General features: G+C 46.6%; 82 protein-coding genes, 2 tRNA genes, 2 pseudogenes and 1 other annotated feature. Of the genes and pseudogenes, 57 read left to right on the top strand and 29 right to left on the bottom strand.

The window, feature by feature from the left end; genetic code table 11:
- Window positions 1-2 precede the first annotated feature (2 nt).
- The 6 genes from H6F56_RS13255 (at window position 3) to ureC (ending at window position 5,437) form a co-directional block, all read left to right on the top strand.
- Window positions 3-866: an Npun_R2479 family HD domain-containing metalloprotein gene (locus H6F56_RS13255; RefSeq protein WP_190668946.1), complete on the top strand. Its 864-nt coding sequence runs from the start codon at window positions 3-5 to the stop codon at window positions 864-866.
- A gap of 256 nt (window positions 867-1,122) precedes the next feature.
- Window positions 1,123-1,431: an urease subunit beta gene (locus H6F56_RS13250; protein ID WP_190668881.1), complete on the top strand. Its 309-nt coding sequence runs from the start codon at window positions 1,123-1,125 to the stop codon at window positions 1,429-1,431.
- A gap of 38 nt (window positions 1,432-1,469) precedes the next feature.
- Entirely contained in the window at window positions 1,470-2,141 is a 672-nt protein-coding gene (locus H6F56_RS13245) for a Coq4 family protein (RefSeq protein ID WP_190668879.1), read from the top strand.
- A gap of 128 nt (window positions 2,142-2,269) precedes the next feature.
- Window positions 2,270-2,842 carry a DJ-1/PfpI family protein gene (locus H6F56_RS13240; protein WP_190668878.1) on the top strand — a complete coding sequence of 191 codons (573 nt, stop codon included), beginning with the start codon at window positions 2,270-2,272 and terminating at the stop codon, window positions 2,840-2,842.
- 13 nt (window positions 2,843-2,855) lie between these two features.
- Window positions 2,856-3,617 (top strand): class I SAM-dependent methyltransferase, encoded by a 762-nt coding sequence (locus tag H6F56_RS13235; RefSeq protein ID WP_190668876.1) that lies wholly within the window; start codon window positions 2,856-2,858, stop codon window positions 3,615-3,617.
- 116 nt (window positions 3,618-3,733) lie between these two features.
- Window positions 3,734-5,437, top strand: coding sequence for an urease subunit alpha (gene ureC, locus H6F56_RS13230; RefSeq protein WP_190668873.1), 1,704 nt, complete (start codon window positions 3,734-3,736; stop codon window positions 5,435-5,437).
- Window positions 5,438-5,602: 165 nt separating this feature from the next.
- Here the strand turns inward: ureC and H6F56_RS13225 are convergent, their stop codons facing one another.
- Window positions 5,603-6,049: a hypothetical protein gene (locus tag H6F56_RS13225; RefSeq protein ID WP_190668872.1), complete on the bottom strand. Its 447-nt coding sequence runs from the start codon at window positions 6,047-6,049 to the stop codon at window positions 5,603-5,605.
- A 332-nt stretch (window positions 6,050-6,381) separates the two neighbouring features.
- On the opposite strand from H6F56_RS13225, the gene H6F56_RS13220 reads away from it, so the two are divergent.
- Window positions 6,382-7,866 carry an aldehyde dehydrogenase family protein gene (locus H6F56_RS13220; RefSeq protein WP_190668870.1) on the top strand — a complete coding sequence of 495 codons (1,485 nt, stop codon included), beginning with the start codon at window positions 6,382-6,384 and terminating at the stop codon, window positions 7,864-7,866.
- 86 nt (window positions 7,867-7,952) lie between these two features.
- Here the strand turns inward: H6F56_RS13220 and H6F56_RS13215 are convergent, their stop codons facing one another.
- Window positions 7,953-11,792: a PAS domain S-box protein gene (locus tag H6F56_RS13215; protein ID WP_190668868.1), complete on the bottom strand. Its 3,840-nt coding sequence runs from the start codon at window positions 11,790-11,792 to the stop codon at window positions 7,953-7,955.
- A 331-nt stretch (window positions 11,793-12,123) separates the two neighbouring features.
- Between H6F56_RS13215 and H6F56_RS13210 the strand changes: the two genes are divergently transcribed.
- Both H6F56_RS13210 and H6F56_RS13205 read left to right on the top strand, forming a co-directional pair.
- Window positions 12,124-13,431, top strand: coding sequence for an acetyl ornithine aminotransferase family protein (locus H6F56_RS13210; protein WP_190668866.1), 1,308 nt, complete (start codon window positions 12,124-12,126; stop codon window positions 13,429-13,431).
- Window positions 13,432-13,836: 405 nt separating this feature from the next.
- A complete protein-coding gene (locus H6F56_RS13205; RefSeq protein WP_190668864.1) occupies window positions 13,837-14,796 on the top strand; it encodes a DUF1338 domain-containing protein in 960 nt (319 codons plus the stop codon).
- On the opposite strand, the gene pyk is transcribed toward H6F56_RS13205, so the two are convergent.
- A complete protein-coding gene (gene pyk, locus H6F56_RS13200) occupies window positions 14,797-16,218 on the bottom strand; it encodes a pyruvate kinase (protein WP_190668862.1) in 1,422 nt (473 codons plus the stop codon). It lies immediately after the preceding gene.
- Window positions 16,219-16,495: 277 nt separating this feature from the next.
- On the opposite strand from pyk, the gene H6F56_RS13195 reads away from it, so the two are divergent.
- A complete protein-coding gene (locus H6F56_RS13195) occupies window positions 16,496-17,887 on the top strand; it encodes an N-acetylmuramoyl-L-alanine amidase (protein ID WP_190668860.1) in 1,392 nt (463 codons plus the stop codon).
- Between the two features lie 75 nt (window positions 17,888-17,962).
- Here H6F56_RS13195 and H6F56_RS13190 read toward each other — a convergent pair whose 3' ends face one another.
- Complete coding sequence (locus H6F56_RS13190; RefSeq protein ID WP_190668858.1) at window positions 17,963-18,736, bottom strand: hypothetical protein; 774 nt, start codon at window positions 18,734-18,736, stop codon at window positions 17,963-17,965.
- Between the two features lie 375 nt (window positions 18,737-19,111).
- Between H6F56_RS13190 and H6F56_RS13185 the strand changes: the two genes are divergently transcribed.
- The 10 genes from H6F56_RS13185 (at window position 19,112) to H6F56_RS13140 (ending at window position 35,521) form a co-directional block, all read left to right on the top strand.
- Window positions 19,112-19,375: a hypothetical protein gene (locus H6F56_RS13185; RefSeq protein WP_190668855.1), complete on the top strand. Its 264-nt coding sequence runs from the start codon at window positions 19,112-19,114 to the stop codon at window positions 19,373-19,375.
- 520 nt (window positions 19,376-19,895) lie between these two features.
- Window positions 19,896-24,947, top strand: coding sequence for an AAA family ATPase (locus H6F56_RS13180; protein WP_242031986.1), 5,052 nt, complete (start codon window positions 19,896-19,898; stop codon window positions 24,945-24,947).
- Window positions 24,948-25,175: 228 nt separating this feature from the next.
- Window positions 25,176-25,634 (top strand): chemotaxis protein CheW, encoded by a 459-nt coding sequence (locus tag H6F56_RS13175; protein ID WP_242031985.1) that lies wholly within the window; start codon window positions 25,176-25,178, stop codon window positions 25,632-25,634.
- Window positions 25,635-25,678: 44 nt separating this feature from the next.
- Window positions 25,679-26,950 carry a CheR family methyltransferase gene (locus H6F56_RS13170; protein WP_190668854.1) on the top strand — a complete coding sequence of 424 codons (1,272 nt, stop codon included), beginning with the start codon at window positions 25,679-25,681 and terminating at the stop codon, window positions 26,948-26,950.
- A gap of 459 nt (window positions 26,951-27,409) precedes the next feature.
- Window positions 27,410-29,002, top strand: coding sequence for a HAMP domain-containing methyl-accepting chemotaxis protein (locus H6F56_RS13165; RefSeq protein WP_242031984.1), 1,593 nt, complete (start codon window positions 27,410-27,412; stop codon window positions 29,000-29,002).
- Between the two features lie 172 nt (window positions 29,003-29,174).
- The gene (locus H6F56_RS13160; protein ID WP_190668852.1) at window positions 29,175-29,849 is read left to right on the top strand and encodes a chemotaxis protein CheW; all 675 of its coding nucleotides are present in this window, start codon (window positions 29,175-29,177) and stop codon (window positions 29,847-29,849) included.
- 110 nt (window positions 29,850-29,959) lie between these two features.
- The gene (locus H6F56_RS13155) at window positions 29,960-30,097 is read left to right on the top strand and encodes a hypothetical protein (protein WP_190668850.1); all 138 of its coding nucleotides are present in this window, start codon (window positions 29,960-29,962) and stop codon (window positions 30,095-30,097) included.
- A complete protein-coding gene (locus H6F56_RS13150) occupies window positions 30,094-32,478 on the top strand; it encodes a hybrid sensor histidine kinase/response regulator (RefSeq protein ID WP_242031983.1) in 2,385 nt (794 codons plus the stop codon). The genes H6F56_RS13155 and H6F56_RS13150 overlap by 4 nt, the downstream gene beginning before the upstream one ends.
- Complete coding sequence (locus H6F56_RS13145) at window positions 32,478-33,506, top strand: chemotaxis response regulator protein-glutamate methylesterase (RefSeq protein WP_199312806.1); 1,029 nt, start codon at window positions 32,478-32,480, stop codon at window positions 33,504-33,506. The genes H6F56_RS13150 and H6F56_RS13145 overlap by 1 nt, the downstream gene beginning before the upstream one ends.
- Before the next feature lie 617 nt (window positions 33,507-34,123).
- On the top strand, window positions 34,124-35,521 hold the full coding sequence (locus H6F56_RS13140) for an ATP-binding protein (RefSeq protein WP_190668848.1): 1,398 nt from the start codon (window positions 34,124-34,126) through the stop codon (window positions 35,519-35,521).
- Window positions 35,522-35,837: 316 nt separating this feature from the next.
- Here the strand turns inward: H6F56_RS13140 and rplL are convergent, their stop codons facing one another.
- The 6 genes from rplL to secE form a co-directional block, all read right to left on the bottom strand.
- Window positions 35,838-36,233, bottom strand: a complete 396-nt coding sequence (rplL, locus tag H6F56_RS13135) for a 50S ribosomal protein L7/L12 (RefSeq protein WP_190668846.1) — start codon at window positions 36,231-36,233, stop codon at window positions 35,838-35,840.
- Between the two features lie 137 nt (window positions 36,234-36,370).
- A complete protein-coding gene (rplJ, locus tag H6F56_RS13130) occupies window positions 36,371-36,919 on the bottom strand; it encodes a 50S ribosomal protein L10 (RefSeq protein WP_190668844.1) in 549 nt (182 codons plus the stop codon).
- An 80-nt stretch (window positions 36,920-36,999) separates the two neighbouring features.
- Window positions 37,000-37,162, bottom strand: a sequence feature (ribosomal protein L10 leader region).
- Between the two features lie 66 nt (window positions 37,163-37,228).
- Window positions 37,229-37,945, bottom strand: a complete 717-nt coding sequence (rplA, locus tag H6F56_RS13125; protein ID WP_190668842.1) for a 50S ribosomal protein L1 — start codon at window positions 37,943-37,945, stop codon at window positions 37,229-37,231.
- Between the two features lie 118 nt (window positions 37,946-38,063).
- Window positions 38,064-38,489: a 50S ribosomal protein L11 gene (gene rplK, locus H6F56_RS13120; RefSeq protein ID WP_190668840.1), complete on the bottom strand. Its 426-nt coding sequence runs from the start codon at window positions 38,487-38,489 to the stop codon at window positions 38,064-38,066.
- A 7-nt stretch (window positions 38,490-38,496) separates the two neighbouring features.
- Entirely contained in the window at window positions 38,497-39,135 is a 639-nt protein-coding gene (gene nusG, locus H6F56_RS13115; RefSeq protein WP_190668837.1) for a transcription termination/antitermination protein NusG, read from the bottom strand.
- Window positions 39,132-39,359 (bottom strand): preprotein translocase subunit SecE, encoded by a 228-nt coding sequence (gene secE / locus H6F56_RS13110; RefSeq protein ID WP_147683314.1) that lies wholly within the window; start codon window positions 39,357-39,359, stop codon window positions 39,132-39,134. Before secE ends, nusG begins: the two co-directional genes overlap by 4 nt.
- A gap of 308 nt (window positions 39,360-39,667) precedes the next feature.
- Here secE and H6F56_RS13105 point away from each other — a divergent pair, with 308 nt between their 5' ends.
- The gene (locus H6F56_RS13105; protein ID WP_190668835.1) at window positions 39,668-39,814 is read left to right on the top strand and encodes a hypothetical protein; all 147 of its coding nucleotides are present in this window, start codon (window positions 39,668-39,670) and stop codon (window positions 39,812-39,814) included.
- An 84-nt stretch (window positions 39,815-39,898) separates the two neighbouring features.
- On the opposite strand, the gene H6F56_RS13100 is transcribed toward H6F56_RS13105, so the two are convergent.
- Together H6F56_RS13100 and rplS are read right to left on the bottom strand one after the other, a co-directional pair.
- Window positions 39,899-39,971 (bottom strand) — tRNA-Trp (locus H6F56_RS13100).
- A gap of 87 nt (window positions 39,972-40,058) precedes the next feature.
- Entirely contained in the window at window positions 40,059-40,421 is a 363-nt protein-coding gene (rplS, locus tag H6F56_RS13095) for a 50S ribosomal protein L19 (protein WP_190668932.1), read from the bottom strand.
- A gap of 271 nt (window positions 40,422-40,692) precedes the next feature.
- Here rplS and H6F56_RS13090 point away from each other — a divergent pair, with 271 nt between their 5' ends.
- Window positions 40,693-42,006: an inorganic phosphate transporter gene (locus H6F56_RS13090; RefSeq protein ID WP_190668833.1), complete on the top strand. Its 1,314-nt coding sequence runs from the start codon at window positions 40,693-40,695 to the stop codon at window positions 42,004-42,006.
- 441 nt (window positions 42,007-42,447) lie between these two features.
- On the top strand, window positions 42,448-44,289 hold the full coding sequence (locus tag H6F56_RS13085) for a DMT family transporter (protein WP_190668831.1): 1,842 nt from the start codon (window positions 42,448-42,450) through the stop codon (window positions 44,287-44,289).
- Between the two features lie 179 nt (window positions 44,290-44,468).
- Here the strand turns inward: H6F56_RS13085 and H6F56_RS13080 are convergent, their stop codons facing one another.
- Window positions 44,469-45,986, bottom strand: coding sequence for a hypothetical protein (locus H6F56_RS13080; protein WP_190668828.1), 1,518 nt, complete (start codon window positions 45,984-45,986; stop codon window positions 44,469-44,471).
- Between the two features lie 291 nt (window positions 45,987-46,277).
- On the opposite strand from H6F56_RS13080, the gene H6F56_RS13075 reads away from it, so the two are divergent.
- Window positions 46,278-46,862, top strand: a complete 585-nt coding sequence (locus H6F56_RS13075; RefSeq protein WP_190668826.1) for a prolyl hydroxylase family protein — start codon at window positions 46,278-46,280, stop codon at window positions 46,860-46,862.
- Between the two features lie 58 nt (window positions 46,863-46,920).
- Here the strand turns inward: H6F56_RS13075 and H6F56_RS13070 are convergent, their stop codons facing one another.
- The 3 genes from H6F56_RS13070 to H6F56_RS13060 form a co-directional block, all read right to left on the bottom strand.
- Window positions 46,921-47,727, bottom strand: coding sequence for a TIGR03943 family putative permease subunit (locus H6F56_RS13070; RefSeq protein WP_190668824.1), 807 nt, complete (start codon window positions 47,725-47,727; stop codon window positions 46,921-46,923).
- A 40-nt stretch (window positions 47,728-47,767) separates the two neighbouring features.
- Window positions 47,768-48,805: a permease gene (locus H6F56_RS13065; RefSeq protein WP_190668822.1), complete on the bottom strand. Its 1,038-nt coding sequence runs from the start codon at window positions 48,803-48,805 to the stop codon at window positions 47,768-47,770.
- Window positions 48,806-49,213: 408 nt separating this feature from the next.
- Window positions 49,214-50,335 carry an EAL domain-containing protein gene (locus H6F56_RS13060; protein WP_190668820.1) on the bottom strand — a complete coding sequence of 374 codons (1,122 nt, stop codon included), beginning with the start codon at window positions 50,333-50,335 and terminating at the stop codon, window positions 49,214-49,216.
- Window positions 50,336-51,006: 671 nt separating this feature from the next.
- Here H6F56_RS13060 and H6F56_RS13055 point away from each other — a divergent pair.
- From H6F56_RS13055 to H6F56_RS13020, 7 genes are all read left to right on the top strand, one after another.
- Complete coding sequence (locus H6F56_RS13055; protein ID WP_190668818.1) at window positions 51,007-53,016, top strand: ATP-binding protein; 2,010 nt, start codon at window positions 51,007-51,009, stop codon at window positions 53,014-53,016.
- Between the two features lie 669 nt (window positions 53,017-53,685).
- Complete coding sequence (locus tag H6F56_RS13050) at window positions 53,686-54,759, top strand: diguanylate cyclase domain-containing protein (RefSeq protein ID WP_190668816.1); 1,074 nt, start codon at window positions 53,686-53,688, stop codon at window positions 54,757-54,759.
- 698 nt (window positions 54,760-55,457) lie between these two features.
- A complete protein-coding gene (locus tag H6F56_RS13040; RefSeq protein WP_190668812.1) occupies window positions 55,458-59,075 on the top strand; it encodes a PAS domain S-box protein in 3,618 nt (1,205 codons plus the stop codon).
- A gap of 484 nt (window positions 59,076-59,559) precedes the next feature.
- Window positions 59,560-60,969 carry an ATP-binding protein gene (locus H6F56_RS13035; protein WP_190668809.1) on the top strand — a complete coding sequence of 470 codons (1,410 nt, stop codon included), beginning with the start codon at window positions 59,560-59,562 and terminating at the stop codon, window positions 60,967-60,969.
- A gap of 150 nt (window positions 60,970-61,119) precedes the next feature.
- Window positions 61,120-62,544, top strand: a complete 1,425-nt coding sequence (locus H6F56_RS13030; RefSeq protein WP_190668807.1) for a sensor histidine kinase — start codon at window positions 61,120-61,122, stop codon at window positions 62,542-62,544.
- Between the two features lie 251 nt (window positions 62,545-62,795).
- Window positions 62,796-63,344, top strand: coding sequence for a hypothetical protein (locus tag H6F56_RS13025; RefSeq protein ID WP_190668805.1), 549 nt, complete (start codon window positions 62,796-62,798; stop codon window positions 63,342-63,344).
- A 568-nt stretch (window positions 63,345-63,912) separates the two neighbouring features.
- Window positions 63,913-66,933 (top strand): sister chromatid cohesion protein PDS5, encoded by a 3,021-nt coding sequence (locus H6F56_RS13020; protein WP_190668803.1) that lies wholly within the window; start codon window positions 63,913-63,915, stop codon window positions 66,931-66,933.
- A 163-nt stretch (window positions 66,934-67,096) separates the two neighbouring features.
- Here the strand turns inward: H6F56_RS13020 and rimM are convergent, their stop codons facing one another.
- On the bottom strand, window positions 67,097-67,750 hold the full coding sequence (gene rimM, locus H6F56_RS13015) for a ribosome maturation factor RimM (RefSeq protein ID WP_190668801.1): 654 nt from the start codon (window positions 67,748-67,750) through the stop codon (window positions 67,097-67,099).
- Window positions 67,751-68,813: 1,063 nt separating this feature from the next.
- On the opposite strand from rimM, the gene H6F56_RS13010 reads away from it, so the two are divergent.
- The 3 genes from H6F56_RS13010 to H6F56_RS13000 all read left to right on the top strand — a co-directional run bounded on the left by H6F56_RS13010 (window position 68,814) and on the right by H6F56_RS13000 (window position 71,823).
- Entirely contained in the window at window positions 68,814-69,497 is a 684-nt protein-coding gene (locus H6F56_RS13010; protein ID WP_190668799.1) for a DUF4114 domain-containing protein, read from the top strand.
- Between the two features lie 237 nt (window positions 69,498-69,734).
- Window positions 69,735-70,574 carry a cyanoexosortase A gene (crtA, locus tag H6F56_RS13005; RefSeq protein WP_190668798.1) on the top strand — a complete coding sequence of 280 codons (840 nt, stop codon included), beginning with the start codon at window positions 69,735-69,737 and terminating at the stop codon, window positions 70,572-70,574.
- A gap of 568 nt (window positions 70,575-71,142) precedes the next feature.
- Window positions 71,143-71,823 (top strand): HpsJ family protein, encoded by a 681-nt coding sequence (locus tag H6F56_RS13000; protein WP_190668796.1) that lies wholly within the window; start codon window positions 71,143-71,145, stop codon window positions 71,821-71,823.
- Window positions 71,824-72,023: 200 nt separating this feature from the next.
- Here the strand turns inward: H6F56_RS13000 and H6F56_RS12995 are convergent, their stop codons facing one another.
- Together H6F56_RS12995 and mnmE are read right to left on the bottom strand one after the other, a co-directional pair.
- Window positions 72,024-72,590 carry a Uma2 family endonuclease gene (locus H6F56_RS12995; protein ID WP_190668793.1) on the bottom strand — a complete coding sequence of 189 codons (567 nt, stop codon included), beginning with the start codon at window positions 72,588-72,590 and terminating at the stop codon, window positions 72,024-72,026.
- Between the two features lie 95 nt (window positions 72,591-72,685).
- Window positions 72,686-74,083, bottom strand: coding sequence for a tRNA uridine-5-carboxymethylaminomethyl(34) synthesis GTPase MnmE (mnmE, locus tag H6F56_RS12990; RefSeq protein ID WP_190668792.1), 1,398 nt, complete (start codon window positions 74,081-74,083; stop codon window positions 72,686-72,688).
- A 125-nt stretch (window positions 74,084-74,208) separates the two neighbouring features.
- On the opposite strand from mnmE, the gene H6F56_RS12985 reads away from it, so the two are divergent.
- From H6F56_RS12985 to H6F56_RS12950, 8 genes are all read left to right on the top strand, one after another.
- Entirely contained in the window at window positions 74,209-76,446 is a 2,238-nt protein-coding gene (locus H6F56_RS12985; RefSeq protein ID WP_309236518.1) for a tetratricopeptide repeat protein, read from the top strand.
- Between the two features lie 185 nt (window positions 76,447-76,631).
- Window positions 76,632-78,827 carry a serine/threonine-protein kinase gene (locus H6F56_RS12980; protein WP_190668790.1) on the top strand — a complete coding sequence of 732 codons (2,196 nt, stop codon included), beginning with the start codon at window positions 76,632-76,634 and terminating at the stop codon, window positions 78,825-78,827.
- Between the two features lie 120 nt (window positions 78,828-78,947).
- Window positions 78,948-80,210: a tetratricopeptide repeat protein gene (locus H6F56_RS12975; RefSeq protein WP_190668788.1), complete on the top strand. Its 1,263-nt coding sequence runs from the start codon at window positions 78,948-78,950 to the stop codon at window positions 80,208-80,210.
- 69 nt (window positions 80,211-80,279) lie between these two features.
- The gene (locus tag H6F56_RS12970) at window positions 80,280-81,461 is read left to right on the top strand and encodes a YcjF family protein (RefSeq protein WP_190668786.1); all 1,182 of its coding nucleotides are present in this window, start codon (window positions 80,280-80,282) and stop codon (window positions 81,459-81,461) included.
- Between the two features lie 82 nt (window positions 81,462-81,543).
- A complete protein-coding gene (locus tag H6F56_RS12965) occupies window positions 81,544-81,864 on the top strand; it encodes a 2Fe-2S iron-sulfur cluster-binding protein (protein ID WP_190668784.1) in 321 nt (106 codons plus the stop codon).
- A 46-nt stretch (window positions 81,865-81,910) separates the two neighbouring features.
- Window positions 81,911-82,099 carry a hypothetical protein gene (locus H6F56_RS12960; RefSeq protein WP_190668782.1) on the top strand — a complete coding sequence of 63 codons (189 nt, stop codon included), beginning with the start codon at window positions 81,911-81,913 and terminating at the stop codon, window positions 82,097-82,099.
- A 9-nt stretch (window positions 82,100-82,108) separates the two neighbouring features.
- On the top strand, window positions 82,109-83,188 hold the full coding sequence (locus H6F56_RS12955) for a DUF3326 domain-containing protein (protein ID WP_190668780.1): 1,080 nt from the start codon (window positions 82,109-82,111) through the stop codon (window positions 83,186-83,188).
- 86 nt (window positions 83,189-83,274) lie between these two features.
- Window positions 83,275-83,877, top strand: coding sequence for a CPBP family intramembrane glutamic endopeptidase (locus H6F56_RS12950; protein ID WP_309236517.1), 603 nt, complete (start codon window positions 83,275-83,277; stop codon window positions 83,875-83,877).
- Between the two features lie 134 nt (window positions 83,878-84,011).
- Here H6F56_RS12950 and purN read toward each other — a convergent pair whose 3' ends face one another.
- Window positions 84,012-84,692, bottom strand: a complete 681-nt coding sequence (purN, locus tag H6F56_RS12945) for a phosphoribosylglycinamide formyltransferase (protein WP_190668778.1) — start codon at window positions 84,690-84,692, stop codon at window positions 84,012-84,014.
- A gap of 110 nt (window positions 84,693-84,802) precedes the next feature.
- Between purN and H6F56_RS12940 the strand changes: the two genes are divergently transcribed.
- Entirely contained in the window at window positions 84,803-85,216 is a 414-nt protein-coding gene (locus tag H6F56_RS12940) for a clan AA aspartic protease (protein WP_190668776.1), read from the top strand.
- A gap of 96 nt (window positions 85,217-85,312) precedes the next feature.
- Here the strand turns inward: H6F56_RS12940 and H6F56_RS12935 are convergent, their stop codons facing one another.
- From H6F56_RS12935 to H6F56_RS12920, 4 genes are all read right to left on the bottom strand, one after another.
- Window positions 85,313-85,531, bottom strand: coding sequence for a hypothetical protein (locus H6F56_RS12935; protein WP_190668774.1), 219 nt, complete (start codon window positions 85,529-85,531; stop codon window positions 85,313-85,315).
- A gap of 198 nt (window positions 85,532-85,729) precedes the next feature.
- Window positions 85,730-86,242 (bottom strand): cupredoxin domain-containing protein, encoded by a 513-nt coding sequence (locus tag H6F56_RS12930; protein WP_190668772.1) that lies wholly within the window; start codon window positions 86,240-86,242, stop codon window positions 85,730-85,732.
- 17 nt (window positions 86,243-86,259) lie between these two features.
- Window positions 86,260-88,521, bottom strand: coding sequence for a heavy metal translocating P-type ATPase (locus H6F56_RS12925; protein ID WP_190668770.1), 2,262 nt, complete (start codon window positions 88,519-88,521; stop codon window positions 86,260-86,262).
- Between the two features lie 166 nt (window positions 88,522-88,687).
- A complete protein-coding gene (locus H6F56_RS12920) occupies window positions 88,688-88,882 on the bottom strand; it encodes a heavy-metal-associated domain-containing protein (protein ID WP_190668767.1) in 195 nt (64 codons plus the stop codon).
- 217 nt (window positions 88,883-89,099) lie between these two features.
- Here H6F56_RS12920 and H6F56_RS12915 point away from each other — a divergent pair, with 217 nt between their 5' ends.
- From H6F56_RS12915 to tilS, 4 genes are all read left to right on the top strand, one after another.
- Window positions 89,100-90,005 (top strand): carbohydrate ABC transporter permease, encoded by a 906-nt coding sequence (locus tag H6F56_RS12915; RefSeq protein WP_190668926.1) that lies wholly within the window; start codon window positions 89,100-89,102, stop codon window positions 90,003-90,005.
- A 97-nt stretch (window positions 90,006-90,102) separates the two neighbouring features.
- Window positions 90,103-91,512 carry a serpin family protein gene (locus H6F56_RS12910; protein WP_190668765.1) on the top strand — a complete coding sequence of 470 codons (1,410 nt, stop codon included), beginning with the start codon at window positions 90,103-90,105 and terminating at the stop codon, window positions 91,510-91,512.
- A gap of 306 nt (window positions 91,513-91,818) precedes the next feature.
- Window positions 91,819-92,874, top strand: coding sequence for a c-type cytochrome biogenesis protein CcsB (gene ccsB / locus H6F56_RS12905; protein WP_190668764.1), 1,056 nt, complete (start codon window positions 91,819-91,821; stop codon window positions 92,872-92,874).
- 309 nt (window positions 92,875-93,183) lie between these two features.
- A complete protein-coding gene (gene tilS / locus H6F56_RS12900) occupies window positions 93,184-94,182 on the top strand; it encodes a tRNA lysidine(34) synthetase TilS (RefSeq protein WP_190668762.1) in 999 nt (332 codons plus the stop codon).
- A gap of 199 nt (window positions 94,183-94,381) precedes the next feature.
- On the opposite strand, the gene hmpF is transcribed toward tilS, so the two are convergent.
- Window positions 94,382-96,136 (bottom strand): pilus motility taxis protein HmpF, encoded by a 1,755-nt coding sequence (hmpF, locus tag H6F56_RS12895; protein WP_190668761.1) that lies wholly within the window; start codon window positions 96,134-96,136, stop codon window positions 94,382-94,384.
- A gap of 772 nt (window positions 96,137-96,908) precedes the next feature.
- Between hmpF and H6F56_RS12890 the strand changes: the two genes are divergently transcribed.
- The 6 genes and pseudogenes from H6F56_RS12890 (at window position 96,909) to H6F56_RS27325 (ending at window position 108,573) form a co-directional block, all read left to right on the top strand.
- Window positions 96,909-98,204 (top strand): response regulator, encoded by a 1,296-nt coding sequence (locus H6F56_RS12890; protein ID WP_190668758.1) that lies wholly within the window; start codon window positions 96,909-96,911, stop codon window positions 98,202-98,204.
- Window positions 98,205-98,652: 448 nt separating this feature from the next.
- Entirely contained in the window at window positions 98,653-99,018 is a 366-nt protein-coding gene (locus H6F56_RS12885; RefSeq protein ID WP_190668756.1) for a response regulator transcription factor, read from the top strand.
- Window positions 99,019-99,110: 92 nt separating this feature from the next.
- Entirely contained in the window at window positions 99,111-99,641 is a 531-nt protein-coding gene (locus tag H6F56_RS12880; RefSeq protein ID WP_190668754.1) for a chemotaxis protein CheW, read from the top strand.
- A 75-nt stretch (window positions 99,642-99,716) separates the two neighbouring features.
- The gene (locus H6F56_RS12875; RefSeq protein WP_190668752.1) at window positions 99,717-102,929 is read left to right on the top strand and encodes a HAMP domain-containing methyl-accepting chemotaxis protein; all 3,213 of its coding nucleotides are present in this window, start codon (window positions 99,717-99,719) and stop codon (window positions 102,927-102,929) included.
- Between the two features lie 409 nt (window positions 102,930-103,338).
- Window positions 103,339-108,021, top strand: a pseudogene (locus H6F56_RS12870) (Hpt domain-containing protein); the annotation flags it as partial.
- A gap of 9 nt (window positions 108,022-108,030) precedes the next feature.
- Window positions 108,031-108,573, top strand: coding sequence for a response regulator (locus H6F56_RS27325; RefSeq protein ID WP_416360993.1), 543 nt, complete (start codon window positions 108,031-108,033; stop codon window positions 108,571-108,573).
- A gap of 104 nt (window positions 108,574-108,677) precedes the next feature.
- On the opposite strand, the gene H6F56_RS12865 is transcribed toward H6F56_RS27325, so the two are convergent.
- Window positions 108,678-111,287: a phospholipid carrier-dependent glycosyltransferase gene (locus H6F56_RS12865; RefSeq protein ID WP_190668748.1), complete on the bottom strand. Its 2,610-nt coding sequence runs from the start codon at window positions 111,285-111,287 to the stop codon at window positions 108,678-108,680.
- Between the two features lie 189 nt (window positions 111,288-111,476).
- On the opposite strand from H6F56_RS12865, the gene H6F56_RS12860 reads away from it, so the two are divergent.
- Both H6F56_RS12860 and H6F56_RS12855 read left to right on the top strand, forming a co-directional pair.
- Window positions 111,477-111,926, top strand: coding sequence for a PPC domain-containing protein (locus H6F56_RS12860; protein ID WP_190668746.1), 450 nt, complete (start codon window positions 111,477-111,479; stop codon window positions 111,924-111,926).
- A gap of 92 nt (window positions 111,927-112,018) precedes the next feature.
- Window positions 112,019-112,091, top strand: a tRNA-Phe gene (locus H6F56_RS12855).
- 233 nt (window positions 112,092-112,324) lie between these two features.
- On the opposite strand, the gene H6F56_RS12850 is transcribed toward H6F56_RS12855, so the two are convergent.
- Together H6F56_RS12850 and H6F56_RS12845 are read right to left on the bottom strand one after the other, a co-directional pair.
- Window positions 112,325-112,471 (bottom strand): hypothetical protein, encoded by a 147-nt coding sequence (locus tag H6F56_RS12850; RefSeq protein ID WP_206753406.1) that lies wholly within the window; start codon window positions 112,469-112,471, stop codon window positions 112,325-112,327.
- A 55-nt stretch (window positions 112,472-112,526) separates the two neighbouring features.
- Entirely contained in the window at window positions 112,527-112,706 is a 180-nt protein-coding gene (locus H6F56_RS12845; protein ID WP_190668742.1) for a hypothetical protein, read from the bottom strand.
- Window positions 112,707-113,457: 751 nt separating this feature from the next.
- Here H6F56_RS12845 and H6F56_RS12840 point away from each other — a divergent pair.
- Together H6F56_RS12840 and H6F56_RS12835 are read left to right on the top strand one after the other, a co-directional pair.
- A complete protein-coding gene (locus H6F56_RS12840; protein WP_242031988.1) occupies window positions 113,458-114,282 on the top strand; it encodes a MotA/TolQ/ExbB proton channel family protein in 825 nt (274 codons plus the stop codon).
- Between the two features lie 96 nt (window positions 114,283-114,378).
- Entirely contained in the window at window positions 114,379-114,993 is a 615-nt protein-coding gene (locus tag H6F56_RS12835) for an ExbD/TolR family protein (protein ID WP_190668738.1), read from the top strand.
- 87 nt (window positions 114,994-115,080) lie between these two features.
- On the opposite strand, the pseudogene H6F56_RS12830 reads toward H6F56_RS12835, so the two are convergent.
- A pseudogene (locus H6F56_RS12830) lies at window positions 115,081-115,230 on the bottom strand (transposase); the annotation flags it as partial.
- Window positions 115,231-115,343: the final 113 nt, after the last annotated feature.

The raw sequence follows: 115,343 nt of genomic DNA, 5'->3' as shown, positions 1-115,343 counted from the left end.
AAATGTTTAATGGCACAGAACTCCTGATAAGCGCCTTTGTTGAAAAATTGCAGACTGGCTACAAACGCACCTACGGGGGGTACAAGCCAGACTATGCAGATATTATTGCTTGGGCCGGCAACATGGCCTTAGAAAATATCGCAAACAGCGACGCCCTTTATCACAACGTCGAACATACAATCTTAGTCACCTTAGTCGGGCAGGAAATTTTGCGAGGCAAGCACATCCGTGAAGGAGGGGTTTCCTGCGAAGATTGGCTGCACTTCACTATTTCTTTGTTATGCCATGACATCGGATATGTTAAAGGTGTTTGCCGGCAAGACAAAGACGCAGAAAGGTTATACGCCACCGGCATTGATGGCAAATTAGTGAACTTGCCGGTAGGCTCAACCGATGCCAGTCTTACACCTTATCATGTGGATCGGGGCAAACTTTTTATTAACGAAAGGTTTGGGGGTCACCTGCTAATAGATGCTGAGGTGATCAAGGGTAATATTGAACTCACGCGTTTCCCTGTACCCAAAGATGAAGATCATCAAGATACCATCAACTATCCGGGACTGGTTCGCGCTGCCGATCTGATCGGTCAGTTAAGCGATCCGCGCTACTTACAAAAGATTAGCGCTCTCTTTTACGAATTTGTAGAAACCGGCCAGGATAAAATATTAGGATATCGCCATCCCGGAGATTTACGAAAGAACTACCCGAAGTTTTACTGGAACGTTGTTTATCCTTACATTCAGGACGCACTTCTTTATTTAGACCTTACGCAAGAGGGAAAACAAATTCTCGCTAACCTCTATGCGAATGTATTCCGGGTGGAACATGAAACGCCGTCGCCAGCAAAGGTGGCAGTTGCTGCCTAGACAGACTGGAAAAAATCAAAATTAGATACTTCATATAAAAGTCGCCCGTTTTCTAATCAAGAACGGGTTTTTTATTTCCAGTGAAATAATGGTGCCGGCAGGTAGCGATTTCACGCCGGAAGTGAGAAACTGGTGTCATGTCGGCGAGACTCACAAACCTGCCCCTGTTAGCCGTACGATTAATTCTAATGCCGGCCATAATTGGGAATGATAAGCGTAACGCCGATGACACACAAATACCTATAAGAGGATACCGATGATTCCAGGGGAAATTATTGCCCAAGACGGGGAAATTGAATTAAATTCAGGACGTAACACCGTACGGTTGCCTGTCGCTAACACCGGAGATCGCCCCATTCAAGTGGGTTCCCACTTCCACTTTTATGAAGTGAATGAGTCTTTAAATTTTGAACGTGAAACCGCACGAGGAATGCGCCTTAATATTCCTGCCGGCACAGCAGTCCGGTTTGAGCCTGGGGATGAAAAAGAAGTTGAATTAGTCTCCTTTGCTGGCAGCCGTCAAGTCTACGGCTTCAATAGCAAAATCAATGGATATTTGTCATAATTTTCCCATCTCATCAAAAATTGTTTTGAGGAAACTTTATGTTACCTAAGTTACAAGCCTTTAATTTAGATTTTTTGAATACCTTAAAAGGAGTGGTTTCTATATTAAGAGATCCCTCTCAAACAGATTCCGTTTACGATATAGAAGATGGACTGCGTCATACCAAAGCTACTCAACTAGCAGTTGAGTATGTCAAATCTAAGCCTGAAGTTGCCCAGATTATTCAAGAACGTTATCTTGCCCCATCCCCAGATATCGAAGCTTTACTAAAATATCCTGAAAACTCCTTGGGATATGCCTACGCATCTTATATCAAAGAAGCGGGATTTGATCCCAACTTTTATCGCAAACTAAAAGTTGAAGATGACGTCAGCTACATTGTTTTACGCATCCGGCAAACCCATGATATTTGGCATATCGTGACAGATTTCTCTGTCGATGTTGTGGGAGAATTAGGACTGAAAGCTTTTGAGCTTGCTCAAACGCGTAGAACCATGTCAGCCGTCTTATTAGCGGGTGGTTTATTGAGTACCCTATTCAAAGCGCCAGAAGGATTAGATAGTTTGCTAGATCGCATTGCAGTGGGATATAGAATGGGAGCAAAAGCAAAACCCTTCTTAGCCCAAAAGTGGGAAGAACATTGGGATAAACCTCTATCAGAATGGAGGAAGGAATTAGGTGTTGAGCCGATGTCAGTTTATGTTCCCTAGCCGTCTAGATAAGCTTCCTAACGGCAATGACCCGGAAACTAGGCATCAGCAAAGCTTTTCTTGCCCCGAATTTCTCTAGAAATCTAGGGGCATAATTCTTAACATTTCCTTAAAATGAGTAAGCTGTTATGAAGATTGCATTTATTATTTATCAAGGCATGACTGTTTTAGATTTTGTTGGCGTTTACGACCCGCTAATTCGCCTAAAAACAATGGGATTTATGCCTGAATTATCCTGGGATATTTGCGCGATTTTTCAAGAAGTGAGTGATGAAAATGGGTTGCGACTTTTGCCGACAAAAATCAATGAATCGATTCAAGAATACGATATGATTATTGTACCGGGTGGAGTTAGAACACATTTACAAAAATTAGTTAGCAGCACTCATTTTATTGAATGGTTGAGAACGGCACATAGCATCCCCCTAAAAGCTTCAGTCTGTACCGGCTCTCTTTTATTAGGTGAAGCCGGCTTTTTAAAAGGAAAGAAAGCAACCACTCATCCCAGTGCTTTCAATGAACTTAAAAAATATTGTGAATCTGTTGTTGCAGACAGAATCGTTGATGAAGGGGATGTGATTACAGCAAGAGGTGTAACTTCATCCATTGATTTAGGATTATATTTGTGTGAAAAGTTGGCCGGCAGCGAAGTCAAAGACAAAATTCGTCAGCAGATGGACTACCAACAAGTTATTGGATAAGAGGAAGAAGGAAATGAACACTCAAGGCAACTTACGAAGTGATCTGTATTCAGCATTCTATCAAACTGATACATCTGAAGTGATTAAATTTGTACAATGGTTAGCCGGTGCTTATGAGATTTCAGAGCCGGTAAAGATTCTTGATATTGGCTGCGGCACAGGTCGAATGCTGCGTGAGTTTGGCACAATTGGTTGGGAAACAGTCGGAATGGAACCTGATCCAGATTATATTACACAAGCCTTACTCGTCGCAGAAGAATTTGAAAATGTTAGCGTTTTGCCGAAAGGGTTCGTCGGCATTCAGGAAATCGAAGAATTTAATATAATTGCAGCCATCAACGGCCCTTTTTCGTATCTGATTAAAATAGAAGACCGAATTGAAACGCTGCGACGAATGTTTCAAGCATTGAAACCGGGTGGCATTCTTTTTCTCGATCTCGCTAACTTCTTGTGGATTCTGAATAACTTTAAAGATCGTACAGCAAGAACAGCAACCAGAGATGGAAAAACCATTAATTTAGTTGTGCATCATTCCGCAGATTTTCATAACTGTATTTTTACGGCTGAAGAATTGTTTTTTTGGGACGATCCTGAAGAAGGCCAAGTTAGAATTAATGAAACGCATCAGTTTGCGATAACGTCCCTTTCAGAATTGCTCTATCTCATTAAAAACCAAGGATTCACAAAAATCAAAACTTACACCAGTTACAAAGCACGGAAGAATGAAAAAATTACTGGCCCTCGATTAATGATTTCCGCTCAAAAACCGAAATAAGTGTCAGAAATAAAATAATTTTAGTAAAAAATTAGAAGGATGCTAGAATAAACAGCAAAATTTAAATTTATTATACCTAGAAAAAATTATTATTTTAAGTGTGAATAGGAGTGAGCATGAGTTATCGCATGGATCGCCGCGCCTACGCAGAAACCTACGGCCCAACTGTAGGTGATCGCATCCGCTTAGCTGATACAGAATTATTTATCGAAGTCGAACAAGACTTTACAACCTACGGCGATGAAGTCAAATTTGGCGGCGGTAAAGTTATTCGAGATGGCATGGGACAATCCCCCATATCTAACGCTGATGGTGCCGTTGATCTCGTGATTACCAATGCCTTAATCCTCGATTGGTGGGGAATTGTGAAAGCCGATATTGGCATTAAAGATGGAAAAATATTCAAAATTGGAAAAGCTGGCAACCCCTACATTCAAGACAATGTAGATATTATCATTGGCCCTGGAACCGAAGCCGTTGCCGGCGAAGGGATGATTCTGACAGCCGGCGGCATTGACAGTCACATTCACTTTATTTGTCCTCAGCAAATCGAAGTCGCCATTGCATCCGGCATCACCACCATGATCGGCGGCGGAACCGGCCCTGCCACCGGCACAAATGCCACCACCTGCACCCCCGGTCCTTGGAACATTTACCGAATGCTACAAGCCGCCGACGCCTTCCCCGTTAACCTGGGGTTTTTGGGCAAAGGCAACAGTTCCCAACCGGCAGGACTCACCGAACAAATCGCCGCCGGCGCAATGGGACTGAAACTGCATGAGGACTGGGGAACTACTCCTGCAACCATTGACACCTGCTTAAATGTTGCCGATGAACAGGATGTGCAAGTTGCCATTCACACCGACACCCTCAACGAAGCCGGTTTTGTTGAAACCACCATCGCCGCCTTCAAAAACCGCACCATCCACACCTATCACACCGAAGGTGCCGGTGGTGGACACGCACCCGATATTATCAAAGTGTGCGGCCAAGCTAACGTTCTCCCCTCTTCTACAAACCCTACACGTCCTTACACCGTAAATACATTAGAAGAACATCTCGATATGCTCATGGTATGCCACCACCTTGATCGCAGCATACCCGAAGATGTTGCCTTTGCCGAGTCGCGCATTCGCCGCGAAACGATCGCCGCTGAAGATATCTTGCACGACTTAGGCGCATTCAGCATGATTGCCTCAGATTCCCAAGCAATGGGACGGGTTGGAGAAGTGATTATTCGCACTTGGCAGACAGCGCACAAAATGAAAGTGCAACGCGGAAACCTCAACTCAGAACCGGCAGACAACTTCCGGGCAAAACGCTACATCGCCAAGTACACGATTAACCCTGCGATCGCCCACGGCATTGCAGAACACGTCGGTTCCGTTGAAGCCGGCAAACTCGCAGACTTGTGTCTGTGGAAACCGGCCTTTTTTGGCGTCAAACCAGAAATCGTCATCAAAGGCGGCATGATTGCCTGGTCGCAAATGGGAGATGCCAATGCTAGCATTCCCACACCGCAGCCGGTTCAGATGCGCCCGATGTTTGGCAGTTATGCCGGCGCGAGAACATCCACATCTCTAACCTTTGTTTCTCAAGCTGCCTTAGACTTGAATATTCCCAGCCAGCTAAATTTGCAGAAAAAGACAGTAGCGGTTTCAGGAACGCGCCGGCTGACTAAGCGAGATATGAAGCTCAACGACGCACTTCCCCATATAGAAGTTGATCCAGAAACCTATGAAGTGAGGGCAGATGGCGAATTGCTAACTTGCGAACCGGCAACCGTCTTGCCATTAGCCCAACGCTACTTTCTTTTCTAGAAACACCAAATCCAAAGAATATTTTTATGCAACATTGTTCAATGCTTATTACTTGATTTTACCATCAACCATTGAGGTTTTGCAGAAGTTAATTGTTTGAGTTTTAAACTCGCAGATGTAGGCCCAGTCTACAGCGCCGGCATACATAAGTAAAAGCACACAACCTTAACAGTCAAATAAACCTCCAGTCGTGATTGGCAAAGAATCTGAAGGATCGGAGTCAGTTCGCCCACTGCCGCGATTGGCAAAACGGTTGCTACCACCGGGATGATCCTGATCATCTTGATCACTTTTTGCTTGAACCGGCAACGGATCAGACTCAGTTCGCCCACTGCCGCGATGGGCAAACCGATTGCCACCACCGGGATGATCCTGATCATCCTTAGCATTTTTTCCTTCAACATCAACACGCCCACTGCCACGATTAGCCCGCCGGTCATCACAACCCGGACGATCATCGCAGCGATCCTTCGCAGTTTGCACCTGAGAAAAACCCACTTTTTGAGTGGAATCAACTTGATATCCTTCAGACAGGCGAAACTCAACACCCTGAAAATTAACAGCACCACCAAGCAGTAATAAACCCGATAAAGCAATTTTGTAGATGCCCATAAGAAATAATCCATCAAGTAACTTTCTGCTACTTGATTCCGAAAATCCCTTGCAGCATCTGGAAAAACCGCTTTTTTCTAAGCCACTTCCTTATGCGTCTACCATTTGGCTGCCCCACAATTCCCAATTCGTGAGTTACAACAAAAATAGACAATGACAATTAAAAAATTGGCGGCAAAGACCGCGAATATCCCCTCACATAAACTCAAAAAACCTAACAAATAAACACAATCCCCAAATCCCCTAATCTTCCAAGCACGTAGGAAAGGGAGAAACACAAAAAATTTCGGAATTCTCTTATCTCAACCCAAAACTCAACCCCCCAACCAGCAATGTATACTTGCCTTAACTACATCGATGGCCAATGGATGCCGGCCCAATCAGAAGCCACCCTAGAAAGCCGCAACCCCGCCAACTGGCACGAACTCGTTGCCACATTTCCCCATTCCGACAGCACCGATGCCGACAAAGCCGTTCAAGCAGCCCGCCGCGCCTACCAGAAATGGCGTTTAGTGCCGGCCCCAAACCGTGCCGAATTTATCTACCGCGTTGGAGAACTGTTACTTCAACGCAAAGAAGAACTCGCCCACCTGATGAGCCTAGAGATGGGTAAACCCATCACCGAATCCCGTGGAGACGTGCAAGAAGGCGTTGATTGCGCTTTTTACTATGCGGGAGAAGGCCGGCGGCTATTTGGTCAAACAACGACCTCAGAGATGCCGAATAAATTTGCGATGACCGTGCGAATGCCGATAGGAGTGTGCGCCCTGATCACGCCCTGGAATTTTCCCGTCGCCATACCATGCTGGAAAGCATTACCGGCCCTCGTGTGCGGCAACACCATCATCCTTAAACCTGCCGAAGATACGCCGGCTTGTGCAAACTTCTTGATCCAGATATTCCATGATGCCGGCTTACCACCGGGAGTCGTTAATTTAATTCATGGTTTGGGAGAAGAAGTCGGTCAAGCTTTAGTAGAGCATCCGGGTGTCGATTTAGTTTCCTTTACCGGCTCATCCCAGACAGGTGCCCATGTTGGCGAGATTTGCAGCCGCACTCACAAGCGCGTTTGCCTGGAAATGGGCGGTAAAAATGCCCAAGTCGTGATGGAAGATGCCGACTTAGAACTAGCACTCGAAGGCGCACTTTGGGGCGCTTTTGGCACAGCCGGCCAGCGCTGCACCGCCACCAGCCGGCTGATCCTGCACCGCGATATCAAAGACAAATTCACCGCCATGCTGCTGGAAAGCACCGGCAAATTGCGGATCGGTGCCGGCACTGATCCAGACACACAAATCGGCCCAATTATCAACGGCGTGCAGTTGCAGCGGGTGATGGATTATATGGAAGTCGCCCGCAGTGAAGGCGCAAAAATATTAACCGGCGGCGAGAGAGCAACTGAAGGCCCAATTAAAAAAGGTTTCTTCTTCCAGCCAACGATTCTTGATCAGGTCACTCCCGATATGCGAGTTGCCCGCGAAGAAATTTTTGGGCCGGTTGTCGCCCTCATCGAAATCAATTCATTTGAAGAAGCGATCGCAGTTCTCAACGACACACCCTACGGTTTATCCTCATCCGTCTATACCCGCGATGTAAACCGAGCCTTCCAAGCCATGCGCGACATCGAAGCCGGCATCACTTACATTAATGGCCCAACCATTGGCGCAGAAGTGCATTTACCTTTTGGTGGAGTTAAGCAAACAGGCAATGGACACCGGGAAGCCGGCAGCGCTGTCCTCGATGTGTTTACAGAATGGAAAAGTGTTTATGTAGATTTTTCAGGTCGTCTGCAACGCGCCCAAATTGACAATCATTAGGGGAGCGCTGAGTGAGGCAGTGGGAGAGCGCGACAGTGGGAGAATACTTAATCTTCCCCATGCCCAATCCCCCATGCCCCATGCCCCTAACTTAAACTAGCAAGCTTAGCAATCACTTTCGCCAACTCAGCCGGCTCAACCGGCTTGGAGACGTGCATTTGAAATCCTGCCAGCATCGCTTGCCGGCGATCCTCGTCTCTGGCAAATGCCGTCAACGCCACAGCCGGAATCTGTTCCCCCCGCGCTGCTTCTTGCTGCCTGAGCTTGCGGATCAGCTGGTAGCCATTTTCTCCAGGCATTCCGATGTCGCTCACCAACACATCGGGTGTTAGCTGTTCAAGCGCTGTAAACGCGTCACGGGCTGATGAAACCGCCGTTACGCTCACCCCGTAATGGGTTAACACCGTGGCAATTAATTCGCAGGTATCGGGATCATCATCCACAACCAGCACCTGCAAGCCATCCAGTACCCACAAGTCTTGGGAGGTTCCTTCACTTCCAACTTCTGTTGCTTCTAGCTGCGAAACTCGCGCTTTCGTCGCTAGTGGCAACTTCACCCTAAATGTCGCTCCCTTGTCTTTGCCTTCACTAAATACCTTAACCGTCCCGCCATGCAGTTCTGCAAGATAGCGAACAATCGTCAATCCTAACCCTAGCCCACCGTGTGTTCGTGTTGTTGAACTATCAGCTTGGCGGAACCCTTCAAATACATGAGGCAGAAACTCAGCATCAATTCCAATGCCGGTGTCGCTTACCGTAAGTTGGACGTGCTTACCTGCCGGCTCCAGTTTGACTTCCACCCGTCCGCCTTCAGGGGTAAACTTGATGGCATTTGAAAGCAAATTGTTAATAATTTGTTGCAAGCGATCTGGATCGCCTGCAACTGTGCTGTTTGAGCCGGCAAGTATGGACTCTACTTGAATATTCTTGGCATCCAGTGCCGGTTTAAATGTCTCTAATGTCTCCTCAACAATTCCTGCCAAGTTAACTGGAATCACATTCAAGCGAATCTTGCCGCGCAGGATGCGGGACATATCGAGAATATCGTCGATCACTCTCACCTGTTGCTTGGCATTACGCTCAATCGTTTCCAGTGCTTTAGCCCTAATTGCATCATTTAACTTCTGGCTGCGGAGCATTTGCGACCAGCCCAAAATTGAGTTGAGCGGCGTGCGGAGTTCGTGAGAGACAATTGCCAGAAACTCATCTTTAATGCGGTTAGCCGCTTCTGCTTGAGTACGTGCGTGCTGTTCTGCCTCGTACAGGTTGGCACGATCAATCGCCAAAGCAACGCGCTCAGCCACAAGCTGAAGCAGATGTAAATCGTCTGAAGTGAAGTTGCGGATATTCAGGGTGCCGACTTGGACAACTCCCAGCACTCTATCTTCAACGAGCAGCGGAACACCCATCAGCGATTGAATCTGTTTGTCTTGGAAGATTGGGCTGTAGGCTAGAGTATAAGCATCCTGGTCAATCAACACCGGCTGACGGTCAACAGCAATGCGTCCGGCTAATCCCTGACCCATAGGTATGCGGACTTGCTGTTCAATTTCCCCCTCAACTCCCCTAGCAGCCCGCACCACCAGCGTATTACTTTCAGCCTCCAGCAGCAAAACTGTCGCCGTATCGACCCACAGAACTTCACAGAGGCGATCAAGTAACTCATTAAGCAGCTCATCTAGCGATAGATGGGCGATCGCCGCATCCGTGACCGCTTGGAGACGCTGTACCATTTCACTGGCGGATTCAGCAATAGCCCGTGCGCTTTGCTCGCGCTTCAAGAGTTGAACGCGTTCTTCATCTGCCTGCTTCTGCTCATCAATGTCTGTGCCAGTTCCGAACCACTTCACGATTTCACCATTGTGATCGCGCATTGGCAAAGCCCGACCTAAATGCCAGCGATATTGCCCGTCAGAAGCCCTTTTAAAGCGGTATTCGATTTCGTAAGGCTCGCCCGTCTGAACGCTGTGGCTCCAGGTGTCAATACACTTCTGGACATCGTCAGGATGCAACACCGGCTGCCATCCCCAGCCCTGAGTTTGTTCGACCGTCATGCCGGTGTAGTCAACCCAGCGCTGGTTATAATAATCCAGCCAACCATCCGGTCGCGCAGTCCAAATGATGTGGGGAACGGCTTCGGCGAAGAAACGATTGTACCGCTCGCTTGCCTCCGCTTCTGCGCGGGCTGCTTGCTCACGCTCTAAAATTCGGGCACGTTCTTCTTCCACACCCTGGCGTTGAATCGCTTGCGCCAGAATGTTTGCAGCGGCTTGGAAAAAGTGAATATCATCTTTGCTGAACCTCCGGTGCTTGGTTGTGTGGGTGCCCAAAACCCCCCAAGGTCGAGCGTTTTGAAGGTCGCTTTGCAATGTCAGACCGGCCTCATTCGACAGCGACCTTGAACCCAAAATGATTAGGCTTAGACCACTAATAACCCCGTGGTTGTGCAGCAAAGGAGGGCCAGAGAATCTTGTTTCAGTTCGCAGATCCGTAACAACTACCGGCTCAGAAGACGCTAAGGTGTAGCCGGCTTGTGAATCCATTCCTGTACCTACGGTGCCGTGACCAACCAATCCTTCCTGCCACCCCACGCCGGCTCTCAGCAGCAAGGTGTTACCCCCCGGTAGCAGTTCTAAAACTTTGCAATACTCAACTTCTAGAGTTTGGGCAATCAGCCTTACTGCTGCATCCATCAGCGCCCCAAGATCCGTGCCCGAAAGTGCTTGCTGACCCAGTTGAGCAATCGCTTCTTGCTGTCGCGCTCGGATTCTCAACTCTTCCTCTACCCGTTTTAGTTCCGTGATATCGGATCGAATGGCTAAATATTGAAAGGGTTTTCCTTGTTCATCGACCAAAGGAACAATGGTTGTATCTACCCAGTAATACGTTCCATCTTTCGCTCGGTTCTTAATTTCTCCTTCCCAAACTTTCCCGCTAGAAATCGTTTCCCACAAAGTTCTAAAAAATTCTTTGGGATGATATCCAGAATTAAGAATTCGGTGGTCTTGCCCTACCAGTTCTTCTTGAGAAAACTTAGAAATCTCACAAAACTTATTATTAACAAAATTAATAATTCCTCTATGATCGGTTCGGGCTACGATCACAGATTCATCTAAAGCAAATTTTATATCTGATAGCTGTTTCAGAGATATTTTGATTTCTTCCTCTGCGATCTTTGTAGCAGTAATATCGCGTGTTACTTTTGAGAAGCCTATGAGGTTGCCGGCTTCGTCTCGTAAGGCTGTGATGATCGCATCAGCCCAGAACCGCGAACCATCCTTACGAATGCGCCAACCCTTATCTTCAAACCGACCTTCAGCAGCGGTCACCTGCAGGATGCGTTCTGGCCTACTTTGTGCAAGGTCTTCAGCAGTGTAAAAGCGGGAGAAATGCTCACCAATAATCTCTTTGGCTTGATAACCCTTAATGCGTTCTGCTCCCTCATTCCAAGTAACCACATACCCCTGAGGATCGAGCCGGAAAATCGCGTAATCTTTCACACTCTGCACCAGCAAGCGGAAACCCTCTTCACTGACTTTCAGACGCTTTTCCGCCTTTAGGCGGGCGGCGTTGAGCGAACTGATCAGCAGCGCCACCATTATAAATATGCCCAGCAGCAAGATGTCCTGTAATGCGGCACCTTGAAACGAATAGATCGGTTCGACAAAAAAGTATTGGAGGGACAGGGCAGATAAAATAGTGGCCAGTAACCCACACGGGAAGCCACCATACCAAGAGCTGAGGGCCACAGCGCCAAAAAACAGTGGAGTGGGAGTGGCTTTTAGCAATGGTCCGAGTAGGAGTGTCAGGAGCAGCGCTAGCGCCACAGCCACTACAGCTACGCCATAGCGCCGCAGATGCGGAAACTTCAATTTCATCGAGTTACTCCAGCCTAAGAGATAGCCCAGCCAACGCATTGTGTTCATCAACAGCTTGATAGCAGCTCTGTGTGCCCACCTAATTTTAACTAACTGCCAAATGCTTAACTCTTGTATTTAGCTTTATGAGAACTAAATTTGCCCTAAAAAGCGAGTATTTAACCCATAAACTGCTTTTTTTCCCCTGGACTGCTTATGATTTAATTTTCAGGCGGTGATTCTTTTCAATTTTTCATCAAGATTTATAGCGCGAAATTTTTATTTTTTGCATAAAGTTTGCAATATTTATTATTCCCCAAAGCCGCTTAATCCCTCAAATTTCCCCTCTCAAATCTAAAATCTAAAATTTAAAATCGTATTACCCTTATCTTTAATTGCTATGTTCAGCTTTCCCAACAACAGGACTCTGCCTCGTACTCCCCACCTCGTAACCTCCCTGCCTGGGCCTCGCGCCCGTGCGCTTGTGGAGCGAGATCAGGCGGTAACGTCCCCTTCCTACACCCGTGGCTACCCATTAGTTGCCGCTCGTGGTGCCGGCTGTATGCTCGAAGATGTGGATGGCAACGTTTTTTTAGACTTAACTGCCGGCATCGCAGTCACGGCAACCGGCCATGCTCATCCTGAAGTTGTCGCAGCTATCCAAGAGCAGTCTGCGCGTCTAGTGCATATGTCGGGAACTGATTTTTATTATGAACCGATGGTGCAACTGGCAGAAGACTTAGCCAAACGTGCTCCCTTCCCCAATGGTGCGCGGGTATTTTTCAGCAATTCTGGGGCTGAGTCGAACGAAGGGGCGATAAAACTGGCGCGTTACTATACGGGGCGATCACTGATCATCGCCTTCTTGGGCGCTTTTCACGGGCGCACCTATGGCGCAATGTCTCTCACCGGCTCTAAAACCGTCCAGCGCCAGCAATTTGGGCCATTATTACCTGGTGTTACCCATATCCCTTACGGCACCCATGAAAGCCTGGATTACCTAGAACAAAAGCTTTTCCCCACAGTATTGCCACCCACTGAAGTTGCGGCGATTGTTGTTGAACCGATTCAAGGAGAAGGCGGTTATATTGTGCCGGAAGATGGCTTTTTAGAGCGTATTCGCAGCATTTGCTCTCGCCACGGCATCCTTATGATTGTTGATGAAGTGCAAGCCGGCATGGGGCGCAGCGGCAAACTTTTTGCCACTGAACATTGGGGTGTGATGCCAGATATTATTACCCTTGCGAAAGGCATTGCCAGCGGTTTGCCTCTCGGTGCTATTTTATCTCGACCTGAGTTAATGACGTGGCCGCCCGGTTCTCATGCAACAACCTTCGGGGGCAATCCCGTTGCCTGTGCTGCTGCGAATGCGACGTTACGATTGCTGGAAGCCGGTTTGATTGACAATGCTTATAAAATGGGCGAGTTATTACAAGCAGGGCTAAGTAAGCTGGCAAGCCGGTTTAGTCGAGTTTCTTTGCCACGAGGTAAAGGTTTGATGGTGGCAATCGATTTACTTGATGGCGAAGGTCATTTAAATTCCGAGTTACGTGATCAAATTGTGGATCGGGCTTTTTACAAAGGATTATTATTACTGGGTTGCGGTAAATCTGCGATTCGGTTTTGCCCACCTTTAGTTATTGAAAGCGACCAGATCGAAACGGCTTTGCAGATTCTCACAGAGTTGTTTGAAGAATTAGGTTGTTAAGTAAATACATAAAAACGGCATAAAGCCAGCCTGTGGTCATTCACCACAGGCTAAAAGGCGGTTCGCAAGAGTGCCGGTTTTCTTTTTCGACTGATGAACCATTGTTAATAAAGTTTCGCTCCTAAAAAAGGAGGTTTAGCCAACCGGAATTTAGTATCATCTGCCCATACCTGACGGCATCCTGTATTTATCTGCGTTTATCTGCGTTTATCTGCGGCTAATACAAAGATGATAGTTGGATACAGAAACTCCAAATATTTAAAACCATATAAGTCAATTTGCTTGATTATATTGTTTTTTTTGCTTAAGATTTGAGTTTTTATATTTTTAACTTGATTAAAAATATACTTAAACTTAATATTTAATTTTAAAATAAAAAATAACAGATTAAGGAGTGTAGCATCAATGATAGCCAACTCATCTGATACCAACTTAAAAAATATCGAAATAGTCGGCAAGCTGTGGAATAAACTTTGGGAAGATTACAGCGCCAGGGTAAGCTATGCCGGCATCTACCAGCAAATGATTCTGCAAGCCGGCGGCACAGTCGCCAATGACCACATTGCTTTCCGTTCCTTGCGTCTAAATGTGGAAACTCCCGAAGGCAAGAAAAACTTAGGGATTGAATATATCGGGCAGATTGCCGAAGCTTTGGGTTACTTCGTTGCTGGAGAATTATCTTTTCCCGATCAAAAACTTTATGCGCGTCATTACCGGCACCCCCAGCAAGAGCAATTTGATTTACCCAAACTCTTTATCAGTGAACTGATTGTGGAAGAAATGCCGGCAGACATTGCGGAATTAATTTATCAAACTGTCACCACCGATCTCGCAATAGAAATCCAATCAATTGCCTCTCTAATGAACACAGCAGAGACGGAAAATATTGCCAATCAACTGCAAAAAATCTTTACTCGTCCTTGGCAACGCCCCTTACACTCAACCGTCGAAACTGTTAATAAAATCACTCAATATGGAGCTTGGGTGCTGCTGCATGGTTATGCCGTGAACCACTTCACCGGCTACATCAACCGCCACAATACCCAACAATACCCCAATATCGAAACCACAGCCCGTGGCTTAACCGAACGAGGCGTTCCCATGAAAGCCGAAATCGAAGGTAACCGAAGCACAGGTTTGCGTCAGACAGCAACTCAAGCCATCACAGAAAACGTGCCGGTGCGAGATGATATCAGCAGAGAAATCATCTATATACCCTGGACATACGCCTATTACGAAATAGCCGAGCGCAACCTCATAGAAATTGCGCCCGGACAAACCGCACTATTTGAAGCATTTCTCGGCCCTAACGCCCAAAATTTATTTGAAATGACGCGCATTGCGGACGAGGGAGTGGAGCAATAACTAAACCAACTGAGTTTCCCCAATGCGGTGAACCTTAATTAAATTTGTCACGCCAGTATAAGGCAAGGGCAAGCCGGCAGTCATGACAACAATATCTCCCTTCGAGACATATCCAGCTTCAAGCACAGCGTTTTCTGCTAAGCAAATCATTTGATCGGTACCAGAAACTTGCTCAAGGAGAAGCGCTCGCACACCCCAATAGAGAGCCAGCCGGCGCTGCACCAACTCTGAAGGTGTTAAGGCAATGACAGGAATTGGCTGCCGGTATTTAGACAGTATTCGAGCGGTAAATCCATGTTCTGTAAAGCAGATAATCGCTTTTGCCTTTAAATCTTCTGCTAACTGACAAGCCGCATGGGCCACAGAGTTGGACATCTCCAAATCCTTGACTCCGTTGAGGTACTTGGTAGAGCGAACTAACCGTGCCTCTACCGTTTCCGCAATTCGGGCCATTGTTTTGACTGTTTCCACTGGGTAGCGCCCAACTGCCGTCTCTCCGGAAAGCATAATCGCATCTGTCCCATCAATGATGGCATTTGCGACGTCAGAAACCTCGGCACGAGTGGGCCGGGGGTTGTAAATCATTGACTCTAACATCTGAGTCGCCGTGATCACCGGCTTCAGATGGCTGTGGCACATTTCAATAATCGACTTTTGGATAATAGGAACCTGTTCCAAGGGCATTTCCACACCCAAGTCCCCTCGCGCTACCATCACCACATCAGCAGCATCGACAATGCCTTCGAGTTCTTCTACCGCTTCGTGACGTTCCACCTTAGCAACCACATTCGTTGCTTTGTCCTTGCGCTTAACGGCACCTTTAACTTCTTTGATATCCGAAGCTTCCCGAACAAAGGAAAGCGCCACATAATCAACATTTTGGCTCAAGCCAAAATTTAAGTCTTCGATGTCTTTGTCTGTTAAAGCAGGAGTCGAGATCGAAGATTGACTCAGGTTAATCCCCTTGTGACTTTCCAAGGGTCCACCATGAATCACGGTTGCATAAATTTCACTGCCGGCCACTTTGTCCACCCGAAGGCTAAGCAGTCCATCATTAATGAGCAAGGGTTCTCCCTCCTTAACATCGGAGGCGAGTCCCTTATAGGTGGAACTAAATCGCTCTGCGGTGCCGGTGACTTCATTCATGGTGATCACAGTTTTCTCACCGGCTCTGAGAATGGACCCTTCTTCCATGTCTCCCACCCGTATTTTCGGGCCTTGTAAATCTTGGAGAATGGCTAGAGGACGATTGAGTTCAGCAGAGACTTCCTGCAAGAGGTGAATGTTTTTCTCGTGGGTTGCGTATGCTCCATGAGAAAAGTTGAGGCGGGCGACATCCATGCCGGCCTCAACCATTGCTTTAATCGTCTCGTAATCGGAACTAGCGGGGCCAAGGGTGCAGATAATTTTGGTTTTACGCATATATAGTCCGGTTTGATGGGACGTGATTCTGCGAATTTGTTCAGTTACAGGCTAACAAATGTTCAGAAACCAAAATCGATGGCGAAATTTTGTCGGCTGGATTGGGAATATAGACAGGCTTATCAGCTAGCCAGAGTTGCGAAAGTGCCTGTGAGTGTAAATGCAACGGGGTATTCGTATAAAACTAGGTCACAGCTCGGTTAACCTAGAAACGTCAGAATCCATTATCGTAATTGCTTGATATCAAATACTTCTATCTTTAGGACAAGAATTGCACATGGGACGAGTTTTTATTTCAGCCGGCCACGGGGGTTATGAGGGGCAAATTTTCGATCCGGGCGCAATAGCCGGTAATACAACAGAAGCCAGAGAAATGATTTCGCTGCGCGATCTGGTGATAACAGAGTTGCGCTCTCGCAATTTAGAAGCCCTGGCTGTACCGGACGATCTGAGTATGAAACAGACCATTGAATGGATCAACGCTCGTCAGCGTCCGGGTGATGTTGCCATAGAAATTCATGCCGATGCTTATTTCAATCCAGTAACTAGAGGTGCGAGCGTTTTTTACATCGCCAATAACGAACAGCGCAAAGCAGACGCAGAACTGCTGCTGTTGGGACTGCTACGGCGGCTGCCTCAATTGCCCGGTCGCGGCGCTAGGCCGGATACAACCACCGAGCTGGGGAGTTCGGCTTTTTGTCGGGGAATTATTATTCCGTCAATGCTGATGCAAGTTGGCTTTCTCACCAATCCAGATGACCGATATCTGATCCAAAATCGACGCCGGGATATAGCTTTAGGAATTGCAGACGGACTGGCGGCGTGGGTGCGCGGAACGACCTTGCCAACGCCAACGCCAACGCCAGTTCCAACTCCAGTGCCAATTCCAACCCCAACGCCGGCAGAAACTTATCCATTTTGCAATATCAATATTAACGGCCAGCTATACGGAGAGAAGGGCATCCTTATTAACGGCAATGCCTACGTTCCAATTGATTTAATCGATAGTTTGGGAATCGATCTGACAAGAGCCAGCCAAGTCCGCCGCGTTACCTACAGAAATATTGTTTATCTCAGAGCAGTTGAACTGCGAGATTTCAATATCTCTTTAAATTGGGACTCTTCTACTCGCACCGTCAGTCTTCGTTCAATTTTGAATGTGTGTGCAGGCCAGCTCGATAAGATCATGGGGCATGGCAACACCACCGAAGTGCAGCTGATCATGTTTCTCAAAGCCAACAATGAAGCTGCCCTTAACCAGTTTCCAGATATCCCCAAACTTTATAGGGAGGAAGCTAGTATTGAGGGCGTCAATTATGATATTGCGTTTTGTCAGATGTGTTTAGAAACCGCATTTCTGCGCTTTGTCAGCGGTGTTAAACCTTCTCAAAATAACTTTGCCGGTTTAGGGGGAGTGGGCACCGGCGCTGAAGGAGCTTCTTTCCCCAGTGCCCGAATAGGTGTCAGAGCACAGATCCAGCATCTAAAAGCTTATGCCTCTACAGAGCCTATTGTTCAGGAAATCGTCGATCCCAGGTTTCGCTTTGTCACGCGAGGGGTTGCCCCTTTGGTAGACCAGCTGAGCGGACGCTGGGCAGCAAATTTAGAATATGGTGCGAAGATCACTGCTCTCCTCAGACGTTTGTATGAGTCAGCAGGGCTGTTATAGGGAATGGGGAATGGGGAATGGGGCATTAGAGGAGAAACTTTTCTCCCACTTTCCCACTCCGGACTCAGCACTCCCCTAAGCTGTCTTAAAAAACCGAATAATTTCCCGAACGTGGTCGAGAAATTGGCCGTCTGTGCTGAGCTGGGCGATCGCATTTTGCGATTCTCTGGCTAGCCGGTCATGCTCAGCCTGATTTGTGACTCGGAGCTGTTCTAAAGAGGCCGCAACGCCAGTTAGATCGTTACGAGTCGCTTGGGATTGGCGCTCTTGGGTGGAGACCCAAGACGTAGGATTTTCGGGGTTCAGTTGCTCTTGCAGTTGCTCGACGGTTGACTCCAAAGTTATGACGCGCTGGCGCAAATTCATAACGTCTTCGCGGGGATACTGTACTTCTTGACCGATCGCACGCAGACGTGCGGCTAAATACTCATAAGCTCTGACTGCCGGCCTGAGAAGGGTTAGGAGTAAGGCGGCACCGGAACTGACATAGCCAACCGCACTGATGCCGGTGATCGCCAAAGTGTAGAGTCCGATGGCTGAAAGCAGATGCAGTGCAATGGCGACGAGAAGCGAACGCGAAGCTAAACGGTTGACATACTTCACTTGCTTTTCATCTACGACTATTCCTTTTTCAATGGATCGCTCCGCTTCTGCTAAAACTTCTTTAGCCTGAAAATGGACATTCCAAGGCACGGTGACAATCACTACCAACCACCAAAAACTCGCCCCGCCAATCACCCAGTCGAGAATGCTGCCGGCGGGGATGTGCAACCATTGCAGTAACCCAAAGGCTAGCAGTAGCAAAACAGCGAATCCAGCACTAAAACTGGTGAAAAAGCTTAAATACATTCCAGTAACCTCAGCGATGAAGGGTTACTTTGATCCTGGATAAGTTTTTTGCCTTGTTTCTGCCAGTTTGTGACAGTTACGCAGGCTTCATAGGTTGGCCGGTTGAGGGGGCTTGTGACACTTGCCCAAGTGGCCTAACAAGGCAAGCCGGCGCGGCTAGGCGGGATTATTTTCGACTTTCGTGATACAACGTTGCGATCAATATCGATCCGTTAAAAAATATAATTCCCCTGGCCGATCTCAGCCAGGGGAATTTAGAGTGTTCGGTATAGGTCTTTCGGTATATATGTGGTTTTTCTAAGGTGTAGAGGGTTAATCGGGATAATTTTACAACTCGCTCAATAATTTCCCTATTTTGGTTGGCCGGCGCTACAAATGAGTGGCCGGTGGGGAATTGGGGAATGGGGGCCAATCATTTATCGGGTGCATCTGGGATTTGCCGAACTCTTGGAGTGGGAGCATCTTGCTGCCACAGATGATGACAAGTGGCCATCTTGCCCACAAGACAAGTTTACAAAAATGGGATGCTCTCCATTTATCCCCCCCCATCTTCAGAATCGAGATTTTGCGCTCGGTCAGAAAAATGGGATGGCACCCGCCGGCCTCCTAGGATGTTACACCCTGTGGCATTTTATTTAATGCCGGTTACAATCGCCAGTGAGCCGATTCGAGGAGATAATTTTGCGCTCATCTCCTGTGTGGATTAAAACATCATTCATTCGATGTTTGGCGTCAACGTGTTTAGCGGCAAAGCTTTGGAGGTATGGCAAGCAACTTATTATCCCCCTCATCTATTAAAAATCCTCCCTAAGGGGGATTCACTTTAGATACCCACCCCATTGGATGATGTAAATGCGGAAAAAACTCAATGTGAAATCTAGCGCAGGGCTGATTTTTCTGAGAGCGCCCATTGAGTGAGGTTAGATTCACTTAGAAGGTTAAACACGTGCTTTGCAGTGCGGTTGAGTTTTGAAAGACCGCGACGCTTTGAGAAGACACGCGCAAGGCTGCGAGCATAAGCGCAAAGCGTGTTCGCGAACTTCTAAAATAAAAGACATTCGCCCCGGCGTGAAGAGTCGTGTTTTAGTGTTAATCCTATGCTCTTAACATCAACGTATGCCCACAGCATTACGTGAATATATAGGGTGCAGTTTGAAGTATGCAATCAGCTTTGGCAGCAGCGAAACATTTAACGATGACTGACCCGCACCCATTGGAATATACGGACGCGTACAACGAGCGTTCAGTGAAAATTTTGGCGAGGGCGCTCACTCTTTCTGCCGGCCAATTTACGCTGATTTTTGTCCGATGCAACTATGCAGTTCTGCAAGAGCGCATGGCAAACCGGCTACGGGAATTTCTTAACAGCGAAGAGTACGGCCAGACTCAAGGCTGTCAAATGCCGGTGCTGAATGTTCGAGAGCTTGTCCTGCCTCAGTTTGTTACAACTCTTTACACAACAATCCGGGATTTGCTTGCAAATGAAAACCCGCAAGCATTAATGATTTTCGGCTTGGAGTCAGTCACAGAAATCGAGCGAGTGCTGGCTTCTACCAACCAAGTAAGGGAGGAATTTCGCAAAAATTTTCCGTTCCCTTTGGTGTTGTGGGTTAATGATGTTCTTTTGCAAAAGCTGGTGCGCTTGGCTGCCGATTTTAAAAGCTGGGCTGCAACCTCGATTAAATTTGAAATCGCTTGTGAGGAGTTAATCCACATTTTGCGGAAACCGGCAGAGGCAGAGTTCACGAGAATTCTTCTAGCCGGTAGCAGTACACGAATGCCGGCTGAACGTTCTCCAGATCGGCATGAACTCGAATTGGCCCAGCGGGATTTGCTAGCACGCGGGGTTCGCTTAGAACCGGCAATTGATGCCGGTGTACAATTTGTTCTCGGTTTGGATTCTTATGCCAATGACAATTTCGATTTAGCCTTAAACTACTTCAAGCAAAGCTTAGGGTTTTGGCAGCAAGGTAGATGGAGACATATCAAACGAAGCCGGCGAGCGCAACAGCATTTCCTGCTAATCCAATATTTCATAGAACGGCAAGGCGTTGTCTTATTTCATATCGGTTTGTGTTATTGCCGCAAAGCCGAACGGGAACGAGCCGAGAGCCGGCAGCACTGGAATAAGGCAAGGCGTTATTTACAACAATGTTTAGATGTCTTTGAGCGGGGGAACCGGCCCGATTTAATCTCAAAATTTATCAACCATCTCGGTGAAGTTCTGCGGCGTTTGGAAGCATGGGAGCAGTTGCACAAACTCGCCCAAAAAGCACTAATCCTGCATTATACCGAGGACAAGCCGGTGCAGCTCGCGCAGGATTATGGCTTTCTGGCTGAAGTGTGTGTGAAAAAAGCCGAGGAAGCCTTACAACTGTCCAAAGTAACTGAAGGCCAAATCGATGCCAAATGGGCGACTCAGCAAGTCCGCAATGCCAATAAACAAGCACGGGATGCCAAATGGGCGGCTCAGCAAGCCCTAGAGATTTTGGCCTCAGCAGCGGTAAAACAGCACCAGCATCAAGCCTTATATCTGTTTTTGCTAGCGCAGGCGCTACGCCTGGAAGCGGCGACACAGTGGCTGCCCCTTTCCCGGCAAAAGGTTCACGTCAATGGTGAACGCGTTGCCATTACCTACCTGGAACAGGCGAGAGTGGCACTGGCGCAGCACTGCCCCGATCCCCAGCTTTACATTCGCATCATGGAGGAGCTGAGATCGCTTTATTTTAAGCAAGGTCAGTATTTAAATGCTTTCTTAATTAAAAAACAGCAACGGGAAATCGAGCATCAGTACGGGTTGCGGGCTTTCATCGGTGCCGGCCAAGTGCAACCCCAGCGACAGGCAATTAACCCAGGCTTAGACGATGCAGCGCTCAGCCTTGGCGTCGCTCCAGAATTGGCAGTTGCGGCACGCCGGCAGGATATTGAGCGCTTAATCGAACGGATGGGTCGCAATGATTATAAGCTGACGGTTATCTACGGAACCTCTGGCGTCGGCAAATCCTCCTTAGTCAACGCCGGCTTAGTACCTGCGTTGCAGCAGCGAGCAATCGGCGATCGCGTCGCCTTGCCGGTGGTGCTGCGAGTTTACACAGATTGGATGGTTGCCCTAGGCAGAGAGCTAGCGAAGGCACTTCAGCAAACAACCGGAGAAGACACAAGCGCGATCAGCGACTCCTTTTGCATTTCCTCCCCTTTTAATTCAAAAGACGCCATTCTTGAACAACTGCGTGAAAATGCCGACCGCAATCGGCTGACTGTGCTAATTTTTGACCAATTTGAAGAATTTTTCTTTGTTGATCAATTCCCTATCAATCGGCGACCGTTTTTTGAATTTTTGCGCGACTGTCTTAACAGTCCCTTTGTAAAAGTTATCCTATCTTTGCGAGAAGATTATCTGCATTATTTGTTGGAGTATGAATGCTTTAACGATCTAAATTTAGATGCTATAGACAACAATATTTTAGATAGGGAAATTCGCTATCCCATTAAGAACTTCTCTGAACCTGAAGCCAAGGAAGTTCTGAAAAGCTTAACGGAAGGCTCCCAGTTTTACTTAGAAGAAGCCTTAATTGATGCCTTAGTCAAAAACCTTCTCAGTGAGCGAGAAACGGTTCGCCCGATTGAGTTGCAGGTGGTTGGTGCCCAACTGCAAGAAGATAAAATTACCACCCTAGAACAATATCGCAGCCTAGATGATGATAATCCCAAAGCCAAATTAGTTCAGCGCTCCCTCAAGCAAGTCATCGGCGATTGCGGGCAAGAAAATGAAGAAGCGGCTTGGACAGTTTTATTTTCGCTCACAGATGCCGAAGGCAGACGCCCCCTGAAGACCAAACACGACTTGGCGGCAGCCTTGACATTTAAGGCGAACAAATTAAACTTAATTTTAGAGATTTTGGTCGGTTCAGGTCTGGTCTTTCACCACCGGGAAGAGCCGGCAGACCACTATCAACTGGTTCATGATTATCTCGTTGATTTTATCCATCAAGAGTACAAAAGTCGAGAGCAATTGCAGCAAAGAGAACAGCTAAAAAGAAGCGAAACGCAAAAACTGCTGTTTGCAGGAGCCGGCGGCTTATTTTTACTGCTGGCATTTTTTACTTGCGGCTTTTGGCTACGTGCGGAAGCGTTAAAACAAAAAGCTGAAACCCTGAAGCAAGAAGCAGAAATCGCTGAAACCAAAGCAAATCTCAAAGCTCATGTCAACAATTCTGAATATCTGTTTAATACCCATCAAGAATTTGATGCGCTGATCGAAAGTTTGTGGGCAAGGAAAACACTGGAATCAGTGGCCCAACCCCAACCAGATAACCGAATTCGGGTTGTAACAGCCTTGCAGCAGGCCGTTTATGGGGTCAGAGAACGCAATCGCTTACAGGGGCATCGGGACAGTATTTGGAGTGTGAGTTTTTCTCCAGATGGCCAGTTGCTTGCGTCTGGGGGAAATGAGCATACGGTGAAACTTTGGAGTCGTGATGGCAGAGAAATCAATGTTTTTTCTGGGCATAGCGACAGTGTGACGCGGGTGAGTTTTAGTCCGGATGGCCAGCTAGTTGCCTCTGCCAGCCGGGATAAAACGGTGAAAATTTGGAAACTGGACGGCACACTGGTGACAACGATGAACGGTCATGGAGATCGCGTTTATAGCGTTAATTTCAGCCCAGATGGGCAGCGGGTCGTCACCGGCAGTCACGACAAAACGGTGAAAATCTGGAAGCTAGACGGCACGTTAATTACCACCTTAACCGGCCATAGCGGGCCGGTGGAGTGGGTGTGTTTCTCGCCGGATGGGCAGTTAATTGCCTCCGCAAGTGATGATAAAACCGTCAAGCTCTGGAAGTTAGACGGGACGACAGTGAAAACGTTAAAGGGCCATAGTGACTGGGTGATGGCGGTGAGTTTTAGTCCGCAAGGCAATCTCCTTGCGACTGCCGGCAAAGACACCACTGTGAAACTCTGGAAGCCAGACGGCACCTTAGTCAATACGTTTATCGGCCATAAAAAAGCCGTTTATAGCCTTAGTTTTAGCCGGGATAGCAAATTAATTGCCACGGCCAGTGATGACCAGACGGTGAAACTCTGGCAAATGGATGGTACATTGCTGAAAACTTTAGAGGGCCACAGTGGTCGTGTCACCGGCGTTAGTTTTAGCCCGGATGGGGAATTGATTGCGACGGGAAGCTTAGACAAAACGGTGAAACTCTGGGCCACTTACGACACCAAGCCGGCAACACTCAAAGATCATAGTGATCGAGTGACTAGCATTAGTTTCAGTCCAGATGGCCGGTTAATTGCCACCGGCAGCCGCGACAAAACCGTGAAATTGTGGTTACGCAATACAATCGGGCAACTTCAAAAGACTCCCTACAAAACCCTGACAGGTCACACGAATCGCATCATCAGTGTCAGTTTTAGCCCAGATGGCCAGACGATCGCTTCAGCGAGTTTAGATAATACGGTGAAACTCTGGAACCGCGAGGGTGAACTTTTAAAAACCCTCTCTGGACGCGACGCGTTCTACAGTGTCAGTTTTAGCCCCAATGGTCAGCTACTCGCCACCGGCAGCCACGACCAAACGGTGAAACTTTGGACTCGACGCGGTGAACTGCTAAAGATTTTCACTGGTCACAGCGAGCGTGTCAATAGTGTCAGGTTTAGCCCAGATGGCCGGCTTATTGCTTCTGCCAGTGATGATAAAACGGTCAAACTTTGGAACTTGCAGGGAAAACTGCTAAGAACCTTGGGGGGGGAACATGGCCACCGATCCTATGTCACCAGTGTCAGTTTCTCGCCCAATGGGCAGCTCATTGCTACCGGCAGTTGGGATAATACGGTTAAGCTGTGGCCGATCAATGGCAGTCCACCCAAAACCTTGTTGAAAGGATACAGCGATAGTGTAACGAGTGTCGTGTTCTCTCCCGACGGTCAAACGGTCGCCTCTGCCGGTTGGGACAGTCGGGTGAAACTGTGGAGTCTTGATGGCACCTTGCTCAAAGCGCTTAAAGAGCAAAATTCTGGCATTTTAGATATCAGTTTCAGTCCTGATGGCAAAGTGCTTGCCTCGGCACATGAGGACAAAACTGTTATTTTATGGAATTTGGATCTCAATGATTTAGTCAGGCGTGCCTGTGACTTGCTGCATGATTATTTCCAGACTAGCTCGAATGTAACGGAGAGTGAACGTTTACTGTGTGATACGAAGTCGTAAGTGTTAAGTGCTTTGTATGACGCACAGTCGCGGATCTGATCCTTAGTCGCATTCGCCCTTTTGCTTGTGGAAGCCGGCAATAAATCGGCTTCCACCTTCATTTTCTAAATTTTTTTATATGATAAATACGAGGGCGTTTAGCAACAATTATAATGGCTATTTGTTGCCTTGCTGGCTGTGAGTGGGAATACTTAACTAAGTCTATCAAGTTTGAGGGTCAGGCTAATTATGCTAATGTTGATCTTCTATGTCGGCAATGAGCGATATGCTTTAGAAATCAGTCGAGTTGTAGAAGTGCTGCCGGTTGTTGCTTTAACAAAGCTCCACCAGACCCCTGAATATTTTGCAGGATTGTTTAACTATCGCGGTGAAATTGTGCCGGTGATTGATATGTGCCAAATCCTTCAAGGGGATTCTTGCCGGCCTTATTTAAGTACGCGAATTATCATCGTTCATTATTCAATTGGAGATCGCCCCTCAAGCTTTTTAGGAGTCATGGCAGAACGAGTCACGGAAATTATTAATCACTCAGACAATAAATTTGTGGATTCAGTAATTAATATCAATCAATCTGGTTCTCGGGGAAAAATAATTGTAGATGAGCAAGGAATCATTCAATGTATAGGGGTGGAATCCCTGGTGTCTGAGTCACAAAGTAATTTTTTAATGTCAACCTTTGCTAACTAAGGTTAATTCAAATAGTCAACTTAACAAATTTGTTTTAATTTTGGATGATTATGACACAAGAAGCGATTGAAGCCTTGCTCAGAGAAAAAATTGGCTTAGAAGCAAACTCGTTAGGTTCTAGCACAATTGCCCGCTCAATTCGCCAGCGTATGATCGAGAGCGGGTTGCCCGATATGCAAACTTATTTGCTTCGCTTGCGAACCTCTACACAAGAGTTAGAAGCACTCATTGAAAATATCATCGTGCCGGAAACTTGGTTTTTTCGAGATAGAGAACCTTTTGTTTTTTTAAGCCGCTATGTGATGAAAGAGTGGTTGCCGGCGCATCCAAACAGCGTGTTTCGTGTCTTAAGTGTGCCCTGTTCTACAGGAGAGGAACCGTACTCAATTGCCATCACACTTTTAGAGGCGGGGTTAAGTGCAAAAAAAATTCATATTGATGCTGTTGATATCAGTAATCAATCTCTACTAAAAGCTCGTCGTGCTATTTATGAAAGAAATTCTTTCCGAGGAAATAACAACGAATTTAGAAATATTTACTTTCAGCCTTTAAAGGAAAGTTATCAATTATGTGAATCGATCAAGTGTTTGGTTAATTTTATTCACGGCAATTTGTTCGATGCAAGTTTTATGATAGGTAAAGCTTATTATGATGCGATTTTTTGCCGCAATTTATTAATTTACTGTGATCATCTAGCTAGAGAGCGAGCAATTCAAGTTATAGAGCGTTTACTATCTTCCAAAGGATTGCTATTTGTTGGCTCTGCAGAAACAGGGCAGCTTCAAAATTCGCAGTTTATTTCTATTCAACATCCCCTAGCTTTTGCCTACCGAAAAGCGGTTGAACCTTCTCCTAACTTAACGAAAGATATTTTTAATGCAGAAAAATACCAATTTAAAAGTCTTACAACCCCTGCTGCCATTACCCCAGTTGTAAAATCTGCCCCCAACTTAGCAGTCAATTTGTCTAGCAAAGAAGTCTCTTCGCGACTCAATCGAGAAACACGTCACACTCAAGAATCTTTGTTAGAAACTGCCCGAAATTTAGCAAATTTAGGACATCTAAATGAAGCAATCACCCTGTGCGAAACTTACTTGAGTCAAAATCCTGCCAGTGCAGAAGCTTATTTTTTATTAGGAGAGGTGCGCCAAGCTGCCGGTAAGGAGGAAGGCGCTGAGGAATGCTTCTACAAAGCCATCTACCTACAACCTAATCATTATGAAGCACTGACGCACTTGGCACTACTCAAAGAGCAGCGCGGAGATCGAGCCGGTGCGGCAGTCATACGACAGCGAATCCAACGACTTTATAAGTAACAGCCAAATCGCGAATGGTTAGATTAAGCAGCTAGCTGCTACAAAGAAACCAATATATACTTTAATTTCCTTGTTTAGGATAAAATAATGATGTTTCAAAACTCAAGCTTCCCAAGTCACACACTTTTAAGATATTTAATATCTACTGTTTGATTAATTATATTTAACAATCTATTGTATTATCCAGCAAGTCAAGTATCATAAATATTTCAAAGGATAAAAATTTCACAATAGACTATAGCAACTGGTGTGATGTAAATGGATAAACTTACAAAAAAGTAGGGAAAGAAATGAAAAATATGCGAAAAGTTGACAAAAAGTCTCAGGTGATTACAGTAAAATATTATAGAAGGGAAATAAGCACTTTATCCAAAAGAATTAAATCGATTTATTGAGATATCAATTTTATTAATCAAAAAAGATATTTTAGAAAAAATCAATCAATACCTCAAAAAAACCATGTTTAATAAAATGAAATTGCAAACCCGATTATTTAGCGCATTTTTATTTATTGGGTTCATTGTATTAATTGTGGCGGCAGTGGGCTGGAGTGGAAATTCTCGACTAAGTAGCCACATCAATACCCTCAGTAATAATCATTTGCCTAGTGCCATGAGCCTGTGGAAAATTAATGAAGGACAAACTCAAGTGCAGTCAGGGGAGCGAGCCTTGTTAAATCCACTATTAAGTAAAGAAAATCGAGATGCCGAATTAGTCCAAATTAAGAATGCTTGGGAACAGATTAATCAAGGTTTTAAGCAATACGAATTAACCCCTCAAGGGGAAGAAGAAAAAAAACTTTATAAAAAATTCTTTGAAAATTGGAAAATATGGAAGCAAGATCATGAAGAGTTTATGCGAAATTACGAAAGGTTTGCGGAATTGGGTGTCTTTGCACCCCGAGCCGTTCTGCTGGAGTTGACAGTTCAGGGCAAACAAAAATCACCACAAATAGCAACCGCTCAAGTAGCGATGGAACGACTTACTAAAATTAGTAATTTTGCAGCGAATGAAGAACTGAATTCCTTTAAAGCCGTAACAGCATCGATTCTAGATATCCTTGAGTACGACGAAGTGTCTGGTTTAGCAACGAAAGTAGAAGCTGATCAAGATGTCACTCAATCAACTTTTTGGGTTGCTGTAGGCATACTACTCGGCCCTCTGACTGCTGTACTTTTTGGGATGTATTTCACTCAAAAAATTGCTAAACCCCTGGAAACTCAAGTACAGCAGTCAGGAATACAAGTCACTACATCCGCCACACAAATCGCCGCTTCAGGGAAACAATTAGAAGCGATGATCGCAGAACAAGCGGCCTCCACGAATGAAGTAGTAGCGACAGCCAAAGAAATTGCCGCGACATCGGGACAATTAGTTAAAACAATGGATGAAGTGACACTTTTATCAGAAACCACAGCGAAAGCAGCCGGGAACAGTCAAAAAGACTTAGTAGTGATGGAAGCAACCATGCGGCAACTGGCAGAAGCAACTGCAACTATTTCGTCAAAGTTAGGCACGATTTCAGCAAAAGCCAATAATATTAACAGCGTCGTTACAACAATTACAAAAGTAGCAGATCAGACAAATTTACTGTCATTAAATGCTGCAATAGAAGCAGAGAAAGCGGGAGAATATGGGTTAGGATTTGCGGTCGTTGCCAGAGAAATTCGTCGTCTGGCAGACCGCACAGCAGTGGCCACACTCGACATAGAACAGATGGTCAAAGAAATGCAATCAGCGGTGGCAACCGGCGTGATGGAAATGGATAAATTTACCAAAGAAGTGGGACGGGGAGTGGAAGATGTGCGAAATATCAGCGTGCAACTGGCAGAAATCATCGAGCAAGTACAAGCGTTAAATCCCCGTTTTGAAGCAGTGAATCAGGGGATGGAAGCGCAGTCATTAGGTGCCGGCCAGATTAGTGAGGCGATGGTACAGCTAAGTGAATCTTCCACACAAACGGCTGATTCTCTCCGAGAAATTAACAGTGCGCTTTCACAGTTGAACGAAGCAGCGCATGGCTTACGCCGAGAAGTTCTTGCTTTAAAGTAGTTACTCGGAAAAAAGCCATTATTCAGGGATAGTGTTCTAAGTCTTTCCAAGAGATAAAAAAGAGAAAAAGGAATTTTAAATAATGAAGTTCTCGGTTATAACTCTAAAAATTGCCAATGGGTTTATGGCCTAAACCCATCAAAAATAACGAACCCTATGGAGCAATCAGCCGATGAAAAACAATTGCTGGAATCAAATCGGAGTTCAAGGAGATCGCTCTTGTTCAGAACTGAAAACCTACATACACTGCCGTAATTGTCCTGTTTATTCTACTGCCGGTCGTCATTTGCTGGAACGAGAAACTGATGCCGACTATGTGAGTGAGTGGACTCAAGTGCTGGCTCAAGAAAAAGTCGCGATAACCCGTCAATTTACAGATGCCGGCACCCTATCAGTGGCAATTTTTCGGCTGGGAAGAGAATGGCTAGCCCTGCCGGCTCAATTATTCAAAGAAGTTACACCCCCGTGTCCTATACGTACGTTGCCCCACCGCAGTAACAATACTCTCCTGGGATTGGTAAACATCCGAGGTGAACTCCAACTGTGCGTTTCTCTGACTCATCTATTAGGTTTAGAAACCGCATCGGCAGCTCTCGCTCAAAATATGACTCATGTCATTTATAAACGAATGGTTGTTGTAGAAAAAGAAGAAAATCGCTGGGTATTTGCAGTTGATGAAATTTATGGGGTGCATCGCGTCGGGCCAGAAGAATTGACCCATGTGCCGGCAACTGTCGCTAAAGCCTCACCAACCTATACAAAACATCTAATAAAATGGCAAGATAGAAATGTTAATTATTTAGATGAGGAATTAATATTTTACACGCTAACTAAAAAAAACTTGTGAAGAAGCTAGCTTTTAGGGCTTGACAATTTTCAACGAACGCTGAATCAATAACAAATTTAAATCCAATCGAATCGCCCTATTCGGGGGGCGCACCTTAGCGCATAACTTTTATGCCGGCGCAAACAACAGAACTGAGTCAACTCTCTGAAAACTCAATTTCTAACCCCATTGAAACGCCCGCTCTGTGTGCATCTGTGATTGTCAAGACAAAACACACTCGCCTCTACCAGCAGACAATTGACAAATGAAGTATGAGGATTTAAGCAACTTTTCCATGATGGATTTATTCCGCATGGAAGTAGAAAACCAGGCAGCCCTATTAAACAACAGCTTGTTAGCGCTGGAAACCAACCCAAATATAGCCGCAGAATTAGAATCTTTAATGCGTGCTGCCCATTCAATTAAAGGCGCTGCCCGGATTGTTCAAGTTGAGGGAGCTGTCAAAATAGCTCACGTCATGGAAGACTGCTTTGTTGCAGCCCAAAAGGGAACCATTAGAGTTGATTCAGCCGGCACAATTGATGTGCTGCTACACGGAGTTGATGAACTGATACGCCTTGCCCAACTTAGTGAAAGCGATATCCACAGTTGGCAAATTGAACATCAAGCCGAAATTGACACATTAATAGCGGCAATTGCCGCAATCGCATCACCGGCACCAGAAGCACATCCCCTGCCCCCTGTCTTAATTCAAGCTGAAATTGAGCCGCCCTCTGAAAATTTAGCGATCCAGCCAGCCGATAATCTCTCCCAATCAGATGCCCCTGCACTGCTGGTGCCGGCTGCTATCGATAGCACAGAACAAACGTTCAGTATTCAACCCTTATCTCCCTCAAAAGAAGACGCACAATTCTCGGCGCAAAACTCAAAATTTAAATTTCAAAATAACACAGAGCGAGTGGTGCGATTAAGCGCAGAAAATTTAAATCGGTTGATGGGCTTAGCCGGCGAATCTCTCGTAGAAGTGAATTGGCTACAACCTTTTGCAGATTCCTTGTTCAAACTGAGAAAGCAACAGGGAGAACTGTCAAATCTTCTAGAGAAATTACAAGAATCTTTTGAAGGCGAACAGCTTAAAGCCGGCACCACAGAAACCCTAAATTTCGCTCAACAAAAAGCCAGCGAATGCAACCAAACTTTAAACGAACGACTGAGCGAATTAGAACTTTTTTCTCGTCGCTTTGGTAATCTTTCAGACCGGCTTTATCGTGAAGTGATCGCCAGTCATATGCGTCCTTTTGCGGATGGGGTGCAAGGCTTTCCTCGCATGGTTCGCGATCTGGCGAGACACCTGGGCAAGCAAGTCAAATTTGAAATTGTTGGAAAATCCACTCAAGTTGATCGCGACATTTTAGAGAAATTAGAAGCGCCCCTGACTCATATCCTGCAAAACGCTATCGCCCACGGAATTGAGTTTCCGGAAGAGCGGTTAGCTGCGGGCAAGCCGGCAGACGGAACCGTGCGCCTCGAAGCTACACATCGCGCCGGTATGTTATCTATTACCATTTCAGATGATGGCCAGGGAGTCAACTTCAATCGATTGCGTGAAAAAATTGTAGAGAAAAATTTATCTACTTCAGACATAGTTGCTCAGTTAACAGAAACCGAGCTAATAGATTTTCTATTTTTGCCGGGGTTTTCCACCAGAAATACAGTTAGCCAAATTTCTGGTCGTGGCGTCGGTTTAGATGTAGCTCAAAGTGTTGTGCGGGAATTTGGCGGCGTGCTACGGGCTGTGTCTAAGCAGGGTAAGGGCATGAGTTTTCACTTGCAATTGCCCCTGACTTTGTCAGTCATTCGCACTTTGCTAGTCGAAATTTCTGGAGAACCGTATGCTTTCCCACTCACGCGAATTGAGCGAATTGTTCTAGTTCCCAAAGAGACAATTCCACTTGTTGAAAATCGCCAGTATTTTATGACAGACAATCAAACAATTGGGCTAGTGGCTGCTTATCAAGTGTTAGAATTGAACCCATTCACCCTCAACTCAGAAGATCTGCCGGTGGTTATTATCAGTGATCGATCAAGCCGATACGGGTTAGTTGTTGATCGGTTTTTAGGCGAACGCGATTTAGTTGTCAGACCGTTAGATCCGCGACTGGGTAAAGTCCAAGATATTAGCGCCGCAGCAATTCTAGAGGACGGTTCTCCTGTTTTGATTATTGATGTTGAGGATATGGTACGCTCTATCGATAAGCTGCTCGCAAACGGGCGATTAAACCCGGTTAGTAGTGCCGGCGACAGCGCTCCATCCGCACCCCGCAAACGAATTTTAGTGGTTGATGATTCGATTACTGTGCGGGAAGTTGAGCGAAAGTTACTGGAAAATAATGGTTATGAAGTTGAAGTTGCTGTTAACGGAGTCGATGGGTGGAATGCAGTTCGCACCGGCCAATATAACTTGATTATCACTGATGTCGATATGCCTCGCATGAATGGAATCGAACTGGTGACTCAAATTAAAAATCATTCTAATTTTAAATCTTTGCCGGTAATGATTGTTTCCTATAAAGACCGGGAAGAAGACCGCCTTCGAGGGCTGGAAGCGGGAGCAAATTACTATTTAACAAAAAGCAGTTTTCATGATGATACGCTCTTAAATGCTGTAATCGATTTGATTGGCGAATAATGATACGAATTGCCATCGTTAATGACACACTGATGGCAGTCGAAGCAATACGGCGGGTCTTAGCAACGGTTGCAGACTACCAAATAGCTTGGGTTGCCTATAATGGCCTACAAGCAGTCAGACAATGTGCTAGAGATTGCCCCGATTTGGTTTTGATGGATCTATTGATGCCGGTGATGGATGGGGTTGAGGCAACCCACCAGATTATGAGCCAATCTCCGTGCGCGATTGTGGTAGTCACGGCTAGCGTCAACGCTCAAGCGTCGAAAGTTTTTGAAGCGATGGGTTATGGAGCGCTGGATGCCGTTAACCTCCCCATTTTAGGCGTTCGCGGACAGGCTGATAATGGAGCAAAATTGCTAGCAAAAATTGCCATAATTGGCAAATTGCTTGGCAAATCACCTCGCCGCCAAGATCAAATGCAGCCGGCTCAAAAAGGGCCTGTGCCATCCAAGCCAGTGTTACCTTTAATTGTGATCGGTGCTTCCACCGGCGGCCCTCGCGCCTTGAAAGCAATTTTGTCCAATTTACCTAAAAATTTCTCGGCGGCTGTTGCGATTGTTCAGCATATCGACGTTCAGTTTGCGCCTGGGTTAGTTCAGTGGTTGAATGATCGTTCGCCGGTGAAAGTTGAGTTAGCCAGGGATGGTGGCCGGTTTGAAGCCGGGAAAGCCCTGCTGGCTGGGACAAACGACCACTTAATTTTGCGTTCGGATCTGACGCTTACCCACACCAAGGAACCCCAGGATTGTTTCTACCGGCCATCGGTGGATGTTTTTTTTAGCAGTGTTGCTAAATACTGGCCGGGAAGCGGTGTCGGGGTGCTGCTGACTGGTATGGGTAAAGACGGTGCACAAGGTCTCTATCAGTTACGGTGTGCCGGCTGGCACACTATTGTCCAGAATCAAGCAAGTTGTGTGGTTTATGGAATGCCTAAAGCTGCCGTGGAATTAGGCGCGGCAGCGAAGATTTTGCCGATAGATGGGATTTCTGCTGCCCTTGTTAATCTTTTTGTTAATTATTTTTAATTTTTATTATTACTCATGTTTCTCGGCATAGATTCTCCAGAGGAGTCATCAAAAAGTTGAACCACGACTCATGGAGAGTTTAGGTAAATTTTGCTAAACTCTGCTTAACCCTCGATGGAGATGAGTTTAGTCTGATATACAGCCCTAGTCGAGCAATAACTGATTGACTGGTGACCGAACTCTGCAATTATCGTGTTGCTGATCTCGCAAATTTCTCAAGGCTCTGTCCGCTAGGGTGTTATGTATTTTTTTAGAGCTAACTTGGGTAATAGGTGAGCAAAAACAATCAAATTTAGGTGAAATTACAGTCGCCAGAAAAAGACTTAAGGAGCTATAAAATGAGGTTTATATATTCTTTAAAAGATAGGATAGGTAACCTTGCCTTTTTGTGGGTATAATAGAGCAAGATGATAAAATTTATATTATATAAAACTTTAATACTGCATTTAAATTTAGAGAATAAATCATTATAGAATAATTAATTTTTTAAGGTATTTAAAATACTAGATATCTGATAATATAAATTTTATAAATTTAATTAAGTAATGATTTGAAGCCTTGGTAGTTGGGAATTAGGGAAGTAAAATTTTTAAACTCTCACCAAAACAACTCGAACTATGGCCGCAAGCTTCTTTAAGGAAACAACTGTACAAGCACAGGATACTGCTTCCAAGACGGCGGCTTTATCTTTGTCAGAACACCCAATCATAGTCTTGCTAGTTGACGATCAAGCGGTGATTGGTGAAGCCATACGCCGAATGTTAGCCACAGAAGAAGATATTACTTTTCATTATTGTAGTGAGCCGGCCCAAGCCATTAAAATGGCGACAGAAATTGGGCCAACAGTAATTTTACAAGATTTAGTAATGCCCGATATTGATGGGTTGTTATTATTACGTTTTTTTCGAGCGAATCCAGCAACCCGCGAAATCCCGATGATGGTGCTGTCAAATAAGGATGATCCGCAAGTTAAAGCTGAAGCATTTAATTTTGGTGCCAATGATTATCTGGTAAAACTTCCCGATAAAATTGAGCTAGTTGCGCGTATTCGCTATCATTCCAAGGCATATATTAACCTACTACAACGAGATGAAGCTTATCAAGCAATGCAGCAAACCCAAGCTCAATTATTTCAAGCTGAAAAAATGTCCAGCTTGGCTCAATTGGTAGCTGGGGTCGCCCATGAAATTAATAATCCTGTTAATTTTATTTATGGCAATCTTGACCACATCAGTGATTATGTTGAATCCCTGTTGAATCTAATTAATCTTTACCAGCAGAACACTTCTACCCCCAATGCCGAAATAGAAGAATTAATTAAAGAGATTGATTTAGAATTTCTGATCGAGGATTTACCAAAAGTGTTGTCCTCAATGAAAATAGGGGCTAACCGCATTCGTCAAATTATTTTAACTTTACGGAACTTCTCCCGACTGGATGAAGCCGAGATGAAGCCTGTGAATATTCACGAAGGAATTGACAGTACGCTGCTAATTTTGCAACACCGGCTTAAAGCTAAACCGGAGCGGCCTGCAATTCAAATCATTAAAGAATATGGCGATTTACCTAAAGTTGAATGTTATGCCGGCCAAATGAATCAGGTGTTCATGAATGTTCTGAGCAATGCCATTGATGCCTTGCAACAGCGTGATCGCGAATGTTTGCCAGAAGAACTTCAAAGCAACCCCAGTACCATCACAATTCGCACACAAGTTCAAGATAACAAGCGCGTGGCAATCTGTATTAAGGATAATGGTCTGGGAATCACATCAGCAGTTAAGACGAGACTTTTCGATCCATTCTTCACTACCAAACCCGTAGGGGAAGGCACAGGACTGGGATTAGCCCTCACCTATCAAATTGTCGTTAAGAAACATAATGGAGTGCTGCGGTGTGTATCGGAGCCGGCACAAGGTGCAGAGTTCTGGATCGAAATTCCTTGCAACGAACAAGTTGCCAATAACGTATCCGAGCATCAAAAAAAAAGGCTATGTCTTGAAACCTCAGTTGCCTGAGTTCCTGGGTTAAGAATGCCGGTAATCCTGATCTTTTAAGGGTCTAGCAATTTGAAACAACTGTTTTAAAAGTTTTTATAAGTTTTCATCGGTTAACTGCACTAAATCAACTCATATTTCTTTATCCTTTCGACTCATCAGAAAAAAAGGAGCCTCATAGAGACTCCTTGATTTAAAACCCAACTGAGTATTGATTCGCCACTTCAAATTTTTCTCGTACTGTTCTTCAAAGAAGATGATAGGTTTTCACTACATCTTCTCTTTCTTTCCCTAGTGAAAGGAAGCACGGAAATTTTAAAGGGCAAAGCGGTTGAAATTACTTGATGGACACTTTTGCGCCAGATTCTTCAAGCTGCTTCTTCGCGTCTTCAGCGGCATCCTTGGCAACGCCTTCCTTAACCGGCTTGGGCGTAGATTCCACCAAGTCTTTGGCTTCTTTCAAGCCTAAGCCGGTGAGTGTCCGCACAACCTTTAGTACAGAAATCTTCTTATCGGCAGGGACTTCTTCAAGGATGACACTGAACTCGGTTTGCTCTTCCACTTCTTCGGCGGGAGCAGCAGCAGCAGCTCCAGGTGCCATCATCATCATCCCGCCAGCCGGTGCGGCGGCGCTAACGCCGAACGCTTCTTCAATTTGCTTGACGAGTTCAGAGGCTTCCAGCAGAGTCAGAGATTTCAATTTCTCCAAAATTTCATCAGTTGTTGCAGACATTGCTTAACTCCTTTAGTTTTTGTAAGTCAGTGGTCATTTTTTTTTGCGATTCGCTAAGGGTTGAGTGCTAATGGATTGCCTTAGTTCACCCAATTAACGAGTAGCAAAGCTTTAGACAGAAACCGGATAGCTGAAAACTAAGCGGCTTCTTGATTGTCTTCCTTGTTTTCCTTGTCGGACACAGCTTGAAGAGCGCGGGCCAGGGAAGATGGAACTTCGTTGATCCCCACAGCAAGTTTCGTCGCCAAGCCATTGATAGCGCCGGCAATTTGGGCGATGAGCTGTTCTTTAGATGGCAGATCCGAAATGGCTTTAAGATCGGCTTCACTCAGAAGCCGTCCATCCATGACGCCACCGCGAAGTTCAGTTTTCTTACTCGCTTTTTGGAAGTCTTGGTAAGCTTTAATCGCCCCGCTGATATCTTCTTTAACGAGCAGAAAAGCGGATGAACCCTTGAGCAATTCCTGCATCGGTTGCCAGTTGTCGTCACCGTCAACTGCAAGTCCCATCAACGTGTTTTTGGTGACTTTGCAAGTCGTGCCGGTGGGGCGAAGCCGTCTTCGCAAATCTGTGATTTCAGCTACAGAGAGTCCTTTGTAGTCAATCACAATTGCGATTTGAGACTGACTCAAATTTTCTTTGAGTTCAGCAATCGCCGCATTTTTTTCTGCGTATGTTCTACCCACTGTTCTTTCACCTCCTTAACTGGGTAACGTTGGCAGAAAGTCAAAAGTCAGAAATTAAAATTCATTCTTCGTCTTTCAAACCAACCAATCAAAAACCCCGGACATTCTGCCGGGGTTACCCACACTCCTAATTCCATGTTGGTAAAAGCCACAACATTGGCCATTCAGGAGTTTAGGGCGCAAACCTCGGCAGGAAATTAAGCCATTGGCTCCTGCTGTCTCTGGAGATCGCCTATTTAATTTGTGTTGAGTTGTCAATTTTGAATATTGAATTCATTCACAATTCAACACCCAAAATTTAAACTTTTCCTAGGCTGCGTCATTCATTTTTATATCGCGCAAGGTGCTGATATCGACTTGAATCGATGGACCCATTGTGGCGGATATATACACAGTGCGCCAATACCGACCTTTCGCACCTGCTGGGCGATTGCGGTCTATGCACTCTTGCACGGCCTTCAAGTTCAACAGCAGGTCTTCTGGGGTAAAAGAAGCCTTACCGAACAAGATGTGAACAATGCCGGTGCGGTCTGCACGAAACTCTAGTTTACCAGCTTTGAACTCTGCAATTGCGCCGGCAAGATCGAAAGTTACTGTACCACCTTTTGGGGATGGCATCAAACCGCGTGGCCCTAATAGCTTACCGAGTTTTGCCACCTGCGGCATTACATCCGGGGTCGCAATCAGTTTATCAAAGTCCATCCGGCCTTTTTGGATTTCGTCAATCAGTTCCTCAGAACCAACTACATCTGCGCCGGCGCTGGAGGCTTCCGTAACTTTTTCCCCCCGGGCAATCACAGCTACCCGAACCGTTTGACCTGTTCCCTTGGGCAGCGCGACTGTTGTCCGTAGCTGTTGGTCTGTATACTTGGGGTCAATACCTAACCGAATATGAGCTTCCGCAGATTCAGAAAACTTGGCCGTAGCAGTTTCCTTCAACAGCCGGATTGCTTCTGACGGTTCATAAGGCCGATCTTCGACCTTCCTTGTGAGTTCTTGTAATCGACGCGATAGTTTTTTCGCCATTTGTCTCTCCTGGGGTTAATCACGAGGTCTTGCCTCTCCCCCGATAGTGGGTAATTCGCGAAACAATACAAGGATGCGCGGGTGCGCCGATTGATTCGCTACCTAAATTGAAAATCGCCTAATCAGCAACCCCAACGCCCATATTGCGAGCGGTTCCTTCCACAATTTTCATTGCAGCTTCAACATCGTTGGCGTTAAGATCCGGCATTTTAGTTTCGGCGATTTCGCGTAGCTGTGCTCGCGTAATCGACCCAACTTTCTTACGGTTCGGTTCGCCTGAACCGCGTTCGATGCCGGCTGCCTTACGAATGAGCACTGAAGCCGGTGGGGTCTTCAGTATAAAGGTGAAACTGCGGTCTTCATAGACAGAAATTTCTACCGGCACGACCAGACCTACTTGGTCAGATGTTCTGGCGTTATATTCTTTGCAGAACATCATAATATTAACGCCGTGCTGACCCAGGGCTGGCCCAATCGGAGGAGCCGGATTGGCTTTCCCCGCCGTGATGGCCAACTTAATGACCGCAACAACTTTCTTTGCCATCTATCTATCAGCTCTGTTTCTGAACCTGATTGAACTCCAATTCTACCGGCGTGTCGCGTCCAAAGATCGACAGCAGCACTTTCAGTTTGCTGCGTTCTGGACTCACTTCAATCACCTCGCCTTCAAATTCTTTGAAGGGACCGGAAAGCACCACAACTTTGTCGCCCACTGCCATGTTGATTTTCACAACCGGCATTTGTTCTTCAGCTTGTCTGAAAATGCGTTGAACTTCCGAGAAGCTTAGCGGCATCGGTTTTACGTGCCCGCGTCCGCGCCCGTAGCGACGTTTTTGCTCTGCCCCGACAAAGTTAATCACATTTGGGGTGTTTTTGACAACCTGCCAGCTGTCATCATCCATCATCATCTTGACGAGCACATAGCCAGGGAAAACTTTTTCTTCTCCATCTGCTCGCGAACCATCCTTGCGGATTTTGATCGCTCGTGCCTGCGGGATTTCAATCTGAAAAATCCGGTCAGCAACATCCAGCGTTTGAATGCGCTGTTCCAGGTTAGCCTTCACCCGCTTTTCACAGCCAGATGCGACTTGAACCGCATACCAACGCGCCTCTGTTTCAGAAGGCGCAGCTGAATCTGTCGTTTCTTCCTGTTGTGTTGAATAACCCGATTCGTCTGATGCAAAACTCATCTAAACACCTGTGTAGCTGCCCAATTAAACAAGTTATCCACCAGGTAGATGAAAGTTGCCGCAAGAGTTACCATCAAAAGAACGGCAAGCGATTCACTAATCAATTGCTGCCTGGAGGGCCAAACGACTTTTCCCAGTTCCTCTTTTGTTTCTTCAAAAAAGGTTCTGAGATTAAACCCTGTGGGGGGATTTTGCTGTACTTCTGCTTCGTTTTTCTTGGCCATCTCATTGCGGCAATGCAGCCTTCGTTCCTACCTATTACGGTTAGCACTCAGGGAAATTGCCGCCCTCCGTTAATGGTTGATCGCTTGGTTTTTAACTGCCTTAAGGCCAGGAACCTAGAAACCTGTTTTTTTTGTACAAGCTCGCCCCTGCCTAAGAAAAGTCTAGTTAACTTGACTCAGGTTTCGGTTTTTTACTTCACTGAGTACAAATGAGTTTTCTACAGTCCTTGTTTAACGCCGGCTAGCGCCAACTCTTGGATGCTAGTTTCTTGTCACCTTGTACTCTGTGAGCCGGCAGGAGTTACTTTTTGAATTATATCGCAACGCTTGATCGCGACTATCTTCTCTTTGCTTCTATTGTCAGGTATGGCGACTGGCTGTTGATCCGAGTTTCACCCACCTGCGACCTTGAGAGACGGATGCCTTCCCTCTCGTTTGAACCACCCTCACAATAAGGCTACCCGAAAGCTTACTCTTCTGACGCTAACTTAACAGCTATCGAGACACTTTCGGGCAGAACTTTTATGAGAATCGTTCAGCGCGCCCTGGAGGACTTGAACCCCCGACATCAGGTTTTGGAGACCTGCGTTCTACCAACTGAACTAAGAGCGCACAGCTTGAGCTTGGCATTTACCCTTCGCGTTTTTTATATTAACGCATTCCGGCATTAATTGCCAGACTGCCAAGCTTGAATTCAAACTAAAAAGGCCGATCAAACCGCTGCTTGAGTCTGGTTGCCTTACCAACGCGATCACGAAGGTAATACAGTTTAGCACGACGTACCTTACTGCGACGCAAAATTTGTATGCTCTCAATTCTGGGGGAATGGAGGAGAAATACACGCTCAACGCCAACACCTTGGAAAACTTTCCGCACCGTGATGGTTTCGCTGATGCCACCGTTACGTCTGGCAATCACGGTTCCTTCGTAGGGCTGAACCCTTTCTTTTCCGCCTTCTCGAATTTTTACGCCAACTTTGACGGTGTCGCCAACGTTAATGTTTGGCAGATTCGATTTTAAATGCTCTGATTCTATCGAGCGGATAATCGCTTCAGCGTTCATATCGCTTAAAAAACTCACAATTTCTTATATTACATCGAGCGCTGCCAAGAAGTCTAGAAGATTTCTGAAATATTTCAGAAGAGTTAATGGCCCGGTAGGACGCTCCAGACACAAGAGCTGGACAATGGGCCGACCTAAGGAACTTGAGAAAGACTGAACAGATACAATCCGAAGAATTAGAAGGATTGATCAAATAAAGGCCAGCAATTGAAACCGTATCATATTTAGAGAGTTCATTCATTAATCCCCAATCTGAACCCCTAAAATCGATATGGCTGTTTTGCTACCACTGCTCGCCTTTTATGTTGCCTGGAACCTGGGGGCAAACGATGTAGCCAACTCGATGGGAACCTCTGTGGGGTCAAAAGCACTGACCCTGCGGCAAGCGCTCGTCGTTGCCGGCATCTTAGAATTCACCGGCGCTGTCTTATTTGGCCAAAGCGTCTCCAGCACCATCGCCACTCAAATCGTTGATCCTGCAGTATTTGCCGCCCAGCCAACCGTCCTTCTCACCGGCATGGTTTCAGTCATGCTCGCCTGCGGATTGTGGGTGCAAGTTGCAACCAGCCGGGGGTGGCCAGTTTCTTCCTCCCATGCCGTGGTTGGCGCAATTGCCGGCTTCACCTGGGTAGCAGCCGGTGTGGGTGCGGTTAACTGGTCAGATATTCGCATAATTTCCCTCACCTGGATCGCAACACCCTTCGTGAGTGGCATCATTGCCGCCGGCTTCTACAGCGCCGTCAAACGCTGGATTCTCGATGGCAGTGAGCCGATGCAGCAGCTACGCGAGTGGATTCCCTGGCTGAGTTCAGCACTGCTGGGAGTATTTGGGGTCCTTGTACTGCCCACACTGAGCGCCCCTGTCCACGCTTGGATCGTCAACCGTTTCGGTTTAAATATTCCCGCCCATGATTTGCCTTTGGCGATCGGTGCCGGTGCGGCAGTTTTGCTGACATTAAATAGTTGGGCACAGCTAGAAAAGGCAAAAGCAAAAACCGCAGAAACTTTAAACTCACCTTCGACGACTGAACCTCCTCTTGCCTCATCCAACTCAGCACTCACTGTTGAACGACAGTTAGCACGGTTTCAAATCTTGAGCGCCTGCTTCGTCGCCTTCGCCCACGGATCGAATGATGTGGGTAATGCTGTGGCACCCTTAGCGGCAATTGCTTACATTCGCAACACCGGCTCTGTTCCCGCAGCCGGGTTTACCGTCCCTTTGTGGATTTTAGTGCTGGGGGGAGCCGGCATCGTTGCCGGGTTAGCTGTGTTGGGGAAAAAAGTGATTACCACAGTCGGGGAAGACATCATTGCACTACAGCCAAGTGGGGGTTTCTGCGCTGAATTAGCCACCGCCACCACAGTTTTAATCGCCTCCCGGTTAGGGATGCCGGTTTCGACTTCTCACGCTCTTGTCGGCGGGGTTATAGGAATTGGGCTTGTCCAAAGCTTGTCCAAAACCGGCTCTCACACTCCCATTCGCTTCCAAACTATTCAGGGAATTTTCTTAGCCTGGGTAATTACCGTGCCAATTGCCGCCGGTTTAGGTGCCGGCATTTTTGCCATTGCGCGGCAGATTTTGTAGGTAGCCATCGCCTCATAAAACCTAAACGGTAAAAAAATCACGCTTTAGCCTTAATTATCAACTGCAAACAGTTCGCACTTGCCAGCATCTCAACTTCAGTTGCTGAGCAAGTGCCGGTGGCAGATAGCATTAATCGTGCCAAGTATTTTTGAAACCAGCACCTCATGCAAGCAAAAATTTATAAATTTTGAAGAAGTAGAGACCTTCCAAACCTGGTACGGTAACACAATTGCCTTTCTTTGTGTTCCATCTCTTACAAAGTTGGGCAAAATGATTCCAGCAACCTGCAAAAATGAGGTCTGAGAGAGAAAAACACATTTCTTTAAGGCGTACTGAGTCCAAACTAGGACTTGATTTGCCAAAATACATAGCAACATTGATAAAACTGATTCAGTTCCAACTTAAAACCTTTGACGGCAATAGACTAGAGGTTAAACACTGATGGGGCCACTGGACAACCGACCGGAAAACTTTGCAGCAGGCGATCCTAGGGCAGTAGAAACCGCTCTGAGGGCAGTGACTCAGGAGCTGAAGCATCTACAGCAAGATTTAATTCTTCAGGTAGCGCAGGATATCACGCGGCTGCTGGGGGAAAAATCACGCCTGAATGAAGATATTGACAAGCTGCGAATTCAACAGCAGCAGTTGCGTTTGCAGCAAATTGAAGGCATATCCCAGCAAAATAACGCTCAGCAACAACAGTTGGCTCAGCAACTTGCCGAAATTGTGGCCAGCCAACTGCAAGAGCGCCTGACAACTCGGCTTGACCAGATGGCAGATACTCTTCGCCACTCCTTGAGCGAGGCATCAGTCAACGCACAGACTTTGGATACGTCTGCTTCTCGCAATGATCGCAAGGGCAGTAGAGTCTTGCTGGCATCGATGGACGGCACCCTGATGGAGAATTATCAGGCGGTGCAAGCGGAGATCGGCCAAAATCACAGCGCCTTGAACGAACAGCTCAACCGCTTGAATAGCTTGCAGCAGCAAGGGGAGGTGATTCTGGAGGCACTGGTCAATCGTTTGATTGAACAGCTCCAAAATGAAGCGAGTCCGCTGCACACAACGGCTCACCTCACACAGGAAGAGATCCAGCGTCTATTGCAAGGCGCGATGCCGGCTCAATTGGGCCAACTGCAAGGTTCTAGCAGCACCGGCGTGCTGGATCGCTTAGGCGAAAAAACACCGTCCGTTGTACCAGTTCCGCCCGTGTCGGAGGCACCTGTCGCTCAACCGGCAGCCGCAACAACCCCGCCGACAAAATCTTTGATTCAGGTGGGTTTGGTGCTAGCGCTGATATCTTCGATGGTGCTGTCGTTATTTAATGTTTGCTTGAAGATTATTCTCAAGAGTCCGGCATTTCCGAGTCGCAGAATCTTTGGGCTTTTCGATCTGGCGGGAGTTATCACCCCTGGATTTGGAAATTCGCTATTGATTCTGTTGCTGCGAACGATTGTCGTGATCGCTGTGATGCCTATTTTGGCAACGTTCCTCTATCCGCAGGTGTGGCAAGACATCAAACGTTTTGTCTCGTCTGGAGATAGTGCTCAGTGGGCAAAAGTTATCGGCAGTGGTTTCTTTTTGTTTCTCTCTCAAGTTCTGATTTATATTGCCATCGGAAATATTCCCACCGGCATTGCGATCACGATTTTCTTTATTTACCCAATTGTGACGGTGTTCGCTTCTTGGGCGCTATTTGGTGATCGGCCTACCATTATTCGCATTTTGGCTATGTTTGTGATTACGGGCGGAGGCGTCTTGGCGCTGCCTAGTTTTCAAAGCGGTGCCCAGGGAAATCTTCAGCTTGGTGTCGCTGCGGCAGCGGGTGCCGGTTTCACTTTTGCCGGCTACGTTTTAATGGCGCAGTTGGGGCAGAAAAAGCTGCACCCCATTCCTTTTACATTGGTAGGATTTATCTCGATTTTGATCTTTTGCAGTATCAGTTTGCTCGTGCCTTTACCGAGGAATTTGGCAGTGCGGGTTGATTCGGGGGTGTGGCCCCAGTTAGTCGTGTGTGGGATTGTTTTAGGGTTGTTTACCCTGGCTAGTTATCTGTTAAATAATTTTGCGATCCGTTATGCCGGTGCGGCGTTGGCTTCAATTATTGGCACCAGCGGGCCGGCGTTGACGGCTTTGTTTGGCTTTTTGATTATTCAGGAGACTTTGCAAAGCAAACAAATTACTGGCATGGTTTTGGTAACGTTGGGCGTTGCTGCCATGAGTGTTGAGCGATTGCTGGGCCAGAAAAAGCCAGCAGTTCAGCCGGCTACCGCAACAAAATAACAGACAAAGAATCGAGGTTTTGAAAAATAAGGATGAAGTTATTTGTTTCAACTTCATCCTTATTTTTTTTTAGGGGAGGACGGTTTATTAGAGTTTCTGCAAAGGTTAATTTTTTTAACCGCAGATAAAGGCAGATAAACGCCAATAAAGTTAACAGTTGAAGATGCTTGGTAACAAGATTAAGGCAACCAACGAGGACGTAAACCAGCAAAAGGTAGTTGTTCTGGTTGTATTTTAGTGCCGGCATCTTCTGACAAAGGCAGCACCGGCAGCAACCACAGGTTACTGGTTGTAATGGTTTCACCGGCATCTGTACGGGGGGAAATCCCTAAAGTCTGGTTTTGCCGGTCAATGACGATTTGATCGAACAAAATTGCCAATCCATCTGTTGCTACGCTTATTTGCACATCCCGCTGTTTTGGTAGCAATACTAGCGGGGTCTGCTTCCCGGTTTTTAGGTCAACTGCTGCAATATAAGGTTCTTCTCGGTATTCCTTCGTATTCGTTACCAACTGCGTCAACAGACAGTAAAGTGTTTGCTTCAGCGGATCGAATTGAGCGCTGATAATTGAGCCGGTTGTCCGCAGCAGTTCTTTCTGAACCCCTTGGTTTGTTACCAAGAATAGCGAACGGGTATAATCCTGATTAAATTGCACCATTGCCGCTGCTGAACCATCCTGCGAAAAGCTGAGTAATCTGCCAAATTTAGGTAGAAAATCTAGCGGTTTTATCTGAGATTTCCCTTCCGGTTGCAGCGGTAAAATTGCGATGCCTTGTCCTTGAGCAATTGCCAAAGAATTTCCATCTGGATGAATAACAAACTCGCCTCCAGGTTGGCTTTCCAGACGCCTTGCTTCTTCCGACGGCTGAATAACCCACAATCCAAAATCGCTACCTGGATTTCGCCGGCTCACGCGCTGAACTACTACGGTTTTTCCATCGGGCGACAGATCAAATTTAAGATTTTGGTAATCTTTGCTATCTAAAACTCGGTCAATCTTTCCCGGTTCTTGAGAACTTGAAGAAGATTCTCCAGGTAAGCTTGAATTAATGCCGGTTGTGACTGTGTAAAGCTGGGCGTCAAACGCGTTTTGCTGGGTTTTTGAGCGTTCTTGAGCAGAAAATAAAATGCGATCACCGGCTGGATAGGGCTTAAAGTCCATCACCACTAAATCGGGCGGGGTGAGGGCAATTGCTTGCTGCTGCTGGGAAAGATTGACTAATATTAATTTCCCGGCTTCTGTGCCGGTGACACCCAGATAGACAAACGCCCGATCTCGGCTGCGAAACTTACCCGTAAACGGCTGGATCTGCGCTCCTTTGCCAGTATTACGGCTGTAGCGTTCCTGTGCCCCCTGTAGCAGCAGTTCATAGGAATTACCATAGGGAGCCGGTCTTTCCAGCGTATAGGCCATTCTTCTTCCAGCCCAGCTTATTTTACCTTCCAGAGGCGGCTCAATTCGCAGGTTCTTTTCCACGCTGGCGCGATCCATTGGGCGGGTGAAGGTAACGATAAAAGATTTCTCTTCTGCCCCAACTTGTTTATCCTGCCAGCTAAAATCCCGCACACGAGGCACAGTCCGATCGCCCTGCCATAACAACAGCCCGATTAGCACACTCAGCACCAACATCAGGAGAATGGCCACTCGGTCAATCGGTTGGAGAAATGATTTAGACTTTACATCTGAGCTTGACATCTGCTTAAGGGCTTATCATTTTTTAGATTGAGCAAATCGAAGTCAGGCAGTTTTTTAATTGGGCACAAGTTGGGCGTTACGATTAATTTTAATATTTTCTAACCGGCTGTTGAGTTCGGTTCATGATTTAGTCGCTTATTTTCTTGGCTCTTATAAACTTTACCACTCACTCCTTCATCTAAAATCTCAAGTTGATTATTCAGTGAGTTGCCAATTGCTTAACGGCTATCTTATTATAGATTTTACAATCAATTTTTTGCTTGAAAATTAAAATTTTTGATTTTCAATCCAATGGTCGCTCCATCTTTAACAGAATTAGGTGCTGAAATTTTTATCGTCGAGGGATTGCTCGAGCCATCTATGTGCGCTCATCTGATTCAGGTTGCAGAATTAGCTCAATTTAGCCCAGCGGGGATTGAACTGGAAACAGTTGATTCGCAAATTCGCAGTAATGACTTGTTGCGGCTAGAAGATAACTCACTTTTAGACTCTACAAATTGGCTGTTACTAGATCAGGTTGCTGTGATTCAAAAATTGCTGTTTCAGCACTATGGTATCCAATTTCCTGATGCAGAAACTTGTTCGATTCTTCGCTATAAAGAAGGACAATTTTACAAACGCCATGTGGATAATTTGCTATTAAGTAGCCGGCTAGAGGAAGCCGACAAGGGAATTCCGATTCGGGATATTAGCGTAATTGGCTATTTGAATGAAGATTTTGAAGGCGGGGAGACATTTTTTGACCGGCAAAACATTAAAGTGAAGCCTCAAATGGGAAGCGTTCTGGTTTTTCCAGCTTATTACACCCACCCTCATCAATCACTGCCGGTGTTGAAAGGACAAAAATATTCTTTCACCACCTGGCTGTTTCATTAGCAAATTTTCATCTATTATTTGCGCTTGAATCACACCAATGACAAATAATAAATGAAAGCTAATAGTCGTAGGGGTTTTTGGGTTTTGGGATTTTTTTCAGGGCTGTTGCTTCGATGGTAAGCTGGCGCTTATCTTCGAGATTTTCAGTAATCATCTGACCTTCAATTTCTAGCCAAGTATCAGGCGGATAAGCGGTGCGGCTTTGAGGCAACTTCACGGGCAACCCGACTGGATAAGCATCCGCAGCGCAGCAGGTGAGGATAAAACGCGCGATCGTGAAATATTGATCGGGCAAGTTTGGGGGATGAATGACAAATCCTTGAACTTTAACTTTTTGGCCGGTATAAGCATCGGGTTCGGGATAAACATTCAACGTCCGCACCCAGTCTATCAGCGTTTTATCCTCCGGGTTGCTAGCAGAACTAAATGATTGAGGCTGTGCCCTGGTTGTTGCTAAAGACTCTGTAATTCCGCGATCAAGTGCCGTTTGACTAGAAAATACTTGCGGAGTGATCAGTAAACCCAATATTGCCGATAGCAGTAATAAGCCGCTGCCTAAACCAGGTGGAAACAAACTAAGATGAGCGACGGTCGATAACTGAGGCGCGGCATTTTTTTTACGTTTAAATAATTGCCCGATCAGTTCCAATGCCTTGAAACCACTGATTCCTAAAAACGCAAACCCGGCGACGATTACTAGCCAAAAATAATCTGGATGAATCAGCAAGTAAAGCTTGTCCGTTCTCCAATATTTCAGCATCATGACGCCCCAAGCTGCAATTGCCAAAATATCCAGCCAAGGCAGGAATATATTTTGAATTTTGTTGAACGCTGAATCGCGTTTTAACTTTTCAGTTGCACTCATAATTCTCAGTTTTTATCAGCTCATCGTCGCTTGCTTACAGCTAGCTAAAATGTAAATTGACAAGCAAGGTCAGCAGGAAAGTTAATTGAGCGGCGAGAACGAATAAGTAAATGACAGCTTTTTTCTTGAAAAGCAACAACATTAGACCGATGCCTTTCAAATCGATCATTGGCCCAAATACTAAGAAAGCCAGCAACGATCCACTCGTAAAGGTTGAGGCAAAAGAGAGGGCAAAAAATGAGTCTACTGTTGAGCAAATTGACACGACAGCGGCAAGCACTAGCATGGCCAGAATCGAAGTAACCGGCCCCTGCCCTAAACTGAGGATGAGATCGCGAGGCGCGGCGACTTGAATGATTGCGGCGATGGCACTTCCGATGACTAACACCGCACCTAATTCCCGCAGTTCTTGCACTGTATTTTCTAACAGCAGTCGCAGTTGGTATACGAGGGGTTTCTTTGCGGTTGCGCTGGCAGCTAAGGAGGCTTGTAAAACTACGGGGTCCATCCGCACCGGCATTCCCGGCTCACCGAGTAAAAATGTCCCAGACTGCAACAGGGGCGATGTTAATTCAGATGCGCCCAGGGGTGAGGGTTGGGGTTTGGGCGGGTTATAGCGAGGCATGGCACGGGCTAGTGCCGGCTGCAACAGGGGACGCAAGTCAGCTTGGGCGCTGAATACACAGCCAATTGTGGTGGCAATGAGTAAGCTAAACAGCACGCGCAGCACGACAATTTCCGGCTGATCGCGAAAGGCGATCCAAGTTGACCACAGTACGATGGGGTTAACGGTGGGCGCTGCTAGTAAAAACCCAACCGCTACAGGTGCCGGCACACCTTGCATCAGCAGTCGTCGTGCCACCGGCACGTTGCCACACTCGCACACAGGAAACAAAAAGCCGATTGAACTGCCGACTAAAGCCCCCAGCAGCGGGTTACGAGGCATGGCTTTAATCAGTTTGCCTTCATCGATAAATAGCAGCAGCAAGCCTGAGAACAAAACCCCCAACAGCAGGAAGGGCATTGCCTCTACTAACAAACTTAAAAACAGGGTAAACGCCTGATTGAGTTGATTCATGCAGGTTGGAGTGAGGAGCGTTACGTTTTTTATGCTGTGCTAAGCCATTTCCTCATTAAAGCTTGCTTGCCGCAAATCCGCTACAGCGCCCAATTCCTTAAAAATGCTGAGGGCAGCACAGAAGGGCGCAGCTTTGGGTTTCACGAAGCTGCTATGCGAGTGAATCGCTGAGTTGGAATGGTTCACGCACTTGGGGGCAGACAAACAACAGATGAACTTCTGTGTCGGGTAAACTGACCTGACACGGTAGATTAATCTGAAACTGGCTGCCTAACTCACACCACCTGGATTTCCAAAGCATTAATCATCCTATCAGGACAATCGGCACGGGTCACACTTTTTTTTAATCATGACCGGCAATTGAGTGGTATCTATCAGTTTTGTGGGGGCTAGGGTGTGAGGCGCTGTTTATGCCGGCAGTGATATGGGTTCCCTGTTTAAGTAAGGTGTGGTGGTTAATGGCGGTGATGCCGGTTTGGCAACCAGATAACCCTGGACAAAGGTTGCTCCCCGCTCTTGCACCCAGTGCAGTTCTTCTAAAGATTCAATGCCTTCAGCGATTGTTCTAATCTCCAATTGCTGAGCAATTTCCAGTATTTTTTCGGTAATCAGTGCTTTGTAAGGATCTTGATGCACATTGCGAATCAACTGCATATCCAACTTAATAAAGTCTGGACGTAACTGGTGAATTAAATTTAAGTTGGAATATCCACTGCCAAAATCATCGAGTGCCACCAGAAACCCAGCTTCTTGGTAAAACTTTAAAATTTTGACAAGGTGATGAATATCTGGAGGTTGCTCTGATTCCGCCACTTCAAATACAATATTATTATGAGGAATTCCGGCTTCATCAATCGCCCGCACGGTCATGCGTAAACAGGTCATGGGGTCATAAACTGAAGTGGGCGAGAAATTGATAAATACTAGCTCTTTAATGCCTTGCCGGCTTGCCTCGCGAATGGCACTCGTTCTGGCTAAAGCATCGAGTTGGAATAAAAGGCCGGCTTTCTCTGCCTGGGCAAAAATTCGACCTGGAGCAATTAAGTTTCCCCCCTCACCTAAACCTCGCAGCAATGCCTCGTGAGCGAAAATTTGCGAAGTGTTGTCGGTATAAACGATCGGCTGAAAATAACTGATAATCCGCTCGTTTGCTAGCAAATCCAGTAACCATTCTGATTCGCTGAGGCTGTTAAAATTATCCAGGGAAATCATGCGGGAGAAATCCCCTAGCTGTGGTTCTTGAAGCTCCGGCATCCACAGGACTTGCGTTTCTTTCAACTCTTTACTTGTGAGCTTAGTTGTTAGTAGCTCCGCGTAACGTTCTCTATTACTCTTGTCAAGATTAATATTTAAACATTTGCCTTCTTCTACAATCTGATAAGCAAGTTCAGCTTTATTGAAAGCTGAAATTACCTTCTTATTAGTGTGCCCTATCGGAAACCAGAGATATAGTCTTCCACTGCCTTCAATTTTTTCCGGTAGCGTCTCGCACCGATTGCAGCGTCCTACACCTTGGTTACTTGCATTCATAAATATTGTCCCATTCCCGTTTGATGTGGTTATAATAGCCTTGACTGCCCTAAATTCTGAAGCTTGGGGAATAAGAAGGGCTTGAGCGACTAAAAATTTATTAAGTTATAAATTAGAGTAGCTGGCTTCCAGTTACCTTAAAGGTATTATAGTACACCTGTTTGAGTAAGTCACTACTCCTTAGTTGTATCTTTTTACACAGTTATTCGGGAACTTAACCGGCTAAGAGAGTTAAAATAAAAAAAAATATGTCGGGATGCGTATTGAAAGTTTCACCAGATAATTGCTCACTTTATTCGCTAATGTAACCATCGACACAAGGAAATAATAGCCCTACAGATAGATGTACGCTTAGAGGCATCAGGATTAACTAAAAAAAGTGATCACCAGTTTAAACACCCCTCTAATTTTCTCTTAAAACGTAGAAATTGAGGTCTGAGGCAAGCTACACTGTAAAATAAATTAACGAGCCTCGCTTCATTGGGGTTGTTTGTCAGAGAACATTCTCCAGAGAGTTTTAAATAAATCGTCTTTTAACTTAATCAAGCGTTGTAGTGCGCGACATTCAGTGAGATGAACCTATCCTGTGGCTTTAGGTCACTGCGTAAGTTCTAAGACAGCCTATTGTTCAACAAAGTACAGCCTTCTCTGTTAGGGAACAAAACAACTCCATGACTCGTGAAATACTCAACAATCATGGCCTTTCGGCTGTTCAAGCACCTCCGGAACGGACAGAAACCGAATGCTGTCGCCCCGAGAAACCCCTGTGCCGGCGTGAGCAAAAATCTCCGTATCTGTTCGTAAGTGTACCGGGACTGATTTATCAATTTTTGCAGCGTCAAGATGGTTCTCTCAGTTTCCTTTTCTTGAGTGCTAGCGTTCAGGACTTTTTTGAGGTGGACGGTAGGGAAATGGAGTCGGATACTGAAACCCTGATCTCCATGATTCATCCAGATGATCGGCCAGAATTCTATGACTCGATTTCCAATGCCGGCGACTGTCTGGAAGTGTGGCGGTGGGTTGGGCGGTTTATCTTACCCTCCGGGCAAATGAAATGGATTCAGTGGGACGCGCAGCCTTCATTGCAGGCGAACGGTAATATTTTTTGGAATGGGTTGCTGGTCGATGTTACCAGTCAGCAGCAGTTGCAAGCTGAAGTTGAACGGCTGTCTTTTTTGTTAAATTTGACTGAATTATTGCAAAGCTCAAGCAATTTAAATGAAATTGCTGAGTTTGCCCTAGAATACCTCGCTAAAGTAACGAATTCCGCCTCGGGAAACGTGCAGGTGATTGATGGCGGGGAAGACTGTCAAGCTTGCCCGCTGAGCAATTTGATCGCTGCTGAATTTGTGGCAAGCAATTGTGAAACTGCCGGCATAACACAGCCGGTACAACATCGGGGCATCCCCAAAAGTCAGGCACTGTTTTGGCAGGTGGTAGAAACTGCTCAGCCGACCTTCATCAAGGACTGCCCCCCTCATCTGAATGCTGTTGCGGAATTTCATCAAGCGCCAACAGGTCAGATTGGGATTTTTCCAATTCCTGCTACAGATGGTACGGTTATCGGGGTTATCGCTCTTGAATCCCCTGATTTTCAGCGCATTCAAGATGCCTCTCAACAAGACTTAGTTCAAGCCGCTTGCCGCATTCTAGGTGCTCGCATCGAACGCGCAAAGGCTCAAGAGCGGCTTTATCAGACAAATGCACAATTGCAGTGCACATCCCAACAGTTGAGACAGCAGGCGCAACATTTAGAGCAAACTTTTCATGAATTGCAACAGGCTCAAACTCAACTGGTTCACAGTGAAAAAATGTCAAGTTTGGGGCATCTTGTTGCCGGCATTGCTCATAAAATTAATAATCCCATTAATTTCATCCAAGGCAACTTACCTCACGCCCGCCGGTATTTCCAAGATATGTTGTATTTGCTGGAACTTTACCGACAACATTATCCCCAGCCGGTGTCAGACATTCAATTAACGATCAAGCAAATTGATCTGGATTTCTTGATTCAAGATTTGCCAAAGCTGTTATCTTCGATGCAAGCCGGTGCAGAGCGTATTCACAGTATTGTTCGCAGTTTGCGTAACTTCTCGCGTCTGGATGAAGCTGAGAAAAAGGTTGCAGACATCCACGAAGGCATTGATGGCACTATCATGATTTTGGAACATCGGCTAAAGGCACAGCCAGATCGTCCAGCGATTCAAGTGATTAAAGAGTATGGCAACCTGCCGTGTATGGAATGCTACGCAGGACAGCTCAATCAAGTATTTTTGAACATTCTTAGCAATGCCATTGATGCTTTAGACGAGTCATTCGCAGGGGGTTATCTGTCGAAATCAAATAATAAAGCATCTATGACAAAAAATACAGGATACATTAAAATTTGTACGCAATTGCTAGAAAATTCGCGCATTATTATTAGAATTGCTGACAACGGAATAGGCATACCAGCTTCAGTGCAAACACGGTTATTTGATCCTTTCTTTACAACGAAGCCGGTCGGCAAAGGAACCGGCTTAGGGCTATCGATCAGTTTTCAAATTATTACTGAAAAACATGGGGGTCAATTAAGGTGTGTTTCCACTCCCCTGCAAGGAACAGAGTTTTTAATTGAGATTCCCATGCAGCCGGTAAAGCTTTCAGCAAGAGTGTCTGAAGAGTCCAGCATCTCACTTTAGTGTTGGCTTCTTTTTATTCATTTTTTACAGTCATGTGAAAGGCGGGAAAAAATTATTATTTCCCGCCTTTCACACTTACAAAAATTAGCAACTTGCCGTATCAGGGTTTAAGGGCAGTACAGTTTGAAAATATGGCAGGTAAAGCAGAGTCAACTCAAATATAAAAGCAAGTCTGCTGTCAAGTTACCTGCCAAAAACCTCTCAAAATGCTTTGAGCAAGAGGGAGGAACAAAGATAGCTTTTTTCACTTGCAGCTATGAGGAAGTTAGATATTGAGGATTTATCTTATTAAAAATTAAACATAAATAGGTTGGCTATATTTGTAAATGAAAGCCCGATTTTAGGTTTTTGAAAGAAAAAGGCTTCTTGTGGTAGGGCTTTTAAATAAGTTAGCTTTTATCACCGTTAAGGGTAGCTCATCGATTTATTTAAGAAAATATTAAGCTAGTCTAAAAATAAAATTAAATATTAAATAAAGGTAAAGTAGTTTTTGAATAAATTTTAGTTTAGGAAAAAAACAAGCTAAATCTTTAAAAACTTCATGCCTGTTTCGGAAGCTACTAGAAAAAAGCTCAACAGAGTTGAACTTTTTTCTAGTTAATGACACCTAGTCAAATATTCATTAAAATTTAGCCTGTATAGCAAAAGTTTGAGCTAGCCTAGGTAATTATGTTAAGTGGGTTTCGATTCGATTTCTCGACTACCCCAATAGGGATCGGGTGTCCTGACGCTCTCCATTTAGAATCTACCCTCGAAAAGCTATTGCTTTGGGAGTGCCAGGTCGAGTCTGATCATTTGGGCAAGGAAGCCGTTCGCAGGTTTCAAGAAAATCCGTTGCTGCCTGGAGTAATTATGACAGAGCAGGGGAAGTTTGTTGGGATGATTTCCCGCTGGCGCTTTTTGGAACATCTGAGCCGGCCTTACGGATTAGAATTATTTGGCAATCGATCACTAACCTCTTTATATCGCTTCGCTCAAACAGATAATTTAATTATCCCAATCAAGACAAATATTGTCGAGGCAGCAAAGCAATCATTGCAGCGGCCTGCTGAGTTACTCAATGAACCCATTGTAGTTGAAGTAACACCGCAGGATTATAAATTATTAGATGTGCATAAATTATTAGTCGCGCAATCACAAATTCATGAAAAAACTACGCAACTGCTGTATCAAACCTATCAGCAACTAAAGATAGTAAACCTGGAGTTCAAGCGCCTAGCCAGTTTGGATGGTTTGACTCAACTGGCCAACCGGCGCAGCTTCGATGAGTATCTGCACGCAGAGTGGCAACGCTCAATTTCTGATCGCGCACCTTTATCACTAATTCTTTGTGACATTGACTTTTTCAAAAATTATAATGACGCCTGCGGACATTTAGCCGGCGACCAATGTTTGCGAGAGGTGGCAGTTGCCTTAAGGGAGACTGTAAAGCAACCCGCTAATTTAGTTGCTCGCTACGGCGGCGAAGAATTCGCGATAATTTTGCCGAATACAGACGCTGCTGGTGGCGTATTGGTTGCCGAGTCTATTGTCGCCAGCATTCGGGAATTGCAGCTCGCTCATCCCAATTCACGAGTTTCCCCCTTCGTCACCCTCAGTTGTGGCGTAGCTGGCACAGTACCCAGTTATGAGCTAATGCCGGCCCGGATGATTGCAGTGGCTGACAAAGCGCTTTATAAAGCCAAAGCTGCCGGTCGTGATCGGGTTGTGGTTGAAACCTGTGACGGCGGATCGCGATCCTGAAGCCGGCATCCAAAAGTTTCCCCACAAAAAAGTTGCAGGTTTCTTCTCGATGTTTCTAATTTTTTACAGTTAACACAGCAATTGCGCTGGCTTGTTATAAACGATCTAAATAGGATAGCCCTGAAAATGTAACTGTAGGTATTATCTATTCAACACAAGAGATTTTTAGCGATCTCATCCTCTTTTCATGCCGCTCTGCATCTGCAAACACCTCTGAGATTGAAGGATTTCTCTTTTCCTGCGTCGTGAGTTATTATTAAATATAATCAAACCAAGTAATAGGATTAATAATCTTCAGTATATTTACTGTTGACAAATTTTTCTTGTTTGTTAACAAAGAAAAACAGGATTTCTTCTGACGACAACGTTTGTAAACTCTGGCCATTCGGTGCATTGCCTAACAACTCACTAACAGCTCAGCACTTTAAACTAAAAAAATTCAAGGCCATTATGGTGAGCATTTTCACTCACGAAGAAAAGCAAATGGCCGTGCCGGCAGCCAATGCCGATAGCATTTTAAACTTTAAGGCTCAAATTAAATTAAATCTTCAACAGGACGCTGCCAGAGCAATAATCCTCAAGACAAGAACACTTCGTGAAGTTTGGGCGAACTCATGCTCCAACCCAAAATCCCCCAACTCGCTCACAACGAAGATGATAGGACTTATTAAACTTATCAAGCGCAGGAGGCAGACGACATGATGCCCGATCCTTCAGGGGTTAGGCAAGCAAATTCTCAGGGTGAAGCGGCTTCTGAACTGACGCGGCAAAAAAATTCCTATGCAGAATACAAACATCTGGAGATAACTCCACAGCAAAGTAAAGGGGAAAAGACACCCGCAAAAACAGCTCTACGCCGCCCATCTATCGACATTACCCTAACTGCCACCGGCTTCATTCGTTCAGTCAACCGGCGGGGTGCTGCCTGTCTCGGTTACACAGCTCCTGAATTAAGGGATAAACCGATTTTTAGCATTTTTCATCCAGATGATCGAGAAAAGATGCAAGCGCTCGGAACTGCCTTTTTATACTCATCTGCACCAGTCGCCCAGGGAGAATGCCGGCTGGTTTGCAAAGATGGATCGTCGCTTTGGGTTAAAGCCATTGCCCTGAAAAAAAAACACAGGCATTACAAACTCATTGGACTGATAGCTGAAATGAATATCAACACAGATCCACTCATGCTAATTGTTTGCGAAGAACTGATGAATTGCAAACAAAATGAGCGGCATTTCCGCGCCACATTTGAATGCGCCAGTATTGGTATTGCTCACATCGCACTTAATGGCCGGTTAGAATTGGTTAATCAATGGTTGTGCGATATTGTAGATTATACAGCCGCAGAACTTCAATCCTTAACATTTCAAGACATCACCCACCCAGATGATCAAGACGCAGATCGAGAAGAAATTCGAGCGCTGTTAGCTGGAGAAATTCAAGCTTATTCGCAAGAAAAGCGCTTAATTTGTAAAGATAGCTCAGCAGCTTCGATTAAGCTCACGGTCTCATTGGTACGCGAAAATAATGATGACTTTCCACTTTTAGATTCTGACTTTATTCAAAATCCATCTTTTAATATTCAAACTCCTTTAGGGGAACCTAAATATTTTATTGCACTTATTGAAGATATTACCGCACGCAAACAGGCAGATACAGAACTTCAAGAAAGTGCAAGCGCATGGCTAACTGTTATCGAAACAGTTGGAGAAGGATTGACAGTCAGTGATGGTGAAGGACGATTTGAAGTTTTTAATTCTAAAATGGAGGAAATTACAGGTTATACCAAAGAAGAAGCGAATCACTATCCTGATTTTATTTCACTTCTGTATCCCGATTCGCAAGCTCGCGCTTGTGCGCTTGCCGGCATTCAAGAACTTGCACACCAAGGCGGATTTCGCGAGATTGAAACCACAATTCAAACTAAAGATGACGTGAAAAAAACTTTATTAGTTTCTACCTCGGTTGTACGATATAAAAATAAAAAGCTTTTTTTAAGCGCTTATCGTGATATTACCGAACGTAAGCAAATGGAAGAAGCAATTTGCATTGCCAAAGAAAAATATCGCAGCATTTTTGATAATGCCATTGAAGGCATTTTCCAGACAACAGCAGACGGGCAAATTATCAGTGCAAATCCAGCTCTGGCACGACTGTGCGGTTACGAAACACCGGAAGAATTGATCGCACAGGTGACAGACATCGAGCGTCAAATTTACGTTCAACCCAGTCGAAGATCCGAGTTTATTGCCACTATGCAGGCGCAGCAGTCTGTCTCAAACTTTGAGTCTCAAATTTATCGCGCCGACGGCAGCATCATTTGGATTTCTGAGAATGCACGCGCAGTGAAAAATTCGGCGGGTGAGTTTCTCTACTATGAAGGTACCATCGAAGACATCACCTCACGCCGGCAGGCGCACGAGGCACTGCGGCTGCAAACTGAGAGAGAGCGACTGATCGCAGCAATGAGCCAGCGGATTCGCCAGTCGCTGAACCTTCGGCACATTCTCAGTACCACAGTGGAGGAAGTCCGGCAATTTCTGGCAGCAGATCGGGTGCTGATTTACCGCTTCAACCCCGATAACAGTGGCGTTGTGGAGGTGGAATCCCGTGATGCAAACTGGCCGGCGATGCAGGGCGTGTTAATTGAAGCGCCGTGCTTTCCTCAAAAATGCGTTGAGCTTTACAAACAAGGGCGCATTGGAGCGATGGAAAACATCGAGGCTGGCAATCTGAGCCAATGCCACATCGACTTACTGCTTCAGTTTCAGGTGAGAGCGAATTTGGTGGTGCCGATCTTGCTCAATGACGAAATCAGAATGAACAATCCAGACAAAGTTCTGAATTCGCAACCCTCAAGTTCTAGTTGCCGGTTGTGGGGACTGCTGATCGCACATCACTGCCGCGAACCCCGCCGCTGGATTCCTGAAGAAAGTGAGTTGCTTAAACAACTGGCGACGCAAGTAGGAATTGCGATTCAGCAATCAGAATTGCATCAACAATTGCGCCTAGTTAATGTGGAATTAGAGCGCCAAGTCCGGGAACGCACCGGCTTGCTGCGACAAGCACTCGACTTTGAAGCGATGCTGAAACGGATCACTGACAAAGTTCGCGATAGTCTTGATGAAAGCCAAATTTTAAAAACTGTTGTGCAGGAGTTGGTTCTGGTTTTGGGCGTTGAGTGCTGTGATACTGCTTTGTACAGCGCCGATCAGACAACGGCTACAGTTTGCTATGAATATGGAAACTCAATGCCGGCACCCGAAGAGAAAGTGGTGCCGATGGCGAACTTTCCTGGGGTGTACAAGCAACTGCTGGCAGGCGAGCATTTTCAATTTTGTGCCTTAGGCAAGTTTGTCCAAACAATTGACCTTGATTGGGTGCGCTATAAAGCAATTTTGGCTTGTCCCATTGTGGACGATCAAGGCGTGTTGGGGGATCTGTGGTTATTTAACCAGCAAGATTATGTGTTTAATGACTTAGAGATTCGTTTAGTGCAGCAGGTGGCTAATCAGTGTGCGATCGGGATTCGCCAAGCCAGACTTTACGAAGAATCTAGGGCGCAAGTTGAAGAATTACAAAAACTAAGCTGGTTGAAAGATGAATTTCTCAGCACGGTTTCCCACGAATTGCGAACGCCTTTATCGAATATGAAAATGGCGATTCAAATGCTGGCAATCGCTCTGAATCAAAAGCATGGTTTTTTGGCAGAATTAGCGAAGCCTGAGCCAGAAAGAGGTAAAGCGGCTCGCTATTTTCAAATATTGCAGACAGAGTGTGAGCGGGAAATTAGCCTAATCAATGATTTGCTGGATTTGCAGCGATTGGAGGCAACTGCTCAACCTTACGTTGTGGAAACAATCGAGTTAAAAGATTGGCTGCCGGCATTAGTCAAACCTTTTTATGGACGGGTGAAGGAACACGAGCAAATTTTGCAAGTTAACATTTGTGATGAACTGCCGGCTCTGAAATCAGATGCTTCCAGTTTGGGGCGAATTGTAACGGAGTTGCTGAACAACGCCTGCAAGTACACCCCGCCGGGAGAGCGAATCATTGTCAGCGCCGGTGTTGCCGCCGAAGAAATCTATCTGAGTGTGAATAATACCGGCGTAGAAATTCCCGCCGATGAAGTCCCCCGTATTTTTGACAAGTTCTACCGGGTGCCAAAAACTGATCGCTGGCAGCAAGGAGGAACTGGGTTAGGATTAACGCTTGTGAAGAAGTTGGTGAATCATCTTGGTGGCTCGATTCAGGTAGAAAGTGCTGCCGATCAAACGATTTTTACAGTGGCCTTCCCCCTGAGCAACTCCTCTTCCTAGCCGCTGATTTTAGCGGATAAATAAAGTAAAATTTTGATTTGATATCTTAGCTTAAAACTTGAAAAGGTTGCAGATGAGTTGATGAAATTTTCCCTTTATCTGGTTTCTAATACGCTTATATTTAGCTTGACTATAGCTAGTCCATTGCGTAGATAATTGCCCTATAAAAACTCTCATTTTTAGCAACATTTTTCCATTAGTAGAAGTTTTAAATAAGAAAATGTCTGCAACCAGTCTGTTCTTTGCAAGAAAAATTTTACTAATTGATATAAACTTATAAATTCTTTCAATTCAAACTCTCAAGATATTGAGTTATAATTATATTGTTAAGCTCGGTTAATTTTTGATTAAATTTAGGTTAGTAACCTATTAAATATTTATTATTTAGCTTAACCAAATATTTCGTTTTTTTTAAAGATTTGAGGATTCTAAAATAAATGAAGTAACATTTTGCTGGGATAAAATTATAGGAGTTATTTAAGTGATGTTGGTCAAACAGGAATTCCCTTGCGAGTTATCAGTGCGAGAAATGTCTGAAGTTTCTATGCCGGCGCTAGGTTTAGAGTCAACACTGCAAGAACTTACACTTCACGATCTTAAAATTGAATCATACCAGTTGGGAAAAGAATTGATTAAAGCTTTTACCGACAACCCCCTGCTGCCCGGAGCGATTTTGGTAGAGGGAGGTCAGCTAATGGGGATGATATCGCGACGGCGTTTTTTAGAACACTTAAGCCGGCCCTACGGATTGGAACTTTTTTCGCCTCGTCCGGTGAAAACGTTATATCGCTTTGCGGAAACAGAAGTTTTAGTGATGCCGGCGCACACTTTAATTGTTATGGCTGCTCGCAGGTCTTTGCAGCGCTCACCCAGGTCACTTTATGAACCCATCGTCGTAGAAATTGAACCGCAAGTTTACAGGCTTCTAGACGTGCATCAATTGCTCGTTGCCCAGTCCCACATTCACGAATTGACCTCACGCTTACTCAACGAGCAAACAAAAGCTCAGATGATGCAGACAGAAAAAATGGCCAGCTTAGGCCGGCTCGTGGCGGAAGTGGCGCACGAAATTAGAAATCCAGTCAACTGTATAGGCGGCAACATGGGATTTCTGTCAAATTACTCTGAAGACCTGATTAAACTTGTCTCAGCTTACGAATCACAAGTTAAATCGGCCCCACCCCCGGTTACAGAAATTAAAAAAGACATCGAACTAGATTTCTTGCTCAGTGATTTGCCCAAAGTTGTGGAAAGCATTAAAGTATCCGCCGAGCGATTAACCAAAATTGTTAGCGGGCTGCAAAACTTTTCTCACATGGATGAAGCGAAGCGCAAACCGGCAGATTTACATGAATGTATCGACAGTACACTGCTAATTTTGCACAACCGGCTCAAATACAACATAGAAGTGGTAAAAAACTATAGCGAACTGCCGCCGGTGTCCTGCTACTCAGGCCAACTCAGCCAAGTCTTTATGAATTTGATCAGTAATGCGATAGACGCTTTAATGGATCAAATCGAAGCCCAAGGCACTCACTCGGCTTGGAAACCCAGAATCGAGATTACCACCGGCATTCAAGAAACCGAAAACTCAAACTGGGCATTTGTGCGGATTGCCGATAATGGGCCAGGAATTCCCCCCGAAATTCAAGGGCGAATTTTTGACAGCTTTTTTACCACCAAGCCAATGGGTAAAGGAACCGGCTTGGGTTTAGCCATTAGCCATCAAATTGTCACAGAAAAACATCAAGGCAAGTTGAATCTGTGTTCCAGAACCCTAGAACCGGGCGAAGACGACACCTTAAACATAGATAGCCGCACTGTTACAGAAGATTTCCAATCCACCACCGGCACCGAATTTGAAATCCTATTGCCCTTGGGTTTAGTCGCATAAGTAACCCTCTAGGCAGCAGCCGGCATCAAATGAAATGATAGGCTAAGGGTTAGAGCTTCTTGTAGCTTCTGGTCTGATAACGTCTATGCGTCCGGATACTCCGGCGAACAGTTCTGCCTTGTGCCTAAAGAATCTGGTTTTGAATTCTCAATGCCATTCTTATCGGAGGGAAGCTATCAAGACCTCCGTTTAGAGTCAATCCTGCGAGAACTACCGCTGTATGACTTTCAGGTTGAGTTAAGCTGTCGGGGAGTTGCCCTGGCCGAAATTTTTGAAAAGTACCCCCTATTACCGGGCGCTATTTTAGTTGATCAGGGGCAGTTTGTTGGGATGATCTCGCGGCAGCGCCTGCTGGAATATTTGCTGCGTCCCCACGGAATAGAGCTATTTTTAAACGAACCCCTCTCAGTTCTTCACAGCTACGCCCGTACCGAAGTATTAGTTCTTCCCGACACCCTGCCGGTTGTGGCAGCGGCGCGGCAAGCGCTGAGGCGATCTCCTGAATTGTTGGGTGAACCCATTGTCGTCAAAAAAGAACCGCTTGCTTATCAATTGTTAAACGTGCATGAATTAAACATCGCGTATTGGCAAATTCGTGGCATTGAAACTCAGGTGCGTTTTGAACACATCCAAGCCCAGATGATTCAAATTGAGAAAATGGCTAGCTTAGGGCGGTTGGTAGATGGAGTCGCTCACGAAATTTTAGACCCTGTTGGTTTTATTTGGGGTAATTTAACTTATGTCACCTCATACAGTCAGGAATTGCTAGAGTTGCTGTCAGCTTACGAGAAGCATCTGCCTACGATGCCGGTGGAAATTTCTGAACTTAAAGAAGAAATTGAATTTGATTTTTTGCAGCAAGATTTGCCGCGAGCGATCTCCAGTATCAAAACCGGCGCGGGTCGGTTAAAAACATTAGTGACCAGCCTGCAAAACTTCTGCCACATTGATGAAGTTTATCCCAAGCCGGCAGATTTACACGCTTGCATTGATAGCGTTTTGTTACTACTGAAAAGTCGCCTCAGTGGGGAAATTGAGGTAGTCAAAAATTATGGACATCTGCCGCCGGTTCCTTGCTATGCCGGCCAGTTGAGCCAAGTTTTTATGAATATCCTCAGCAATGCAATTGATGCTTTAATCAATCAGTCGCTGAATCAAAAGTTTGCCATAGAGTTTAGGGGAGCAGGATTAACCATACCCCCCAACCCTACCCAAAAACCTCGCATTGAAATTACCACTCAAGTTTGTTGTCTAGGTTCGCCCGATCCAAACGCACCTGAATCGCGCGGAATTTCAATTCGGATTGCTGATAATGGCCCCGGCATATCTCCCCAGAAGCAACGCACAATTTTGGAGTCTTTTTCGACAGAAAAACGGGCAGAAAAAGAAACAAGTTTAGGAGTGAGTTACAGGATTATCACGGCTAAGCATGGCGGAAAGTTTTATTTGCATTCGCCTGCCGGTAGAGGGCAAACAGATTTGTCACAAAATGTTTCTGCCGGCAATCGCATCAACGAAGAAGATTGGGCAACTGATGCCGGCACAGAATTTGAAATTGTGTTGCCTTTGATTTGATAACGGTTTACCTCTTTGCCGGTATCGCCCCGTTGACAGGATACTCTATCCCTTAAATCTCAACTATCACTAAACAAGCGACCTCTAGCGCTGTGAACTTAGCTGCCAAATTAGACATTGTGAAAGCTTTATAAGGCTAGTTTTGTCAAGCTTAAAGATATTGTAAGAACCCGGTTAAAAGATTGACGTAGCTTATCGAATAGATTTAATTTACTAATGTCTGGGTGTTCTTTCTAAAGCAGGATGAGGCAGTGTCTTTTCTTGAGTCTCCACCTCTTTCGCCAAGCCAAGGAAAAGGTTCCTCTGAGTTAACGAAAAATTTTAATTTACCGGCTAGCAACCGGCAAACGATCTCAACGCCGGCAGAAATTATCCAACTAGATTTTGAGAGTCTGACAGCTTTGGAAGGGCTGAGCAATCAGTACAGCTGCTTGGGTGTGCGGTTTAGCGGTGCAATTGCGCTACAGCCTTCTAACCCAGCATTGGCAAGATATTCAAGATCACAGGTACTTATGCCGGTGGCGAATTTAACCGGCATCACCGTTCAATTTCCCTGTGCACTCAACACAGCCGGTGCGTCTGTCATGGGTAGCAAGCCGGTGGTTGTCACTGCTTTTGACGCCAACAACGATTCAATCGAGAAGATTAGCACTCAAGTCACCTACAGCATTTCACCTTCAGCAGAGCAGTTCCTACCGCTACCCCATAATCGGCTAGAAGTAAAAGGCTTGAACATCGTCAAGCTGGTATTCTTCTCCGCTGCGCCTTTTATTTTGGACGATCTTTTCTTCTACCAATAAGGCTGGGTGCTAGAAAAGCCGCTGTTGATGGCTGATTGGTAATTATTATTGCATTTTGCACTAACTCATAGTAAAATCGCAAAACTTAATTTCAAAGAAAATTCCGTTGGCCGAATGTGTCTGGCAATCGTGACGAAATGCCTACGGATGCGGTGCAGGTAAAAGGTTGAGTATTTCCCTGTAAGTAAAGGGAATTTGTGTATTATAGGTAGGAAATTTAGAAATTCGAGATCGTCACAAGCAGCCAAGACTGAGGCGAATTTCTAAAAATAGCCGCTGGTGCAAAGGCAAAAAGCAGCAATCGGGAATCATGTCATATAGTATTAAGCAGCAGACGTTTTCTTAGGGTGTTGGTCAAAGTCTGCTTAAAATGAAAGGCTCGTGCAACCAGTAATTTATACCAAAATCATCATGTAAATTACTTTTGATTGAGCCGGCAATAAGCAAGCCAATCTTTTAGGGTAAGTCAATAGTGAAATGGGAACAAACTAACCGCCTTCACTCATCTTGAACGTACAAATTATAAATTTAAAACTTTTGTAGGTCTGCTGCTACAAATTACAGCTTCATGGTTAAGCAATCTCAACATAAACTATTCAAAGCCGCAAAAGTAGCCATTCTGTGTGTTACATTGCCCCTGCTCGCGCTCAGCAATATCTGGGCACAAGAACTCAACGAGCTAGATATTGATGTCCAACTTCAACAGCTCAAAGACGAGGACGAAACGAACGACCAATCAGCCATCGACACCCTGGTGAAAATTGGCCCCGAAGCAATCCCCGACTTGAGCGCAACTCTCAAAAACTCATCAGAAGCGGCAGTGCGTGCCGGCGCGGCGAAAGCATTAGGGAGAATTGCTTCAGAAGCAAATGTTGAAACATCAACCATCATTCCCCCACTCGTAGAAGCGCTGAAAGACTCAGAACCAGACATTCGCCGCGTGGCGGCTGAGGCGCTGGGGAGAATGGGTGAGCCGGCAGTCCCAGAGCTAATCGCCGCCTTAAAAGGGGACAGTTCATCGGTTCGGCTGGTAGCGGCTGAAGCCCTCGGACAAATTGGACCAGATGCTCGCTTAGCGGTGCCGGCGCTGATTGACAGGTTGGAGGACGGAGATTGGCGAGTGCGATCTGGAGCAGCCAGAGCCTTAGGCAAAATTGGCACTGAAGCCAAATTAGAAGCAACGGCAATTGTTCCGCCGCTGATTCAAGCCTTAAAAGACTCAGATCCCGACGTGCGGCGCTCAGCAGCAGAGGCATTAGGCAGAATCGGGTCGCCGGTGGTTCCCGACCTCAGCAGAGCCTTGCAGGATGAGAATGTCGCCGTTCGCACCGCTGCAGCCGAAGCCCTAGGACAAATCGGTGCCGATGCCAAAGAGGCAGTGCCCAATCTCATCGAGAAATTGCAGGATGGAGATTGGCGCGTGCGTTCCAGTGTGGCCCGTTCCTTGGGAAGAATTGGCTCGGAGGCCAAATTAGAAGCCCAATCCATCCTTCCCCCCCTGATCGCAACACTCAAGGACAAAGATCCGGAGGTGCGGAGGGCGGCGGCTGAGGTGTTAGTCAAAATTGGCCCAGAAGCGGTTCCGGGCTTGATTACAGCTTTAACTGACGAGCAGCCGGCTGTGCGAACCGGCGTTGCTTGGGCACTGGGACAAATGGGTTCAGATGCCGAGCGTGCAGTGCCGGCTTTAATTTCCAGCTTGAACGATAAAAATGACGCAGTGCGATCAGCAGCCGCAGAAGCCTTGGGACGAATTGGTGCGGACGCGCAAACCGCAATTTCACCCCTAACAGAGGCATTGCAAGACCCCAATAGATTAGTGCGCGGTTCTGCGGCTGAGGCAACCAGACGCATCGCCGGCAGCCTTCAGGATCGCGCTGACGACCTCCACCTGCAACAGCTCAAATCTGCTTTATCTGACTTAACTCAAGCCCGATCAGCCTTAGAAGACCGCAAGCTGGAGCTTTTAAACGATCCCCTTTTGTTTAAGTTCACCAAAGAAGAAATTGTTGTTGCCATCAGCCGATCTATTAAAGCCCTAGAAACTGAAAAAGAAACTCGCTTTTTTGCCTTGAGTGCTGCTTGGATTCTCCAGCGAAAATGGGTTTTATTGCCGGCAATTTATGCGATCACACTGCCTCTGATCTGGCTGTTGATCTTGTGGTTGCGCCCTCTCTGGCTATTGGGCGTCAATGAAGCGTTGAAACCGTACAAACTCACCCTGTCAAAGCACAGAGGGCTAACAATATCGGCTCGTCATCTGCTGTTTCTAGCGTTGTTCGATTATCATCCCAGAGTGCTAGATGCTTGGGTGGCGGCTCACATCCATTCTGCACGCGGGCGATTTGCTCAGCTTGCAACGGTGAGTGATCGCCAAGTTCACATTCCGGTTCCGGTGATTTTAGATGGCAACACCTTTGCTAACCTCACCGGCAAGGAATTGCGACCTGTATTTGCTCAAAATCAAGTTAGGTTACTGATTTGGGGAGAAGCTGGTGCCGGTAAAACCAGTCTCGCCTGTCAGTTGGCTCAATGGGCGATGTCTGATAACCCCGATGAACGTCTGTGTGATCATTTACAGATGCCGGTTTTAATTGAGCAAGAACTCGACAGTATTGCAGAAAACAGCCAGTTTTCAAACATTATTAATTGGCGGCTGCAATCGGTGATTGGCACGCGAGAGCTGATTTCTGAAGAACTCGTCAAACGTCTGGCTCAAGCGAAACGCTTGCTAGTGATTGTTGATCATTTCTCTGAAATGAGCGACGCAACAAGAGCAGAAGTTCGACCGGCTCATCCTGACTTTCTGCCGAATGCTTTGATCGTCACGTCACGAATTGAAGAAACCCTCGATGGGGTGTTTAAAACGACGATTAAACCGTTGCGGGTTGAAGGCAATCGGCTTTCATCATTTATGGAAGCTTATCTGACTCAGCGAGGGGCGCGTGATCGTTTAAGTGATTTAGAGTTTTTTGATGCTTGTAGTTTGCTTTCCCTGATAGTTGGTCAGCGCAATATTACGGTTCTTCTTGCTAAGCTTTATGCTGAGCAGTTAATTACTTACAAAGAAGGCACCAGCACAGCCGGTTTAGCTGATAACATTCCCGATCTAATGATCTCGTATCTCAACGAACTGAATCGCGCTGTCACACAAAATCGGTTTGATGATAGCCTGGTTCATCACGATGCCAAAATTGTGGCTTGGGAGTGCCTCAAACAAACGTTTAAACCGGCAGCCGTGAGCCGTCATGCGGCGCTTGCTGCTTTGGGGGGCAAACAAGCGGAAACCCGCATTGAGTATTTGGAAAAACGGATGCGTCTGATCCAAACGATTGATGCCGGTCAAGATAAAATCCGTTTTTCTCTCGATCCACTTGCCGAGTATCTTGCCGGTTTGCATTTGGTAGATCTTTACGGCAATAACACACAACATTGGCGAGCATTCTTTAAGCAAGTTGATACCATGCCCGGTTCCCCACAGGGTTGTCAAGGCTTTTTATTAGCAGTGCGTGATTGCTGTCTTGCTAAGAGTAAAGAAGAGGAAATTCCTAGCTTTGTCGTCGAAGAAATTGGCAAACGAGCCGGTTAAAAAGGGGCGAGAAACTAAATCGCCCCTTGATTTTTGGTGTTGACAATAGCAAGATTATGTGCGTAGAACGAATAACTCAGGGCAAAGCATTCGGATAGGAAAATTGCCGGCAATTCCGATGAGTTATCGTCCAATGCTTTGCCTCTACCGTATTTACAATTTGTTAGGGAGATTCTATTTCCAGCAACCCTGGAGGTGGCATCACTTCAAGGCGATGGGCTGGAAGATCCACAACCGGCACAATCTCTTTGACAAAAGGAATGAGAACCGTTTTTGATGCCGATGGTTTGGGCTGGCGTTTGCGTTTTCTTCCGCCCCTTCTGGCAGAAGGATGAATTTCCTCAACAGTGGCAACCTCGGATTCATCTGCTGGGGATGCCGATGCCGATGATTGATTAAGCTGCACCTGTAGCAAAGCGTTGCCGGCTGGGATCACGTCCACCACTGTACCCAACATTTCGCCATCAAGCTGGTTGAATACATCTAAACCAATTAAGTCCAGAACATGAAATTCATCTTCCTCTAAAGCGGGGCGATCGCTCATTTCCACCAGCAGGTGACTTCCCCGCAACGTCTCCGCCGCCTCCCGATCTTCTATGCCGGCAATTTCCACCGCATATATCCCCTTCCCTGGAATAAAGCGCCCTCCCAGCAATTCGATGGGTTCTGGTTCTTCGCTGCCGGTGCGCCGCAACCACCGGCGTCCCGGTTCTAAAAACCGCTCTGGAAAATCAGAATTAGGGTAAACCCGCACCGCACCACTCACACCTTGAGGGGCAACGATTGTACCAATTTCTAGCCATTTGTCATCTGTCATTTGTCATCTGTCATTTGCGAATAATGCGATGTGGGGCTTTCTGGGTGATTTTCCGCTTCCAGCAATTGACCCTTCACATAATGATGGTAACAATATAGAGTCACGGATAAAGCTTAGCGGAACGGGTTAGCCGAAATTGCAGCAGAACTTTAGTCTCCTAGGGATGCCGGCTGAAGAATCTGTGATTCTCCGACTCAAGATAAACGGACAACACAGCTTGGGTGATTTTTCAGTGCATAAGATTCACCGGCATTGCACTGGCATTGAGAATTTTACGTCAACTGGGCCACTTTGAACCCTGCTTGCCGGTTGCTATCCTCCTTAGCCAGCCGGCGAAATTTCTTTTTTGGCCTCTAGTCAGTGACCAGTTATTTCACTAAATTAATGTATAGTCTTAGATCAAACTTTTGAATTTTTCAAAAAATTCAAGCTCCTAAGGCTTGTCCCACAAATTGAGCTGAACATAAAGCACTCATTTCTTGGCATATTGCTGTTCAGCTCCTTTTTCTCTAGCTCTCTCAACCTCAAACGTTGGGGCGGGTATGTGAGTTTTTATAGAAAGACAATCCTTAGGTTTATGTTTAATCCATCTCAGTGATGGCAGCATCGCGAAACCAAAGCAGTCGTGAATTAAACCCCCTAGACAGCCCTATGACAAGGAAGGAAGTGAAGAAAACGAAGAGGATTGGATAATCGGCTGCTGGGCGAAAGGCAAAATAGATGCTTCGGCTTACAGGTTAATTAAAGAGAGCCGAGGTTGCAATAGATATAGAGTGCGAAAGCAATTTTCGCTTTCTGTCAAAGAAATTACTGACACTTTTCTAGAGGCAATGTTGTCAATATCCGAGAAAATACTGAGAGATTGCTTGAAAAAATCACGCTTAATTGTGAGGTAAATCACTGCCCAAACTCAAGATATTTTCTATATTAAGAACAACAAAAGAAACGCGGTTCCAAAGGTCAACTAAATAAAGATTCGATAAAGTTTTTCCTAAACAGGAAAATTTAAAAGAGAATCAGGGAATCATCTAAATAAGCCTAAAACTGTCAAGGAGAATCTACCATGAAGTCCAAATTATTCGTCACCGCAACAGCCGCTGCCACTGCCACTGCACTCTTAAGTTTTTCCGCTCCAGCTCAAGCCAGCTTCTCATTTGGTACAAGCGGTATCAAGTTTGCACAAGACACCACAGTTAACTTTTCTTTTATCCAATCTAAAGGCGCTAACATATCAAGGTTGGGGATTTATGATGCCAACAAAAGCCTCCTGACGAGCCTGTTTCAGGAAAAGGGCCGCTCGGATGCGGGTGCAGGAGCTGCGGGCAAAGCTAGCGAATGGTTAGGAACTGCTGCTAACATAGCCGGCTCGACCAAAGCGTCCTACACATTTTTGGCAAATACCGTTTATTCTTTGGGTCTGTACAACCAAGGATGGGTCGGTAACTGGACAGTATTCTCCACCTCTAGCTTGAATACCAACGGTAACCAGCAAACTGTGTTTAACTCGGCTGGTGGCTCAGAAGGCAGCGCATTGAGCGGCGTGTCAAGCGTAAAGGCTAGCAATCCTTTTGTTAAAGGTGGCACGTTAATTTCTTTCGAGGATACCAAGGGCGGTGGAGATCGTGACTTCAACGACTTCACCGTTAATGCCGAAGCCGTTCCAGAACCCTTCACCATGAGCGGATTGGCTCTAGGATTGGGCGGTTTGGCGGCTGCTCGTCGCCGGCGCAACCAAAAAACTGCTTAAGCAACTGAGCTAGGCGGTTGATCAAGTCGATTGTCAATCAGTAACAAAGCAGTTGGTTCACATGGCCAACTGCTTTTTTATGAATAAAAGTGTAATTGTAGTCGGCCAATCCATATGTATTGAGCCGGCAAGGTAAAATAAAGAGAGTGCCGGGATGAAACTTTATTCATGCTTCAAACAACCAAAGTCTGAGTATTTTATTAACTTAAGTTGTGAAGAGGAGGCAGCTAAAACCTAATGAATTTGCCCAAACTTGTACAAGAACCCAAATTCTGGCTAGTCGCTGTTGCCGGCGTTTTAATGGCCTTACAGTTGACGCTCAGTGATCGATTCCAGCAGGTCGAGCTATTTGGCACCAGTATGCTCGCATGGGGGGCAGTGTCATTCCTAATTTGGGAAAAACATAGCGCTTTAAACATAAAAAGCAGTGTATTTGCTAAGTTTTTTGGCGCGACGCTTCTTGCGTTAGTTTTCGCAAAAACTGTATTTCTCTCCAGCTACGATCCCCTCCTGCGCTTTGTTCCGCTCATTTCAGGGCTAGGTTTAGGGTTGGTGGCATCCGATCTCAAAGGATTAAAGCAATACTGGCAAGAATTGATTATCCTTGGTTTTCCGATCTTCGCGCCCGCACCGGCATTCCTGGTCAAGATTATTGATATCTCGCCAATTACAGCTAAAGTTGCGGCGATGATGCTTTGGTATAGCGGGTTTAACGTCAGACGTGAAGGATTATTTTTACATCTTCCCACCGGCAGTGTAGAAGTTGGCAGCGGATGTTCTGGCTTAAGTGTCATTCTCCAGCTTTTAGGACTGGCGGTCCTTGTCTTGTTTATGTTCCCCACCACGTTACGGCAAAAAATCATTGTGCCGGTGGTTGCGGTGCTTGTAGGATTTGTCGTCAATAGTGGCCGAGTCGCCCTTATGGCTGTTCTGGCAGCGTCTTCCAATCCCAAATCCTTTGAATACTGGCACTTTGGGCAAGGATCTCTGATATTTTCGATGATTGCCGTATTGATTTTCGGTTTAATCACTTGGTTGGCGATCCTGCGAGAACAACCAGAAAATCAGGACGCTTAATTAAGCGTGGATTCACAAAAGTGTAGAAATTTACGCAGTGCAACTAAAGATTTTTAGGGAAAGTGGGGAGCCGCAGTTGCTTGAGAAAACTGGGAAGAATAGCTGAGTCTTCAAACTTTTTAGCCGGCATCCAGTGTCAAGATTCGCACACCCCCTCATCTTTTCTATGAAGAGACGCAACTTGATTGGCAGTCAGCCCTAGTCCATATCCCTGATCCGAAAATACACTGAGATCAAGACATCTCCTGGTAAACTAGCATTACGTCAGCGCTGAAGAGTGGGCTTTTGCTTGAGTACGGGCAAACGAACTTGAGTAACTGTATCAATCGAACCCGGGATTAGCAGGCTACTCGCAACTTTTCTGCATAGCCTTTTTCAATCGGGCTATCAGGAAAATTGTAAAAAGTCTAGCCGGCTGTCTTTGCCGATAGCAAATGCTTTCTCCAAAGACACTGACCTCATTATAAAAACCACGTGGTTTTCTTGGTATCAGCGGTGGCAGCCACACTTCCCGCCACCTTAAGGAACCGAGCAAAATCGACTCATTTACGTGCATGGTGCCAATCTTATGACTCGAGCAGAAGGCGATGAAGGGCGGTCTATTTACAGGCTGCGTTGGGTGGGTTACGGTTTATTGTTGTTAGCGTTATTTAACACGGTTGAAATTTTTATTCCACCCGGTTTTATGAATCCTGGTTGGGAATTGCAAACGATTGGTGCGCTGGTTGAGCAAGTCCCCATTCCATTAATGGCACTGGTTCTGATCTTTTTTGGAGAGTCCTATGATCGGACACGACTGGAAAAGCCCTTATTAAAGTTGTTATCGTGGTTGTGTCTATTGCTGGCGCTTTTATTTCTGTTGCTCATTCCCTTAGCCCTCGTCAATACTTTGCGGGTTGATGACCAAGTTAACCAGCGAATTAACACCCAAGCACAACAACAAATTTCCCAACTGCAACAAGTTGAAGATCAACTGACAAAAGGAACGCCCGAAGATATCAGAACACTAGCGACTCAGCTTAATAGCTTAGGTATTGCTATTGATAGCCAAAATCCTGAAGAAATTAAAAGTCAAATTCTTGCCAGAATTCCGCCGGCTAAAGCTCAGTTGCAACAGCAAGCCCAAACCGAACGCTCGAATCAGCGCCTCGGCTTAGTGAAAAGTTCTGTTAAATGGAATTTAGGGGCCTTAATTTCTAGTGTTTTACTGTTCATCATTTGGCGGGGCACCGGCTGGGCGCGGCGATAGTGTACGTGCTTGAAAAAATAATCTAGAGTCAACCTCTTGCAAAAGTCTCGAATTTCCTATTGATATTAAACACCAGCCATTAACTTATCTGTGTTTAAAAAAAGACTTTTGCAAGAACTCTACTTTATTCAATTGACGAAACTTTAATAATTCTGCGCCCCTCAAGTAACCAGAGAGCAAAGGAAAAATTGAGTAAAATCTCAAGTAAATAACCGACTCACAGCACAAGTGAAATCTGGCAGCAATGGCGAAGTCAACTCATCACTCGCAAACAGTGTCGCCACTAACTGTAATTTAGCGCTTTCCCGACGGTAAATCTCAACTTTTTGCAAACGCCAATCAACAATCCAATACTCTTGAACTCCTCGTGATGAGTAAAGTTTGAGCTTAGCTTCTCTGTCTCGCCGTTCATTCTCTTTACCCAGCGATAACACCTCCACTACTAACTCAGGTGCATCGGTTAAATGTCCCGAATCGTCTACTAATAGCGCTAATCTTTCATTGCTAATCCAAATTACATCGGGTTCAACATTGTTAGCTTCGCTAAAAACAATGCCCGGATTAATAAAGCTTTCCCCTCTTCCACTAAATTGCGACCAAATATCAAGTTCTCGATAAATTCTGCCACAGGTGCGTTGATGGTTCAAGTGAGGCGATTTTGACATAAACAACTCCCCATCAATAATTTCATAACGTGTACCGTTGTCGGGCAACAGTTCTAAGTCTGCTGTCGTCCAGCGCACGCCCTCATTTACTGTTTGGCTCATAATGAAAGGCTCCGTAAGCTTTTATGAGATTTCAGAACCGGCAAAATTAGATTCTAAAAACACAATCATCGATATTTTAATTATAAATCACCTCATTACTTGCCAATGCAAAATCTGCTAAAAATTCTATCTAAAACTGATTCAGTGACTTCTTCACCAGTGATTTCTCCTAACGCTTGAATTGCCCCGCGTAAGTCAATTGTCCAGAAATCAAGCGGAAGCTGATTTCCAATGGTGGCGCTGACTTGTTCCAAAGCAGCCTTAGCGCGAGTCAGTGCCGCAGCTTGCCGTTGATTGATTGCTAAATCTAGATTGGCGGCTTGCAGGTTGCCCGCATTAACCGCTTCTAAAATAGCTTTTTCTAAGTCTTCAATGCCTTTACTTTGGGCAGCAGATGTAAAAATTTTAGAGCCTGGATTCTGAATTTTTGACTGAATTTCTGTCTTTTCTGCTGCTTTTAACAAATCAGTTTTGTTAATAACCAAAATTACCGGACGATGTTTGACTTGTTCATAAATCTCCTGATCTTCAGGTGTCCAACCAGCACCGGCATCAATGGTTAACAGCACCAAATCAGCCGCCTGAGCGACCGAGCGCGAACGTTCTACTCCTATTTTTTCCACAATATCGACTGTGTCTCGGATGCCGGCAGTATCCAGCACCTGCACCGGCACCCCCCCAACCACCAACTGAGACTCCACCACATCACGAGTTGTACCTGGAAGATCCGTAACAATTGCCCGATCACTGCGACTCCAAGCATTGAGTAAACTCGACTTCCCCACATTTGGACGCCCGACAATTGCCACCTTTAAGCCGGTTCGCAGCAATTCTCCCCGATCAGCCGTTGCAAGAATCCTTGACAGTTTCTCTAAAATATGGTTTATCTCTGCGATAATTTCCGGCTCATTTAAGGGCGGCAAATCTTCCTCAAAATCAATCCGCGCCTCAATTTCGGCCAAAACATCCAAGCAAGCTGTCCGCAATTGGCGAATGGGAGTTGCTAATTTGCCCTGCAAGCCGGCAAGCGCAGCTTGAGCAGCTGCCGGTGATTGCGCCCCGACTAAATCAGAAATACTTTCCGCCTGAGTCAAATCGAGCCGGCCATTCAAAAACGCCCGCAGGGTAAACTCTCCAGGCTGTGCCAGCCTCGCCCCCAACTCCAAACACAACTGCAACACCTGCTGCACCGGCATAATTCCCCCGTGACAGTGAAACTCCACCACATCCTCACAGGTGTAAGAACGGGGCGCTTTCATAATCAGCAACAGCGCTTCATCCACAACCTGCTGAGTATGGGGGTGGCGGATGTAACCATAAAGAATTCGGTGGCTTTCCCAAACCTGCCGGCCTCCTGGCGCGTGAAACAAAGTTTTGGCAATTTCCAGCGCTTGCTCGCCCGATAGCCGCACAATCCCGATACTGCCTTGTTGCGGCGCTATTGCCGTGGCGATGGCTGCAATCGTTGCCCCTTGCGTGAATGTCTCTGACATCGTTCCCCCTGCGTCTATAAAATTAAGTCTTCAGTTCGCTTCAATCACACAGTCCCTTTTCTAAAAATAAAGATAAACACCCGCCAACGATAAGCCCCGACTAGAAACTTAGGGAAAAATAGAAGTTGTGGGCAGGAGGCGGCGGCAACAACCGGCATTTCGCTCTCCTGCCGCACCATCGATCCATATCAGGCACGGGGGCAGTTGTGATTGGCAAACTATTAGATGGACGTTACCGGATTACTGAAGTTTTAGGATCAGGTGCCTTTGGACAAACTTATCTGGCAGAAGACACTCGCCGGCCTGGAAATCCTCAATGTGTGGTCAAGCAACTGTGCCCAACCAATAACGGTTCAAAATCCTTGCAAGCCGCTCACCGGCTATTTAAAAGAGAGGCAGAAACCCTAGAAAAACTGGGAAGACACAACAAAATACCCCAACTTTTAGCTTATTTTGCCGAAAATCAGCGATTTTATCTCGTTAAAGAGTTTACGCCGGGACATCCCCTCACCCAAGAAATTGTAGCCGGTGTCCCTCTCTCAGAAGAACAAGTGGCCGGTATCTTGGTAGAGGTGCTTGAGATTTTAGTCTTCGTGCACGGCAATCGCGTGATTCACCGCGACATTAAACCGGCAAACTTGATTCGGCGGGCTTCTGACAACCGATTAGTTTTAATCGACTTTGGCTCGGTTAAAGAAATTACCGCTCAAATTGCCCAGGGACAAGGCCCGTGGACCATTGCCGCCGGCACGCCTGCTTATATGCCGGTGGAACAGTTTCAAGGCAACCCTCAATTTAATAGCGATATCTACGCCCTGGGCATGATTGCCGTGCAAGCACTCACCGGCTTACCTGCCATCGACTTACCAAAACTTCAAGACCCCAACACCGGCAAAATCACCTGGCGGCATCGAGCGATCGTCAGCTCACAACTGGCAGACATCATCGACAAAATGGTTCACCACCACTATGGTCAACGCTACTCCTCAGCCGCCGCTGTCCTTACCCCCTTAAACAAGCTGCCGGCCCTCTCACAACTGCCACCGCCGCCAGAAACGATTGTCACTCAGAACGACCCACCGCTGCGGAAATTGCCTATAAACCGCTCGATTTTGGCAGCAATCGTGGCATTTGTGGTCTTGTCGGGACTGTTTCTGCTGTCCCTGCGTCCCGACACCACCAAGTCCCAAGAATTTTACACGCGTGGGTTAAAACGAGCGGAAAGCGGCGATCAGCAAGGAGCGATTGCGGAATACACCCGCGCCGTTCAATTGAATCGCAATAACGTTGAGGCTTATTACAAACGGGGAAATGCTTACTACGATTTGGGGGAATTGGACAAAGCGATTGAGGATTACGATGAAGCAATCCAGCGAAATCCCAACTACGCCGATGCCTACTACAACCGGGGACTGGCTCAATATGATCGCGGCAACCAGCGCGGTGCCATTGAGGATTTCAACGCGGTGATTCGCCTTCACCCCCAAGATAGCGGGGCTTACTATAAAAGGGGAGTCGCTTACTTTGACCTCAAAGACTACAGCACCGCGATTCAGGATTACACGGAAGCAATTCGGCTTAACCCCGATGATGCGAAAGCTTACCAGGCAAGGGGAATCGCTCGTTTGGCTACAGATGATAAGCAGCCGGCGCTAGAAGATCACACGAAAGCGATTTTGCTTGCCCCTAATGATGCGGATGCCTACTACAGCCGGGGCAGAGCACGCTTTTTTCTGGCAGACTATCAAGGGGCGGTGGAGGATTACACCGAGGCGATTGGGCGAGATCCCAAGCATATCCAAGCCTATGGCAATCGGTGCGGTGCTTATTTAAATTTGGGCCAACATGGGAAAGCAGTTGCAGATTGTACGGAGGCGATCAAGCTGAATCCTAATGATGAGATCGCTTATGATAATCGCTGTATTGCCCAGCACAATGCCGGTCAGTACAAACAAGCGATTGAGGACTGTAGCCAAGCGATTCGCATTAATGCCGGCAATCCTAAAGCCTATAGTAATCGTGGGTTGGCGAAGGCTGCTGCCGGCGATAGTGCCGGTGCAATTGAAGACTACACCCAGGCAATTCGCCTCAATCCGAGTGATTCCGTCGCCTACAGCAATCGCGCCGTTGTCCAGTCCAAACGGGGAAATTACGCCGGTGCAATTGCTGATTATGCCCAAGCGCTGAGGCTGAGTCCCACGTTTGCCGGTGCTTATTTGGGACGAGGACTTGCCCGTGCTCAGATGGGAGATCGAGCCGGTGCGATTGAAGACGTACAAAAAGCCGCTACGCTTTATTTAGAGCAAGGCAGGCCGAGTGGGTACAAGGAAGCTCAGCAGCAGCTCAACAAGCTGCGGCAATAGCGAGGTAGGAGGGGGAAGCATCAACGGATAAATATTTACCTCAACGCAGAGATTTTGTGCGCGGATGTTTTGCCCCTACGAGATGTTTTTCTCCCGCTTTTCCTCTCTCCCTTTTTTATCCCTTTGCCCCCGTTAGCCCATACAATTTTTTGCCAAAATCTACGAAAAATGGCTAGGGTGTTGTGATGATTGGCCAACTTTTAGATCGACGTTACCGGCTTGTTAAACTTTTAGGCTCAAATACATTTCGACAAACCTATCTGGCTGCGGATACACACCGGCCCGGTTATCCTCAATGTGTGGTTAAGCAATTGCGTCCACCCAATAACCACTCCAGGACGTTTAATATCATTCAACTTTTATTTAAAAAAAAGGCAGAAATTCTAGAAAAGCTAGGAAAGCATGATCAAATTCCTCAACTCTTAGCTTTTTTTGAAGAAAACAAAGACTTTTATATTGTTGAAGAATTCATTGCCGGCCAATCTTTAGCGGAGGAAATTGTCGCCGGTGTACCTTTGTCTGAAGACCAAGTGTTCCGCCTACTGCAAGAAGTTTTAGGAATTTTAGTTTTTGTACATCATTTTGGCGTAATTCACCGAGAGATTCATCCGGAAAATATTATTCGACGCCAGTTAGATGGCAGGTTGGTTTTAATTAACTTTGAAGCGATTCAAGAAAGCACCTCTAAACCTTCTAATTCCCAAATTGGGCAGTTTGCAGCTCCACTGGGTGACTCGGCTTACAAATCGATTGAACAACTCCAAGGCAATCCCGTGTATAACAGCGATATTTATGCTTTGGGGATTATTAGCATTCAAGCATTAACCGGCTTGCCGGCAGAAGATTTAACCAAACTACAAAATTCTGATGCATCTCATGTCGGTGAATTGCTTTGGCGACACCGAACACAAGTCAGCCAAGAACTAGCAGATATTCTCGATAAGATGATTGTATCTGACTTTAGAGATCGCTATCAAACCGCGCTGGATGTTCTCACGGATTTAAACAATATTGGAAACAACTCTGGAGACAACCAGCCACTGCAAATGTTGGTAACGCTTGAGCAAAACGATAGCAAACGCCAGCCTCGTTTTCGGGAACCCGCCTTTAGGCAAAAACTTTTGCTGATCGGGGCAGGTTTAGCTGCATTGATTGCGATTGCCGGTTTAGGCTTAGAATTTCACCGGCAAGCACAGCAGAAGGCAAGCAATTTAAAAATTAGTGAGTTGGAAAACTCCACCGATAGCGATCACCTAGGGGCAATTCAGAGCTATAACCAAGCAATCCTACTCAATCCTAATAACGCAGAAGTTTACTACAAACGCGGAAATTCTAATTATGATTTGGGAAACTTGGAGGACGCGAAGGCAGATTACACCCAGGCAATTCGCCTTGATTCCAAGCACGCCAAAGCATACCAGAATCGAGGACTTGTTTATTCTGACTTAACAGACTACCGGGCAGCAATTGATGATTATAATCAGGCAATTGTTTTGCAGCCTGATGATGCGGCAGCTTACGAAAAACGAGGTCGGGCTTATTTCAATTTAAACGACTATAAGGCAGCAATTGAGGACTATACTCAGGTAATTCGTCTTAATAATCAGGATGCGTTTGCTTATATCAATCGTGGATTAGCACGTTCTGCTGCCGGGGATAAACAGGGAGCATTAGCAGATTATACTCAAGCAATTCGCATCGATCCCAACAGCGGAGATGCTTTCTATAGCCGAGGCAGAGTCCGTTTTTATTTAGCAGATTATCAGGGCGCGATGGAAGATTATACGGACGCTATCCGAGTGAATCCTAAATTTGCAGATGCCTACATTAATCGATGCAGTGCCCTATTGAATTTGGGGCAATATCAGAAAGCGGCTGCGGATTGTACCCAAGCGCTTAAATTCACTCCTAATGATGCGATTGCTTATGGAAATCGCTGTATTGCCTACTTTAATTTACGTGATTATCAAAAAGCAATTGAGGACTGCACCCAGGCAATAGGGCTAGATTCTAATAATTCTAAAGCTTACAGCAACCGAGGTCTGGCTCGCGCTGCCGCTAAAGATAAACCAGGGGCAATTGATGATTTTACAAAGGCAATTCGCACTGATCCAAGTGATGCCGTTGCTTACAGCAATCGCGCAGAAGTTCACTCTGATTTAGGAAATTATAGTAGTGCAATTGAAGATTACACCCAAGCAATTCGACTGAAACAAGATCATAATGGGGCTTATTATGGCAGAGGTTTAATTCGCGCTCGCATGGGTGATAAACAGGGCGCGATTGAGGATTTTCAAAAATCTGCTAAGTTGTGTATAGATCAAGGAAATACGGGATGTTATAACGATGCCCAGTATCAAATCAAAAAGTTGCAGTCCTAATCAAACGAGTCAGATATTGTAGCCCAAGGCTATAGTGATGTTGATGGGTTAAAAATACTTCTGTATTGCAAAAAGTCTAAAATAATATTAGCCGCCGGTATAGCAAAGTAGAAATAGACAATGGATCGCGAATTCTATAATCGAGGATTAGAAAAAGCGCGTCAAGGAGATCACCCAGGCGCAATTCAGGAATTTAACCGTGCCTTGCGAATTAATCCTGACTTTGCGGAAGCTTACCACAAGCGAGGGTTGGCACACTTCGACTGTGGAGAGGCGCGGGAGGCAATTGCGGATTACACGCAAGCTTTGTCCCTACAACCGGCGAGTCTTGACGTATACTTCAGCCGGGGAATCGCTCATTTGGCGCTGGCAGAGGCACCGGCAGCCATTGAGGATGCGTTGCAAGCTTTACGCATCGATGCCAATTATGCGCCGGCTTATCGCCTTCAGGGTAGTGCTTACCGCCGGCAGGGAGATATCCAAGCAGCCATCACCAGTTTTAAACAAGCGGCAGAATTATATCTTGAGCAAAAGGATGCCGTAAATTGCCGTAAATGTCTGGATAATGTCAAACAACTCCAGCCGGCACCTTTAGTTAAAGAAGAAAGTAAAACACGGCTGCCAATTGGGGAACATAAAGAATTTTTTAATCAAATCTTGCAACGGTTTGAAGAAGGAGATAAACGGGGCGTTATTGAAGATTTAAATTGGGCGCTGAAAGTCGATCCTCAAGATGCCCAAGCTTACCGTTGCCGAGGAATTGTTCGTTACAAGCAAGAAGATTATCGGGGCGCAATTTCTGATTTAAACCAAGCTTTGCGATTGAATTCCCAGGATGCTGTCGCCTATCATTACCGGGGGATGGTGCGTTCTCAAATGGGAGATCACCACGGTGCAATTGCTGATCTAAACCAAGCACTGCAAATTCTACCGGAAGCTGGGAAGGTTTATGTCGCCAGAGGCAATGCTTATCGAGCTGTTGCTAATTATCAGGGCGCAATTAAAGATTATACACAAGCACTGCAAATTAATCCTGATGATCCTGAAGCTTATTATAATCGGGGAATTGCTCAATCTTGTTTAGAAGAAATGAAAGCAGCGATTGCAGATTATCAAAATGCTGCTAAATTATTTTGCGATAAGGAAGACTGGGTTAATTATCAAAAAGCGCTGGATAGTCTGAAATTAATTCAAGCTTCTGTGCCGAAACAAACGGCTGCCGGGGTCGCGAATCCTTTATGGCAAAAACTTGTACGACTGGTTGGGGGTTATTGGGAAATTGCTGAGCGATTAATTGAGCAGGAAAGAGAAAAATTTCCCGATATGCCGGAAGAGTGGTATTGGGAAAAAGTGATTTATGATCTGGAGCGTGATCGGGAGTGATGGGCTAGTTAGTGGATTTCAGGTAAGAGTTTTAAAATAATCTTTAAAAAATATTGAGGAATGCCGGCTATGTCAGAAAAAGATTACTCATTAGATGAAGTCTTAGGAAGAATTGGCAATGCTTACCAAGAAGCAGAAAGCCATTTAGGGCAGTGTAATGTTTTGGTAATCGGGAAAACCGGCGTTGGCAAAAGCACTTTAATTAATGCGGTTTTTAAAGAACGTTTGGCAGAAACCGGCATTGGCAAACCGATTACTCAAGGAATCCGGCAATATACTAAACAAGGATGCCCAATCACGGTTTATGATACGCCGGGATTAGAACTGAATACAGAACAAATTGAACGGGTGCGGCTAGAAGTTGCTAACCTCATTGAAGATCAAAGAATGCAGGATGCCAAACAACACATTCATGTTGTTTGGTATTGCATCAGTCATGAGGCACGCCGGTTTGAGGAAATTGAGGAAAGTTGGATTAAAGCGCTGGAATTGAAAGATGTGCCGGTGATTCTAGTTCTGATGCAAACAACTACGCAAAAGTCAAGTGAATTTTTCACTTATTTGGAAGGAAAAAATTTACCTGTTAGTCAAATTGTGCCGGTGATGGCGCTACCCAAAAAAGTTCACGATGACTTTCCGCCTGTAGAAATACACGGTTTAACACGGTTAGTCGAAGCAACTTTAGAACTTTTGCCGCAAATCGCAAAAAAGGCATTTGTTAGAGAACAAATTGCCAGTATTGAGATAAAGGCTAAAGAAGCTTTGAAGTATGTAAATGCTTATGTCGCCGGCTCGTCTCTTATTGGGGCTTCTCCGATTCCTTTCTCGGATGCGCCGCTATTAATGACGATGCAAACGGCAATGCTGGCAAATATTACGGTAATTTTTGGTTTGCCCTTTGATCGGGCTTTTATGAGTACGGTGGTGTCTGCAATTGTGGGTGCCGGCGGCATGGCAGCAGTGGGCAGAGCATTTGTGGGAAACTTACTTAAAATGATACCCGGTGCCGGCTCGCTTGTGGGTGGAGTGATTGCCGGCTCAACGGCAGCAGCCCTAACAATGGGACTGGGTTTATCTTATATAGAAGTTCTAAAAATTTACCTAAGAGCCAAAATCAAGGGGGAAGAAATCTCTCGCCCAGACCTGACAAAAATGGTTGTAGACTTTTACAAAGATTATATGACTTCAGGCCGGCAAAATTTGAAGGATGACGACGAATCGCCCCCACCCCGAAATATTGACATTCAGTAAGCTCCCGAACACGGTAAAATAAGCCAGCCACAGGTTGGTTTCCATTCAGCAGATTTGCATTTTCAAGCTTCAGATTTACACAATGTCCAACATTTATACCGTTGAATTTCACCATCAAGGCAAAACCCACACGATTGAAGTCCCAGAAGATAAAACGATTCTTCAGGCTGCTTATGCAGCGGGCATAGATTTACCAAGTTCTTGTAATGCCGGCGTCTGTACCACCTGTGCTGCCCAGGTTCTAAACGGGGGGAAGGTGGAACAAAGTGAGGGCATGGGCGTGGGAACTGAACTTCAAGCAGAAGGCTATGCGCTGCTGTGTGTCGCTTATCCCCGATCCGATCTCAAAATTGTTACGGAGAAAGAAGACGAGGTTTACCAACGACAATTTGGGAAACCTTAAAAACTTCCACTCACAAATCATTAAATTAGCTTGAGGAATTAAAACGATGACGACGCACTTTATCACTGCCGAAATTGACTTGCAAGAGTCACCAGTGCAAATGCAACAAGCCATTGAGGCGGAACTGCAAAAACGAGGTGAACCGCTGCGCTGGGCTGTCACCGGCATTGATGCAGATTCACAAAAAGCCCAAGTTGAAGCCGTGATGACTGTGGCTGCTGAAGCTAAACCCTAAAATATCAAGTTGAACAAGCGTCCTTACACGGTTGTATTGATTGTGCCCACCGGCATTGGGGCGGCAATTGGAGGTTATGCCGGCGATGCGTTGCCGGTAGCCAGAGCCATGTCGCACGTTTGTGATCGCCTGATTACTCACCCCAACGTGCTTAACGGCGCTCAATTGTACTGGCCTTGTGAGAACGCTTTTTATGTAGAAGGCTATGGGCTTGACAAATTTGCTACAGGATGCTGGGGACTGCGACCCGTCCATCAAAACCGGGTGGGTTTAATTCTCGATCAAGGCATTGAACCGGAGTTGCGGTTGCGACATTTGCAAGCGGCAGACGCCACCAGAGCGACTTTGGGGCTGAATTTGACAGATTATGTGGTGACGGATGCCCCCTTAGAAGTGGAATTGCGAACCTCGGCTGCCGGTGCAAGTTGGGGCACGATTGGCAATCCAGGCAGTTTGTTGCGGGCGGCTGAGGTGCTGATTTCCCAAGCAAAGGCGGATGCAATTGCCGTCGTTGCAAGGTTCCCCGATGATCCAGAAAGTGAAGCTTTGCAACAATATCGCCACGGGGAAGGAGTCGATCCGCTTGCCGGCGCGGAAGCGGTGATCAGTCATCTTGTCGTGCGAACGTTTCAAATTCCCTGTGCCCACGCGCCGGCCCTCTCACCGCTTCCCCTTGATCCGCACCTATCTCCCCGATCTGCTGCGGAGGAGTTGGGTTATACATTTCTTCCCTGTATTTTGGTTGGCCTGAGTCGTGCGCCTCAGTTTGTCATTACAAAGTCAGGTCATTGTCAAGCAACAGATATCTGGGCCGAGGAAGTTGACGCTGTGGTGATTCCGGCAACGGCTGCCGGTGGCAGCGCAGTGATGAGTTTAAGCCGGCTTCCCAAAACACAAATCATTGCAGTTAGCGAAAATACCACCACGATGCAAGTTTCGCCTGAACAGTTGGGAATTAAAGCAGTGCGGGTTAATTCTTATTTAGAGGCGCTGGGTGTCATAGTCGCCGATCGTGCCGGTGTGAATGCGGCAGCACTCAGCCCAACAATCTCACCGTTAAATTGCCTAGAATGCAGAGACAGGGGTTAGTGGGAAAGTGTGAAAGCAAAGGTCAAAGAAAAAATTTCCCCTTCTCCCTTCACCCCGACGACACCCTTCACCTTTATCTGTAACCTGTGACTGAACCACTTCCTAAGCAGCCAGAGATCGACCCCCTAACACGTATCGAAATTTTAGGTTACATGGGGGTAACAGCCGTTCTATTGCTGGTGCTGGCTAAGCTTTGGCAGCACTTTCGGGGCATTTCCCTGCTTCCCCTCAGTTGGGCCGGCATGGCATTACCTTGGGGATTGGCGGTTGGTGTGGGGATTTCTGTTGCAAGTTCCATGATTTATCGCCTTTGGCCGGCATATCGGCAAAGTGCAAATTATTACTTAGCTTTAATCCTCAAACCTTTGCAGTGGCCAGATTTAATTTGGCTAGGACTGTTGCCCGCTTTAAGTGAAGAACTTTTATTTCGCGGCGTGATGTTATCGGATTTGGGATTAAATACGGTTGGCTTACTTGTCTCCAGCGTATTTTTTGGCATTTTACATTTCAGTGGCCCTCAACACTGGCCTTATGTCGTTTGGGCAACTGTTGTGGGGCTGATACTCGGATATAGTGCGTTAGCCACCGGCAATTTGTTAGTGCCCATTGTGGCTCATGTCTTTACGAATTTAGCCTCCGGTTGCCTTTGGAAATTAGGCCGGTTGAGTGGAGGCAGCGCCGGTTCATAAGCTGGCAGTCCACTAAATTTTTCTACTGAGATTGAGATTGAGAGGGAGAGAAATTTAAGATTTCGATCCTTCCCATAAAATAGCCAATTAGATGCGCGTTCGCTTAACTTCTCAAGCGCTTAAGAGTATGAATTTCAACAATTCAACATTAGACCGGCACGTTGCGCGGCTGCAAGTGCGATTGCTTGGGGCAAAATTTTGTGTTCTTGAACTTGAATTCGAGCGTGCAAAGTTTCGGATGTATCATTGGGCAAAACCGGCACCGCAGCTTGCATAATAATTGGCCCACTGTCTACTTCTAGCCGTACAAAATGAACTGTACATCCTGCTATTTTTACACCCGCTTCCAGTGCTTGCTCAACACCTCGAATCCCTGGAAAACTGGGTAATAAACTGGGGTGAATATTAATCATTCGGTCTGGAAAAGCATCCACTAAAACTTGAGTGACCACTCGCATCCAGCCGGCCATAATCACCCAGTCCACATCATATTGCTGCAACGTCTCAACAATTTTGCTGTCTAAATCTTCCCGTTGTTTATACTCACGGTGATTGAGAAGAATTGCCGGGATGCCAAACTTTTCTGCTCTGGCGATCACTTTAGCGCCGGGATTATTGTAAATCAAAACTTGAATTTTAGCATTAAGTTTGCCATCGGCAATTGCTTGAGCAACCACTTCAAAATTTGTGCCACTTCCAGACGCCATCACTCCCAATTTTAACGGAGTGCCGGCTGGAGGATATTCTGCCATGAGATTAAGAGGAATGGCAGGAGAAATAAAGCTAGGAGTTGATTGTGCCTGATCGGTAGTCATGGGGAACGTGGCTGAAATTTCATGCAAATTAGATATTACCAGGGAGCGCTCAATAAAAGCGTGAGAAAATAAAGAAAAATAACGCAATCTCAGACAAGGAAGTTGAAATAATGGGCGCAGTTCGGATTCTGGTGAAGCTAACAAATGCAATAGATGAAGCATTGGTGAGTCGGGGTTTGCTTGCGCCCGATCTGCTGCGTGAGTGCGACACACCGGCACTCGTTGATACAGATGCATTATCCCTCGTAATTCCAGCAGGGATGGTGGGGCGACTTGGCTCGCGAATTCGGGGGCAGCGCATGGTACAGTATGCCGATGGACGCGAGGAATCTGTGGGAGCCATAGAACCTGTCATCATTGATTGTCAGGGGCGTCAAACTGTAGGAGAGGCATTGGTAACGGGTGACGAGGTGCTAATTGGGCAGGTTGTTTTAGAGCAATTAGATTTTTTAGTTAATTGTAAAAATCAGCAATTAATTCCAAATCTAGCCAACCCGAATTATCCAATCGCGATGATTAAGTAATAGAAAATTTATAATTAAAATCGATAATACGTGGAAAACCCCTAGCCAATCCGGCAGAGGTTTATGTTTAGGAAAACTTTATTTCAAGCCTGAAGCTTAGCGCTTTTCGGTTCCTTGATTTCCGCCACCTTCTACCAAAGGATCACTACTGCCTGATTCTTGCACCGCAGTAGGCTTAGCATCAGTTTGGCCCCCTGAACCCGTCTTGCGCCGGCTTGCTTCAATGGGGGTTTGGTCGTCATCAGAAGCATCCGATGTTTGTGCATTCGATTGTTGTTCTTCTTCTGGAGATATTTGATTGCTTTGCTCAGACATAAACTACGCTCCGATTATTATTTTCCCCTAGGATTATTCTAAGAAGCTGGGGAGCAGAATTCGTCTTTCTAGAGGAAGTTATGCAAGCCCTATTTCTCTATCTAAAGAATGATGAATGCGAGGCAAAAGCTCAAGTATTGCTTGAGTTTAAGAGTTAATTTTGCAATAAATCCTGATAAAATTGCCTCGACACCTATCTTAAACTCCCTCATTTTGCACTTCTATGACACCGCGAAACATATTCATGCCACAAGTGAAGGTGTAATTTCCAGGCTGTTGGGGTGTAAATTCCACAGAAGTTATCCGATCAAGGACTAAATTTTGAGCGATCTGGAAATCAGGTAGTACAATTTTTTCCAAACAACTACTACGATCACGGCGCATAAAATTCAGCCGAACAAGTTTGCCGGCACTCACAATCACACGTGCCGGTTCATAGCCACCGTCTACGGTAATTGTTACTTCCTGAACTCCTTGATTGGAATCAGCTTCCCGGCTTTTAGTTTTACTGAAAACAAACCACCATAACTCCAAACCAATTAATCCCAAACCGCCTAACGTTACACCGGCTTTTGCGGCTAAAGGTTGCTCAATGCGTTGAAATTGAGCCGTCTGCTTCGGGTGTATTTCAGCAGCGTTAACTCCAGAGACTAGGGATAGCAAAAATCCAATGCCGGCAAGACTTCCCCAAATCCTATTTTGATTGAACATTTCCTAAACTCCTGCTATTACGAATTGAACTTTGGTTTAAAATTGCGTAAGCGCAAAGCATTTGTAATCACAGATACCGAACTAAACGCCATTGCCGCTCCTGCAATAATCGGATTGAGTAACCACCCAAACACGGGGAATAAAACCCCCGCTGCGATGGGAATACCGGCCACATTATATATAAAGGCGAAAAACAGATTTTGGCGAATATTTTGAATCGTGGCGTGGCTAAGTTCAATTGCGGTTACAATGCCTTGCAAATCTCCTGAAATGAGCGTAATATCACTGGCAGCAATTGCAACATCTGTTCCCGTTCCAATCGCAATTCCCACATCAGCTTGCGCTAAAGCCGGCGCATCATTAATCCCATCTCCCACCATTGCCACAATTTTTCCTTCTCTTTGAATTGCCTGTATTTGAGCTGCTTTTTGATCAGGTCTAACCTGTGCAAACACGCGCTTTATTCCCACTTCACCGGCAATCGTTTCGGCTGTTTGTTGGTTATCTCCGGTTAGCATTACAACTTCTAAACCTAACCTTTGTAACGCTCTCACAACGCCGGGTGATGAGGGTTTAAGTGCGTCGGCAATTGCCATTATTCCCTCAATTTCTTCATCCACCGCAATCCAAATCACTGTTGTCCCGCTAGCTTCCCAAATTACCTGATGTTGTTCCAGAGATTTCGTCTTAATTCCTAACTCCTCCATCCATCGCTGAGTGCCAATTTGTACAAATCGGCCTGATACAATTCCCTGAACCCCACTGCCGGCAATTGCTTCAAAATTCTCTACACTGGTTAACTGAACTTCCTGAGATTTGGCATAACGAACCACTGCTTCAGCAATCGGATGTTCTGAGTTTCGCTCTACAGAAGCAGCCAAGCGCAAGATTTTCAACTCATTTTGATTGGCAGTTCCACTAACCGTGACAAAATCGGTAACTGTTGGTTTACCTTGGGTAAGCGTTCCGGTTTTATCTAATACAATGGTTTGGATGGTATGCGCTAATTCTAAACTTGCGGCATCTTTAATTAAAATGCCATTCTCTGCACCTTTGCCGGTTCCTACCATCACAGATGTGGGTGTTGCTAAACCTAAAGCGCAGGGACAAGCAATAATTAACACCCCCACCGTAGCGATGGTGGCTAATGTTAAATTACCCATGACATTAAACCAGATAATAAACGTTGCGATGGCGATTGCAATGACTGCCGGCACAAACCATCGCGTAACTTGATCCGCTAATCGTTGAATTGGCGCTTTAGAACCTTGTGCTTGTTGCACCAATTTAACAACTTGAGCCAAAACAGTATCTTTTCCAACACGTGTGGCGCGAAACTTAAAGCTGCCGGTTTTGTTAATCGTAGATCCAATGACTTCATCTGAAGGCTGCTTTTTAACCGGCACACTTTCTCCCGTCACCATCGCTTCATCAATTGTGGAAGATCCTTCAATAATCTCCCCATCTACCGGAATTTTTTCACCGGGACGTACCAGAACAACATCCCCAATTTTGACTTCTTCAATGGGAACATCAAATTCTTGATTATCTCGAATTAAACGAGCTGTTTTTGCTTGTAACCCAATCAATTGACGAATTGCATCAGAAGTTTGACCTCTAGCGCGATTTTCCAGATGCCGGCCTAGCAAAATTAAGGTAATAATCACGGCTGCCGGTTCATAGTACACATCAGGCATTAATCCCTGAGATGTAAAGAATCTTGGAAAAATTGTGGCAAACACTGAGTAAAAAAACGCCGCACTTGTTCCCAGCGCAACCAAAGTATCCATTGTTGCTGTGTGACGTTTTAATGCTTTCCAAGCATTGACATAAAACGATTTCCCGCACCAAAATTGCACTGGCAAGGTTAACAATAGTTGTAACCAAGGATTATGCAGCCACGCAGGGATTAAGGGCAAACTTAACCCTAACATTGCCGGCAGCGAACCCACTACCAGCACAATGCTAATCACCCCTCCGACTAAAATTTTGCGCTGTAAATCTTGTGATTCTGCCAAACGAGAAGCTTTTTCAGCATCATCTTCTCCCGTCACCATTTCCTGTTCTTGAACCGGCAGCACACTGTATCCAGCATCATCAACAGCTTGCTGAATTTCCTCTAAGCCGGTTTGCTTTGAATCATATTGAATCGTTGTCTGTTCCATCGCAAAATTAACCTGACATTCAACCACGCCCGGAACAGATTTAATGGCCTCTTCAACTGCAGAAGCGCAAGAGGCACAGCTCATGCCACGTAATTTGAGGGTTATCGTATCCATAATTTTGTCAAGGGTTAGTTAGTAGAAACAGGACGCCCACTGCCGCTGCAAAAAACATCCCACAATTGAAAAAAGATGACTTTTTTTGTGGTTTCTTCCCAGACAAATGAGTGAAAGGTCGGGGATTTTTGTCAAAGATTGAATCAAGATGTTGCTCTTGAATTTTCTAAGCAACTGGATAGCCGGCAGCAGCAATTACTTTTTTAACTGCCGCCTCAGATTGTTGCGTTTCAATGTTGACTTGCTTGGTTTTGGTGTCTGCATCGATTTTTGCAGCCGGGTCAATTGCTGTGACTGCTTTGATGATGGTTTTCACACAAGCAGAACAAGCCATTTTGGGGACTTTTAGTTGTAGTGTCATTCGCTTAACTCCAAAAATTCACTGCTGTGTTTCACTAGATTCATTGTGAAGCTTCCAGTAAACTGGAGAGTCAAGGGTTAAAGAAAAAAATATTGAAAGCCGAGTTGGCCAAGCTGTGCCATTTTTCAAGGTATGCCACCTTTGGGGCACAAACATCACATTCGCCACCGGCACCGGCAGTAAAATAGCCCTACAGCGACCTTTCTCCGCAACCCAGATGGCCCCAAAATCTTCCCAAACCCCCCACCGGCACTTACTTGATAATGATGCGACGGCAGCCTGGATATTCTTAGCCCCCGCCCTCATCCTCCTAGGCGTCTTCGTCATTTGGCCTATCGCCTATCTGTTTTACCTCAGCTTCACCACCGGCAGCTTCACCCAAGCAGGCATCCGCTGGGCTGGGTTCCGCAACTACTGGCGTTTACTCCTCAGTCCCGACTTCTGGCAAGTTCTGTTTAATACCCTCTATTTCACCGTCGCTACTGTAATCCCCAGCCTCGTTATCCCCTTAGCACTCGCTGTACTACTAAACCGTTCATTTGCCTTGCGGGGCTTCCTTCGCGCCGCTTATTTCATCCCCTCTATCACCTCTCTCGTTGCAGTTGGTTTAGGGTGGCGGTGGTTATTTCAAAGTGAAGGGCCGGTTAACGCTTTTTTGAATTCTCTTGGCATCACGCCAGTGCCTTGGTTAAGCAGTACAATATGGGCAATGCCGGTGTTAATTTTATTAAGTATTTGGAAGCAGCTAGGATTCAACTTGGTGGTGTTTTTAGCAGGGTTGCAAGCGATTCCCCTCCAACGTTATGAAGCAGCTGAACTTGACGGTGCCGGCCCTTGGCAGCAATTTTGGTATATTACCCTGCCCGGATTGCGGCCTACTCTTGTCTTTGCCACCGTTACCACAGCTATTTTCACCCTACGAAGCTTTGAGCAAGTTTACGTGATCACCGGCGGAGGCCCTTTGAACTCCACCAATCTGTTGGTTTACTACATTTACGAAGAAGCCTTTACCCTTTTTGATTTTGGGTATGCCGCTGCTGCCGCCACCGTATTGCTAGCAGTAACGCTGGTGCTAGTCTATCTGCAACTGCGAGTTTGGGGGGAGGAAGGGGCGAGGGAATAGGGGAGAGGAGAGTAATTAATTGTGTGGTTTTAGCGCAATTAATAGAAGGTAAATTTAGCGGCTTGGGTTTTAAGGTCGTAGGTTGAAAATATAGGAAATGAAGCAACATTTAGGCGCTAGAAATAAGGCGGCGGCGCAGGCAAAGTGGAAGAATGAAACGAAATGGCTGATAGCCGGCTTCAAGCTCAATTTAGCCAAAAAACAACAACAAAAGTTACCCGGCAAAATCAAATTTTTGCTTTTACCTTTTTACCTTTTATCTTTAACTTCTGCTTTGGCTTTCTCAGTTGATATTCAACCCAGCCGGTGCGAAGACGCTGTTAACACCGGCTTCCTCGCTACACTTCCCCCAGAAACCAGCACTGTGGTGAACAGCAACACCGGCTTTGCGCTTGACCTCTATAAGCATCTGCGCCAAGAGGTTTCTAGGCAAAATGGGGGGAAGGAAGGAAACGTGTTTTTCTCACCTTATAGCCTCTCAACCGGGTTGGCCATGACCTATGCCGGTGCGAGGGGCCAGACAGCCGCCGAAATGGGCCAAGCACTGCACTTTAACCTCCCGCCCGAACGTCTGCATCCAGCTTTTGCAGCACTCAGGGCCAATATAGAGGCTGACAGCCGGCAGAATTATCAGCTAGACATTGCTAACCGGCTTTGGGGCCAAAAAGGGTATAACTTTTTAGAAGCATTTCTGGAAATTACCCGTAATTTTTACAACGCAACTTTAGAAAAATTAGACTTCACGGCTGCGCCAGAGGCAGCCCGAACTCAGATCAACCAATGGATCGCGCAAAAAACCCACGAAAAGATTAAGGATCTCATTCCTCCTGGCGTCCTCTCCTCAGATACACGCTTGGTACTGACCAACGCTATCTACTTTAAAGCTGCTTGGCTTAGCCCATTTGACCCTAGTAAAACCAAAAACGAGCCGTTTACCACTCTTGATGGGCAGCCAGTGCCGGTGCCGATGATGCATCAGGGCGGCCAAATCTTTGGCTACGCAGAAATTGAAGGTTTGCAAGTGCTGGAACTTCCCTTTGTGGATAACCGGCTATCTCTAGTCATTCTTTTACCGCAACAAGTCGATGGGCTGCTTGAGTTGGAGACGAAATTAACTCCAGAAAACTTGACAAAATGGCTATCGTCTCTATCGAGCGAGGTTCCAATTTCCGTCTGGCTACCCAAGTTCCAGCTAAGTTCAGCGTTTGAGCTGAAAGATGCACTATCACAAATGGGGATGCCGCTTGCCTTCTCCCCTAATTCCGACTTCTCCGGCATGAACGGACAGAAAGACCTGTTTATCTCAAATGTCATTCACAAGACGTTTGCAGACGTGAATGAGGCCGGCACTGAAGCAGATGCGGCGACAGCCATTACTGCGGCAACAAGGGGCAGCGGAAATGCTTTTAAAGCCGATCACCCATTTATCTTTCTAATTCGGGATGCAGAGTCTGGCAGCGTTTTATTTCTTGGTCGCGTGGTTAACCCAGCCTTAGTAAATTATTAACAGAGAATGCTGTGAAAGCAGGGATATTGGAGCTTTTTAGGGATAAATGAACCATTTACCGGCCAAATTTTTCTACAACAACCACCAGTAACCTTTGCTCGGCTTAACATTGGAGCCTCAAGACTCGATAGGATAGAACGGGAGCGCTTACTCACGCTTGGTTGCGTAGCAGGGCTGTTTCATTATCGTGAAACTCACCGGGGGGTCAAACTGCTGCCGGACTATTGGACTAGCACGTTACAAGAATGAATCAGCTTTGCCACCGCGTAGGGGAGTTTTGAACAATATTGCTGGGGAGAACACTGCATGGATTTAGTCGCACTGCAAAACGGGTTGGATAATATCTCGTTTGCCGTTTTATTCGCTACGATGCTGATTTATTGGGGAGGGGCAGCGTTTCCGGGAATTCCTTATCTGTCGGCGCTGGGAACTGCTGGGATGGCAAGCGCAAACCTCTGCATTGCCGCTTTGCTGGGAGCACGCTGGATAGAAGCGGGCTACTTCCCCTTAAGCAATCTGTATGAGTCCCTGTTTTTCTTAGCATGGGGAATGACCACCATCCATCTGATTGCTGAAAATATGAGCCGCAGCCGGCTGGTGGGTGTGGTGACAGCGCCGGTGGCGATGGCGATCACCGCGTTTGCTGCTATTACCTTGCCCTCAGGAATGCAGTCAGCAGAACCGCTCGTACCGGCACTCAAATCAAACTGGCTGATGATGCACGTCAGCGTCATGATGCTCAGTTATTCCGCGCTGATGGTGGGTTCACTGCTGGCGATCGCTTTCTTAGTTGTCACCGGCGGACAAAATATTGAGCTGCGAGGCAGTTCCGTGGGCACCGGCGGCTTCCGCAATAATCAATATCGCTTACGAAAAGCCGGTGAGGAAATTGCACCTCAGCCGGTTGAACCGATGCCGGTTGCCGGTTTTGCTGATAGTAATGGCAACGGGAAAACAGCGGTTTTGGAGATGGTGCAAACCCTGCCGGTTCAAAATTCAACCTCCAACCTTCCCAATTCTGAACCGCTTTCGCCCCAACGTCTCAGCCTTGCAGAAATTCTCGATAACATCAGCTATCGGATTATCGGGTTAGGATTTCCCCTGCTAACAATTGGAATTATTGCCGGCGCTGTCTGGGCAAATGAAGCTTGGGGTTCCTACTGGAGTTGGGACCCGAAAGAAACCTGGGCGTTAATTACTTGGCTAGTATTTGCCGCTTATCTTCACGCCCGAATTACCAAAGGCTGGCAAGGACGCAAGCCGGCACTTTTAGCCGCCACCGGCTTTGTCGTTGTTTGGGTTTGCTATCTCGGTGTCAATTTGTTAGGCAAAGGCTTACACTCATACGGCTGGTTTTTCTAACCCATCTGCCGGTTAACCAAACAAGTTAATTTACCAATAAATCGACTTAGGGACGCGGCACAACTGCGTCCTTTCTCTTAAGTGGTATATTTTAGCTTGAACTTAAGCAATCACATTTTTTGGAAACTTAAAATCCTAAACCTTAATGAAAAAAGGTACTTTATAAAAAATGCGTTTGCTAATCTAAATTTAGCTAAATTAAGCCACAGCAGAATTCTTGCAAACATCTTAAAAGCCTATTATCAAACGCATCTATCCACCAACCCCATCTGCGTTTATCTGCGGTTAAAAAAATTCCCAATCACCTGAATGCCAAACTGGACACCCCTCCACGCCCAAATTCACCGGCTACTCAGACACCGGCAGCTATTACCCCCCAATCAACGACTCCTCATCGCAGTCTCCGGCGGACAAGATTCCCTTTGCTTAGCTCAATTACTCCTAGACTTACAGCCCAAATGGGGGTGGCAATTAGGAATCGCCCACTGCGATCACCGCTGGCGTCCCGACTCAGAAGCCAATGCAGATTATGTCCAACAGCTAGCCGCAACTTGGCAACTGCCATTTCACCGACAAGTCGCAGAAGAGATCCCGAAAAGTGAAGCAGCAGCGCGGCACTGGCGATACCAAGTTTTGTCTATCATTGCTATACAAAATCAATATCAATATATCCTCACCGGCCACACCGCCAGTGATCGCGCAGAAACGCTTCTTTACAACTTAATTCGCGGTGCCGGTGCTGATGGACTGCAAGCTTTAACCTGGAAACGCCCTTTAGATGCCGGTGTACAATTGGTGCGCCCCTTGTTAGAAGTTACTCGTATACAAACAGGTTTATTTTGTCAAGAGGCCGGCTTAGAAATTTGGGAAGATTCCACCAACCAAGACCGGCACTACGCCCGTAACCGCATCCGCAATGAATTGCTGCCTTACCTGCAAACCCACTTTAACCCGAAAGTCGAGCAAGCCCTCGCCCAAACTGCTGAACTGTTGCGATCTGATGTTGAGTATTTAGAAGAAGTTGCTGGGAAAGTATTACAAGAATCTATTTCACAAACTTATCAAGAAGTCTATATAAAAATTGCACTCAATCGCCACATTTTGCGCTCCCACCCCTTAGCTATTCAGCGTCGTGTCATGCGCCGGCTGCTGGAACAAGTCCTCGCCGGTGCCCCTAGCTTTGAACATATAGAAAAGCTGACAAACTTAATTTCAGCCCCTAGCCGAACTCGCACTGATCCGTTTCCCGGCGGCGCATTTGCAGAAGTTGCCGGTGACTTGATTTGCGTATTTGAAAAACCGATTTAACCGGCTCCGACTAAGAAATTCCCCAAAACCCAAATTACCCAGCTTGGGCAAACAAGACTTCTAATAATTTAATCCAAATTTGTGTGAGTTAAACTCACATCATCTAGGGCAAAACAAAAAGTGCCGGCGCAACTTTGACAAATTGCCGGCAATAGAATCGGGCTAACGCGATTTTAGAGATTAAATTTTCCATACCCAATCAAGACACCGCAAACTGAGGCGAAGAATCACTCATCAGACTCATAAACACCTGTCTCATTTGCGCGATCGCTTGCAATTGGTGATCTCCGGTTTCCTGAACCTGATTCAGAACACCGGCAGCTTCCTCTAAATTCTGACGCAACTCATTGAGCCGGTCTTGAAGCGGCTGCAACATCTCTTGATAAAGATTAACCTTACCCCAAAGTTCAGCCACCGCCGCCCGCTGCTCTTGCAAATACTGCTCCAGCTGCTTCAGCTCATTGTGCTTTGTCTCCTGCTCACCGGCTTGCTGATGAATCATCCCCTCCGCCTGCTGAATGCTCAATCGCATCTGCTCAATTTCCCTTTCCAGCTTTTGCAGCTCCTCACCCATCTGTTGCCGCTGGATCTCCACGCTCGCTAAAATTGGCCCTAGCTCCAGCTTATTATCTGATCCTTGATTGGCTGACTTCCCAAGACGCCGCCACAGTACGGCTTGGTGCTGCGCTAAAATCTCTTCTCTTTCCCTAAGATTGCGGCGCTGCCCAACCAGCGTTTCATTGAGCATCTGGTAGCGATCCTGCTCGTCTGCCAATTCTTCCTGCAAACTCATCCGCTCATACTCGCTTGCCGTATTCAGCTTGGCTTGCACCTCTTCAAGCGCCTGACGCTGCATTCCCAGCTCTTCTTCCTGATCATTAACAAAGCGAAACACCTTTTCTAAATCCTGCTGAAGCTGCTGGAAAAGCCCCTGAAGTTCCTCCACCGGCATCCTCTCCAGCGCCTCAACATCTACCTTTTCGCTACTAATACTGACCTTATCTGAAGTATCTGCTAGCTGGTAAACTTGCTGGTGCAACTCCTCTTGAGTTTGTAGCTTCAGCGCCAAAGCCTCTGCATACTCTTGCTTTAGTTTTAAGGTATTTTGCTGCACCTTCAACTCAGCACGAACCATATCCAGAGAGGTGTGGGCTTGCTGCCAGTCTTGAGTTCGGGTTTGCCAATCTTGAGCCACCCGATCCACCTCACCTTGCAGATGCTCAGCAGATCCCCGTTGCTGCTCTAACTGCTGCCGGTGGTAATCTAAAACGGACTGCTGGGCTGTCACCCGTTCAAAAGCCAAATTCAGCTGTTGTCGCACCGAGTCAGTGGGTGCAATTGTCCCAGATAGCCGATCTAACAACTCCTGAAGCGTGCGAGCTTGTTCATCATCAATCGCCTTTCCAGAAGCCGCCTGTTCCTGTACTCGCTGCATTTCCCCGCGCAAATGCTGCCAAGAACCTTCTAGTTCCTGCCGGTTCCGCTCAAGTTCCTCTTGCAGTCGGTTCGCTTCCTCCCGCGCCCCACTGATTTCCTGTCGCTGTGCCTCTAAGCGCTCAAACTCTCCCTGCATTTGCCCGATTTCTTCTTCACGGGCTTGCAATTCCATTTCCCGCCGGTTGAGTTCCTGACTTTGGTAAGTCAAAGACTGCTTCCACTGCTCAATTTCTTCTTCTTGCGTTTTGAATTTGTCTTGCAAGCGGGAGAAGTTTTGCAAAATGCTGACTAACTGACGAGACGCTTCTTGAGGCGGGCGCTGCATCTGTTTGTTGGTATTCAGTTCCACCAGTACCAACGCGCCGGCGTTAAATTTACTCACATCGTCAAATGGAATAACGTCCTCACTCGGCACCGCATTCCAACTTTGCTCACCCCGCTGACAAGCCAGCAGTTTGAGTTGTGCCTTACTGCCCATTAACGCCTTCTGTATTTGTACTTCTGCTAGATACAGCACGCCGATTGTCCTCTTGAATATAAATGTATGACCGACTTTTGACTAAATTTTCCCCTGACGATTTAGTTCATCTCATTAAACTCAGTTGACGAGGACAACGCCATCTCACAAGCTAGCATCCCTAGGTGCCAATCCTGAGCTGAGCGCCGTCAACCGACTGTTCAACTCGACCGCTGTGATGCAGCTATCCAGAAGGAAGGGGAATTAACATAGCAGACTTGCCTTTGGAATCTAGTCTAGGACACGAGAAACATGAGTCATGCAGATCAAAATTTTAACTCAGGGAAATGTAAGGAATATTTACACTTAGTTCACACAAAAGGGCGAGACAAAGCAAATGATGAGCAGCCGTGGTCTGTCTTAAATTAGACTAAAAGTTGAAACTTTTAGTCCTCAAACTCTTTAGCCTCGACTGAGGCAGGCGTGCGAGTCTCGCTGAACCTGACTAACGGCGACCCCAAGCGCGTTTCAGCTTGTCGGTCGTTACTCCTCTCTGGCCGACATTATTTATTGTACCAGCCTAGCCGTTACGGTTAGCGGGGTGCCAGAGCTGCTCTTTCGAGCCGGCAATGTTTTCGCAAACAGCCACCATTGCTAGGCTCAAAGCTTGGAAATCTAGTATAAGCCCAGTTCGTTGCTGATTTCGCCGTCTGCTTGCTGGCAAGATTTCCCGGATAGGCATTAATGTGGGAATCTAAAAGACAGCCGGCTCGACCGATTATTGACAAATTCCAACGTATTTAAACGGTTTAAAGGAGAGCCTTTTAAGGGCATGCAGGGAAATTTGACTGAAATCGATATCCGCAGCATCTTACAACTCATTGAGTTGGGGCAGCGAACCGGCGAATTGTTTGTAGAAGCTTACAATAGTTCACCTGGCGGCATCGCCATTGCCCAGCGCGATCCCCACAAAACCCGAGATTTTAGGGAGCAATCCTGGTTTGTCTTTTTCTTTAACGGTCAAATTATTTATGCCGGCGCGGATAGCTACAGCAATTTATCCCGCCTCCGCGACTATCTGCGACGCTACAAGGTAGACACCGCTCTGGATAATCTCAAAGTTCCCTCCATTGCCTCCATCAACGCACCGGAATATGGCTACCTCTGGGCGCTCTTAGAAAACCGCGTCCTGACTCCCGCCCAAGGGCGCAGCATCATTCAAAGCATGGTACATGAAACCCTGTTTGATCTGCTGAGCCTTCATCACGGTTCCTTTATATTTGAGATGGGTCCTGCTCTGGCACCCCAACTCACAACCTTAGAGATCGGCTCTTTAGTAACAAAGATTATGAAGCGGGTGCAAGAGTGGAAGCAGTTTCACCCCCACATTCAATCGCCCAACCAATGCCCGATCATTTCAGATGCCAAAAAGCTTTCTCAAACGCTCCCAGAAATTACCTTCAACACCCTCAATCGGTGGGCAGATGGCCAAACTACCATTCGCCAACTCGCTCGCTATTTAAATCGAGATGTTTTAACCGTGGCGCGTGCCATCTATCCTTATATACAACAAGGGTTGGTGCAGCTTTCTTATCCCGCCTCAGAAGTGAGTGGTGCCTTTAAGTGGGACTGGCAAGCGAGCCAGCCGGCAAAAGTGCCCCGCATTGTTTGTATTGATGACGAAGTTGCCGTCCGCAAATCAGTTGAATATATCCTGAGCCGGCGCGGTTACGAAGCCACCGGCATCAGCAATCCCCTCAAAGCACTCAGTCTAGTCTTTCAGCTCAAACCTGACTTGATTTTGTGCGATATTACCATGCCAGAACTTGATGGCTACGAAATTTCTGCCATGCTCCGCCGCTCCACCGCCTTCCGCCAAACCCCGATTGTCATGCTCACTGGCTTAGATGGATTTATCGACCGAGTCAAAGCGCGGATGGTCGGCGCAACAGATTACCTTAGCAAACCCTTTGGGGAAAGCGAGCTATTGACATTAGTAGAAAAATATGTAGGTCTCGGCTATCCAGAGCAGCCCGAACCTGAAAGATTACTTCAAGAAGTTCTCGAAGCAGAACTCGACCTTGATGCGCCCGAATCCTTTTCGACTCCCTCAGCACCGTTAAGTTAAAGCCGGCAGCAATAAAAGCCATTTTATTCTGTAAACTATCCTTAGCCACAGACAAACGTATCAAAGTTGCCCTAACATTCCTGTATTGTCTTAGGGAATCTTTAGACGCGATTGCCTTCAAGAGCATCGCTCCAGTTATCTCTAGCACTTCGAGCTGTTTTACAGTGCCGGACGCGGCCCAAAACCATGCTGGAGTAAAACTGAGAGTGGGCAAAACCCTTGAGAACTCGTCCCAGGTACTTCTTTACAGAAGGTGTAAATATAATATTATAGTATCCATTTCTCCAGTGGCGATGTCTAAAACTGCCCAACTCAGAAGTCTCTAGCACCGATGAGTCGCGGTTTACACCCCTTTTGCCTCCACCAATCAGGCTTCAAACAAGGAGAATAAAGGCATAGAGGGGATCTTTACCGTTAATATTATGAGCCAGCAACCAGGTAGGAAGTTATGAGTACAGTTCTAGTTGTGGAAGACAGCGTTACGCAACGGGAGATGATCTCAAACCTCCTGAAAGGGAGTGGATTGACCGTTAACGTAGCCAGTGATGGCGTAGAAGCCTTAGAGCGAATACAAGATAATTGCCCAGATTTAGTCGTACTGGATATTGTCATGCCTCGGATGAATGGCTACGAAGTTTGCCGCCGGCTCAAAGCCGATCCGAAAACCCAAAACGTGCCGGTGGTTATGTGCTCTTCAAAAGGAGAAGAATTTGATCGCTACTGGGGAATGAAACAAGGAGCAGATGCCTACATCGCTAAACCCTTTCAACCCACAGAATTGGTAGGAACCGTCAAGCAATTGTTAAGAGGCTAGCAATAGGGTTAGAAAACAAAAACGTCTTCCCTAGCCACTAACCCGTAAAATCACAACAGGATGCAGCCAGCAATCAAAAGGTAAAGAGACAAATGGTGGGGAATCCGGATTTTTTACCCGGCATCGGGCCAGATCAAGCGCCAGAATTTCAGGAACTAGACAGTCCTGAAGGTGAATTGCACCTGCGGTTTTACGTTCCTGCCGGCACCGAATTTGCCTTGCCGGCTAAAGGCATCCGCGAAGTCATTTCCCCTTCACCAGACCGAATAACTCCCGTTCCCAATGTATCTTCCTTACTTTTAGGAACACTGAACGTGCGGGGCAGAGTCATCTGGGTGGCCGATCTCGGTCAGTTTTTAGGAGATGCTACACCCTTAAATACTGATCGACCTGAACTGCCGGTGATTGCGGTAGAAGACCAAGACACTATACTAGGGTTAGCTGTTGACCGGATCGTGGGAATGGAATGGCTGGATGTGGCTCAGTTGCAGCGGAGAACAAACGCACCAGATAGTATGGAGCCATTTCTGGATGGTGAGTGGGTGTTGAACGCAGAAGGGGATCAGTTTCTCCGACTGCTAGATCAGGTCAAAATTCTTCGATCGGCCCGGTGGGCAGCATAAAGAATTTTAGATTTTAGATTTGAGCAAAACATAAAATCTAAAATCAAAACTCCAAAATTGGGCAGGGGGAGACCAATGGCATCAAGTACGGACTACGCGCAGGATTACGAACGGGCACAAGCAGCCTATATGCAGGGCAATTATGACGAAGCCGCTGCAATTCTAGAACGATTAAGTCAGGAGCGTCCTGACGACTTCAGTGTGCGTCTGCTACGGGGCAACATCTACTGCTATGTGCTGCATCAGTATGAAATTGCTCAGCAAGAATATGAATGGGTTCTGCGTCTGACGTCCGAGGCAGAGTTCGTGCAGTTAGCCCAAAATGGTCTGGCTGATGCTCATCAATTTAGCAATGCTGGCGGTGAAGCCGGCATGGAAGCTTCTCCAGACGAAGACCTTTACGCCAACGGGCAGCAATATTTAGTCGATGACTCTGGCGCATTAGAAGAGTCTAACGCCCAGGCATGGCAAGATATCGAAGAACTCTCTCAAGATAATAATTTCGACCTAGCCGACTTAGACCTTAATGGTCTCAACGATTTGGCTGAAGAACCGGCAATTCCTCACCAAAATGCGAATCCGTTTGGGAACTCAACAGAGGCTGCTTATTCGCCGCAACAGCCACAGTCCCACGATTCAGACTCAGGAATTGGCGATCCGTTTGTCATCGATCCTAGTTTGCTGGGTGACTACCAGGAATCCAGCTGGAACGACCAAGATTTAGGATCCGATCTGCCTGATTTTTTAAGCCCCGATGAAATGCCGGATCTAGAAGTCAGGGAAGACGCCGACGACCATACGCTGGCTTCCCCCTTCGGAAACACTGGCACTGAAGAAGCATTTGGCACCCCTTTTGGAGATACGAGCAGCAATCATGAACTGTTCGCATCCCCCTTCGGAAGCACTGACAGCGAAGAAGCATTGGCTACCCCTTTTGGGGATGCTGACAGCGAAGAAGCATTTACCACTCCTTTTGGGGACACTGGCACTGAAGAAGCATTTGTCACTCCCTTTGGGGATACTGACAATGAAGAAGCATTTGCCACCCCTTTTGGGGACACGGATGACTTCGACGCAGCCGGCCTGTCCGCGCAGTTGGATGCCTTTGATGAAGCCTTAGATCCCCTCGATTGGCAGCTTAGCAACAACGCCGATGCTCAAGCCAACGGGTTTGCCGACGAGAACGAGTATAGCGAAGACGTTACAGAAGCATTCAGTAATCCGAACAGAAACGTCTCAGCAAATCGGTTCACCGGCAACGATCCAGACGCAGAAGATGCCACCCTACTCATGAGAGGCGAAGCATTAGAGCCAGCAGCCGACGACGACGACTACCGATTTGACGACTCAAGCTTCGATGCGCCAGACACCGGCACCTACGCAGGTAATCATAGTTACCCAAGGAGCCAGCAGAACTTTACTCGATCCGACAGATCCGAAAAGAACGGCTATAACTCCCAAGGCAGTTATGAGTTTGACGCCTTTGACGATGATGTATTTGCTCACGATGCTGGATTCGGTGTTCAAGATTTTAACAACCCGCCGGCATCCGCATCAGGGGGGCTGAATCAGCACGCCGGCATCGACTACTTAGATGAATTTGATGAGTTTGATGATATCGGCAGCGAGATTCCAGACTTTGACCTGTCGGAAGATTCCACCGGGGCCACCAGCCCTTCAGGGGGTTATGGGTTTGGGCCATCAAACAGCAGTTCGAGCCGGCTGGGCAGAAACTCAGGCTTTAGCAGCGATTTGACCGATGGCTCGCTGATCCGCGACGATGAAATTTTCAGCATTGCCGGCACCAGCGAACCCGTACCTACCTTTGCCCATGCCGATGCCGGTGCTGTCGAGCCAACCGTCACCCAAGAGCAAGGCTGGTTGGCTCCCTTTGAAAATGCCCCGCTGGCCACTAAACAGATGTGGACGGCTTTAATTACGGGCGCTGTGGCTGCCATTGCCGCTGCCGCCGTCAGCTACACAACAGCCATCTATCCCATCCCCCAACTGAAAAATGCCGCAATGGCAGCCGGGGCCGGACTTGCCGGCGGTTTGACTGCACTAGGATTCGGCCAGCTCACCACCCGCCAAATCAAACGAGCCACCGACGAGCTGCAAGCTCAATTTGAGGCCGTATCTCAAGGCAATCTCAGCGCCCGTGCCACCGTCTACGCAGAAGATGAATTTGGGCAGATGGCGACCAAATTCAACCACATGGCTCGCGTGATCTTCACCACCACCTCGGAAGCGCAGCGCAAAGCTGAAGAACAAGAGCAAGCCAAGGAAGACTTACAGCGCCAAGTTATTCGCTTGCTGGACGACGTAGAAGGGGCAGCGCGGGGCGACTTAACCGTACAGGCAGAAGTCACCGCAGACGTGCTGGGAGCCGTTGCTGACTCGTTTAACCTGACCATTCAAAACCTGCGGGAAATTGTGCTCCAGGTGAAACTAGCGGCGCGGCAAGTAACAAAAGGATCTGCAGATAGTGAATCGTTCGCTCGCAGTTTGTCTTCAGACGCCTTGCGACAAGCGGAAGAATTGGCAGCAACCCTCAACTCTGTGCAAGTCATGACGGACGCCATTCAACGGGTGGCCGAAAGTGCGCGAGAAGCTGAGGAAGTAGCCCGAACCGCTTCAACTACGGCGCTTAAAGGTGGGGAAGCCGTAGAACAAACGGTGGCCGGGATTCTGGAAATTCGAGAAACTGTAGCAGAGACAACCCGAAAAGTCAAGCGATTAGCAGAATCGTCTCAAGAAATTTCTAAGATTGTGGCCCTGATTTCTACGATTGCCTCCCGCACAAACTTGCTAGCACTAAATGCCAGTATTGAAGCAGCGCGAGCCGGTGAGGCCGGCAGAGGGTTCGCCATCGTTGCCGATGAAGTCCGGCAGTTGGCAGATCGTTCCGCAAAAGCGCTTAAGGAAATCGAGCAAATCGTGATGCAGATCCAGAGCGAAACCGGCTCGGTGATGACTGCAATGGAAGAAGGCACTCAGCAGGTGATTGAAGGCACCCGACTGGCAGAACAAGCCAAACGGGCGCTGGAAGATATCATCCAAATCTCAAATCGTATCGACGTGCTGGTGCGCTCAATTACTGCCGATACCGTGGAGCAAACAGAAACTTCACGAGCAGTGGCCCAAGTTATGCAAGCGGTCGAGCTGACAGCCCAGGAAACTTCGCAAGAAGCCCAGCGGGTGTCCGGAGCACTGCAAAACCTTGTGGGTGTGGCGCGTGACCTTCTGACTTCTGTGGAGCGCTTCCGTGTTGATCCCACAGAGCGCTGAGGGCATGACACCGGCTATGGGAAACAGGCTTCAGGAGCTTTTAGGGGTAGGCTTTTAATCGTTAAGCCACGGATGAGGAGAAGAAAAGAGCAAGCGAAACTATCCGTGTTTCAGCCACTTACTTCGACGCTGTCGGCAGGTCAACCGAACCAACCTACCTTGTGAGGGCTTCCAGAGAATACCACCCGAATTTTCGGGAAAATTGTCTTATTTTCCGATTTTTGACAAAAACAAGGGTTTGCCGGCTCGAACGCGAGGAGGGTCAAGGGCTAGTTAGATATGAAATATTGATAAGTTGGGTACATTTGTATGTAAATTCGTTAGATTTTAGAATTGAGGAGTCAAGTGTGAAGCCGCAAATCTCACCCTTAACCCTTCCTCTTTCATCCTTCTGAAGTGGGACACTCCTATGCTGCCAGAACAACAACAGCGAATCATGCAGTACTTCATTGAGGAGGCTAAAGACCACCTCAATACCATTGAACAAGGTTTGTTGAATCTGCAAAGCACGATAGAAGACTCGGAACAGGTGAATGAAGTCTTCAGGGCAGCCCACTCGGTGAAGGGAGGGGCAGGAATGCTGGGCATTAGCAGCATTGAGGAGACGTCTCACCGCTTAGAAGATTGTTTTAAGCTGCTCAAAGAGTGTCCCGTTGAAGTTGACCAAAAACTGGAAAGTCTGTTTTTGCGGGTATTTGACGCTCTAAAAGATCTGGTAGACCAGCTTTCAGTCACTCCTTACGGTCTGGAAGAAGAAGTGGCTCAAGCCATTATGTCTGGCGTAGAGCCAGTATTTATAGAGCTGACAGCTCACCTAGGAGGGCTGGTAAGTCACTCCGGTTTAATTGTACCGGGTGCTGCCAAAAGCGCCCCAGCGGCGGCCAAAGTCGCGGCTAAAGTGCCGGCAGTCGCAGCCAAACAGACAAAAGCAGCCAAGCAAAAGTCTGGAGAACTTCAAGAAGAAAGCGCTCTGCAACTGATTTTTCAAAGCGATGTACCGGCACATCTGCGGGAAATGTTGCAGCTCTTTAAACAACCCGATGGACAGCAAAGCCGGCAAAAGCTTCAAGATATCTGTCGCAGTTTAGTGCGAGCCGGTGAGCAATTTGACCTGCGAAACTGGAGTGAATTGCTAGAATGTGCGGCCAAAGCGATCTCTAACCCCAATATTACCTACAGCACACTGGCACCGCTCGTTATCAAGGAAATTAAACAGGCACAAGAATTAGTTTTAGCCGGCCTGGGCGCTGAAATTGCGGTGAGTTCCAAGCTGAAAGCGCTGCAACCGGCCCAAAAGATACAACCCGCACCGGCAGAACGGGCGGTTGCAGGAGCAGGCAGTCCCAGCCGAAGCAGCAGTCGCGTCGGTGCAGGCATGAGTGGTGCGAAAAAATCTGAAGCCGGTAAAGCCAAAAGCCCCAGCACTGCTCACGGAGGAGCAATCGTACCGGGCGAGGAAGGGGAAGACTTCACTCGTCAAAGCTCAATCGTCAATCGTTACACCCCAGCCAACGAAGCCCCCGCAGGAAAACGAGCCGGTCATACAGGGCCAGAAGTGGGAATGGCAGAACTCAACAGCTTAGCCGATCTCTTTGAAGGCGAATCCCCAGAATTGGATAGCAATTGGGAACCCGAAGAAGTTAACGAACCCAACCGCGAGAAAACAGACAATTCCCGCGTAGAAGCTTCAGCCAATATTTCCTCCGATTTACTGGCAAGCGATTTTTCAGACCTTCTATTTGAAGAAGACAGTAAAGATGAGCCGGCAGAGGAAGTCAATACCGTGGATGAACTGAACAGTTTATTTGGAGATGCATTCCTGGATGATGACAGCTGGGGTGCGGCAGCAGCCGAAGGGGAAAATTTGTTCGACACCTCATCAGAGGAACTGGTAGAGGAGGGATTAACCTTTGACTTCAGCAACTTCGACGATGCCCCACAAACGGGCGCAGCGAAACACGCACACGGTAGTCTGGTAGACGCTACCGACGATTTTGAAAGTTTAAACTTAGAAGGCAATGACAGCGACTTGATTGCGTTCAGCGAGACAAACAACCTCGAAGAACTCTTTGCCGGTTTAAATGAGAAAGACCCTATGTTTGCCGATTCACCCTCTCAATCTAAAACATCAGGCTCCGCTGAAAGTAACCTGGAAGCGCTCTTTGAAGACAGTGATGGGTTAGATTTCTCTCCTCAACCGCCCAGCCTCAGCATTCAACCCGCTGCCTCAGCAAGCCAAACACAAGCAGCGCAAGAGTGGAATGAGCTGTGGGATAGCGGCGGGGCAGCCGGCCCTGAAACCGCCGAGCCAAGTTGGGATCAGCCCGTGAGTGGCGACAATTTAGAATTTGGCAGTTTGTTTGAGGAAGAACACGCACTCAAACCTTCTCCTGCGCCAGCCAGTGCCGCAGCAACCCATGACGACTTAAACGATCTGCTAGCCATCACTGAGCCTCAAAACATCCCAACAACGTCGGCTGTAGAAGAAATTTCATTAGATCTTTTCCCCGAGACAACCACAGACAGCTTCCCTGATTGGGAGCATTTAGATTTAGATGACCTTCAGACAAGTCCGCAAGGCTCTAAGCAGACGAGCAGCGAAAATTTAGATGCCCTATTTGGGGACTCCAATCTAGAGCAATATCCAGAAGGCGAACTTGATTGGGATGCTGAGACAAATTTAGAGGATTTATTGGGTCTGGAAACAGAAGCAGACACGAGCTGGTTCGACACAGAAACAGTGAGTGAGGAAGTGGCAACAAAGCCGGCTATCGGACAGGCAGCAAATGGGGTGCCTTTCACCCAACCGGCAGAGGAAACACTGAATTTTGACGGTGATCTCACAGATTTATTTGAGTTAGCAGACGAAGAACCGCAAGAAACGCCAACGACTGCTGGCTCAGATAACAGTCTGGACTTTGGCGAGATGGATCTGTTTGGAGGAGAAACGGACGCCTCCGCCGCAGAGACCGGCTTAGAGTCCTCATTCGCTGAGGAGTGGGATCTGTTTGAAGGTGCCGATTTAGATTTGGACTTACTTTCAACCGAAGCAGAGGAAACCCCCTCAATGTCTGGGGATCTGAACGCCTTATTCGGTTCCGAGCCGCCCTTAGAAACTGAACTCCCCGACTTCTCAAGCAATTGGTTAAATTCAGACGTCGCCTCAGAAGAAGAATCTTTGACGTTTGAGGATTTAACGGTTGCAGCCGCCGCCGTTAACTCAGAAAACTTGTTTGAAGGGCTTGAGGACAGCAGCAATGAGATAGACAATTTTGACTTTGACAATAGCCTGCTCGACACAGCAGAAGCCGAGAACTTTGAACAGTCCTTAAAGCAAGCGGAACCCGTCGTCCAAGCTGCTTCGCTCACCCTAGATACTGCCGGGGCGTTTAATGATTTAGAAGCGCTGTTAGAGGAAAAACCGACAGCCCTTATGGTCGAAGGAGCGCCTTCAGCGGTCTTTTCTGAGCTAGAAAACTTTCTCAACCCGCCTGCCCCCCCAGCACCCACTCCCAAGCCGGTTGCAGCCCGCTCAGTGCCAGAGCCGATGGCCAAGCCGGCCCAGCAAGAAAGCGAATTTGCAGATTTAGAAGAACTACTGTCGCTGTCTGAAATGACAATGCCCGGTGGCAGAGCTACAGCAAAAGCCTCACCAGGGCCGATCTCACCGAAAATGCGTCCCAAGGCATTTGCTGAGCAAACGATGCGGGTGCCGATCAAGCAACTCGATAACCTCAGCAACTTGGTTGGGGAACTCGTGGTCAACCGTAACAGCTTAGAGCAAGACCAAGAACGGTTGCGGCAGTTCCTCGATAACTTGCTGCATCAAGTGCAGCAGCTGAGCGATGTGGGTCAGCGAATGCAGGATCTCTATGAGCGATCCCTGCTGGAAATTTCCTTGCTGAGCAGCCGGCAACACTATCAGTCATCGCGCAATAAACCTGCACGAGATGTTCACCTGAGTGGTGCAAGCTTTGACGCACTGGAAATGGATCGTTTCACCGGCTTCCACACCCAATCCCAAGAAATTATTGAGCTGATTGTGCGAGTTCGGGAATCAGCCGCAGACATTGAATTTTTGGTGGATGAAACTGAGCAAGTCACCCGGCAGTTGCGGCAGGTAACAACCCAGCTGCAAGAAGGTCTGACTCGCTCCCGAATGGTGCCTTTCTCGTCTTTGGAGCGAGTATTTCCGCTGGCGCGTGCTGTACGTGACAAAGCCATTGAACACGGAAAGCAGGCAGAAATCAGGCTAGAGGGCCGGGACACCATGCTCGACAAGCTGATTCTGGAACACTTGTCTGATCCGCTGAAACACCTGATTAATAATGCCATCGCTCACGGGATAGAGATGCCAGAGGTGCGCCAAAGGTTAGGCAAGCCGGCAGTCGGTCGGATCACCATTCGCGCCTTCCACCAAGGCAACCAAACGGTGATTTCCTTCTCCGATGATGGTGCGGGAATTGATACAGAACGGGTGAAAATAAAAGCGGCAGAAAAAGGGCTAATCAAGCAGAGTGACGTGGCAACCATGTCCCGCCTAGATGTTTACGAGCTGCTGTATCACCCTGGTTTTAGTACGATGGAGCAGGCGAATATGACTGCCGGTCGGGGCGTCGGGATGGATGTCATCCGCAACGACTTAAGTGAAATCCGAGGCGTAATTACAACAGATTCCACGCCCGGGAAAGGAACCACTTTCACGATTCGCTTGCCACTAACGCTGAGTATTTCTAAAGCCTTGTGCTGTATTAGTGACCGCGCTCGCATTGCCTTCCCAATGGACGGGGTGGAAGATATGCTGGATGTCCCCAGAGACCGAGTTCAAACGTCTGCTGATGGCCAAACTTGTATTCCCTGGCGCGATTCCATGCTGCCGTTCCGACACCTGCGCGAGTTGTTGGCGTATAACCGGCATCTCGGTCGCGGCAGCGTGTATGGTTCTAACGCCGAAGATGACGTGATTTCGGTTGTGGTGCTGCGTAGTGCCGGTAACTACCTGGCCCTGCAAGTGGATCAGGTATTGGGCGAACAGGAAATTGTAATTAAGCAGCTAGAAGGGCCGGTGCCCAAGCCGATTGGCGTTGCCGGTGCGACGGTCATGGGGGATGGCCGAATCGTGGCAATTGCCGACGTTTTAGAGCTAATCGACCTGGCAGCCGGTCGCTTGAGAAAAGAAAGCGGTGGGGCGCTGTGGGATGAAGCTACTCATACACCGGCAGAACTGCCGCCAGAGAAGACTGAACCAACCGTTCTGATCGTCGATGACTCAATCACCGTGCGCGAACTGCTCTCGATGACCTTTAACAAGGCCGGTTACCGGGTGGAACAAGCCCGTGACGGTCAGGAAGCCTGGGAAAAACTACGTTCGGGTCTGCCCTGCGATATTGTCTTCTGCGACATTGAAATGCCTCGGATGGACGGTTTGGAACTGCTTTCCCGGATGCAGAAAGATCCGATTCTTACCGATCTCCCGATTGCAATGCTCACCTCTCGCGGCGCTGACCGGCACCGGCAAATGGCAGTCCAATTAGGGGCACGCGGTTACTTCACCAAGCCTTATCTGGAAGAAGCGTTACTAGAAGCGGCAAACCGGATGCTTAAAGGCGAAGTCCTCGTAATCACTAAGGCTGAAGCCTCATAAATCGTAAAGGGCTAATTGCTAGTTTTTCATTCCGATTGGCAATTAGCCTTTTACTATAAAATCCTGAAAAACTCAATAAAACACGTATTGGTGGAGATGCGCCTTTAGTTTAAATTTCTTAGGGTTTGCACATCCCCCCAGAATTGCATCAGATTCCCCTGCATCAGCGCCGCTACAGCTCTGATAGCCTTAATTTCTGGCAAGTTCGGGTTAATCTTAAATGCCGGCTGTAGCGCCTTCTCAGCAGCTTTAGGGTGCAGGTCATACAAATGTAAAAACCCCAGGTACGCATAACCATAGGGGTTTTGCGAGTCCAACCGCACAACCTGTTCCAGTGCCGAAATAGCGCCCGTTGCGTCCCGTTGTAATACCCTTGCTAGCGCCAATGCGTAGGCGTAAGAGCGTTTTGGCCCCTCCAGATCGAGTCGGCGCTCCATCGCCAATTCAGTTTGAACAGTATAATCCTGAGTTGGGTCATACTGGTTAATTCGCCCGATCTCCTCAAAAACATGGGTAAGAGCATTTGAACCCTGTGGCAGAGAAATTGCTAAAATCCGCAACTGCGTGATTAAATCTAATTCCGGTGCCGGCACTTGTTTCGCTGTTGTCTCAATTTTTATGGAAATATCGGGCACTTTTATCGGATAACTTTCTCCCGTCTGCCGGCTTAGATAAGTTGCCTTTAAGGTGTAAATTCCCCTGGCATTCGGAGGCGGCAGCATTGCCATTCGTTCAGTTACTTGAAATTCTTTTCCCTTGAAGTTTGCCGGCATTCCTTGATGCAAGCTGCCGGTGCCGATCCCGTGATCATGCAACCATTGTTGTGATTGGGGAATTTGGGTGGCCGGAATTAGAAAATTAGCCGGTTTTTGGGGATTACTTTGCCAAGTTAGCAAGACTAAACCGGCTTGCAATTGATCCCAAGAACCTAACCATTCATAGGTTACCGGCACCGGCACTCCAGGAGGCGCTTGATCGGGAACGATAACTCGTTCTAGCTGGACTCGATTTGCGCTTTTGGCATTAGAATTAGCCGAAATTAGGGGATTAGGAGATTTGGTTGCTTCCTCTCTCCCCTGTATCTCAACAGCCGGCACTCGTCGATGGTAAAGTTTCAATTCGCTGCCGTCGGGCAATGGCCAAAACTTTTGTAATTGGAAATCCGCACTTTGCTCAATAGCTTTCACAATCGCAGTTTGAGCTTCTGTGGGGACTGAACCTTGATTGCCGGTTTTAGTAATGAACCAGGAAAGGGAACGTACATCCTGAGGAACTTGCTTTAAATTAACGCCGACCTGACGCGCATAAACTTGGAAGTTAGCTAGTGCTCCATAGTAGTTTAAATTGTGCTGGTTAATCGTCGGCGTTGAAGGCAAAACGCCTAAATTTGAGTTTAAATAAGGTTCCGTTTGAATAATTTCTGCAATAACTTGCTGATGAGGCCATTCAGCCCCTAAGTAAGCATAATGTTGGGCACGGGGACTCAAGAATTGGGTAAATTGACGACTGAGAAAACACTCTGGTGGCCAGAGATTTAACAACATTAATAAAATGGCGGTGCCGACAGTTCCCCAACGAATGTATTTACCCCAGCAACGCGGCCAAAGTGTCAAGCCATAGGCTAAAAACAGTGATAAAACCGGCAGATAGGGCAAGACATATCGGGAATCTTTGTTAATATTCAGTGAACATAATAAATAAGCGCCGATTAGGAAGACTCCTAACCATTTGATCGCCGGCAAAAAGCGAGGGGGAGATACTGCTTGATTTTTGAAAAGTGGTTGCATCCAATACAGAAGAAACCCGACTGCCGGTACTAACAGCAATGGCCAAGAAACGATTTGGGGTAAGTCTTTCCAGTAAAATGTCCAAGCATCCAACGTGTTAAGCGCAGGATCTCCTTCCGCAATTGCTGAATCTAGGGTCGCGCGTTTACCACCTGTGAGAATTAGCAGCCAGTTCGTGCGATACCAAGGGCCACACACCAGCAACGATAGTATTAAAGACCAGGCTAACTGAGCCACGCCAATCCAGTGTCGGCGGCGGATCGCACTGATTGCCACCCACAGCATCGGCACAAATAGAAAAAATAAAGATGTCTGTTTAACCAGCAATGCCAAACCGAAACAAATGCCGAATGCACTCACCCACAACCATTGAGAGAGGCGTGAACTTTTTTCTATTCCCCCTCTCTCCTTTTCCTGTTGAATTTTCCAAATTGTAAGGCAATAAAATGAGAGCGTAACTGCAGCGGTCAGTGGGTAATCGAGTAAAAAATCTAGGCGAACTAAATACAAACCGGGCAATAGTAAACACAATCCAGCGGCCCAAAGACCGATTTGCCGGTTAAAAAGCTGAGTGCCTAAACCATAAACCGATCCCAATAAAATTGCGCTAAAAAATAGATTAATCAGCGTGGCTTGATCGGAATCGGCACCAAAAAGATCAAGAAAACCTGCTGTAATGATGTAGGTCAAGGGAGGAACTTTCGAGGAGATCATCCAAAAACTTGCCCACCACTCACCGTTCAACCAGAGAGGGTGCTGCAAAGCTTGCCAGTAAGTCAAACCGCCGGTTAAATATTCTGCCTGATCCCAAGCCGGTACTGAGCGATCAAGGGCAAACCAGACGCGATCGCTTAGTGCACCCGCCAGCCAAATTAACCCTAAAGCCGGCAAACCCTCAAACTTTCTACTTTCTCCTCTATCAACCACAAACTCAAACCTAACTATACTGACATCTCATCCGCGACAGAGCCTATAATCAAAGCTGCCCCAGATTCGCAGTAGTGAACCCCCGCCCAGAATAATTCATTTTCTGGAACTCTGCATCTTAAATATCCCCCTGCCGGCGAACAATTATCTTCTCACCCTCACCCACTCTTCTTATTTGCGGTTTCATCCATGACTCGTTTTTTTGCCTGCTCCTCTCGCTTTGTCTTCATTCCGCTTAGCTTGCTCGTTGTTGGACTCAGTGTTGTGGGTGCGAAGGCCCAAAATAAGTTGTATAGCCCGATTACCCTACCGCCTAATAATCAAGTTTCAGATACCCTCTCAGAAAAAGATATCCCCACAGGTCAGGGCGGATTTGCGAGAGACTACATTGTGACGCTGACAGAAGGAGAGCAGCTAGCAGTTGACTTGTCATCCGACAGTTTTGACGCGATTGTTTCCCTGCTAGCCGAAGATGGCTCAACCGTCGCGGAAAATGATGATGGCCCAGATGGCACAACGAACTCCTTGTTGTTTTCCCGCATTACTAAAGCCGGCACCTATATTATTCGGGTGCGAGCCTTTGGAGAAACCGGCATCGGAGCCTTTACGCTGAAAGTTACCCGCTTGCGGCCCATTTAAGGGGTTTTGTCCCCCACAAAAAGTTTTTTTCTCAGGTACTTGCCAAAAACTCATGTGATTTGCTACTTTAATAAAGCACCAAAAAAACGGTTGCCGGAATAGCTCAGTTGGTAGAGCAGAGGACTGAAAATCCTCGTGTCCCCGGTTCAAGTCCGGGTTCTGGCATTCAAAATGAATTAAGCCTAAAATTCTTCTATATCCAAGTAGTTGGGATATTCTCAGTTTGTTGCGTCTAGAGTAACTGCAACGAGAAACTGATGAGCGTACTCCCAAGTTGGAGCAACTTCTTGGATAGGGAGTGAAAAGCGAACAATTTTAGAAGGTTCGATCCTCCTAAAATTGAAAATACTGAGCTGAGGACGCAGATCGCGCCCTCAGAAATAGAAGGGTGCGGGAGTTTATATTGCAGTATCGCTTGATAGGTAATCCTTGGTTGCAGTGAGACTTGCTCCAGCGAGATCCCCCTGATAAGTTGTAACATTACGGGCAACTTCATCTCTCTTAATCAGCGCAACAGCCTGTTTTAAAACCTGTTGATGATCCATCAACAAGTTCTGCGGAGGTAAACGTTCCAAAATTTTCAAGTTTTTCAGCCTCCGCTTAATCTTGCCGACATCGGCCACAATATAATACGTGCCGGCCTTGATTGCAGGCATCCTTAATCGCATTCTCAATCGCCAGAGAAGAAGTCACCGCCAATAACGGGACATCCCTCAAATCCAGGATCAACGCTTCATAGTTTTTCACAACCGCTTGCTCACGGGAAATCGCTGCATTCAATTTTCTGCCTGAATTGAGGGGAAAAGAGGGAGAAAGGGAAAGGCTGAAAGGAATGGGAAATTTGTGAGCCTTTCATAAACTAGCAAATTAAATGCGTAGCAGCTTAGAGCCTTAAGCAGCCAATCTAATCCAATAGACTTGCGGCGTAGATTGATTAGGGACACGCCCAGAGGCTGCGGATACTCCCTTTAGATAAAGCAGCCAGCAATTGTGCCGATGCTGGAACTTCTGATTAAGGAGACTTCTGCACAGGATAAATATAAAGGCTTTCTGGAACACCGAATGTGATGCCGGCAGGACAAAAGCAGTTGATGACACCAAAACGACAAATCCTGTGTCATAACAGGTATTTATCAATCCCTTGAAAAAAAATTGTTTCCGGTTTACCCTCATTGAGTCTCGATTTCGAGAAATTTTCCGCCAGACTTCTGTAACCGATGCCTCCAAAGGTGCCGGTGGATCAGCCAGCGTGATCGTGAGGTGCAAACTCCGAAGCGGGGTCACTGACGCTTTGAATTGTCGGGTTCAAGGCAATTACAGCAAATAAAGGTTGATCGCCCCTCGCTGACAGATTCTCCAAAATTTAGGTTGCCGGCTTGTAAGGGGTTTATAAATCTCTAAAATTAAAATGCCTAGGGATTTGTTAAAGACAGCCTGTAAAACAGAACTTGGGGCGAGGAACGTAAGGAGGAAAGCAAAGACCGTGAATCTAGAATTAGTCAAAGAACTATTTGCAAAGGGCGGCCCAGCCATGTGGCCGTTGCTGGCTCTGTCTATCCTGTCTGTCGCGACGATCATCGAGCGGCTGTGGTTCTGGGCTAACATTGCGCTCAAAGAAAGGGCGATCGTGAATCGAGTGCTAGAGGCGGCTCGTTATGATTGGGGAGTTGCCAACGAAATTGCCAGACAAGCAAACCGGCAGCCAATTGGGCGATTTCTTTATGCACCCTTGCGTCTGCTACAGCCCGATCCAGAAGTGTTTCGGCTGGCACTGGAGTCGGCTGCAGACGATGAATTGGCTTCCATGCGACGGGGAGATAAGGTTTTAGAAGCTGTGATTGCCTTAGCGCCTCTTTTAGGATTGCTGGGGACAGTTTTAGGCTTAATTAACTCGCTTGGTTCAATTCGCCTAGGCGATCTGGGAACGTCTTCAACGGCAGGAGTGACTTTAGGGATTGGGGAAGCGTTGATCACTACGGCGACTGGCCTAGTCATAGCGATTACCAGTTTGGCATTTTACCGTGTGTTTCAGGCGTTTTTGTTTCAGCAAGTTAAGATTTTCCGCAAAGCTGGCAATGAGTTAGAGTTGCTTTACCGGCAGTTCTGGCCTCAATCGCACAATCAACGTTATGCAGTTGACAGTAGTGTGGCCGCACGTCCCCCGGATGTATTGGCAGAAGAAAATTCGACTCGGAATAAAGGAGTGATCAAATATAGCCCCCCAGCAGAGGAGCCAACTCCATTAGAAGAGGCGAGCCGGTTGAACAAAGTGATTGAACAAACAACGCCCTCTGAGGAGCCAACTCCGTTAAAAGACTCTAAGGCGTCTGAATCCCCAGATTTCGGCAGCGTCTAAGCATTAAGCCGTTGGACAATGTGCCGGTATCGCTTCTGAATTACGATCACTCTGTAGCAAATTTTCCCAACCCCGATTGCACCCATCATCTGTGGTATGAAGATTAACTTGGATTCTCCCTCGGAAGAGGCTCGGATTGAAATCGTTCCTTTGATTGATGTCATTTTTTGTATCTTGACATTTTTCATCCTTGCTGCACTGCAACTAACCCGTCAGCAAGCGATTACGGTTGATTTACCGAAAGCAAGCACCGGCCAACCGCAGATCCGTCAAATGTTAATCGTTGGTCTCGATCCGTTCGGTCAAGCTTATATCGATCAGCGGCGGGTAAATCCAGATCAGCTTTCTCAAGAGTTACTAGCTTATAGCTCTAACAATCCGGAGGGATTGATGGTGCTGTACGCCTCTAAGGAAGCCAAATACAACGATGTGGTGCAGGTGTTGGATCAAATGCGAGAAGTGGGGGGCAGTCGCGTTGCCTTAGCCACTCTGCCTGGTTCCGAGAGTGAGCCGGTCAACCCAAATCTTTTAACGCCGGTTAATCCTACAATTCCAGGCTTGAGTCCTTCTCCTAAAGTCACTCCATCGGTTCCTTTAAGTCCTTTGGGCACGCCGGCACCTGGGACAACCTTTAATCCAAATCAGTTGCAGTTGCCTGGAGTGCCGGCTGCTCCAGGTGCCGGTGATCCGAATCCGGCCCTCCAGAATTAGGCATAAGTCTGCCTTATCCAAAAAATCGCTAAGCTTCAAGCATCCTAGACGGATGGAGAAATTGAGGTATAGCAACCGCCAAGGCGGTTAGGACGCTAGGTGGAGGACATACTCCATTGCATCACGTAGACACTCAAACTGATCGAGCTGCTTGCGAATTCGACTTTTGAGCCCAGACCAGCAGCGCTCAATCTTATTGAAGTCCGGTGAATAAGCAGGTAAGTACAACAACTGACAGGCGTTGTTGCATGAAGAGGAATTGCGCAAGGGCGAGACATGGTAAGTTTCAGTTACCACACAAAAACCTGCCATAAAAGCTCAATACCGCATCGGCAACTGGTCTGAGTATA

The organism is Microcoleus sp. FACHB-672, assembly GCF_014695725.1.
In the GTDB taxonomy this organism is placed as follows: domain Bacteria; phylum Cyanobacteriota; class Cyanobacteriia; order Cyanobacteriales; family Oscillatoriaceae; genus FACHB-68.
The sequence above is the reverse complement of the archived record's forward strand: the minus strand, read 5'-3'. Positions and strand labels throughout refer to the sequence as shown.

What these genes read in the sequence shown, in the direction of transcription:
- H6F56_RS13255 (WP_190668946.1), top strand. Translation starts at nt 3, where the DNA reads ATGTTTAATGGCACAGAACTCCTGATAAGCGCCTTTGTTGAAAAATTG.
- H6F56_RS13250 (WP_190668881.1), top strand. Translation starts at nt 1,123, where the DNA reads ATGATTCCAGGGGAAATTATTGCCCAAGACGGGGAAATTGAATTAAAT.
- H6F56_RS13245 (WP_190668879.1), top strand. Translation starts at nt 1,470, where the DNA reads ATGTTACCTAAGTTACAAGCCTTTAATTTAGATTTTTTGAATACCTTA.
- H6F56_RS13240 (WP_190668878.1), top strand. Translation starts at nt 2,270, where the DNA reads ATGAAGATTGCATTTATTATTTATCAAGGCATGACTGTTTTAGATTTT.
- H6F56_RS13235 (WP_190668876.1), top strand. Translation starts at nt 2,856, where the DNA reads ATGAACACTCAAGGCAACTTACGAAGTGATCTGTATTCAGCATTCTAT.
- ureC (WP_190668873.1), top strand. Translation starts at nt 3,734, where the DNA reads ATGAGTTATCGCATGGATCGCCGCGCCTACGCAGAAACCTACGGCCCA.
- H6F56_RS13225 (WP_190668872.1), bottom strand. Translation starts at nt 6,049, where the DNA reads ATGGGCATCTACAAAATTGCTTTATCGGGTTTATTACTGCTTGGTGGT.
- H6F56_RS13220 (WP_190668870.1), top strand. Translation starts at nt 6,382, where the DNA reads ATGTATACTTGCCTTAACTACATCGATGGCCAATGGATGCCGGCCCAA.
- H6F56_RS13215 (WP_190668868.1), bottom strand. Translation starts at nt 11,792, where the DNA reads ATGAACACAATGCGTTGGCTGGGCTATCTCTTAGGCTGGAGTAACTCG.
- H6F56_RS13210 (WP_190668866.1), top strand. Translation starts at nt 12,124, where the DNA reads ATGTTCAGCTTTCCCAACAACAGGACTCTGCCTCGTACTCCCCACCTC.
- H6F56_RS13205 (WP_190668864.1), top strand. Translation starts at nt 13,837, where the DNA reads ATGATAGCCAACTCATCTGATACCAACTTAAAAAATATCGAAATAGTC.
- pyk (WP_190668862.1), bottom strand. Translation starts at nt 16,218, where the DNA reads ATGCGTAAAACCAAAATTATCTGCACCCTTGGCCCCGCTAGTTCCGAT.
- H6F56_RS13195 (WP_190668860.1), top strand. Translation starts at nt 16,496, where the DNA reads ATGGGACGAGTTTTTATTTCAGCCGGCCACGGGGGTTATGAGGGGCAA.
- H6F56_RS13190 (WP_190668858.1), bottom strand. Translation starts at nt 18,736, where the DNA reads ATGTATTTAAGCTTTTTCACCAGTTTTAGTGCTGGATTCGCTGTTTTG.
- H6F56_RS13185 (WP_190668855.1), top strand. Translation starts at nt 19,112, where the DNA reads ATGAGTGGCCGGTGGGGAATTGGGGAATGGGGGCCAATCATTTATCGG.
- H6F56_RS13180 (WP_242031986.1), top strand. Translation starts at nt 19,896, where the DNA reads ATGCAATCAGCTTTGGCAGCAGCGAAACATTTAACGATGACTGACCCG.
- H6F56_RS13175 (WP_242031985.1), top strand. Translation starts at nt 25,176, where the DNA reads ATGCTAATGTTGATCTTCTATGTCGGCAATGAGCGATATGCTTTAGAA.
- H6F56_RS13170 (WP_190668854.1), top strand. Translation starts at nt 25,679, where the DNA reads ATGATTATGACACAAGAAGCGATTGAAGCCTTGCTCAGAGAAAAAATT.
- H6F56_RS13165 (WP_242031984.1), top strand. Translation starts at nt 27,410, where the DNA reads ATGTTTAATAAAATGAAATTGCAAACCCGATTATTTAGCGCATTTTTA.
- H6F56_RS13160 (WP_190668852.1), top strand. Translation starts at nt 29,175, where the DNA reads ATGAAAAACAATTGCTGGAATCAAATCGGAGTTCAAGGAGATCGCTCT.
- H6F56_RS13155 (WP_190668850.1), top strand. Translation starts at nt 29,960, where the DNA reads ATGCCGGCGCAAACAACAGAACTGAGTCAACTCTCTGAAAACTCAATT.
- H6F56_RS13150 (WP_242031983.1), top strand. Translation starts at nt 30,094, where the DNA reads ATGAAGTATGAGGATTTAAGCAACTTTTCCATGATGGATTTATTCCGC.
- H6F56_RS13145 (WP_199312806.1), top strand. Translation starts at nt 32,478, where the DNA reads ATGATACGAATTGCCATCGTTAATGACACACTGATGGCAGTCGAAGCA.
- H6F56_RS13140 (WP_190668848.1), top strand. Translation starts at nt 34,124, where the DNA reads ATGGCCGCAAGCTTCTTTAAGGAAACAACTGTACAAGCACAGGATACT.
- rplL (WP_190668846.1), bottom strand. Translation starts at nt 36,233, where the DNA reads ATGTCTGCAACAACTGATGAAATTTTGGAGAAATTGAAATCTCTGACT.
- rplA (WP_190668842.1), bottom strand. Translation starts at nt 37,945, where the DNA reads ATGGCGAAAAAACTATCGCGTCGATTACAAGAACTCACAAGGAAGGTC.
- rplK (WP_190668840.1), bottom strand. Translation starts at nt 38,489, where the DNA reads ATGGCAAAGAAAGTTGTTGCGGTCATTAAGTTGGCCATCACGGCGGGG.
- nusG (WP_190668837.1), bottom strand. Translation starts at nt 39,135, where the DNA reads ATGAGTTTTGCATCAGACGAATCGGGTTATTCAACACAACAGGAAGAA.
- secE (WP_147683314.1), bottom strand. Translation starts at nt 39,359, where the DNA reads ATGGCCAAGAAAAACGAAGCAGAAGTACAGCAAAATCCCCCCACAGGG.
- rplS (WP_190668932.1), bottom strand. Translation starts at nt 40,421, where the DNA reads ATGAACGCTGAAGCGATTATCCGCTCGATAGAATCAGAGCATTTAAAA.
- H6F56_RS13090 (WP_190668833.1), top strand. Translation starts at nt 40,693, where the DNA reads ATGGCTGTTTTGCTACCACTGCTCGCCTTTTATGTTGCCTGGAACCTG.
- H6F56_RS13085 (WP_190668831.1), top strand. Translation starts at nt 42,448, where the DNA reads ATGGGGCCACTGGACAACCGACCGGAAAACTTTGCAGCAGGCGATCCT.
- H6F56_RS13080 (WP_190668828.1), bottom strand. Translation starts at nt 45,986, where the DNA reads ATGTCAAGCTCAGATGTAAAGTCTAAATCATTTCTCCAACCGATTGAC.
- H6F56_RS13075 (WP_190668826.1), top strand. Translation starts at nt 46,278, where the DNA reads ATGGTCGCTCCATCTTTAACAGAATTAGGTGCTGAAATTTTTATCGTC.
- H6F56_RS13070 (WP_190668824.1), bottom strand. Translation starts at nt 47,727, where the DNA reads ATGAGTGCAACTGAAAAGTTAAAACGCGATTCAGCGTTCAACAAAATT.
- H6F56_RS13065 (WP_190668822.1), bottom strand. Translation starts at nt 48,805, where the DNA reads ATGAATCAACTCAATCAGGCGTTTACCCTGTTTTTAAGTTTGTTAGTA.
- H6F56_RS13060 (WP_190668820.1), bottom strand. Translation starts at nt 50,335, where the DNA reads ATGAATGCAAGTAACCAAGGTGTAGGACGCTGCAATCGGTGCGAGACG.
- H6F56_RS13055 (WP_190668818.1), top strand. Translation starts at nt 51,007, where the DNA reads ATGACTCGTGAAATACTCAACAATCATGGCCTTTCGGCTGTTCAAGCA.
- H6F56_RS13050 (WP_190668816.1), top strand. Translation starts at nt 53,686, where the DNA reads ATGTTAAGTGGGTTTCGATTCGATTTCTCGACTACCCCAATAGGGATC.
- H6F56_RS13040 (WP_190668812.1), top strand. Translation starts at nt 55,458, where the DNA reads ATGATGCCCGATCCTTCAGGGGTTAGGCAAGCAAATTCTCAGGGTGAA.
- H6F56_RS13035 (WP_190668809.1), top strand. Translation starts at nt 59,560, where the DNA reads ATGTTGGTCAAACAGGAATTCCCTTGCGAGTTATCAGTGCGAGAAATG.
- H6F56_RS13030 (WP_190668807.1), top strand. Translation starts at nt 61,120, where the DNA reads ATGCCATTCTTATCGGAGGGAAGCTATCAAGACCTCCGTTTAGAGTCA.
- H6F56_RS13020 (WP_190668803.1), top strand. Translation starts at nt 63,913, where the DNA reads ATGGTTAAGCAATCTCAACATAAACTATTCAAAGCCGCAAAAGTAGCC.
- rimM (WP_190668801.1), bottom strand. Translation starts at nt 67,750, where the DNA reads ATGACAGATGACAAATGGCTAGAAATTGGTACAATCGTTGCCCCTCAA.
- H6F56_RS13010 (WP_190668799.1), top strand. Translation starts at nt 68,814, where the DNA reads ATGAAGTCCAAATTATTCGTCACCGCAACAGCCGCTGCCACTGCCACT.
- crtA (WP_190668798.1), top strand. Translation starts at nt 69,735, where the DNA reads ATGAATTTGCCCAAACTTGTACAAGAACCCAAATTCTGGCTAGTCGCT.
- H6F56_RS13000 (WP_190668796.1), top strand. Translation starts at nt 71,143, where the DNA reads ATGACTCGAGCAGAAGGCGATGAAGGGCGGTCTATTTACAGGCTGCGT.
- H6F56_RS12995 (WP_190668793.1), bottom strand. Translation starts at nt 72,590, where the DNA reads ATGAGCCAAACAGTAAATGAGGGCGTGCGCTGGACGACAGCAGACTTA.
- mnmE (WP_190668792.1), bottom strand. Translation starts at nt 74,083, where the DNA reads ATGTCAGAGACATTCACGCAAGGGGCAACGATTGCAGCCATCGCCACG.
- H6F56_RS12980 (WP_190668790.1), top strand. Translation starts at nt 76,632, where the DNA reads ATGATTGGCCAACTTTTAGATCGACGTTACCGGCTTGTTAAACTTTTA.
- H6F56_RS12975 (WP_190668788.1), top strand. Translation starts at nt 78,948, where the DNA reads ATGGATCGCGAATTCTATAATCGAGGATTAGAAAAAGCGCGTCAAGGA.
- H6F56_RS12970 (WP_190668786.1), top strand. Translation starts at nt 80,280, where the DNA reads ATGTCAGAAAAAGATTACTCATTAGATGAAGTCTTAGGAAGAATTGGC.
- H6F56_RS12965 (WP_190668784.1), top strand. Translation starts at nt 81,544, where the DNA reads ATGTCCAACATTTATACCGTTGAATTTCACCATCAAGGCAAAACCCAC.
- H6F56_RS12960 (WP_190668782.1), top strand. Translation starts at nt 81,911, where the DNA reads ATGACGACGCACTTTATCACTGCCGAAATTGACTTGCAAGAGTCACCA.
- purN (WP_190668778.1), bottom strand. Translation starts at nt 84,692, where the DNA reads ATGACTACCGATCAGGCACAATCAACTCCTAGCTTTATTTCTCCTGCC.
- H6F56_RS12940 (WP_190668776.1), top strand. Translation starts at nt 84,803, where the DNA reads ATGGGCGCAGTTCGGATTCTGGTGAAGCTAACAAATGCAATAGATGAA.
- H6F56_RS12935 (WP_190668774.1), bottom strand. Translation starts at nt 85,531, where the DNA reads ATGTCTGAGCAAAGCAATCAAATATCTCCAGAAGAAGAACAACAATCG.
- H6F56_RS12930 (WP_190668772.1), bottom strand. Translation starts at nt 86,242, where the DNA reads ATGTTCAATCAAAATAGGATTTGGGGAAGTCTTGCCGGCATTGGATTT.
- H6F56_RS12925 (WP_190668770.1), bottom strand. Translation starts at nt 88,521, where the DNA reads ATGGATACGATAACCCTCAAATTACGTGGCATGAGCTGTGCCTCTTGC.
- H6F56_RS12920 (WP_190668767.1), bottom strand. Translation starts at nt 88,882, where the DNA reads ATGACACTACAACTAAAAGTCCCCAAAATGGCTTGTTCTGCTTGTGTG.
- H6F56_RS12915 (WP_190668926.1), top strand. Translation starts at nt 89,100, where the DNA reads ATGGCCCCAAAATCTTCCCAAACCCCCCACCGGCACTTACTTGATAAT.
- H6F56_RS12910 (WP_190668765.1), top strand. Translation starts at nt 90,103, where the DNA reads ATGAAGCAACATTTAGGCGCTAGAAATAAGGCGGCGGCGCAGGCAAAG.
- ccsB (WP_190668764.1), top strand. Translation starts at nt 91,819, where the DNA reads ATGGATTTAGTCGCACTGCAAAACGGGTTGGATAATATCTCGTTTGCC.
- tilS (WP_190668762.1), top strand. Translation starts at nt 93,184, where the DNA reads ATGCCAAACTGGACACCCCTCCACGCCCAAATTCACCGGCTACTCAGA.
- H6F56_RS12890 (WP_190668758.1), top strand. Translation starts at nt 96,909, where the DNA reads ATGCAGGGAAATTTGACTGAAATCGATATCCGCAGCATCTTACAACTC.
- H6F56_RS12885 (WP_190668756.1), top strand. Translation starts at nt 98,653, where the DNA reads ATGAGTACAGTTCTAGTTGTGGAAGACAGCGTTACGCAACGGGAGATG.
- H6F56_RS12880 (WP_190668754.1), top strand. Translation starts at nt 99,111, where the DNA reads ATGGTGGGGAATCCGGATTTTTTACCCGGCATCGGGCCAGATCAAGCG.
- H6F56_RS12875 (WP_190668752.1), top strand. Translation starts at nt 99,717, where the DNA reads ATGGCATCAAGTACGGACTACGCGCAGGATTACGAACGGGCACAAGCA.
- H6F56_RS27325 (WP_416360993.1), top strand. Translation starts at nt 108,031, where the DNA reads ATGGGGGATGGCCGAATCGTGGCAATTGCCGACGTTTTAGAGCTAATC.
- H6F56_RS12860 (WP_190668746.1), top strand. Translation starts at nt 111,477, where the DNA reads ATGACTCGTTTTTTTGCCTGCTCCTCTCGCTTTGTCTTCATTCCGCTT.
- H6F56_RS12850 (WP_206753406.1), bottom strand. Translation starts at nt 112,471, where the DNA reads ATGGATCATCAACAGGTTTTAAAACAGGCTGTTGCGCTGATTAAGAGA.
- H6F56_RS12840 (WP_242031988.1), top strand. Translation starts at nt 113,458, where the DNA reads ATGTGGCCGTTGCTGGCTCTGTCTATCCTGTCTGTCGCGACGATCATC.
- H6F56_RS12835 (WP_190668738.1), top strand. Translation starts at nt 114,379, where the DNA reads ATGAAGATTAACTTGGATTCTCCCTCGGAAGAGGCTCGGATTGAAATC.